Here is a 115,343-nt window from a genome sequence, read left to right as displayed (position 1 = left end):
TCTCCACTTTTTGTGCCTGAAGATCTCGAGAAGATGGCCAAAATCCGTGAGGCTATTAGTGGGATTTTTTATCCTGGTTTTGCAAGGTTCAATAATAAAGATTACTACTCCATTCTTACCTTTGTTAAGGATGCAGATTCAGCAGCCAGAGCTGGCATGGTCTTGCAAAGATTTAAAGGTTTGGGGGAAATGAATCCTGAACAGTTATGGTCCACCACCCTTGATCCCTCTAACAGAACAATTTTTAAAGTGACTATAGAAGAGGCAGCCGTAGCTGATCAGATGTGTTCCATGTTGATGGGTGATGCCGTTGGTCCGCGTAGGGACTTTATTGTTAATAATGCGCTCAATGCAAGCAATATAGACGTGTGATCCCTCTCTTGTTATCTTTGGGTTACTATGTCGACCCTCAGAGCACCGGCGAAGATTAATCTTTTTTTGCTCGTTACGGGAAGAAATGAGTCTGGGTTTCACCTGATTGATAGTGTTTTCTGTTTCACGGATGATCTGTACGATGAGATAAGACTTGTTCCTACGTCTGCCAACGAGGATTCAGTCAAATTCATTGGTGCATCCCAAGCAATAGATTCGGATAACTCAGTGAGTCGTGTTCTCAGTTTTGTCAAGGATTATGCAAGGTGTCATTTCGACGTTACTGTAGCAAAGAATCTTCCTGTCGCTGCTGGTATAGGTGGTGGTTCAGCAGATGCAGCTGCGCTGCTGAGATATTTTGGGAAACTGTACAATATCTCAACAGCCCTACTTAATCAAATGGCTTTGTCTATTGGTTTTGATACGTTAGCTTGTCTTCATAGGCGCCCGTGCCACGTGACAGGAATGGGTGAAAAAGTCGTTGTATTACCAGAGTCGAGGCTCGTATATCCAATACTCTTAGTTTGTCCAAACTTTCCGGTTAGTTCTGCTGAAGTCTATAAAAATTTCCGGGAAAGGGGAACTATTTTTTCAGCTGGGTCTGATCTTACTAAGGTTCATCGGACGTTTAGAGATATGCTCTCTCTTCCGAATGACTTAACTGATGCTGCTATCGAAATTGCTCCAGTGATAAGTGATGTACTGAAAAATATTAAGAGTTGTAAAGGTAATAAGGTTGCCAAATTATGTGGGAGTGGTCCTACATGTATGGGCGTGTTCGACACTGTGGAAAATCTAAGAGCTGCCCATTCAGAATTAATGTGCCATCATAAATGGTGGGTTAGGATTGCGCATATTTCCCTGTAATTGGGAATGTTTATTTTGTTTGCATATCATCAGTTTCTCGATATTTCTTAGGATACTTTACAGCTAGTAGTGCTGATCTCAGATTTTTGGTATGGAGGTCGTCATGTGTTGTCTATTTAGTGTTAGAGAATTATCGTTTCTGCCCTATACATAGAATGACACTTCGGTGTAAGGTTTAGTTGGTCCTGAGTTTAATTTTAAGTTTTGATGGGTGGCTTACTTTTATATCTCGCTTCTTTTGTGCTAGTGGTTTCTGTGATTGTCTTCGCACATGAGTTTGGGCATTATATTTTTGCCAAAATGTTTGGGGTGAAAGTAGAAGAGTTTTCGATCGGATTTGGGAAAGAGTTATTCGGCTTCAATGACAAGTCGGGAACCAGATGGAAGCTCTCTATGATTCCAGCTGGTGGGTACGTGAAAATGTTCGGGGATCTAGATGAGAGTAGTGCTGTGGATTTTGAGAAAATCCAAATGATGGATGATTGCATGAAAGCTCAGACTCTGAATTGTAAACCTCTATATCAGAAAGCTCTTGTTATTTTTGGTGGTCCTCTTGCTAATTTTGTTTTTGCGTTTTTGGTCCTTTCTTTCCTATATGGTTATTTTGGAAAGGTCACTGTTGAGCCAGTAGTAGCATCTGTTATTATCGATAGTCCGGCGGCAAATGCAGGATTCAAAGTTGGGGACAGGATCTTAGCAATAAACAATAAGCCTGTCGTGAGTTTCGATGAAATTAAAAAATTCATTTATCTGAATCGCAATAGTGCGGTATCCTTTACTGTTTTAAGGGATGGTTATGAGATATCCATGTCTGTAACTCCAAAGATTGAGATTGGAGAAGATATATTCGGTAATCATGAAGAGGTACCAAAGCTCGGAATAGAGGCGTCAAAGATTCAGCGTAGCGAGATCGGGGTCCTGGATGCAATGCGGTTTTCTTTGATTGAGATTGGTAATGTTATTCATTCAACGTTAAAGCTCCTCGGGCAGACCATTACTGGGGAAGCCAAAACCGATGCCATAGGCGGTCCAATAAAAATTGCTAAATACTCTGGACAGTCAATGCGAATGGGGTTCGCTATGGTTTTGTGGTTCATGGCAATGTTGTCGATCAATCTTGGTTTGTTTAATCTTTTTCCTATACCGGTGCTTGATGGTGGGCACCTGCTTTTCTATTTGATTGAGTGGATTAAGGGTGGTAGAGTAGCGATTGGCTTTCAGCAATGGGCAGAAAGAGCAGGGATGTTGTTATTGATAGCTATCCTTGTTTTTGCCGTTTTTAACGATATTCGTTTTATTCTCAGGTAGTTGATGCGAAAAAAACTTTTTTTGGTTTTGCTTCTTTTCTTGTCAGGGTTTTGCTTTGCGGATGAAGTAGTTGAAATTAGAATTTCTGGTAATAAAAGAGTCACCGAGGCAACGGTCCGTGGATTGCTGCATATTGAGGTAGGGCAGGATGTAGCTTCTGATGAGTTAAATGCCGTCTTTAAAAGGCTCACAGGGTCACGTCTATTCAGCAGTGTGGAGCTGGATCTAACAGCTGGGATCCTGGAGGTAAAACTGCAGGAAAATCCAATACTCCGTAATGTTGTGGTTAAAGGGAATAAGCTTCTTAGTAGGGCGGCGATTGATAAGATTCTTGTGTACAAAAAGGATGCGGTTTTTAATGTTCACGAATTTGAGAACAGCGTAACTGCTCTGAAAAGCTACTATAGAGACTCTATTGTTGCGAAAACAGCTATCAGCTACAAAATTGTTCCAATAGATGAAGATAATGTGAACGTCGAGGTGACGGTAAAGGAAGCCAAGCCCACTGTGATTCGAGCAATAGAATTTGAGGGCAATAAAAGGTATTCCGATAGAGTTCTCAAGCATATTATCAGGAGTAGAGAAAATAGCGTACTCAGACTTTTTAGTACGGCGCACTATTACTCAAGGGAGAAATTAGAATTTGACAAGGATTTATTGGCTGATTTTTATCAAGGAAAGGGGTATTTCGATTATTCATTAGAGAGTCTCGAGGAGATAGAAAATGAAGATGGTGTTGTCCTAGTGTTCAAGCTAAAAGAAGGTGCTAGGTACAGCTTCGGCAGGGTGAGTATTGTTTCAGAGAAGGGCGAGATAAAGGTAGGTGATCTAAAAGAAAAGGTTAGGATAAGGGAGGGTGCTGTTTTTAATATAGGTGCTGTGAGAGAAAATGCCTCAATGCTGCTGAGTGTGCTGAATAAAAGGGGATATATGTTTGTCAATGTTGTTCCTGAGTATCAGCCTGATGCAAATGGTAGGGTGGATCTTACATATCACATTGTTAGCACGAAGAAATATAGAATTCGGAAGATTAACATAAGCGGTAACACAAGGACCAACGATACAGTCATCAGACGTGAGATGCTCGTGAGTGAGAATGACTTGTACCAACCTAGTAAAGTTGCGGATTCACGCAGACGAATACTGAATTTAGGTTTTTTCGATGAGGTTTACATAGAGGAACACAAAATTGATGATCAGAATCTCATACTTGAGGTAAGAGTAAAGGAGCACCCTACTGGGACGCTGAATCTGAGTGGTGGCTATGGATCGGATGTTGGTTTTTTTGGAAACTTTTCTTTTGTTGAGAATAACCTTTTTGGTACATCCGATCGTTTAGTTGTTGATTTGCAAAGAGCTTCCTTAGGAAGCAATTACTCCATGGAGTTTCAGCGAAAACGAATCTTCGACACATTCATCACAGCAGGTGCGTCTATCTTTTTCAAGAACCGTAATGAGAAGGCGAATAAATTGTATAAGTTTTCATCTGTTGGGGGTGATGGGTCAGTAGGTTATTATTTAACGGATGATCTACATTTACACCTTGGTTATTCATTGAGCTTTGATAGAATTTTCGATGTCGATGCTGATGCGCCTGAATCTGTCAAGAAAAGCGCTGGAACTAAAATTCTTTCCGTGGTTAGTTATTCGCTCTTCCTGAATAAACTGGATAATTACTTTGTTCCTAGGTACGGCTACGGAATCAGATTCGGTAACAGACTTGCTGGCATTGGCGGAGACGTTAAGTTCTTACGATCTGATGTTAAAGTCGGTGGTTTTGCTTCCGTTTTTGATCAAAGCGCTGTATTGAGCCTCATTGTACGTGCAGGCAATATATGGGGGTATTCTGGGCAGGGTGTTGACGTTGCTAATAGGTTTTTCCTTAACGAAATGCGCGGGTTTGACAATCTTGGCATTGGTCCACGCGATGTTGAAACAGACGATGCATTAGGTGGGAATTCTTTTATTCTTGGTACTGCAGAAGTGCAGATGCCAATGAGGCTGCCTGTGGAGCTTGATTTGAAAGCTGCTTTTTTCTATGAGGTTGGCACTTTAACCGGTGTGGATGTTACTACGGAAAAAGTTTATGACTCGCATGCACTAAGAAGTAGCATTGGCGCGGGCTTGGTATGGAATAGTCCGTTTGGTGTCCTAAGGGTGGATGTCGCAAAGGCTTTGATAGAAGGAAAGAAAGATAAAGTGAAGACTGTAAGGTTCGGTGTAGTATCCCCATTCTAGAGAATGTCAACGATATACGCGCTTTCTACTGTCTTTGGAAAGTCGGGTGTAGCTGTTTTTCGAATTTCCGGGCCAGATGCTCTCCTAGCGCTAGAAATCCTTGGATTAGACGTAAAGCAGCCGCGCCCTAGGTTTGTGTACTTTACAAGACTCTTCGATGAGCACCTCCTAATAGACGAGGTATTGGTTATTTATTTTGCTTCTCCTGCGAGTTTTACTGGTGAGGATGTTGTTGAGGTGCACTCACATGGGAGTATAGCAGTTCTGCGATATATCAGTGAGAAGCTTTCTACATTGTTCAGACCTGCTGAACCGGGTGAGTTTACAAGGAGAGCAGTACTGAATAACAGAATGGATCTCACAAAAGCAGAAGGCATAATAGATCTAATTAACGCTGAGACGCGCGAACAATTAAAGCAAGCTTCTCGGCATTTATCGGGGAAGTTGGCTGAGGGATATGATTCTCTGCGTAGTAAAATAATTAAAGTGCTTTCGTATTTGGAAGCATATATAGACTTTCCGGATGAAGAAATACCAGAAACCGTGCTGGCAGAGATACAACAATCGATCATGGCTATACAATGCGACATTGCTCATTATCTTGCTGACGGTAAAATCGGGGAAAAAATTAGAGAAGGTTTCTCAGTTGTAATAGTCGGGAAGCCAAATGTAGGTAAGTCGACTCTTTTTAACTATCTTGCTAAGAGGGATCTTGCAATAGTTACTGATATTCCAGGTACTACGAGGGATGTACTTGAGGTAAGACTAGATTGTAATGGTTACCCACTGATCTTATCAGATACAGCTGGGATCCAGGAGACCTGTGATGCAATAGAAAAAATAGGTATAGCTAGAGCGCTCAAAAAGGCGGCAGAAGCGGATGTCATTGTCTTGCTTCAAGATATCACCGCGTTGCGTGTGACAAATGAAAGAGGTGAAGATGTGGTAGACCCAGTCATTACACGACACCTTGATAAACAACTGGTGGATCTGGAAAGTAAAGAGCACATGCAAAGTGATCAAAGATGTGTAGATAAACCTGTAGATTCAAGTGGATGGGCTCACGAAATGCGCTTTGAAAGGTCAGGTGTTGGAAGTAAGAATATGAGCTGTCCGGATATGGGAAAAATGGATCTCAACTTGCGAGATATCCTTGACGAGCGACATGGGGAGAAAGATCGTCATTTGGTGTGTCACGATACGATACGAGAGCACAATCCAGATGGCAGTGAGTGTAGTGAGGACATATATAGAGAATTTGGTGAATTATTTACGGCAGCAAAAAGACTAGACATTCCTATAGTAAAGGTTGTCACAAAGGCTGACATCGCACCTACGCAGTTGTCATTCTGGCAAGAAAAGGGGTACATATGTATATCCGCGTATAAAGGAGAAGGCATAAAGCTTCTTCTTGACAGAATATTTGATATCGTTTCGTTCTCAAATACTGAAGCTCACATCATTACACGTGCGCGGCACCGATTGGCATTGGAGAATGCTTTAGACCATCTGCGACGTTTTAATACGGATCTTCCAATCGAGCTTGCTGCAGAGGAGATTAAACTTGCAGCTAATCATATTGCATCCATCACAGGTGAGATCAAGTTGGATGACGTCTTAGATGAGATTTTTTCCTCGTTTTGCATAGGCAAATGAGGTCATTTTGTTATTTGTTTGGTAGATTGTCTGCATTAGCGCAAAAACATTGCCATGCTAAACAACGTATTTCTTTTCTGTTTTACGAATTGTCTTTTAGTCTGTGCTGCTGTAGAGAATTTGAACTGTTTTTGCATGGTTGATGTTAATTGTTAAGTGTATCTTTTGTGTACTGGTGAGAGCACTACAGAGAGCTTTTGGTGTGGGGAATGTAACTCTGATATTGAAAGCGTCTTTTGGACGTTATTTAAATTACTACGGAGAGCTTTTGATGCGGGGAATGTAACTCCGGTATTGAAAGCATATTTTGCATGTTATTTAAAGCACCACAGAGAGCTTTAAATGTTCTTTGCGCGAAATACACCGCTGTCAGAAAAGTATTTTGCCCATCGGTTAATACATTAAGATAAGATAAATTGATGGTACGAAGACTGTATCTGTGTTAGACTCCTCTGGCTCTTTTTTGTCTGGTTCCGGTAGCTGATGAGTGTGTATATGCCCCATTGGCCTAAGCCGTTAGGTGCTAGGCCTACTGCAATTGATTTGGGATTATCCAGGGTAGTAAGTGTTTTGAAGAAGCTTGGTGATCCTCATTTGTCTATGCAACGGGTCGTGCATGTTGCTGGTACGAATGGTAAAGGTTCTACGATAGCTTTTCTTAGAGCAATACTTCAAGCTTCAGGCTATTCAGTAGATGTTTGCACTTCACCACACCTGAGGTACTTTAACGAACGTATAGTTCTCCGCGACAGGGAAATAAGTGATAACGTTCTATATAATGTACTGGAGGATGTGAGAATTGCTTCCGAAGGTGAAAAGCTAACTTTTTTTGAAGGGACAACACTTGCCGCGATTTTGGCCTTCTCGCGTAGTAATGCTGATTGCTGCCTGATTGAGACGGGTATGGGGGGTAGGCTAGATGCAACAAACGTTTTTCCTAAGCCATTAGCGACAATTATCACGGCAATAGATTTTGATCACACTCATTACTTGGGTGCAACTATTGCTCAAATTGCATATGAAAAAGCTGGTATTATCAAGGAAGGAGTTCCCTGTGTTATTGCAAAACAACATAGTGAAGCCATGGAAGTTATACAGGATGTTGCAAAGAGTAAAAGAGCTCCTGTTTTTAGGCAAGGGCACGAGTGGGAAGTCGTAAGTGCTGGGAAAATGTTACAGTTTAGTGTTGGTTCACATGTAGAGGAATATCCACTTCCTAACTTGAGAGGCTTACACCAAATTGGGAACGCGGGTAATGCAATTGCTGCAGCAACTATCTTGAGTAGTAGGTACACTTACGATGCAATTAGTGTTGAGAGTGTCAGTGTTGGTATTAGAAATGCGAATTGGCCAGCTAGATTGCAGTTAATACGTGGCAAAACCAATAAGCTTGTTAGTATGCTTCCAGAAGGCTGGGAGTTCTACATGGATGGAGCACATAACCCTTCTGGAGCCAGGACAATTTCTGCTTGGTTGAATAAAGAACAGGTCCATATCATTCTTGGTATGACGAGAGATAAGGATACAAAAGAATTTGTGTCTCATCTCCTTCCGAATATCGAAAGCATCTCAGTAGTGTGTGTACAGGGTGAACCACGGAGTAAGACGATTGAAGAAACTGCACAGCCCATTCTTGAGTTAGGCTTGGAATGTAGGAAAAGTTCTTCTCTTGAAGATGCGTTCCATCATATTCTTGGTAGAGATTCAGCTACCAAAAAGATTTTGTTATGTGGATCACTATTTCTTCTTCGTGACATTGCTAGTTACGGTGAGATCGAGGGCTGTCTCTCTTAAGCTGCTCTTCTCGAATCAAGTGACCGCTCCTTTGTCGCCCCTGAGCAAATGGGTATTTCATTCCTTTTGACGCGCTTCTATCTCGCTCCTGAAGTTCTTTATAAGACCTTGTACAGGCCAGGAAGCCGCGTCACCTAATGCGCATATGGTGTTTCCCTCGATTTGTTTGGTAAGCTGCAATAAGAAATCAACATCGGATTTTTTCCCCTTACCTTCACTTAATTGTTTCATTATGCTCCACAGCCAGCCTGTACCTTCTCGGCAAGGTGTGCATTGGCCACATGATTCATGCATATAAAAGTGTGAAAGCCTTTCTATGGCACGTATTATGTCGGTTTCTTTATTCATTACGATGATGCCGCCGGTTCCAAGTGCAGAGCCTGCCGCTCTTAGGGAATCAAAATCCATTGTGACTGTTTCTGCAACTTCCTTAGTAATCATTGGTACTGATGATCCTCCCGGTATAACTGCGAGAAGGTTGTCCCAGCCACCTATGACACCACCTGCGTACTCATCAATCAAGAATTTGAGTGGTACTCCCAATGCCTCTTCGACATTACATGGCTTGTTTACGTGACCGGAGATACAAAATATTTTTGTACCACAGCTGTTTTTGACGCCGAGACTTGCAAACCAATCGCCACCCCTTCTCAGTATTGTAGGGACCGAAGCTATACTTTCCACATTATTTATCGTGGTGGGCTTACCGTACAATCCACATCCAGCTGGGAAAGGGGGTTTCATTCTTGGCATGCCTCGCTTTCCTTCAAGTGATTCTAGCAAGGCTGTTTCTTCACCACAAATGTACGCTCCAGCGCCTCTATGAACAAAAATCTTTAGTTGCTCAGGAATAAGATGTGCATCCATCGCTTCCTGTATAACCCTTTCTAGAACAAGAGATTCGTTATAGAACTCCCCACGTATGTAAATATACGATACGTCTATACGCATCGCATGACTTGCTAATACTATTCCTTCGATGAGTTTGTGTGGCTCGAAACGTATTATGTCCCTATCTTTACACGTGCCTGGCTCCGATTCGTCTGCATTGACTACTAGATACGACGGTTTACCAGCCTCTTTCTCCTTTGGCATGAAGCTCCACTTTATTCCTGTAGGGAAACCCGCACCTCCTCTTCCTCTTAGGCCGGATTTTTTAACTTCTTCTATGATCCATTCAGGTTCCTTATCAAGAAATTGTTTGGTGTCATTCCAGTCACCGCGTTTGAGCGCCTCACTTAATGTGATGCCTTCTCTTTTTTGTATATTGCTAAAGATCCTATCTTCTGGTTTGAGCATGGTTCTCTCTGTCTTACAGCGAAATTATACAAAAGGTTGGAGAGAAAGTCATAATATTGAATGTCCTTTTTATGTTTGGTGTTTAAGTAGAGGAGGTGATTTATTTTCGGTCGATCCTTTTGTAATGCTGCTGTATGTATGCTTGAAGAGTTTCTGCTGTGTGAGTTTAGCATTCCTGCATAACTTCATTCCAAATACTGAACACATTGTTGCAACACTTATGTTATACAAGCTTAGCATTTCTATGTGTACATAACTCTCACAAGTCCAACTGGAGTGTGATGCAGGTCGACCAAATGATGTGGTAGATGTATACTCAGATATTAAGATATTACTGCTCAGTCTGCCAAATTTTCATAATTTCTTTCTTCCAGAGAAGTGCACCGGGTTTGCGACAGTACTTGGCTGTTTAAGTTGATGCATCTTCTATGATCACCTGGGGTTTGCCGCTATATCCCAGGTTGTCAGCTTTTATCTTTACAAGAAGGTTTGTAACTTCACAATTTAGGATTGCCTCTTTTAGTATGGGGTCTGCTCTAAATGCAATCCCGCGAATGCTTGTGTGTGTCCTTGCATCTCTCAGTGTGCAGGCGATATGTCCATCCTCACCAATAATCCGGCTAGTGACGATTCTCACATTCTTTAGCACAAATTTGGGTTCGGGATTGCCCGAACCGTGAGGTGCTAAAATTTTCAGGTCCTCACAAAGGTCACTAGTGATTGTATCGATGTAAAGCTCGCTATCAATACGGATGCTTTCTTGTGTGTCTACCTCTTTGAAGTACTCTTCAAAAAATTCTCTTATTGCTGGAATTTTTTCTACCGCACACGAGAAGCCAGCTGCCATTTTATGACCTCCACCTTCTATTATTAAGCCACTTTCTTTTGCAGCTATCACTGCCACTCCTATGTTTGCGCCCTTTATTGATCGTGCGCTTGCCTTAGCTATGTTTCCATCAATACTGAGAATAATTGTCGGAAGATGGTAACGCTCTTTGATCCTGGAAGCGACTATTCCTATTATTCCCTGGTGCCAATTCGCACTTGCTGCAAGAATGATCTTTTTGTTTGTCTTCTCTACTTGGGTAATAACTTCCTGGAGTGCTGTCCTTTCAATTTCTTTTCTTTTGAGATTTAAAACACAGAGAGTTGTAGCTATCTCTTCTGCCTCAGCAGGATTTTGTGTCGATAGTAACCTACTTCCTAACGAAGATTGAGATATTCTCCCTCCTGCGTTTATGTGTGGTCCTATTATATAGCCTAAGTGATACGTATCTAGTGTATTGAAGAGCTTGAGTTCTTGAGTAAGTGTCTGCAATCCCAAATTTCTTCTTTGATTGATAACTTTCAGTCCTTGTTTAACAAAAGCTCTGTTGATTCCGGTAAGTCTAACGACGTCGCAGACTGTACCTAATGCGACGAGATCCAGATAATTTATAAGGTTAGGTTCGCTTTTATTATCAAAAAAGCCTTTAGTCCTGAGGATAACATTTAATCCTATAAGGAGCAGGAACGATACCCCGACGGCTGCTAAGTGCTCAGTATACGGTACATTAGGCTGGTCAATTCTATTGGGATTAATTACAGCCGTGGCTGGAGGTATTACATCTGCACTTATGTGATGATCTACAACTATTATGTCCAGGCCAATTGTGTTTGCCACTTCTATTTCAGTGTGAGCTAGGGTACCGCAGTCTACTGTAATGCATAGTGTGTATCCTTCTTTTTTCAGTTGAGTAAATGCAGCTTTGTTTGGCCCATAACCTTCAGTAATCCTATCTGGAATATATACGTCAACCTTTTTACCTATCTCTCTGAAGTAATTTTTCAAAAGCGCGGATGACGTTGCACCGTCAACGTCGTAATCACCATAGATAACAATTTTTTCATCTTGAGATATTGCTTTCAGTATCCTTTCTATTGCTTCTTTCATTCCGAGCAGGCTGAATGGATCCGGTAAAGTGTGCTTGAGTTTTGGATCAAGGAAATTTGCTATATCATCATCTGCTTCGACACGATTGTACAAAACCGATGCAACTGTTAGTGACAGTCCAAATTTTTGTCTTAGGAAGAGTAGTTCTTTAGATGGTATGGGATTGTGAACCCAGATACTTCCCTTAATTGATGTCCTGAGGTTTTGCGTCATTCTTTTACAGTTTGTTTCGATGAAGCGACTTTCATGGATATTCTACAGGGATCTTGTAGGCTTTTCGATGCTGTTCTCGAATCTACAGGTGCCGGGTACTAGGAGAGGTTTATGCGAGTTTCTTCCATTTTTTCAGTTCAGCTTTTTCTAAGGTGATAGTGTCCTTTATTGTGGTACACGACTTCTTACGTGTGGGTATCTCACAGAGCATTTTATGTTTGCCGGGTACATAGTTTTGTGCTGAAGTTGTTTATTGAACACCTGATATTACAGTGTCTATCCTCCCATTATTGGACATGGTTTTATTGTGTCGTGTCATCATTCTTTGAATTATTTATACTTCACGCTTACCCACTCAGCTATGCAGACTCTGAGTAGCATTATGATAGGTTGTGTACCAGGGTAACCGCTTATAGATACTATGATCCTTATTTTGAGGTTTGGATTATAGGATTGAATCCTTATGTATTCATCGTATTGTGTCAGTTAGATTCGAAACATGTTTGTACCATTCGTTTTTACTGCGGAGTAAAGTTGACGAAATATCTTTTTTCTTAATTAGTACTGGTGAAACGCGTTTTCTATCAACACATAAAATAAATCTTGATCTCATGCATTTGTGGAGGAAGTGTTCTCTGTCAAAAATTGCAAATCTGACTTTTCGAAGAATTTCTTTCCAATTTTCCCATGCATGAATTGTCATTATGCTGTCCATGCCGGCAATCCATGTGAAATCATGATGCGGATATTGAGAAGTTAACTTCCTGAGAGTCTTATATGTGTATACGTCATCACTATTAATGAGCTTAATTTTCTTATTAATACCTATCAATGTACGAGCCATTTCAATCCTAATTTCACAGGGAATATAACCAATCTGCTTGAATGGATTTTTCCTACAAAAGAGCCACCAAACTTGGTGCAAATTCAGACGTTTTAGTGCCTCCAGAGAAATATATAAATGTCCAGCATGTGGTGGATTGAAAGATCCCCCTAATAGTCCTATTTTCAGTGGCATCGTAAAAGATTATGGTCGGAAACAATAGGTAAGTGGTCAAAAGCGGAGAATATTATCGAAAGTCTGTTTTTGTCAAATCTTTTTAGCGACAATGAGTAATGAACATTAGGTTGGAATAGGGGGGTCCGTGTACTGCATAAAGATATCAAAAGATAAGTACACAATTGATGCTCATTGTTGAGGCATCTGAAGTACTTAGGACTGTACCATATTTTTCGGCATGAATAAGGACTCCTTCTGTTAGTAGTGTGTGCCCGAAAAAAATCCTACTTTGGTTCAGTAATAAGTATAAGGGATGGTCTATACATTACTATTTTGTTGATAGGAATTCTCACTGTGACTCAGAACAAGACGATAAAAAAGGTAAAACAGTGATCGAGATTCTTGTGTGTCTATTGAGGCGAAAAGTTACTTAGTTATATCAAAAACGCTCCTATCAAGAGTGCCGTTATAGCACACATCACTAAGAACCATTCTTGTTATTTGTTTAGATTCATCCTCAAGAAGTATTTCTCTTATTTCAGGTGGAGAATGGCTAAGCACAAGGACATATCTCTTATTTTTCGAAGATCTTCCAAGATAAAAGAGCCCACCAGCAACGGATTGTTCGTATTTATGTAAAGCTCCAAGATCCGACATTGCCAATAATAGAGGATCCGATTTACCGACAAAGAAGCTCTTGGATTCCTTTAATGCGGCATCATAATAAGTTACCATGCCCTTATTCATTACCACAGAGATACCTTCCTCATGATAGTCAATCCGGAACTTATGGGGAACAGAAAGAAAAAGATTCCCAACACTCAGTGTGCCGTCAGGGTTATGCTGAACGAATGTAGCACAAAGCGTCCTGAGAGAGGCTAGGTAATTCACTAGTGCAGCGCTATCAACGGCATGGGACACCCGCACACAGGAGAAAAGGAGGACACAGAACAAAACTGCAAACTCCTTTACCGACACTGCACACCTACTTAAAGAGAGAAACTAAAACTCTCAGCATTATTTGTTAGACAAGAGCGCAAAAAGCTCATCAAGTCTCCTATCCATTTTTGCAAGACGCGCGCGCAGCTTCTTCAGTGATTCCTGAACCTCAGTCTTAAACGCATCCTCACCTGCTCCTTCTACACCAGACATGAGACTGCCAAGCTTTTCAGGGTCCTTCATATATTCACTTTGGAGCTTCATAAACGGAGCCAAAGCTTTCTGGAGGACTTGTGGATTCTCAGTAAATTTTTTAATTTGCTCCTGTACAGACTGCATATATTCTTCGGACAAATTTTCGAGATCCAAATCTAAATCTGCGTCTTCATTTTTTACGTTGTCAGCCATAAAACCCCCCTGATATTTACACTGTTCGAGCTGTTATGTATCAAAAACCCTGTGATCATGTTAACCTCTCAAGAGGTAACTAGTCAATCAGATGTCTATATTTAACAAGGATTGTAAGACTCAAAATACATTGAATTTATTAATCTCCAGCGTTTTTCACGATCTTGGTAATTGTGTTTCTCTATTAAGTTTGTTGGTCGAGGTAAATAGAGATGACCCAAAGGCCTTTGATTTTAATGAGTTGCTTGAGGTAAATTCTCGGATGCTAATAAACCTGCGCGTCCTACAATATATGTTCCTCCAAGGAAGTAAAGGTGCGAGAGCATTAGCAGATATTGAGCAGTATTTGCTTTACAAAGGGAAAAAGGTAGTTTTTCACTTTGGTATCGAATCTATTCAGGACGAATTTTTCATGCTGATGTTGCATTCGTTGCTACTTCTAAGTAGGTTGATTACTGACTATGCTAAAATCGACGTTTTCGCAACCAATATGGAACTGAAGTTCAGTGTGGTTTGTGATGTCCCAATAGATGAGGAGCGACTCAAATTGTTTGACCGTATTACTTCTGCCTCTGAAGATGAAATGGCACTTCCAGAGCACTATAGATCCCACTTGTACTATATAAAGGGGCTTTTAGTTGCCTTAGGGTTGCATATCAATACTGCGTTTCAGACTAAGGAGTTTATGTTGCGTATTCTTCCTCGTGATTGATGCAATACGTCGTTGTGATTGGCGGGGGGCATGCTGGAGTTGAAGCTGCTGCTGCGTCTGCAAGACTTGGAGTTGAGACTCTCCTAGTAACAAACAGTGTGACGAACATCGGTGAGATGTCCTGTAATCCTGCGATAGGAGGCATAGGGAAGGGCAATGTTGTCAGAGAAGTAGACGCTATGGGAGGTGTTATGGCTCTGGCGATAGATAGGGCTAGTATACATTCCAGAATACTCAATCGGAGTAAAGGTGCTGCTGTTTGGGGTCCTCGTGCTCAGGCAGATAGGAAACTTTATAAGTATGCAGTGCTTGAGCTGCTTACCAAATATGAGAAGCTCAGTATTCTTGAAGACCATATCACTGATCTTATTATCGAAAATGATCGTCTCACTGGTGTGGTCGGAGAAAAAACCGGGACTATCCAATGTAGTGCTGCTGTTTTAACCACTGGGACCTTTTTAAATGGTGTTATTCAGACTGGTAAGGAAAGGGTAGAAGGTGGTAGGTTTGGTGAAAAGGCATCACAATGTTTGGGAAATAAACTAAGGCAACATTTTAAAATTTCTAGGTTAAGAACTGGAACCCCAGCGCGTCTTTACAAAGACTCTATTAATTACTCTTCACTTACTGAGCAGCCCGGCGATTCTCCACCTACACCATTTTCGTATATGAATGCTGAAATAACGGTGCCGCAGGTCTCTTGCTATATAACTCACACAAACGGTAAGACTCACGAGATCATAAGAAATTCACTTAAATTTTCTGCAATTAGAAATGGCGTGTCTGCTAGGGGGCCACGCTATTGCCCATCTATCGAGGATAAAGTTGTCCGTTTTGCCGAAAAGGATAGCCACCAAATCTTCCTAGAGCCAGAAGGTCTGGACTCAGAACTTATATATCCAAATGGGATCTCCAACTCGCTTCCTAAGGAGATACAGGAAGAATTTATCCGTAGTATCGCGGGTCTTGAAAAGGCAAGAGTGGCAAGATACGCGTACACAATAGAATACGATTATATTGATCCAAGAGAATTACGTTCTACTTTGGAGAGCAAGCGAGTAAAAGGTCTCTATTTTGCTGGTCAAATAAATGGAACGACGGGCTATGAAGAAGCAGCTGGTCAGGGTATTGTTGCTGGAAGTAACGCCGCAGGTGCAGGTCTGATAATTAGTAGATCCGAAGGGTATATTGGCGTAATGATAGATGATCTCATCACGCTTGGTACCAATGGTGAACCGTATAGGTTATTCACTTCCAGGGCAGAGTATCGGCTTAATCTGCGTTCTGACAACGCGGATTTTCGACTCACTGAAAAAGCATATGGAGTAGGTTTGGTTGATGAGGAACGCTACGCAGCGTACAGGAAGAAATACGAAACTTTTCACAAGTACAAAAACAAGCTCAATGAACTTTCGACCACTCCTTATGAATTAGCAAAGATCGAAGGTATTTCTGTTGCTCAGGATGGGGTAAGGAAAAGTGCCTGGAATCTTATGACACAACCACTTTTTGTTTTTGAAGATTTGTTGAGAATTTGGCCTGAGTTATCTGAGTTGCCGAAAGAGTATAGGGAAATGCTTATGATCAATGCTAGATATGAGCCGTATTTGCTCAGGCAGGAGCAGGATATCAAACTACTTCGAAGTAATGAAAATGTTGCTATTCCTTCAAACTTTGATTTCGGTGCCATAAAGAGTCTTTCATCGGAAGTAATAGAAAAGCTTGAAGCTGTACGTCCGGAAACGCTCGCTCAGGCTAAGAGGATCTCAGGTGTTACACCTGCTGCAATCGTGTCAATTCTGATTCATTTGAGAGGATTAAGTACTGAAAGGCTTTGACTTTTTCCTGAAGATTTGGATCTGAGTCCCAGCTCTTGAACAGCTAGATTAGTTTTAAGAAGAACCTACTCGTGAGTGGGATAGCCACGTTTATCAAAGAAAACACTGACATTGGTATGTGATGTAGGACCGAATTCTCTACTTCAAAATTGTGCAGCATGTTGAAAATCTTCCAGCTATAGATCGCAGTGATGATGCTTCCAATTGCCAGAATCAACAAAGTTAAATAGTGCTGCATGTGCACCACCAGAAGAAGGAGCTCGAGCTTTCCCAGAAATCCTGCCGTAAAAGGAACTCCAGCCAAGCTAAGTGTTGCTACGAGAAGATAAATGTTCTTTATAGGTGACTGTTTATGCCTTTTTTCAGTGTGATGTATTGATCCTCCAGCTAGCATGAAAAGTGCTGATTTAGTCACTGCATGTGCAAGCATTTGAAGCATTGCAACTGAAACAGAATAATCAGAGCCAAGTGAAAGTGTCAAAGAAATGTAGCCAATTTGTGAAATGCTGGAATAGCTAAGTGTTCTCCTTATATCATGCGTTGTAATTGCCTGCAAACCACATACAAAAATTGCTAGTGTGCTTAAAAGCAATATCATCATGTTCAATGGAAATCCAGAAAGAGCCAGGACACGTGTACCAAATATTGTGTAGATAAACTTAGCTAGTAGATACAACCCGACTTTTGAGCTCACTCCCGACAAAAATGCTGCTACGGTTGTGCTTGTAGAACTATAGCAACGTACCAACCAGAAATGTAAAGGAAATAAAGCACATTTACCTATTATGCCAAGTATTACGAGCGTTGCACCTGCTCTGCCCGCATGTGAACTTAACACTATGTCTGACATGGAAGTGATGATTCCAATATTAAGGTGTCCGGTGACTGCGTATATGAGTCCGATTCCAATCAAGTAGAATGTTGCGGCAATCGTTCCTATTATTAGATATTCAAATGCCGCTTTGTACGATTCTTGAGTACCTTTAGTCGCAACAAGTGTGTAGCTTGCTAGCGAGGATAGTTCGAGAAAGACATAAATATTGAATAAGTCGTTTGATACAACCATCCCAGAAAGGCCAGTGTGACACAGCATTAAGATGCTATAGAAAAAACTTTCCCTATCTTTCTGGAAAGAGTGTAGTACTGTCAGTGCTGTAACCGTATTTAGGAGAAGCAGCATAATTGCCGTGTAGTGATCAGCTGCAATTTCGATTCCGTAGATGGAATCCCATCCACCAACTGTGAGTGATATTTTTGTTCCTTGTGAGGTATATGCAAATATCAGGATTGAGCTGCCAATACCAAATGCTTGTGCAATAAGTAAGAGCGCACGCTTATAGAGTTTCCTATTTGAAAAGACTAATGAGAGCGCAGCAAGCAGTGGCGAGATCACCTCTAAGATTAAAAGAGTTTTGTACATTCTTCGATCAACTCTTCATATATGTGTGATACGTTAAATCAACTTTGGTGGGCAACATATTTGTCTTCACTGCCGCACCTATACAAAATCAGTTACACCTACTATAGCGTAGATAAGAAAGAGCTGACATAACCATTCCCATACAGGCGATCACGAGATCGTATAAACGGATTCCACCCATAGAATTTGTCCCAATGGGTCCGTTTATGTAATACGAGAATGCAAACATATTAGCTGGTCATGTGGACTTTGACAACTTTTCCAAGCAACGCTTTAATACAGCTCCAACAGTCAAACCAAAGTGATTATACACTTTATCATACGGTGCGGATAAACCAAACTCCTTGATGTTGAAAAGGAACTCTGAATCCACACCAAACATGGAACTAATCATGAAACCTGAGCTCGCCTCGACAACAAATGGTATGCTCCCAGGTTCAATTAATTGCTTCCTATTTTGGTCAGTAGAGTTCCTTTTTAGAATGGAAATGCAGGGCACGGATAGTAGGTCTGTTGGATAGCCTAATTTTTCTAGCGCACTTTGAACTTCAGCGCAGATGCTAACTTCGGACCCGCTTGCCAAAAGGGAGACTTTTGCTTTTCTAGATGCTTTTTTTATTAGGTATGCGCCCTTACAGCACATGTTTTCTTCTGGGAATTCCCTTTGTAGAAAATTTACTTTCTGCCGAGACAAAACTATTACTGACGGTGCATTTGTAATGTTCAAGGCGGCCTGCCAGGATTCTACTACCTCTATATAATCACATGGTCTGAAAACGTATAAATTTGGAATGAGATTTAAGCTATCTAGTTGTTCAATCGGTTGGTGAGTTGGTCCGTCTTCGCCAACGCCTATTGAGTCATGTGTCATCACATATATACTTCGTAGACCCATCAACGCAGACATCCTAATGGAAGGCCTCATATAGTCTGAGAAGATGAGGAAAGTTCCACCATATGGGATAATGTTTCCGTGTAGTGCCATACCGTTCATACACGCTCCCATGAAATGCTCTCTGACACCGTAGTGTATGTAGTTCCCGTTATAATTGTCGGCGCTTATCGCTTTAAATGGTTCCGGGGTCACGTTATTGGAGCCGGTAAGATCGCACGAACCTCCGAGCATTTCGGGGATTTTACTTGTGAGAAATTTTACCACTCTTCCGGAAGATTGTCTTGTTGCTTCGGAGGGAACCGCTTGACTGCGAGTCTTCAGTTCATTGAAGATCTCTGTGTATTTCAGTAGATGATATTCTTGTGGCTCAATGCATAAATCTTGTGTTGAGATTTTTAAATTGGACTTACCAATATTGCTGTCCGAAGTTGTGGTATGACACAATGTCCTTTGATCACTAGATGTTGATAGTTCGGGACTATCGCACGCACCACCGTTTGCGTTGTTCTGTTTTTGTGGTTGTTCAGGTGGATTCCACATACCCCCTGGATAAGGTGTTCCTGATGCAAAGGTGTGATCTTTCTCATGTGAAGTGATGCTCCCGGTTGAGGCTTTACCACTGCTCAGAAGAAAATCAGTACTGCAGCCGGCCCCTGTTCTTTCGAAAGCCAATGAAATTTCTGTAGGAAGATTGTTGTAAGCAAGTTGCCATTCTTTATATTTTGCTAGACTACCCAATGAGCGCCACTTCTGTAAGATATCCTCGGGAATAGAGAACTCTTCTAATGGGTATTCCAGCCTTTTCCTAAATGCAATCACTTCTTCTTGTGTAAGGCCACCACTGTGGGTCTTGTTGCTACCTTCATTTGGCATGAATTTGCCTATCACTGTTTTTGCTGCAATGAGAGACGGCCTATCAGACGATCTGGCATTTGCTATCGCACCTTCTATTGCAGCAAAGTCATGGCCATCTATTTGCTGTACATCCCACCCGTAACTTTCAAAACGTTTTAGATTGTCATCTGATGAGCATAATGATGTGCTTCCGTCGATTGAAATTCCGTTGTCATCGAAAAGAAGTACTATCTTACGGAGTTTCATATGACCAGCAAAAGATGCTGCTTCGTGGCTGATTCCCTCCATAAGACATCCATCTCCAGCAATGATGTAAGTATAGTGGTCTATGATGTCCCCGAAGCGGCTGTTTAAGGTTGCTTCTGCCAACGCCATTCCTACACCCGTTGCAAGACCCTGTCCAAGAGGTCCAGATGTATTTTCTATCCCTTTTGCAATCCTGTACTCTGGATGTCCAGGTGTTTTCGAGTGCAACTGCCTGAAATTTTTGAGTTCTTCAATTGTGTAGTCTGGATAACCGGTTAGGTACAATAGAGAATACAATAGCATCGAGCCATGGCCTGCTGACAATACAAAACGATCTCTATCAGGCCAGTCGGGGTTGCTAGGACAAAACTTGAGGAACTTTGTAAATAGGACAGTTGCGACATCTGCCATTCCCAAGGGCATTCCAGGATGCCCAGAATTTGCACGGCTTACCGCATCTATAGTCAATGCACGTATTGCTGCGGACATTCTTCTCATCGTTGTTTGAGCTAGTCACGAGAAAACACGCATTATAACACATACTAGTCCGTTAGTCCTTAGCTTTGCTACTGGTGGTGTTCGTGTGTATACACCTCCTTTTGTTGCCATGTGTGTGAAAAATCAATATGAAGAAATTGTAAGCGATCGTTATGTGAATATCGTATTTCTGCTTCTTGAGTCGTAATTGAAGGATAGACTGCTATCCGGAGCATCGTTGCAAACGACTTAGTTAGCGCGATCCTACCTGCCAAGCTGCTTTTCTGACTTGTCTAAATTAAAGGTGACTGACTGAATGGTTGGATTGTACAGACGCACGTTCATTGCAGGACCACATCTAGCTTTTGATGTTGGATAAGTCATTGACAAGAAGTGCATAAAACTTATCACGTGTGCTAGCTGCTTTCCGGTTTTCTTGCGTCTCCTCTCAAATTCTTGTTGTTTTTCTGTATTTATAAACTGATACAAGTAGTAATGCTGGAATGCACTTTCCTCGTCGGCTCCACTTAGCTTTTTGTCTTTCTCATCATGAAGTTCGGGTAAGGTAACCTTTGGGAGAGGTATTTTCTCTCTTTCATACTTTATTAACTGTAGAACTTGGGAAAAAGAACTCTTCTTCCCCTCAACTTTCACAGAAGATATTTTCGATGGTGCAACAGAATCGTAGAAACGTACAAGGATTTTTTTTACAAAAACAAGAAATTTTCTCATATCTTACAAGCTAGCTTACCTTACGAAATATTACCGTTTGTTGAGTTCTATAGAGTGTCCAATCCATCTCAGATACTACGATTAACATCAACTCTATCGCAAACAGTGTAACCACTCAATTTTTGCGATTGGTATATGTTTTCAGGTAAGGTCATGAAGCATCACTCTTTTTCTTTTTGCTTTCATTTTATCCGAGAAGTAGCTTCCTTATTGGAGCAAACTTCCTTCTATGGTGATCTGTGACTCCATATTTTGCCAGTGCCTCAAGGTGTGCCTTTGTTCCATAACCTTTGTTAAACCTCCAACCGTAATACGGATATGCAGGGTCTAATTCTTCCATCAATCTATCCCGAGTAACCTTTGCAACAATCGAGGCGGCCTTTATTTCCTCATAAATCTTATCGCCTGAAATTATACTTTTTACTTCTTTGTATTTTTTTGCGTTATGAATAATATCCCTACCATCTATGAGTACCGTTGTGGGTATTACAGGAAGTCTTTCCAGGGCTCTTTCCATGGCTAGCAAGGTTGCATTTAGAATATTCATTGTTTCTATTTCTTTCACAGTGCTCATTCCCACAGCGCTGTATGAGTTACTCATAATTTTGTCATACCACGATAGCCTTGCAGCACTTGAAAGGGCTTTTGAGTCTCCTGGAATAGCGAGATTCTCCTTTAAAATAACTGCACATGCTACGACCGGTCCAGCTAAGCAACCTCTTCCCACCTCGTCTACTCCAGCAATGAGTGTATTTTCTGATTTTCTGTATACCATGTACTAAATTTCGGTATTGAATTGTTTTTTCAATGACACATTTGTGAGTGTTCAAAGTATAGGAACTTCATGATTTTACTTTCCACAGTGTGCTTTTAAAATGGTAAGCTAGACAGCCTTCAGTGTGATAGTATCATTTTGATTGGCTTATAGCGGGAAAATGGAAATACAATATGCTCTTGATGAGATAAATCAAGTTGCCAGGATGATCGTCTCCATATTAAACGGCAAGCGGACTATCTTGTTACGGGGAGAGCTTGGTGCTGGTAAGACGCATCTTTCTGCTGAAATAATCAGATGTCTTTTCGCAAAGATGGATTTAGTTGTGCGAAGTCCCACCTACAGTATCGTAAACATATATCGATCTGATGGTTATGATATAGCTCACCTTGATCTCTACCGTGTGAAGAGTACAGAAGAATTATATGAACTTGGATTACAGGAGATCCTTAAAAACTATTTTTGTCTAATAGAATGGCCTGAAGTGATGAAAAATTCTTTTATCAATGCATCTGAAGTTCTTCATATTACAATTACTGTGATAGGAGATGATAAGAGAATACTCCATCTGGATTGACGAAAGCTCCCTGTTTTGGTACTACAAGCCCGGTTCTGGTGATGCTATTGGCTATCGCACTTGTGATGACTTCAAAATGTGGCTATTTCGATTTCTAACTTTTGAAAATTGAAATACAGGGTGTGAGGTGATATGTTTTGAGTCCGGCTTACTAGAGCATCAGCCTAGCTCTAATCTCGTTATTTTTTTATCATCAATATCCAGTTCATCATGGTGTACGAGAAAGATAATTCCGTTCCGTGCCAATCTTAAATCAAAGAGTTCTGTGAATAGTTTTATACTCCTCTTGTCCAAGTGAATAAAGGGTTCATCAAGTATCCAAATCTTTGAGTTGAATAGCAGAAGTTTCGATAGACTCACTTTTTTTTTCCAGCCACTAGAGAGTTTTCTTACTTCTATGTTCGATATTTTTGCCAGGTCGAAAAATTCTAATGTAGCTTGGAGTAGATGGGTGCAATTCCTCAGCTTCGCCCAAAAATATAGATTCTCTAGTACAGTATGCTCCTCGTCACAGGCTAGTTTTTCTCCAATATAAGTGATTTCACTATGAGGTTGAATTTTTTGAGTAAAATCTTCTCCAACACCTGTGTTGATCATAAGCTTCTTGAGTTCTTTGTTTCCCTCATGTTTCTCATTGTTGCACAAAGTGCTACCTACAACACTCGCAGTTTCTAACTGGTTATATGCATCACCTAGACTTTGATAGTTGACAGTTTTATGAAGACAGTGTCCATCCAGGTTTTTCTCTTTTTTAATCGTCTCTGTAGTAAGTGTTTTATCCTGTCGTTTTGCTTCCTCTTTGCAGGTGTCTTCTGGTTCATTGTGTCTAGCGCCTCCCTGTGAATAGAATGATATGCTTCCGGAAAAGGTTTTGAGCACTCCTGCAATAATACGCAACAATGTTGTTTTCCCAGTGCCATTATCACCTTTGATCCACAAAAGCTGACCACTTTTCACGGAGAAGTTTACATCCGAGAGAATGCGTATTCCCTCCCTAGCAAAACCGATATTTTTTCCATCTACTCTAAGCATATGATAGAAAGTCTTTTACGTATGGATTGTCGCTGGTGTCTAATGAGTCCGTTTGTCCTTGCCATATGATCTTTCCTAAGTGTAGCATTGCAACTCTGTCTGAAACTTTTCTGCTGAACTTAAGGTCATGTGTCACAATTATACTGGATACATCTTCCTGCGTAGTATATTCCCTGATCATCTCTGTTATCTTGTTAGCAGTTACTGGATCGAGTCCACTTGTGGGCTCATCGAAGAAGATGATTTCTGGCCGTGTTATAATTGTTCTTGCAACGGCTATCCTCTTTTTCATTCCTCCAGATAGTGCCGATGGGTATGATGTCAAAATCCTAAGCGGTAGCCCGGTCTTGCAAAGGATTTCCTTGGATAACTCAATTGCTGCTTGTTTGCTCACTCCGTTTCTTTTGGTCAGCGGGAAACATAAGTTTTCCAGGATTGTCATGTCGTCAAAAAGGCAGTCGTTCTGAAAAGAAATCGCTATCTTGTGTTTTCTCACAATTTCTTCCACATTCTCTTTGATTTCTTTACCATTAAAAAGGACTACACCTCTATTTTTTGGTATAAGTCCGATAATTGATTTTAGTAGAACAGACTTGCCCTCGCCAGACTTACCGATAACGGATAAATTCTCCCCAGGAGAGAGATCGAGGTTTATGTTATCTAGGACGCTTCTATTACAAAAATATACAGAAAGGTCACGAACACTGATCTTATTTTCCATGAAATATAGCTAATGTAATCAGATAGTTTGACAGCAGTATCAGTACAAAGGATGCTACCACTGAGTTTGTTACTGCTATTCCGACGCCTTTTGCGCCATGTGTAGCTCTCAAAGCATTAAAGCAGCTGACACTTGCTGTGATAAAGCCAAAAAAGAACGATTTTGTCATTCCAGATATAAGATCCTTGTACGTGATAAAGGTAAGTGTGTCTGATATATAAAGCATTTCGCTAAACGCGAATTTATACGTTCCTATGAGGTAACCGCCTAGCATTCCAAACAGTGCGGAGATTATCGATAACACAGGGAAAGAGATCAATGCCGCGATGATTTTGGGAAATACAAGGTAAGCGTGTACATTGATCGAGAGTGACCTCAATAGGTCCACTTGTTCTGTAACCCGCATTGTGCCAATCTCTGCTGCTATTGTCGAAGCAACTCGCCCCGCAACAATTATGCCAACAACCACAGGTCCTATTTCACGAGTAATCGATTTTGCTAGGACTTGTGCAACCATCGTTTGTGATTGAAAAAGGTCAAGACCAGAATAAGTATGGAGCGCAAGCATGGCTCCCATAAACACAGCAGAAAATGCAACGATTGGCATCGAGTAATATCCTATCAGAAACAGCTGTTTTACTATTTCCAGAAAATACACCTTCCTACTACTTAGAAGGATGCTTAGATTGAAAAGTGTAAAATCACCGACGATTCTAACTGTATTCTTAATATAACTATACATCGTGCAACGCACATTTAAATACGAAGGCTCTTTCCTAATCGGAAAAGTAGAGGAGATCGTCCTGCTCTTATACCAACTCAAGATAAGCTAATCAAGTTCACAGTGTTCTTCTCAACTTTCAGATTCGAAAGATATAGGTGATAATGATTGGAAAATGTAACTGATATGACTCTAGAAACTCTAAACGACCGGTTCAACTTTGGGATAAAATTGGGAATCGAGTTAGAATTCTATAGTAACGAAAAGATCGAGTGCTTTAAGGAGTTGATTTCTCAGCACTTTTGTTTGATCGAGCGTATTACCGAAGAAAAAGGGGATGGTCAGTATGAAATCTCAACTCTCCCGACCAACAACATCTCTCTTCTTCTAAGTGAAGTGAATAATTTCAAGGTTCTTGTGCGTGAAATAGCAGACTTTTCGGCAAAACCATGCATGGACCAACCCGGAAGTGCTTTACATGTTCATGTCAGTTTGCATGATAAAGAGTTCCAAAAGAATATCACCAGACTTGAGCCTAAACTAAGAAGTTTTATCGTCGGTGGATTTTGTAATCTAATGCGTTCTTCGATGCTTTGTTTTGCTCCCAGTATAGAATCTTATAAGCGTTTCCAATATTACGATAAATTCACGCCCAGGTTTATAAATTGGGGTTTTGAAGAGAACAAAACCAATGCTGTACGAGTTACACATAATACGATAGAGCATAGAATAGCAGGGGCAGATGCAATGCCTTCAAAAGTATTAGGACAAATAATGCGGGCGATTGAGTATGGAATTTGCAATGAAGTTGTTCCTCGAGCGCCAAATTTTGGCGAAAGTCAGTATGCAGATGCATTCCATGATAGGCTGCCACTTTCATACTCTGAAGCTATAATTCACAGTGATGAGCACGCTTGTTTTGCGGACGTAATGTGTGTGAATAGTGTTGGAATTCAGAATCATTCAGGCAAGGTTGGCGTCGAAAAGTGTTTATGTTGTCACTAGCTAGATTCCTGAGAATTGACTGTAGGCAAACTTGAGTTGTAAGGTGTGTTTTTCCTAAAACAAAACCGGCAAGCGAAGCCACAATGAGCGGGATGCAGCGAGCAGTGTCCGTACGCATAAGGAGTGTCGAGACTAGTACCGCAAACACAAAGAAATGCGTGCCAGCGGAGGGACTCGAACCCCCAACCTACTGATTACAAGTCAGTTGCTCTACCAATTGAGCCACGCGGGCAGCACTTGGAATCTTACTACAATCCTGCTGTACAGACAATACTAACGTCTTAGGCTGTAATGACTAATTTTGGTAAGAGAAATTGAGGCGTGTGGTGAAAATGCCTCATTTATCTTCAAAAATATATTTTGAAGTTCACGTGCTTTCTATTGAGCGTTTGTGCAGTATTTGCAATTTTTAATTGGTTTCATAATGTTTTGGTCACCCATTTGGCCGATAAACCCATTCTACCGGTTCAGATGTTTTGTTCTGTGGACTCCTAGAGCGATCCATTGATGATGAAAGTGACTAATTCATCTATAAGTGTCTTTTTTTCGAGCAGAAATGTTGTGCTAACAATTTCCTTAACCTTTTTAAGGGAAACAGCGATAGTATTTTGAGGGTCATTTTTTGCGTCTCCGTCTTTTATATCATCCACAGCTTGAAAAATGATGCCTATTTCGTACCCAAATGCTTCTAATACAGTAAGCTCGCTTTGTGCACCGTTTGCAATGTGACCAACACTAGAACAACTCAATGCAAAAAGTGAGCCAGACTTCATTTTATTGATTTCATCTGCTGTGAGTGTAGAACTACTTCCCACGTCATGAACCTGTCCCGCAATCATTTCTAATATGTATTTGGAAGTCCGTTGCACAAGCGGTGCACCGTAACGACTAAGCATCTGATAAGCCAAAACCAACAAAGCATCTCCAGCGAGTATGGCGGTGCTCTCTCGGAAAGCGATATGACATGCAGGCTGATTCCTTCTTTCGTTTGAGTTATCTAAGGCTGGGAGATCATCATGTATGAGTGAAAAGGAGTGAATCATTTCAATTGCAGCGGCAACTTCTATGGTATCCACGTATGGGACATTAAATAGTGTGCCAAGTTCTAGCACTAGAAAGCCACGAATATGTGAGCTTTCTGCAAGAAGAGAATATCTAATTGCTTGAAAAAGTTCATCTTCACTTGGAAATAGAGCTAGACTCTCTTTTAGAGTTTCATGAATCAGTCTTGATGCTTTTTGCAATTTTCTTTGAACAGTCATATTAGGCCTTTTGATGGTTATTACAAATAAAAAATGTGAAAAGTAGAATGATCTCGCAACGTCGTCTTACCTTCGATGGCCAAGATCACGTAACTTTCGTTGAGAATCAATGTATCGCTGTATGATTCTCCAGCTGCACCAGCCTAATAATCCAATGTATACAAGGTATGCGGCAATTACGTAGTACATATAGACCCCGAATAAAATTTTTTTTGCTCTTTAGTATGCAGATCTTCGAGTACAAGAGCGCCATCTAGTGCGACGTCAACGAAGAGACCTCTTTCTAATTTTCCATTTGCATTAAAGTCGATTTCCTTTCCTAACAAGAATGCTTTACTTCTCCATATTGCAACGATTTGTTCAATTGGTTTGCTTTCGTGCTTTCTAAGCGAGGCTAGGATCTGGAGTGGAAGTTCATTGAGAGAAATCGGGTGGTACTTGTCCAAACAGGTGGTCCATTCATACGGTGAATGTAGTACGTTTATTCCTATCCCTATGACTAATTTGCCGGAGTTGTATTCCAGTAATATTCCACAAATTTTTTTCCCTCCAACCAGGATATCATTAGGCCACTTGTACTGAAGATTCTCTACCCAATTTGAGAGCAATTCACCTACTGCAACAGCTACTTTAAAAACAATTTCTCCTGTTTTTACATCTTCGTTGAACAGACCAATACTCATGAAAAGATTGCCTTCCATGATTTTCCAATCACTTTTCCCATTTCTTGTTTTTCCAAAAAGCGGTTTTTCTCCAATGAGGAGTGTACAATTGCCATTCGAGATGAAGTCTTTTACAGCGTCATTCGTGTTTTCTGGAGATTTAAGGCGTATTAAGTTAAGAGGACGCGAGAACATTATAGGTGTGCAAATAAGCGAAACAGAACATAATTTAAAGAGTATCCTGTAAAGTAGCTTAATATCGAACCGGTACTGCTGCAACGAGGAGCTGGTCCCAATGGAACATATGAAGTTAAATATCCACGCGATATGGTCGTAGTCTTGATGAGGAATGCATGAGCACTGCAACGAGCTCTCCATGCACTAGAAACCAACATTAGAAATGATAATGCAGGGATCAGTAAACCAGAAGTATAAACCCGAATGTTGAGAACAGGGCACACAAAATAACTACCGAACTGAGAAGCTTATTATGTCTCAAGCTTGTCTCAGTATTCTGTTCTGCTGTGTTTATAAAATAGGTCTCCTTGGCTATTCTTGCGTAGTAAAAAGCTGAGATGATGCCAGCAAGCATTGAAAAGAGTGCAGTGGGAATATGGTTTGTTTCAATGAGAGTCTTCACTATATATGCCTTGCTCCAGAACCCTATAAACGGTGGCACTCCAGCGGAAGAGAAAAGCAAGAGTACAAATGCCAGGGCAACAAGGTTATTCGAGCACCTGAGCTTTTTCAGAGAACTGATATGTTTATCTTTGAGCATCAATACGACAGACAGAATGCCCAGATTTGTGAACGAATATACTAATGCATAGGCAATTCCGGGATTTCCAAACGATAGACTTGCTGAGTTGCTTATTCCAAGCAGCATGTAACCAACGTGTGTAATGGATGCAAATCCTATAAATCTCTTAATATTTTTTTGTCCAAAGGCAGAAAGCGTACCAAAAGCAATGGATAAAATGCCACAGATAAAGAGTATGTTCCTAAGATATTGAGAGTTTTTTATCAGCTCAATAGAGTAGGCAGATTCACCGTACGCAATAGGTTCCACGTTAGAGATGAGCGAGACTAATACTACAATGAGAGAAAGTTTCGGCAGCACAGCAAAAAATGTCGTAGAAATCGTAGGAGATCCTTCGTAGATATCACCTACCCATGCATGAAAGGGTGCGGCAGCAATCTTAAACATTAGTCCTGAAATGAATAACAGAATTCCTATAGAGTGGATTTTATTGTCTGCTACAAAAAGGCTTTTTATCGAAAGATCACCGGAAACCGTAAATATTAATGATATTCCATATATCATTACTGCCGACATGAATGTTCCCAGAAGTGTATACTTCACACCTGCTTCTGTGCTTTTAATCGATTTATGTTTTATACAAGCCAGTATGTATTGTCCTATGCTATGAAGTTCTACAGCCAGGTATAGGGACGGTAGAGTGCTTGACGAAACAGAAAGTAGCATTCCAAGGAGCGAAAGCAGCACTAAGACTGAAAAATTTTTTGAGTATGACTGCTTTACTGCGACGGCCTGTAGGAAAAAGACACAGGCAAAAGCAAGTATTACAAGCTTAACAGTTTGTGTGAAAGGAGAGATGTGTAGCATCCCATTTAAGATTTCAACTGATGTGCGAGTATAACTGAAAAACGTCACTGCAAAAGTGATCAACACAGAAACCAGTCCAATCTCATTCTTGCCTTTTAAGAAAAGCAGCAAACAGGAAAGAGTAAAAAGTGTGATTTCAGGTAGTAAAAACAGATACTGATTCATCTCAAAAAATTAAGAAGCAAGTTCGGGTAAAGTCCCAGAATCATAATCAAGATGGTTAAAGTAAAGATTGGTATAGCCTCATGTAGTTCAATATCTTGAAAGATGTTGCCCGTCGGGGAGCCCCAGATAATGCGTTTGCAAAGGTAGAGCATATAACATGCTCCTAGAACTACACCAGTAGTGCAGAGTATTGCGAACACCTCTGTGCTACGAAATAATCCCGCAAGTGCCAGGAATTCACCTACAAAGCCTGCGGTACCAGGAAGGCCAATCGCCGCAAGTGAAAAGAGCACAAATGCAAACCCCAACTTGGGAGCAAAATTCATTATTCCAGAGTGGTCAGCAATTTGTCTTGTTCCACTGCGGTTGTAAATTGAGCCTATGCAGAAAAATAATCCTGAAGAAACCAAACCATGACTTACCATTTGAAATACAGCCCCTTTGTATCCTTCAATATTGAATGCAAAAAGACCGGCAGTTACGATTCCCATGTGTGCAATCGATGAGTACGCGATTAGTTTCTTCATGTCTGTCTGTGCGAGTGCGACCAACGAGGTATAAATTACCGCAATTGCACTGAGCGAAAGTGCTAAAGTAGAGAACTCTCTGCTGAGCGATGGAAGAATTGGTAACAAGACTTTGAGCATTCCATATGCTCCTAGCTTTATCAGTACGCCCGCAAGTATTACTGAACCTTCTGTTGGTGCTTGAACATGTGCGTCTGGGAGCCATGTATGAAACGGAAACATCGGTATTTTGACGGCAAATGCAAGGAATAATGCAATCCAAATAAGTTTTTGTGCTGCAACCGGGATTGTCTCTTCTACCAAATACATTAAGGAGCTAATTTCGAGCGTACCGAGTTCCATGAATAGGTATAAAATCGATATCAAAAATCCAACCGATCCAAACAATGTGTATAAAAAGATCTTAAATGCTGCATGTACTCTCTTCTTGCCCCCCCAGAGACCAATAATGAAAAAAATTGGGACGAGCGAAAGCTCAAACATTATGTAGAAGGTAAGTAGATCCGTCGCCAAAAAAAACACCGCGAGCACGAATTCAAGCAAGAATAACATGCTAAGATAGCCAGAAGATCTGTCCTTTGCCATGACCATGCAGAGCATCGTAAGCAGGGACGTCAAAAGCAGCATTATGCAGGAAAGTTCATCCACTTTGAGTGTGATCGCTCCCGCTTGGAAGACCATAAACTCGGAACTAGTACGTGCAGCTAAAACAAGGGAAATCAAAAATGTGGAGGCAGAAAACAGAATGGAAAGATAGTATCTACTGTTTGATGCAAACAACACAATCAGCGATGCAAACAACGGAAGCAGCAAGAACAGTGGTGTCATTATTTTGCTAGGGATAACCCTTTCTGAACAACGAGCGAGCACAAGTTGTATCATCCTTGACAGCGCAAGTAAATAAATTCTGTCATCTAAAGCTAAGTCTTGTTTGGTCTTTAGACATTAATTCTAGGGTATGAGTAGGTACTCATTTTTCGGGAAAACTGTTTCATAGATTTGATGTTGAGTGCGATATAATGTCTCAATCTATTTGTAGGTGGCGAACCACATGGCCGAGTTGTTTGATCCAATAGACAAGATTTTGCTACTCGAGGAGAAGATGATTGAGGTGGTACGTAACCTCGTTTCTGGGAGTAGAGTTGTCGATTTACTACTGTCTAAGCCAAGGGGATTTATCAATAGGCGTAATTTTAAGGAGGTTGCAAATTCAATAGAGGGAGAGTTTGTAACAATCGAGGCAAAGTATGAGGGATCAAAAGAGCACTTTCACAGATTTAGACGAGTAAGGCGATTCCACAAGTTTTTCTTCAAAGACAAAAATGGAGATTCCTTAGAAGTGATTTTTTTTGCAAAAACTTACTTACAGAGGAAGCTCAAAATAGGAGAATGGTACCTTGTAAATGGGAGAATAGGGGCAAATGCTCAGATGTTTCATCCTGACAAGATATTAAAACGTAGTGAGCTGGCCAACCTATACGCATTTGAGCCAAAATACCGTCTGTCAGATGGTATTACTAACTACCAGTTCTCGTCTTTGGTTGATAGATTGCTCAAGTCGTATAAACCCCCTCAAGAGTGGCTGGAGAAAACATCTCTAAGAAGGAATAGTCTAATATCATGGGACAAAGCAATTAAGCAGTTGCACCATCCATCATCGGATGTGGAGTTCGAACAGGCATGCAAAAGGCTTGCGTATGATGAAATTCTTGCAATGCATTTGGTGAACAACAGTCTCTATACTCGAGTCTTGAATCAGAAGAAGGAACGCATCAAAGGTGACGGCAGCATGACTGCTCTTTTGCGTTCACGATTGCCATTCAGTTTAACAGCGGGTCAAGAAGAGGTGATAGAAAAAATCTATGCGTTACAGGGGCAAACTCTAAGAATGATAGCGCTGCTACAAGGTGATGTTGGAAGTGGAAAGACCCTTGTTGTGATTTTCGCCATGCTTAATGCAGTGGAGATGGGTAAGCAAGTCGTTTTACTCTCACCAACTGTTGTATTGGCTAAACAACATTTTGAGGTTCTGCAAAAATTGGTCCCAGAAGTCAAACCTGTGCTTCTAACCGGTGGACAGATTACTTGTTCCAAGGAGCAACTTTTACAAGATATTAGATCTGGGGATGCAAAAGTCATTGTTGCCACGCATGCGATTTTAGCTGGTGAGGTGCTTTTCTTTGATCTGGGGCTCTTGGTTATAGATGAACAACACAGATTTGGAGCAAATCAAAGGACAAAGTTGGTCAGAGAGAATCCCGGGGTTGATCTGGTGCTTGTGAGTGCTACTCCGATTCCTCGGACAATAGGGCAAGTGTTGTTTGGTTCGATCACCTTGCTGAACCTTAAGGAGAAACCTAAGTCTAGACCAGTCGTAACTACCTCTACAGTAGCAAAAAGCAAAATTACAAAGCTCATTGATAGGATTAAAGTGGTTCTCGGAAAAGGGTCCAAAGTATTCTGGATTTGTCCTGTGATCGAGGAGAGCGAAAATTCAAGTGTTGTTTCTGTAACGGAAAGGTTTCGACTGCTCAAGAAACACTTTGCCGATGAAGTAGATTGTGTTCATGGCGTGTTGTCAGCACAGAAAATGGAGGAAAAACTCACTCTCTTTCGCAATGGTAAAACGAGAATACTACTTGCTACGACGGTTGTTGAGGTTGGTGTAGACATTCCGGACGTAGACGTAATAGTTATTGAAGATGCAGACCATTTTGGACTAGCTCAGCTCCATCAACTTAGAGGCAGAGTTGGTCGCGGAAACAAAAAGTCTTTTTGCATTCTTCTGTATGATTCCCAAAAAATCACTGAAAACGGAAAGAAAAGGCTGAAGATACTTAGAGAATCTAGCGATGGTTTCTTCATAGCAGAAGAAGATTTTAAACTGCGTGGTGTTGGTGATATTTTCGGGGTCAAGCAATCCGGATTTTACAAGTTCAAGTTTTTAGATAGACCTTTTGAACACTCATTTTTCGAGAGTGCATCAAGGGAAGCGCAGGATGCGATACATATGGGGAGGATAGCTCAATATGAGGTGTTGATAAAAGTATTTTTTTCAGATAATAATTATTACCTGTAGCTCGGCTCTAGTCCGCGCTGTGTCTTGTTTTCGGAAAGGGTTTGTTTTCGGTCTAAATTATATTTGATGCCTACAATCAATCAGTTGGTGAGGAAGCCCAGGAAGGCTCCTGCCAGGATAAACAGGGTTCCAGCACTTAATAGGAACCCCTTAAAAAGAGGAATATGCTCTAAGGTTTACACGACAACACCTAAGAAGCCGAACTCTGCGCTGAGGAAGGTTGCCAGGGTAAGATTGTCTGGTGGAGCTGAGGTGATTGCGTATATTCCTGGTGAAGGACACAATCTTCAGGAACACTCTGTTGTTTGTATACGTGGTGGACGCGTGAAGGACTTGCCTGGTGTGCGTTATCACATAGTCAGAGGGGTGTTTGATACCGAGGGTGTCAAAGGAAGAAAAAAAGGAAGATCTAAGTATGGTGCTAAGAAGAGTTGACAGGAGTTTAGATGTCTAGGCGAAATGTAGCCAAAAAGCGTGAGGTCTCTGCGGATAGGAAGTATAACAGCAAGATCGTTACGAAGCTTATAAATCATGTAATGAAAAAGGGCAAACGTGCCCTGGCGGAGAAAATAGTCTATGGTGCTATGGAGAAGGCTGAGAAACAGCTTGGTGTTCCAGCAATGGACGTGCTGACAGGTGTGCTAACGAATATTTCTCCGGCTGTCGAGTTGCGTTCCTTTAGGGCTGGGGGTGTGAATTATAGAATCCCGGTCCCAATAAAGGAGGATAGATCTCGGTTTATCGCGTTCGGGTGGTTATTATCTGAGGCGCGCAAGCGCAAAGGTATGTGTTCTAGAGATAGGCTAGCGCTAGAGCTCTTGGATGCTCATTCTAGTCACGGTGGTGCGTTCAGGAAGTTTGAAGAGAATCTCAAGGTTGCTGAGTCTGGGCGCGCGTTTTCGCATTTTAGGTTTTTCAATACTGGGGGTGCTAGAAGAAGCAATCCTAGTAACAATGTTACTGGTAATAGGTAGGTGTTTTTGTGTCGGTTTCGTCTGTTGAGTTAGAAAAAATAAGAAATATAGGCATCATGGCTCACATTGATGCTGGTAAGACCACCACGACAGAAAGGATACTCCTTTACACTGGTGTGAATAGGACCGTTGGAGAAGTCCATGAAGGTGCTGCAACGATGGACTGGATGGAGCAGGAGAAGGAGCGTGGTATTACTATCACCTCTGCTGCGACCACATGTTGGTGGAAGGGTGCGAAAATTAATATCATTGATACGCCTGGCCACGTTGATTTCACAATCGAAGTTGAGCGTTCGCTCAGGGTTTTGGATGGTGCCGTTGCAGTTTTTGATGGTGTAGCGGGTGTGGAGCCTCAGTCCGAAACGGTTTGGAGGCAGGCTGATAAGCACAATGTGCCGCGTCTGTGTTTTGTTAACAAAATGGATAGAATGGGGGCGGATTTCTATCGTTGTGCCGAAATGATAGTTAGTAAGCTCAACGCGAATCCCGTGGTAATACAGCTACCTATCGGTGTGTCCGAATCATTCGTTGGTGTTGTAGATCTTGTAAAAATGCAGGCTATCTACTGGCAAGGTGATGATTTTGGTGCGAAGTTTGAGTATAGAGAGATCCCGGCAGATTTGGTCGAGCAAGCTACATTGTATCGAGAAAAATTAATGGAAAAAATTGCCGAGACAGATGATAAATTCATGGATAGGTACTTCGGCGGAGAGACGATTTCTGAGGAGGAGATAAAGGCGGCAATCCGAGCTGGAACGATTGGCTATCACTTTGTACCTGTACTCTGTGGTTCTGCGTTTAAGAATAAGGGTGTGCAGCCATTGCTTGATGCGGTTGTGGATTATCTTCCCTCTCCGGTTGATACGAAAGATATTGTTGGTGAGAATGAGAAAGGTGAGAAGATTGGTGTAAAGCCGGATCCGAAGGCTCTTTTTGTTGGGCTCGCGTTCAAAGTGATGAACGATCCCTATGTGGGTTCGTTGACATTTGTAAGGATTTATTCGGGTACTCTGAATAGCGGAGACGTGGTCATTAATTCTCATGGGGATAATAAAGAAAGAATAGGGAGAATGCTCCTAATGCATGCTAACTCACGGGAAGATGTGAAAAGTGAGACGGCTGGTAATATCGTTGCGTTGGCGGGGCTTAAAAATACGAGTACTGGTGATACACTTTGTGCCGCTGGGAGGGTGATAACCTTAGAGAGGATCTCTGCGCCTGATCCAGTGATTGAGATTGCGATTGAGCCAAAATCCACGGCCGAGCAGGAGAAGATGGCGCTGGCTGTAGCTAGATTATGTGCCGAGGATCCTTCTTTGAAAGTTGCAAGTAACGAGGAAACGGGGCAGACCTTACTTAGAGGTATGGGGGAGCTCCATTTAGAGATCATTTTGGACAGGCTGAAGCGCGAGTTTAACGTTAATGTCAATGTTGGTGATCCTCAGGTTGCTTATAGAGAAACCATCACGCGGTCCTATGAGATAGATTATACTCATAAGAAGCAAACCGGTGGTGCGGGTCAGTTTGCTCGTGTGAAAATGTTGTTCGAACCGTATACTGAGGGAGAATTTCTCTTTGAGAGCAAAATTACGGGAGGTGCTATACCTAAAGAATATATTCCTGGTGTCGAAAAAGGCTTGATTTCCGTTAAGAACAAGGGACTATTGGCTAATTATCCGATCATTGGATTTAAAGTGACATTGATCGATGGAGCCTTTCACGATGTGGATTCTAGTGTGCTTGCGTTTGAGATTGCAGCGAGAGATGCGTTTAAGGAAGCAGGTAAAAAGCTAGGACTCAAGATTATGGAACCCCTTATGAGTGTTGAAATCGTTACACCTGAGGAGTATACTGGTACGGTTATTGGTGACCTGAATAGCAGAAGAGGAAAAATAGCCGAAATGGAGGCTAAAGGTAATGCACGCGTTATCTCTGGTGTCGTGCCGTTGTCTAGAATGTTCGGTTATGTCAATGATTTGCGTTCGTCTACCCAGGGGCGCGCTAGCTACTCGATGGAGTTCAAAGAATATGCAAAAATGCCCGACCATATAGCTGCTGAGCTGGTTGACAAGCGTGTTGCTAATTAGATGTTGTGAGATAATAAGGAGAAATAGAAATGGCTGTTAAACAGAAGCAGGTCTTCGTGAATGATAGACCGCATTTAAACATAGGTACGATAGGGCACGTCGATCATGGAAAGACGACCTTGACTGCTGCGATTACCAAATTTTGTTCAGAGGAAGGTGGTGGCTACGAAGCTGATTTTAGGGCATATGATAATATCGATAAAGCTCCAGAAGAAAGGCAGCGTGGTATTACCATTTCCACTGCGCATGTTGAGTATAAGACTCCGGAGCGTCACTATGCGCACGTAGACTGTCCAGGGCATGCGGATTATATCAAAAATATGATTACGGGTGCTGCACAAATGGATGGTGCTATACTCGTGGTTGCGGGTACAGATGGTGCCATGCAACAGACAAAGGAACATATCCTTTTGGCAAAGCAGGTTGGTGTTGCTAGTATCGTTGTTTACATCAACAAGTGTGATTCTTCTGAGCTTGATGAGGAACTTCTGGAGCTCGTTGAGAGTGACCTCAAGGATCTTTTGATATCGCATGGGTTTGATTTGCCAGAGGATAATGATGATGGAAGTAATCCGGCAATCATAAGGGGTTCTGCGTTGTTGGCACTTAATGGTGAGGAAAGTGAACTTGGTAAGGGTTCTATTCGCAAGTTGCTTGCTGCGTGCGATAAATATATTGCACTTCCTGAAAGGGCAGTTGATGGTGATTTCCTCATGTCTATTGAGGATGTTTTTTCCATTTCTGGACGTGGCACTGTTGTTACTGGAAAAATTGAGCGCGGTCGTATCAAAGTTGGTGACGAAGTTGAGATTGTTGGTATAAGAGACACACAAAAAACTACTTGTACTGGTGTCGAAATGTTTAACAAGCTTGTTGAACAAGGTGAGGCTGGATTTAATGTTGGTATCCTTCTCCGTGGTTCGAAGAGAGAGGATGTGTGTAGGGGGCAGGTTCTCTGTAAGCCGGGCTCGATTACTCCTCATAGAAAGTTGAGAGCGCGGATTGTAACCCTCACAAAAGAAGAAGGTGGTAGAAGGACTGGCTTCGTTTCTGGATATAAGCCACAGTTTTATTTCCGTACTACAGATGTTACTGGTACGGCGTACTTGCCTGTGAATGGTGCCGAAATTGTCATGCCAGGTGATGACTTGGAGATTTTTGTAGAGCTCTTGAATCCGATCGCAATGGAGAAAGGGTCCAGATTTGCAATCAGAGAGGGAGGAGTAACTGTAGGTGCTGGTCAAGTGTTGGAAATTATGGATTCCAAGAGTGATGCCGAAATAGCGGAGATGTTCAGGATTGTGAAGGGCGTGAAGAATTGAGTCTTAGGAGCGTAGCTCAATTGGTAGAGTTTCGGTCTCCAAAACCGATGGTTGTAGGTTCGAGTCCTATCGCTCCTGTTCTTATATATGTGTTTTAGATGAATTTTTTTCGCAGCGTTTTCGCAGAGTTTAGGAGTATAGCTTGGCCGTCCAGGAGGGAAGTTATGTCTTTTTCCCTTTTTGTGCTTTCCATTACTTCGGTTTTTGCTCTGCTTTTTGCGTTTACGGATTATGTTATCTTTTTGATGGTCCGGTTTTTTTACTAAACTTTTGGCTTGTATGAGTAGTAATTCCAATCATACTTGGTGTGTTCTGCGCGTAAGATCGGGCAGTGAGTCGAAGGTATGCGATCTTATCAAAAGTCGTTGTAGTGATAAGGTTGTTGATCTTTTCTCGCCCGCTCTTGTGAAGTTTGATGCCTCTGCTTCCAAAAGGTTTCTTCCTGGTTATGTTTTTGTCAAAGTTGCTCCAGGTTCGACTTTTTTAAATGAGGTCTCTGTGATGCGCAGTTTATATGGTATTCCTTGTAGATTTCTTAGTCAGGCTGGTTCGCCGCAGTACTTGTCGGATAAAGATATCGACGAAATGAGGAATTTTATGCTTTCTCCTGAGGTTGTGCAAGAATCTGGAAAGATATCGGTTGGTTCGCGTGTTGCTATTCTCTGTGAATACTTTGAGGCATGTGTAGGTGAAGTTGATGAGATTGATGAAAGGACGTCGAAGGCTAAAGTAAAGATAGTGTTTTGTGGCCAGGATGTGGTAGTGTCATTCAGTTTGGATCAGCTGAAGTTGGTTGAATAATGTTGTCCTTGGTGTTTAGTATTGCTGTATGAAAAAAGTTGTTGCTAGGTTAAAGTTGCGTGTTCCAGCTGGTAAGGCTTCTCCGACCCCTGCCATAGCTTCGTCGCTTGGACCAAAGGGGGTCAACCTTATGAAGTTCTGTCAGGCGTGCAATGAATTAACTGCCTCGCTTGCGGGCAATATAAGGGTGAGGGTTCTTGTGTATCAGGATAAAACCTTTGATGTTGTTGTAAAGGGTAAAAATTCTACGGATGTAATAAAATCTTTCTTGCAGTTTAGTAAGGGTTCTTCTGCTCCAGGAAAAAGTTTTATAGCCTCGGTTGGACAAAGTAAGATATCTGAAATTGCGAAGGAGTTGATTGGGTATACGAATACTAGGGATTTTGACGCTGCTGTTCGGATGGTTGCAGGAAAAGTGGCATCAATGGGCATAAAAGTAACTGGAGATTAAAATGAGAGAGATGATGAGTGCAGATGATGCTCTGAAAAAGTTAATTGGAAAAGCATGCAAGTTTAACGAATCGGTTGACGTTGCGGTTCATTTTTCTTCGAAGGATTCTGTCAAGGTGGGTTGTGTTTTTAAACACCCTTTTTATTTTGGGCGCATTCTTGTTTTTTGCGGTGAAGCGCAGGTGGCTGAGCTCCTTGACGAGAATATAACGTATGGTGGTGAAGAGCTTATAGAGACGATTAAAGCCAAGAAAAATTTTGTTAAGGGATATAAATATTCTCTTGCTACTCCTCCGATGATGGCGAAATTAAGCAAGATAGCTCGCATTCTGGGTCCTCGGGGTCTGATGCCTGATAGCAAGTATGGTTTAGTAACACATGATGTTGCTGCTGCGGTTGCTGCCATATTAGGAGGTAAAGCGCTCTTTAAAACTAACAAGGCGGGTGTTATGCACTCTAAAATTGGGAATTTAGGTATGGGCTTAAATAAGCTTAGGGAGAATCTGCAGGTTTTTTGTGAATCTGTTTTTGCAACTCGGCCGAAGAACGTTGGCTTGCAAGGTTATGTGCGCAGCATTAGTGTGAGTAGCACCATGGGAGATGGGTGCTTTGTAGATTTTCTGGCTTTGTAGTGGAATTTGTTATGAATGAGAGAAAAACGGCTTTTTTGGCGAAGCTTGAGATGATACTTAAGCAGAGGGTTGTACTTGTCGTGAAGGTTTCCTCGCTTAGTGCTCAGGAAGTCTTTAGTCTTCGTGAAAAGTTGTGGGATTTTGAGGGTAATTTTAATTTTGTGAAAAATTCGCTCGCTAAGATTGCTGTTGAAAATTCTTGTTTATCTTTTTTATCTGAGTATTTTTCTACGAGTGTCGCTTTTCTGCATTGCAATCGGAATGTTCCCGAGTTCCTGCGTTGTGTGTTGAAGTTTGCGGGTGAATACGGGAGAGATAGGTTAGAAATTCTCGGTGGAAAATATGAGAAAGCGCTTTTTGATCTTCGGTTGATCGATGAGTTTTCTAAGCTGCCTGATGAAATGCATGTATACTTATCGCTCATTAATGCCATCAATTCTGTTCCTGTTGCCTTGGTGAACTCTTTGGATAGCCCTGCAAGGCTTTTGGCGGGTTATTTTGATTCTTATGTGAAAAGTGCTAATGTTAATTGCTAGTTAAAAAGTCGTTGTCTTTACCTGTTTTTTTTGGAGGTTTTTGTGTCTAAAGTTGAGTGTTCTGAAATTGCTCAAAAGATTTTGTCTTTGAGCCTTGTTGAAGCAGCTGAGCTCGCTGCTGAGTTGAAAAGGGTTTTGAATTTACCCGATGTTGCTATGGCTCCTGCTGCAGCTGCTGCACCTGCGCCGTCTGACCCTGTTGAGAAAAAGAGCGAAGCAACCAAGTTTACATTAATTTTAAAGGGCTATGGTGAGAAGAAGACAAGCGCCATCAAAGCGTTGAAGACGATCTTCAAGCAGGAGTTAGGTCAAGATCTGGGTTTAAAAGAGCTTAAAGACAAGGTTGAGGCGGTTCCTGTAGATATTCTTTCCGGTCTCACAAAAGAAAAAGCTGATGCATATGCAAAGATCCTGAAGGAAGCTGAATGTGAACCTGAATTAAAAGGAGAATAAGTCTTCTAGGTAGATCGTTTTCTTGTTTCTTCTCTTATGTCTGAATTTCACAGGTTATACTTTGATGAGCTGCTTTTTGACTTTCCTGATCTAGTGAAAGTACAGAAAGATTCTTATGCTTCGTTTATAGGTGGAGGCGGTGCTGTCTCCTCAATCAACGATATTTTTGCATCCGTTTTTCCAGTGAATGATGGATATGGTAGGGCTTCTCTCGAGTTTGTGAGCTGCAGGATAGGTGAGCCTAAGCATGATGAATATGGATGTGTTGAAAGAGGTATTACATACTCGGCGCCACTCCGGGCAGTACTTAGGCTAGTTGTTTTTGGTGGTGAGACGTCTGGCGAAGGTGATGAAGAGGGGTCGAATGAGCAGGCAATAAAGGATGTAAGAGAGCAGGAGATATACATGGGTGATATACCCATTATGTCTAAGAATGGGACATTCATAATAAATGGTGTAGAAAGGGTTGTTGTATCCCAGATGCACCGTGCACCTGGGGTGTTTTTCGATAATGACAAAGCTAGGTCGATCTCCGGCAAGCTCAATTATATCGCACGTATCATACCTTATAGGGGCTCTTGGTTGGATTTTGAGTTTGATGCCAAGGACATATTGTATTTCCGGATAGATAAAAAGAGAAAACTTCCGATAACTCTTTTGCTTAGGGCTTTAGGGTTATCAAACAAGGATATTTTCACTCGATTTTGTGAAGTTTCGGAATGTCGTTTGAGTAAAGATGGTAGGTGGACAGTTTGCTTTGTTCCGGAAAAGTTCAAGGGGGTCCGTCTTCAATACGATCTTATCAATGCCGAGACAGGCGAGTTGGTTTTAGCAAAGGGTAACAGGATTTCCATAGTGTTGGCACGGAATCTATATGCAAAAGGATTGCGTTATTGCTATATGGATTTGGAGGTCATGAAGGATATGTACCTCGCTGATGATCTTGTCTCGACTAAAGGGGAGGTTCTTCTTCCACATGGTACAAGGTTGACAAAAGAACATGTTGCGAAGTTGGAATTTCTTGATGTAGATTCCATTAAGTTAGTCGAGCTCAAGGGTAATTACATATTCGGTACCGTTCTGCAGTACGATTGCTCTTACGAGGAGGCGATGCTCTCAATATACAGAGTTATTCGACCGGGTGAGATTCCTTCTATTGAATCTGCGGAGAAATTGTTTGAGTCGCTCTTTTTTTCTCCCGAAAGATACGATCTCCTGAATGTAGGTAGGATCAGGTTAAATGCTAAGTTTAATCTAAATCATGACGAAAGTTTGACTGTTTTGACGAAGGAAGACATTTTCTGCACGGTAAAAGAGTTGGCCCTTTTGCAAAGGGAGGTCGGGGACGTCGATGATATAGATCATCTTGGCAATAGGCGCGTTAGGTCTGTTGGGGAATTTATGGACAATCAATTTCGCATCGGACTTGTTAGAATGGCCAAGGTTATTGTCGAAAATATGGCAACTGCTGACTTTGATGCGGTTATGCCGTGTGAAATGATAAATTCTAAAATCCTTGGGGCTGTCATTCGTGAATTTTTCATGTCTTCTGCACTGTCACAGTTCATGGACCAGACTAATCCGCTTTCAGAAATTACACATAAACGTCGCATATCAGCTTTGGGTCCAGGTGGGTTGAATAGAGGTAGAGCAGGATTTGAGGTGCGGGATGTGCATACCACGCATTACGGTAGAATCTGTGCAACGGAGACGCCAGAAGGTGCGACTATTGGATTAATAAATAGTCTTGCTATATATGCGAAGATCAATAAATATGGCTTTATAGAGACCCCATATCGCTATGTACGTGATGGCCGTGTCACAGATGAAGTCACGTACCTTTCTGCGATTGATGAAATAAAGGCGAATATTTGTCAGGCCAGTGTTCGTGTTGATGAGGAAGGGTATATACTCGATGATTTGGTATACTGTCGCAGGAATTATGAGAATGTTTTTATTCCGCGTAGCGAGGTCCAATTTGCAGATGTATCAGCTAAACAGATCGTCTCAGTTGCTGCTTCTTTGATTCCGTTTCTGGAAAATGATGATGCGAATAGAGCTCTCATGGGTTCAAATATGCAAAGACAAGCTGTACCGCTCATCGTACCTGAGGCACCGTTAGTCGGGACTGGAATGGAGGGTTATGTAGCACGTGGTTCTGGTGCTGTGATAGTTGCTAAGCGTGCGGGCGTTGTACAGTATATAGATGCCAGGAATATAGTCGTCGCATCGGAGTCCACGGACGATTTCTGGGTTGATTCTTATACGTTATGTAAGTTTAGAAAGTCGAATCACAATACATGCATACACCAGCGTTGTGTCGTCCATCAGGGACAGCGTGTTAAAAAGGGTGACATTCTTGCTGACGGACCAGCGATCCAACAAGGTGAATTGGCTCTAGGAAGGAATTTGGTGGTAGCTTTTCTTTCGTGGCGTGGCTATAACTTTGAGGATTCTGTTGTCATTTCGAGTAATGTCGTTCGTGACGATCTTTTCACTTCAGTGCATTTAGAAGGCTTCGAATGCGTTGTTCGTGATACAAGATTGGGACCTGAGGAGATAACAAGGGATGTTTCCGGTGTGGCAGAAGAGTTTTTACACTGTCTTGATGAGTTTGGCATAGCGTGTGTTGGAGCGAACGTTGAGGCTGGAGATGTTCTGGTAGGAAAGGTGACGCCTAAAAGCAGTTCACCTGTTACACCTGAGGAAAAATTACTCCGTGCAATATTTGGAGAGAAAGCGATTGATGTGAAAGATTCATCTCTATACTTACCACCGGGTGTGTCCGGTTGTGTGGTAGACGTGAAGGTATTACAACGTCGAGGTATAGAAAAGGTCGGTAGGGCGTTGTTGATAGAAAAACAGGCCATTGATGCTGAAAAAGCAAGACGTGATCATGAGCTCGCGGTGTTAACGAACTATATCTACTCGCTTCTTAGGGAAATGCTGGTTGGTAAAGTTGCCCTTAATAATTTGGCTCCTATCTCGAAGGGTGATGTGATTACGGCAGAGGCTCTTGAAAAGATAGATAGGGAGAATTGGTGGAAGCTTAGTGTTGATGGAATCTCTTCTATAAAGCTCTTGAGACAAAGGTTTGTTGATCGCTTTGATGAGATTAATAAGACCTACGAAGAGAATTTCGAAAAAATCCGTGGTGACGATGATTTGGCACAGGGCGTTCTGATGGTGGTCAAGGTTTTTGTCGCTGTGAAGCATACGCTTCAACCGGGTGATAAAATGTCGGGTAGGCATGGAAATAAAGGTGTTATTTCTAGGATAGTTCCGGTGGAAGATATGCCTTACTTAGCTGATGGTACACCTGTAGATATCATACTTAACCCTCTGGGTGTGCCTTCGCGGATGAATGTAGGGCAAATTCTTGAGACACATCTTGGTTGGGCTGTGTACAATTTGGGTAAGAAAATCTCGAAATTACTTGATGAAGGTAACCACTCTGAGGTGAAGTCGTTGGTTCTCGAGATTTACAAGAACGATAGAAAAATGATGGCTAGGCTTAAGAAGATGTCGGATGCTGAAATAGTTGAGTATTCGCACTCCTTAAGAAAAGGTGTTCCAGTTGCGGCTTCGGTTTTTGAGGGGCCTAAGACAGATGAGATAGAAAGGTTGTTGGTTCTTGCAGGCAAAGATCCTTCGGGTCAGGAAGTCTTGTATGATGGTGTAACAGGTGAGCAGTTCGATAGGAAGGTTACTGTCGGGTGCAAGTATATGCTGAAGTTGCATCACTTAGTGAATGATAAGATTCATGCACGCTCTATTGGCTCCTACAGTTTGATAACGCAGCAGCCACTTGGCGGAAAGTCACATTTTGGTGGACAGCGTTTTGGTGAAATGGAATGCTGGGCATTGCAAGCTTATGGTGCAACATTTGCATTGCAGGAAATGCTTACCATCAAATCTGATGACGTAGTGGGTCGTGTCAATGTGTACGATTCGATAGTACGTGGTGATAATGATTTTTACTATGGTGTTCCCGAGTCCTTCAATGTGATGATGAATGAGTTGAGGGCTTTGTGTTTAAATGTGGAGTTTTGTTCCGACTTAGAAAAAAAAGAAGATTTTGGCGGTCTTGCATTAGCGGCATCGGAACAGTAGTTAGTTAAAGAGAATATTTGCTTTCGGTTTCTATAGGGGTGGTCCTTTTTGTTTATGGGAGATTTTAGGAGTTTTCGCCAGAATGGTGGCGGCTCGGTTGATTTTGATGGTATCAAGATTTCCCTTGCGAGTGCTGATAAGATACGCTCTCTCTCTTATGGGGAAGTCACCAAGCCTGAGACTATCAATTACAGGACGTTCAAGCCAGAAAAGAATGGTCTTTTTTGCGCAAAAATTTTTGGTCCGACAAAGAGTTACGAGTGTCTTTGTGGAAAATATAAAAAAATTAAATATAGTGGGGTAATCTGTGAGAGGTGTGGAGTAGAAGTTACTTCCTCTAGAGTACGCCGTGAGCGTATGGGCCATATAGAATTGGCTAGTCCTGTTGCACATATCTGGTTTTTGAAATCCCTTCCGTCGAAGATTTGCATCTTGCTGGATTTGACGCTTAAAAACGTGGAGAAGGTGCTCTACTTTGAGCTATATATAGTGATCGATCCGGGTGTTACTACATTTACTAAGCACGAGCTCATCACTGATGAAGCCTATATGAATGCGGTTCGTGAGTACGGTCCTGACTCGTTTACTGCGATGATAGGTGCTGAGGCTATCAGGCATATGCTTGCCTCACTGGATCTGGAAAAGATGGCAGTGAAATTGCGCTCTCAAGCGGCTGCAACAAATTCTGAAGTAAAGAAGAAAAAGATCATTAAGACGTTGCGTTTAGTAGAACAGTTTCTTGGATCAGATAGTAGGCCAGTTGATATGATTTTGGATGTCATACCGGTAATGCCACCTGATCTTAGACCCCTTGTGATGTTGGATGGAGGAAGGTTTGCGACCTCTGATTTGAATGCACTGTACAGATCAGTGATCAACCGGAACAATAGACTGAAAAGTCTGATCTATCTGAAGGCGCCTAATATCATCATAAATAACGAAAGGCGCATGTTACAGGAAGCTGTAGATGCACTTTTCGATAATGGGCGTCGTGCAAAGGTTATTAAAGGTAGTAACAAGCGCCCTTACAAATCCATTAGTGATATGCTTAAGGGAAAACAAGGTAGATTCCGGCAAAATCTGCTTGGTAAGCGCGTAGACTACTCTGGAAGATCCGTGATAGTTGTTGGTCCAGCTTTAGAGCTCCACCAGTGCGGTTTGCCTAAGAAAATTGCGCTAGAATTATTTAAACCCTTTATATACTCTAAACTTGAGCTTTATGGGATTGCGCCAACAATCAAAACTGCTCGGCGAATGGTGCAAAATGAACAGCCGGAAGTTTGGGATGTACTTGCGAAGGTGATTCATCAGCACCCTGTCTTTTTGAATAGGGCACCTACGCTTCATAGGTTGAGTGTCCAGGCGTTCGAGCCGGTTCTCATTGAAGGTAAGGCTATACAGTTGCACCCGTTGGTTTGTACTGCTTTTAACGCTGATTTTGACGGTGATCAGATGTCTGTTCACGTGCCTTTGTCTATTGAGGCACAGGTTGAAGCTAGGTTGCTTGTTATGTCGACGAATAATGTCCTAAATCCAGCGAATTCGCGGCCGATTATTATCCCATCTAAAGATATAGTCTTAGGTGTGTATTATCTGAGCCTCGAGGAGAAGGGAGATGTTGTTCATCCGGTGACTTTCTGTGCTGCATGGGAAGCTGAGTATGCTTTTGCGAATGGTGATATTGGGCTTCACACTAAAATCAGGTGTAGTGTTGAGCTAGAGGGTGAGGTCAAGGTTTATACAACAACTTTCGGTAGATTGCAGTTATTCAAGATTCTTCCGAAGGGCGTGCCGTTTGAGAGTATAAACATGGTGCTTACTGTTAGAGATATAAGCAATCTGGTTGATTTGGTGTATAGGACTTGTGGTCATGGTAAAACTGTTGAGTTTGCAGACGGCATCATGGAATTGGGTTTTCGGTATGCTACGCTTTCCGGTATTTCCTTTGGGAAAGATGATATGGTTGTGCCTCGGACAAAAGCAGAGCATGTAAAAAGAGCAAACGAAGAGGTCAAAGAATACGAGTTTCAGTATCAAGAGGGTTTGATTACCAAACACGAAAAGTACAATAAGGTTGTTGATGCATGGCAAAAGTGTACAGACCTTGTCGCAAAAGACATGATGGATGGAATTTCTGGATACGAAAGCGTTGCAGAGATGAATTCCATTTTTATGATGGCACAATCCGGTGCTAGGGGTTCTGCCGCGCAGATAAAACAGCTTGCTGGGATGAGGGGACTGATGGCCAAACCATCTGGTGAGATTATCCCGAATCCGATTATATCAAATTTGAGAGAAGGACAGGGTGTGTTAGAGTACTTTAACTCTACGCATGGCGCGCGTAAAGGGCTTGCAGATACGGCATTAAAAACTGCGAACTCTGGTTATCTGACTCGTAGGTTAGTTGATGTAGCGCAGGATTCCATCATTGTTGAGGAGGATTGCGGCTCCTCCGATGGGCTGGTGGTTCGTGCCACCGTTGAGGGCGGTGTGGTGATTATACCGCTCAGCGACAGTATATTCAGTAGAGTTTCTGCGGCTGATATTATAGACCCATCGGATGGTTCTGTGATAGTGCGTGCGGGAGAGATGTTCGATTATAAGTCTATCGAAAGAATAGAGTCGCTTGGTATAGATTCGGTTCGGATTCGTTCGGTTCTCACATGCACGAGTAAACACGGTATATGTCGCAAGTGTTATGGTGCAGATCTTTCGAATAGGAAGTTGGTTGCTCTTGGTGAGGCAGTAGGTGTGATTGCTGCTCAGTCGGTAGGTGAACCTGGAACACAGCTCACGATGAGAACATTCCATGTTGGTGGTGCGGCAACACGTAGGGTGGAAAACTCGAGTATGGTTGCATTTTGTGGGGGTAAGGTTAAGTTTACAAACGCGAACTTGATTACGGACCGTGATGGCAACTATGTTGTCTTAAGTAGGTCGTTTGAGATCTTATTGATCGATTCTCTTGGCATAGAACACTTCCAAGGTAGGGTCCAGTATGGTGGGACTGTATATGTAAAAGAAGGTGAGATCGTTCCAATTGGGAAGAAGTTAGCTGACTGGGATTTGTACACTGTTCCGATAATAGCAGAGGCGTCTGGTAAGGTGTCTTATGCGGATATGATAGAGGGTGTCTCATACAATGAGGTTCATGATGAGAGCACCGGGATTTTAAATAGGATGATTGTTGATTGGCGTCAGGCGGAGTCTTCGTCAGGTTTGCGTCCGCGTGTCGAAATACTTGATGAAAGTGGTTCAATTGCAACGTGTCAGCAGTCCAAAGATGCGGTTTATCTGCTGCCACTTGGAGCGATATTGAGTGTATCAAATGGTGATGTTGTTGAAGCTGGAGATGTGATCGCGAAGATCACGAAAGAGTCAACAACGACACGTGATATTACTGGTGGTCTACCTCGTGTAATTGAGCTGTTTGAAGCGAGGAAAGCTAAAGTTAATGCAGTGATCAGTGAAATTGATGGTTACGTCGAATTCGCAAAGGATTACTATAAATCAAAAAGAAAAGTTATTGTCAGGTCTCGTGAAGATAAAGAGCGAATTTATGAGTACCTTGTACCAAAAGGTAGACATCTGATTGTTAGTGAGGGCGACTTTATTAGGAAGGGTGAGCCCCTTATGGATGGTGACCCAGATTTACACGAGATCCTCAGGGTGCTTGGTTTGGAAGCTCTTGCGGAGTACATGATTAGCGAGATACAGCGTGTTTACAGGTTGCAGGGTGTTAAGATCAATAATAAACACATAGAAGTTATAATCCGTAAGATGCTACAAAAAGTTGAGATCACTGATGCTGGTGATACAACTTTCCTTATTGGGGAGCAGATTGATAAGTCTCGTGTAGAGCGTATTAATGAAGTCATGGCATCGCAGGGGTTGAGATGCTGTTCTTATGTACCGATCCTATTGGGCATTACAAGAGCAAGTTTGCAAACAGAGTCGTTTATTTCGGCGGCATCATTCCAGGAGACTACTAAGGTGTTAACTGAAGCTGCAGTTGCCGGTAAGGTTGACAGGTTAAGAGGTCTGAAAGAGAATATCATAGCAGGTAGGTTGTTGCCTGTTGGTGCTGGGTATTTTATCGATAAGTTAAAGCGCGAATTTACTGGCGAGCAGCGAGGTAAACAGGTATCTGTTGGAGTAGATGGTGATGTGACCTCTGTTTAGTATGCTGTTTATTGTTTTTCGAGGTGTAGTTCAATATGAGTAAAGATGCTTTTCATGTTTTGAATCCTAGTCCTTGGCCTATTTTTACTGCCGCTTCTTCGTTTGGAGTGATGGCTTCGGCTGCGTTCTTTATGCATTCGTTTCCTTATAGTCGATTTGCCCTTTTTTCTTCCACGGTACTCCTCTTAGCTTGTATGTTTTACTGGTGGCGGGATGTTATTGCTGATGGTGTTGTAGGTAAAGCGCATACTCCCGTTGTTCGGAGGGGATTGAGAATAGGGATGATATTGTTCCTCTTTACGGAGGTGATGTTTTTCATTACGTTCTTTTGGTCGATATTCAAAGCTTGGCTCGATCCGGCATACGTTATGGAAGGTCCTTGGCCTGGAGTCAGACTAACTTGGCCTCCTGAAGGTATCACGACTGTTAATCCATGGAATTTGCCACTTCTTAACACAATGATTCTTCTTCTCTCAGGTGCTTCTGTGACCTGGGCGCATCGTTCTGTACTTAAGGGTGATAACGATGGTGTAATCAAAGGACTTTTGTACACCGTGGTGCTGGGGTTAATTTTTACTTGCCTACAGGGCTACGAGTATTATCACTCTACCTTTGCACTTGCTGAGGAGGGTTACAAGGCGATTTACTCATCCAATTTTTATATAGCCACAGGTTTTCATGGGCTTCATGTGATTATTGGTACAATTTTTCTTGCGGTTTGCTACTTCCGTGCCAGGGCTGGACAGTTCACTCCTCAGAATCATTTGGGGCTTGAGTTCGCTGCCTGGTATTGGCACTTTGTCGATGTAGTTTGGCTTTTGCTGTTTGCATTTTTGTACTGGTTGAGCGTAGCTTTCTAGTCTGCGCTACCTAGGTACTAAACACGTGCCTTTTGCTGAGTTCCGTTGGGCCCTACGTGTTGTAGGGCTTAACTTTTTTGGGGCTCGGGTGTTTTGCTAAAGTTTTAATTCCTCGAGTTCTCCAAGGTTCGGTCCGTGTTTCAGCTCTATCAAGAGTGGTATTTCGTGGAATTCTTCCATTATTCGTTTTATTTTTTTTGCCAATTGCTGGACTGCAGTTGTTTCGAGCTCGAATACAAGCTCATCATGTACTTGCATTACCACGTGTGAGAGTAGTTCTTTTTCTTGTGCTACTCGAACCATAGCTGCGCGTATGATGTCCGCGGCCGTGCCCTGTATAGGAGCATTTATGGCAGATCTCTCTGCCACTAGTGAGATCAAATGATTATCACTATTTATATTTTGAATTGGACATTTACGGTTCATTATTGTTTTGACGTAAGTATCCTTTTTTGCTTGATTCTTTATGCGATTCATATAGCTTTTGATTTCTGGATATTCATAGAAATATTTCTGTATGTATGAGGCTGCTTCCTCTTTTGAGATCGCGAGCTGTTTTGATAATCCGAAGTTTGTTATTCCGTAGACTATGCCGAAATTTACCGCCTTGGCTTTGTTGCGCAAATCTGGCGTAATTTTATCCGTTTTAAAAATTTGACTTGCTGTAAGTGTGTGTAGATCCGAGCCACTTGCTAGAGCGCATTGCAAACGCTCTACGTTTGCGATGTGCGCAAGAACTCTTAGTTCGATTTGAGAGTAATCCGCACATAGAAAATGATGTCCTTCTTTTGCTGTAAAAATTTTTCGTATACTTTTTTCTCTTGGTATGTTTTGAAGATTTGGATTCGACGAGCTCAACCTGCCTGTAAGTGTAAGTGTTGTGGAGTAAGTAGTGGAGATACGATGTGTTTTTTCACTGGGATTTACCTTCAGAAGAAGTGGATCTATATATGCAGTTTTCAGTTTAATATAATGTCTCCACGATAGAAGATCGTCTGCAATTCCATAGCCCTGAACGCTTAGTTTAGTTAACACTTCGTTGTCTGTGCTGGGTAAGCCAGTTTTCAACTTTTTCTGAATGGGTATTTGCATTTCTTCGAATAATACCTTTCCAAGTTGTTTTGGTGATTGCAGAGAAAAAGTCTTTCCAGCAGTATCAAAGATCTTATTTTCTATTTCCTCTAGTTCACTTGATATTTGCGTGGATAGTGAGTGTAGTTGTTCTACATCCACGGATATACCATTCTTTTCTATGTGTTTTATGACATTAATCAGAGGTTTGTCCACCTTATAGTAGAGAGTCAGTACCTTTTCTGTGAACATTGCATTGCGTAGTTTTGCATAAAGTTCATTTAGCCTTTTATGAAACGCTTCCGTGGAAGTTTCTCCGAGGTAATGTGAAAATAAGTACTCAAGATCTGTGTTCAAAGTATTCAGAGGATAAGCAATTACTTTTAAATCCTCAAAAGACTCATTTGCAGGGTCGGGATGGGGTATGTTGTCACTATGAAAAATTTTTTTTATTGAGTGATCTGTAAGCAAATCTTTGAGTGTGTTTAGATCACTTATGATCGAGCTCTCTTGTGTACTAAAAATAGTTTCCTCAGCATTTTTATAAATGGACATCTGGCCCCCATATTTGGCACTAAGAATAAAATCGTTGATTTTATTTGTCGATTTTGTGATATGCAGTGACTGTTTAGGAGTACTCTTGACTAGCTTTGGAATAAGGTTTTTAAAGCCGTATTTTTGTAGAAAGGTTAATAGTTTTGTATCATCTTGTTGCTGATAGCGTATACAATCGAGAGAACACTGAATGTTTATATTGTCTGCAAGCGAGACCAATTTTTTTGATAGAGTAAGTTGATCCTGGTGTCTGAGAAGACTTTCTCTAATTCTCGCTGGTGAGACTTCATTAAGTCTAAAGTTGTCTATCGCGCCAAACGTATTAAGAAGTTTTGCAGCTGTTTTTACGCCAATCCCAGGCACTCCTGGAATATTGTCAGATGCGTCACCAACAAGGGAGAGAAAATCTGTCATTTGTGTTGGAAAGACACCAAATTTTTCCTTAACCTCGTTAATTCCTATAATCCTGTTTTTTATTGGATTTACGATATGTACATTCTCACTAACAAGTTGCATAAGATCCTTGTCGGTCGAAAGTATCTTTATTTTTATGTCACTTTTAGAAAACTTTCTTACCAGAGTTGCTATGATATCATCAGCCTCAAACCCTTCAATTTCGAGTGGATTAAGATTTAAAACATCTACGCACTCCCTAAGAAGAGCGAATTGTGGGGTCAGGTTTCCGGGAACTGGAGGTCTGTTTGCTTTGTAGTTGCCGTATATACTTTCTCTAAATGTCGATTTGCCATTATCCAGTGCAACGACTAGATATTCTGGTTTGTTTCGAAGGTGCTTTAGCAATATATTTAAGAAACCATATACCGCTCCCACTGGCAGTTCGTTGTGTGTGAGGTTTGGCAGAGCAAAGTACGCGCTAAAGAGGAAGTTATATGCGTCTATTATCATTAAGGTTTCAGACATTGAGTACCTTTCCCTAGTGTTAGAGTGTGAATTGTACTACATACAAATAGTTAGTCACCCTTTACATGTTAGCACTCATGCTGTCTGTTCCTCACCTGGTGCAGCTGCTTCAATTTTGAGAAGACCTTATTTCTTTTTCAATTATTTTATTCTTTGCGGTGACGAATTGTGTGTGGTTTTCGAGATTTGCTGTGTTTCTGGGTTACTGTATTCGCTCATGTCATTTTTTGTAAAAATGGCATCTTTATATGGAACCTCATGTCCTCAATATTATTTTATTTATGTTATAATCCCACGAGTAGCCCTGGGTTTATATGAATAACAACACTCTAAACATAGCCGTAATTGCTCACGTGGATCACGGAAAAACAACCTTGACTAATAATTTGCTTAGGCAGGCCAATGTTTTGGACGAGGTCGGTATGGACAGAAATCCGTTAGAACAGAAACGTGGTATTACAATGTTCTCAAAGGTTGCTTCTGTGTCTTACGGGAATGTGAAAATCAACCTTATAGATACACCAGGGCACTCAGATTTTGGAGGCGAAGTGGAGCGCATCCTGTCAATGGTAGACTCTGTTATGCTACTTGTTGATAGTGCAGAGGGTGTTATGCCGCAAACAAAGTTTGTTCTCTCGAAGGCGCTTAAGGTGGGATTGAGGCCTATAGTGATAATAAACAAAGTTGATCGTCCAGATAGGAGAATTGAAGAGGTCATCAATGAAATATCCGATCTTTTTCTTGCTCTAGAGGCGAATGATGAGCAACTAAATTTTCCGGTTCTTTATGCATCTGGTAGAGATGGTTGGTGTGTTCGCAACCTTAACGATCAGCGAGAAAGCCTCGTACCACTATTGGAGACGATAATAGAGTATACACCTGTCCGAAAATATGACAGTGAGGCACCTTTTGCAATGCTTGTTACAATGCTTGAGAATGACAATTTCCTTGGAAGAATTTTAATTGGCAAGATAGAACAAGGCTCTGTGTCAGTGAATGCGTCCGTAAAGGCGATAAATTTAAACGGGGAATTGCTAGAGAATTCTCGCATAACCAAATTGCAAATTTTTGACGGCATGGTGAAGAAGGTTGTTGAGAATGCACAAGCAGGTGAAATAATTGCCATTGCTGGTTTGGCTGATACATCAGTAACTGATACTGTATGTGATCCATCCGTGAATACGGCAATCAGTGCTATGCCAATTGATCCTGCCACTATCTCCATAAACATTTCTGTCAATACTTCTCCTTTTACTGGTAAAGAGGGAAATAAATTGACTTCTCGTATGATTTTGGCGCGTCTTCTACAAGAAGTAAAAACAAACGTTTCAATAAAAATGGAAGAAAAAGGGGAAGGACAGTTTGAAGTTATGGGACGCGGGGAACTACAGCTTGGCGTTCTGATCGAGAATATGAGAAAGGAGGGTTTTGAATTATCTGTTTCACGGCCAAAGGTAGTGATAAGAATTGACGAAAATGGTCAAAAAATGGAGCCGATCGAAGAGCTTACAATCGATATGGATGAAGAATATGCAGGGATAGTAATGGAAACCCTGAACACAAAGAAAGGAATCATGCAATCGATGGAAAATTATCCAGGAGGAAGAGTAAGACTGGTGTATCATATTCCTGCACGCTCATTAATTGGATACCACGGGAGGTTCTCCTCAGATACTAGAGGAAGTGGTATACTAAACAAAGTATTCTATGGATATGCACCTTATTCTGGGAAAATAGAGAGTAGGTCTAATGGTGTCTTGGTGTCGAATGGACAAGGGGAAGCTGTTGCTTATGCACTTTTCAATCTACAGGATAGGGGTGTAATGTTCGTGAAGCCACAGGATCCAGTTTATTGTGGGATGATAGTGGGTGAGCATAGCAGAGGTAATGACCTTGATGTGAATGTCCTCAAGGGTAAGCAGCTCACCAATATTCGTGCTGCTGGTAGTGATGAGGCGGTTAGACTTAGTCCGCCTCTGATAATGACCTTGGAGGAGATGATGGCCTATATTAACGATGATGAGCTTGTTGAAGTGACACCGTTATCTCTGAGATTGCGTAAAAAAATATTAGATCCCAATATGAGGAAAAAAAAGAACGTCTAAGATGAAGTGTGCAGAAGGCAAGGAGAATGTACGCGGTAAGCATTATGGAGTGTTTCTAGAGATTTTATTGATAGCAGCATTCAGGGGCGCAGCCATGGCTCTAAGCATGCTGCGGGGACAGAAAAAAGTTACGTACATACTCCTGGCGACGAGCATTTTGCTGCAGATATTTATTTCTTCTTCTGTACTCTATGTGAGTTACAGTAGAAGTAGCACGTGTCATCATATCAAAATTGCCTATGAAAAAAGCTGTATGCTCTCGTCTTCTTCAAGAGAAGGGTATACCCAATTTGAAAAGCAAAAAAACCGCATTAATCCTACTTTCGTTGCTGAGATAATAGCTCAGATGGCCAGCGGTGTTGGTGTTACAGTTATTACCTTTCTTTATAAAGAGGGAGGACTTGCAGTCTCAGGCTATGCTACTCTGATGGTTTTTTTCTTCGTTTTAGCATCACTTTCTTCTTTATCTTCGGTTGTAGACCGTAGAGAATCATCAGTGTATGCTCTTAAACTGAATGCAGTTCTGGATGACCTGCTTGAAAGGCAACGTTCTACGGCCGACACACTTTCTACGATGATAGAGAAAACGGAGAGAGTGTGCTGCGACGTGCAACAAATAACCATACAGCGGGCGAGCGGAGTGTAGAACTCCATATCAACCCAACTCTGGAGTAGAGCTACTTAGGAGTGTAGTGGTTTAAAAAATGCTCCTAGGGCAGCTTCTTTCATTGCTTCGTTTAGATCTGGATGAGAATGGCAGGTTCTTGCGATATCCTCTGCTGAAGCGCCATATTCCATTGCCAGCACGGCTTCTGCTATAAGTGAAGAGGCAGATGGTCCAATTATGTGGACACCGAGTATAGTATCGTGTTCATCAACGAGTATCTTTACAAAACCTTCTGTGTCGTTAGTGGTTTTGGCCCTACTATTCGCTGCAAACGGAAATTTAGAGGCTTTGTATTTTATACCTATGGCTTTCAATTCTTCTTCGGTTTTTCCTACACTTGCAACTTCTGGATGAGTATATATTACAGATGGAATCCATCCAACATGCCCAGTTCTACCTGCTAAGATTTCTGCAACAGCTACCCCTTCTTCCTCGGCTTTGTGGGCTAGCATTACACCAGGAATCACGTCCCCTATGGCGTATATTCCAGGAATGCTAGTTTGAAAATTCTTATCCACCTTTATGAAACCAGAGGGGTTCTTCTCTAGCTCAATACCAATATCGGTTGAGTGTGGCCGCCTGCCAATTGCGACCAGAATTTTTTCTGCTGATATGCTTTCCCTTTTTGCATCTTTCTCAAAGGTCGCGGAAATGAACTTTTCTTTTTTCACCTCCGTAATCTTACTGGAAAGATGGAACTTGATACCTTGTTTTATCAGTGATTTCAGAAGATAATCGCTGACTTCCCCATCTGAAGCTGCCGCAACCCTATCCGCGTATTCTATGAGAGTGACCTCAGTGCCAAGTCTTGACCAGATGGAAGCCATTTCCAGCCCTATCGCTCCACCTCCAACGATAATCATGCTTTCGGGTACAGAGTCTAGTTGTAATGCTCCACGTGATGATAAGATATTTTCCTCATCACATTTCACAAATGGAAGCTCAGCTGCTTCAGACCCTGTTGCAATAACAATGTACTTTGCGTGGACGGTCTCAGTTTGATCGATAATGACGGATTTTTTTTCCATGTCACCTTTAACTGATATGCGGCCCGTTCCAGTAAACCGGGTAACTTTATTTTTCTTGAATAAAAACTCGATGCCTTGGGATAATTCCATTACTATTCTGGATTTATTACCCATCATTTTTTTTAGGTTCAACCTTACATCAGAGCATTCTACCCCGAGAACATCGAAGTGCTTTTTAGCAGAATAGTAAGCGTAGGATGAGTGAAGTAGAGCCTTAGAAGGAATACATCCTTCGTTTAAACAGGTTCCGCCCAGAGAAGGGCGTTTTTCTATACACGCAACCTTCATACCGAGTTGTGCTGCTTTTAGGCTACATACATACCCAGCAGGACCACCACCTATGACAACTACATCAAACTCTTTCTCAGACATTTTCACAAAAAAGTGATACAAGTCTGAATGGTATTATAAAAATTTTGTGCTGAAAATCTTTTGCTATTTTTGTTTTACGCCGAAACTCCTTTTTGGTTAGTTTCCTGCTGCACAGACTTGCATTAATAAGGTGCAAAATCACTGAGAAAAAAAACTGTGTTCTGTCCCCTTTATCAAACAATTTTAGTCCATGGTGAAATTATGGTTTGTGTACTCTTATGGGATTTTGATGTAGAATCACGGCGCTTACTTTTGTTTTGTTGGCATAACATTTGTCTTTTGGAGGGCACAGGATGCGAAGGTTACCTATCACTAAGGAGGGGTATTGTAAACTTCAGGAAGAATTAGACAACCTTGTCAAAGTGGTGAAGCCGTCAGTTATAGCCGCAGTCGCTCAGGCAAGGGAGTTAGGGGATCTTTCTGAAAATGCTGAATACCACGAGGCCCGAAAGGAGCAAAGTTTTGTTGAAGGAAAAATAAGGGAATTGCAGTTATATCTTTCGGAGGCAGAAGTGATAGATGTTTCCCAGCTTACCGGCAAAAGGGTAAAGTTTGGTGCTTCCGTGACGCTAGAAAATATGGAGAGTGAGAATGTGCTAATCTACAAGATCGTAGGTAACCTCGAGTCTGATATAAAGGAAGGAAAAATATCTGTGTCTTCGCCAATAGGAAAGGCAGTAATGAATAAGGAAGTCGGTGAAATCGTGGAAATAGATCTCCCGAGCGGTAGAAAAATCTATAAAATCCTAAGTGTAGAATTCAGGTAAAGTTGAAGCGTCTCTTTAATACAAGAGCCATAATTGCGCGTAGGAAGCGCTTTGCTAGGGTGGATGCATCCCATTATTACCTTTTGCTGGAGATATATGCACTCCTGCTTGAGAAGATAAATGGTAGCTTCAGTGACGTCCTCAATTTTGGTGCCCACAGGGGGGAGCTTCTTATAAGTTTAAAAGAGTTTGAAGGTCTTTCCTTTGAGAATATCGTCCACCTGGATGTATGTCACGAAATGCTAGAAGGCATTTTTGGTAAGAAGATTGTCGTCGAAGATGACAACTTTGAACTCGGGGAAAATAATTTCGATCTCGTCATAAGTGGTATGTTTATGCACCATGTGAATGATTTAGTGAATGCTTTTTCAGCTATATACAAATCCTTGAAAGCTGGTGGTATATGTCTTGTCAGTCTTTTTGGTCCTGAAACATTGCTAGAACTAAAGCAAGCTATCTTCAATGCAGACAGTGGTGATGGCTTTGTACCTAGAGTCTCTCCTTTTATTCATATTAAGGACGCAGGAAAGCTCATACAAAGAATTGGATTTGCACTTCCTGTTGTGACGAGTGAAAAAGTAGTCGTTGAATACTCGAGCGTAGATAAGCTTTTCACTGATATACATGCTACTGCGCAAAGTAGCGCAATTTTAGGGATCAATTATGGTATGACTACCAGGAGCACTCTCAGAAGAATCATAACGGAATATAAAAGACTTTGTCCTGATGGGATCAGAGCCACGTTTGAGGTGCTGGTACTTGTCGCAATGAAAGGTGCTTGAATGTCTGCTTTTTGTATTTGTGCTGTTCAGGTGAGTTCATATGGATGATTTCACCCAAATAAGACGAAATATGTTAAGCCAATGCAGAAGTGGTCAGTGTTGGTACTGTAGTTGAATCAGATAAATAGTTCAACTCAAATGAGGCGACATATCATTTAGACAGTACAGAGGTAGATAGTGTATAGCTACTATCCCGTTGAGTCGGATAAATAATCTAGTCGGAATGGGCTGTACATGTGTTTAGACACCGGAGGGTATGGTTCATGTCAAACGATATTTGTCAGTGCTGCAAAAGCTGTGTACTTGTTGTGTTATAGGTGGTTAGCAAGTTATGTGCGGGAGAAGAAATAATTCGATATCATTGTTCATTTCAAATTGATAAGATATTGACGATCGAAGGTTTTCAGTATGGAAGAATGCGTGATATACACCGATGGTGCATGTTTAGGTAATCCGGGTCCCGGTGGTTGGGCTGCCGTGATAATTCAGAGAGGTGTTGGCGAAAAGATAATTTCTGGGAGAGAAGCGGATAGCACAAATAACAGGATGGAGTTGCTCGCTGTAATAAAAGCTCTGGAGTCCTTCGATCAAAAAGGAAAAAAAGTCACTGTGTACACGGATAGTACTTATGTATACAGAGGTATCACTGTTTGGATAAAGAGTTGGATGAAAAATGAGTGGCGTAACTCCGCAGGGGGAGCTGTGAAAAACAAGGAAATGTGGGTCAGGCTACATGCAGTTGCGGCCGAACATACTATACGATGGTTGTGGGTTAAGGCTCATAACGGTGATCATTATAACGAGATTGTTGATAGAGCAGCGAGAAAAGAAGCTGCCTCTTTTTCGAATTGTGACCCTGAATAAAGTTTTTATCACACGTTTTATGTGCGGTCGTTAGTGATTGTTTCTTCTAATGAAAGAACCGCGGTGTCTTATTAGGACTTCCCGGTGCTCAGAATTGCAACCTAATTTTTATTTGGTGTCGAGTGAAACGGTCCTTCAATGCTATCTCCTCTGTGTGATCTTCGAATGAGCAAAGCTTCAATAGGCAAAGTGCAAGACATGCATTTTAGACATCCAATAGTCCAAAACACTGAAAATGAATTTGGTGGTCTGACGTAACTGTGGATAGTAAGTTTATGTGACCAGAACTCATCCAAAAAAGCTATTTTGCTTTTCCGGTGGTTTACTAGTGTGAAAGTTTGGAAGCTTTTGGTTGTATACAATTCCTGATTTGTTCTTGTTTTTTGCTTACGCATGGTGCTAAACTGCCTCCTGATTCTATTTTAGCAGTCTTGATATGGATTTTGGTCTCCGGGATAAGCGTATACTGGTTACTGGAGCCTCTGGAGGTATAGGAGAAGCATTAGTTAAGTCTCTTCATGCTTTGGGGGCCAGACTTGTTATCTCAGGTACTAAAGAGGCAAAATTGCATGCCCTGAATGGAAATATTGATGGCAGTGCGCATGTTGTCCCGCAGGACCTTTCGGATTTGGGGAATGTCCACCTGCTCATAGAGAGTTGTAAAGAAAAACTGGGTGGCCTAGATGGGTTAGTTTGTAATGCTGGAATGACAAACGATAAATTATCTCTGCGTATGGGGCTGGACTCATGGCAGGAAGTAATTGATGTTAATCTGACAGCGAGCTTTATCCTTAATAAAGGTGCTGCAGCGCTAATGATGCGTCAAAAATATGGGAGAATAGTGAATATTTCGTCGGTTGTCGCGGTAATGGGGAACCCAGGTCAAGCAAATTACTGCGCAGCAAAAGCTGGGATCATAGGTATGTCAAAGAGTTTTGCTCGTGAATTTGCCTCTAAGGGCGTACTCGTGAATTGCATTGCACCTGGCTTTATAAAGACTAACATGACAGATAAGCTCACAGAAGAACAAATTGCTCAAGTGCTTCCTACTATTCCGATGAAGCGGGTCGGATTACCGGAGGAGCTGTGTGGCATTGTCGCTTTTCTCCTTAGTGATATGGCAAGCTATATTACGGGGCAGACTTTCCACGTGAATGGTGGAATGTTGATGGTATAGTTTTTATATATCTGAAAATATCTCTAATTTTCTGTGTATAAGTGGGCTTGTCTTGCCATCGGATGAGCTGCTTTTTTTACGCTGGAGAATCCTCGGCTTTCTCAGGTGAAGTTTTTACCATGAGTGGTTTTGAATGGCATTATCGTGTATACTTCCACCTGTTTTTGGATATCCCTTGTGTGATGCGTAAGCTCCCTCTTTTGTTTGCAGCTTTTATGCTGTCTGGTAACTTGGCGGTTGCTGATTTAAAGGTCGCGTTGGCCGATGTAAATGTCATCTTCGAAAATTCTTCAGAAGCGTCCGCACTTATGGAAGACATAAAGGCAAGGCAGTCCATTGTACGGGAGAAGTTTATTTCTACTAGGGCTGCGATAGAGGAAAAGTATAAAGAACTTGAAAAGCAAAGAGATGTTCTTTCAAAAGAGGCGTTCGATGAAAAGGCAAAGGCTCTTTCAACTGAGGTCTCTTCGGCTGAAAAGGATGCTGCAAAGAGTGCTTCCCAAATCGAGAATGACTATATGTCGCGTGTGGAGGAGATAGGAAAGAAGGTAAAGTCATTTGTCGATGACTATGCTGTTAAAGAGAAATTTGACTTGGTCCTGAATGCAAATCAGGTGTTGTACCATTCCCCTACAGTTGTTGACATCACGGGTGAGCTTGTCGCGAGACTGAATGCTGGTGAAAGCCGTATTGAGTCTAATTCTATGTCCTCTGAAATAAAATCTGATTCCAACGGTAGTTCCTCTAAGCCAGGTGAATCGAAAAAGAAATCATCTAAAAGTAACAAAAAGTAAGTTTTGATGGATGCTAGGGACGTTTTGTTATCTCGTGAAGAGATAAAAAAGAGGATTCCTCATAGGGATCCTTTTTTATTCTTGGATGAAGTAGTGAAGATTGATAGGGAAGCTCAGTCCATAGTTTGCCGCTGGAAGCCTGGTTCTGATGCCTGGTTTTTTCAAGGGCACTTTCCTGGTTTTCCGATTACTCCGGGCGTCTTGCTCATTGAGGCGCTTGCGCAGGCCGCTGGTGTGTACGCCATGATGAGTGTTGAAGAGAAGTACCATAAGAAACCATTCTTTTTTGCTTCTATTGAAAAAGCGAAGTTCAAAAAGCCTGTTTTGCCCGACACTCAGATTCTCCTAAGTGCAACCTTGTTAAAGAAATCAATGAGTTTCTGGAAGTTCGAAGCTGGAGCTTATATAGCTGATGAGCTCTGTGTAGAGGCGACAATTATGGCGACAATCCAGTCAGAATAGTGAATACAATATTCATCTGTTTTCTTGCTCATTCGAACAAGTGAGCATTTTGTTTGTGTGCGCTTTTCGCAGGTGTCTGCCCGGGGTTTTTCTTTAGCGACCTGGTTGGTAAAGATGTGTAGATTTTCCTACGTGATCGTTGTTCTCTTGCCTCAAACAGTAAGCGCTGTGTTAGAGTTTTGAGGAGTGCTATAGTGAAAAAATGTAAAGGCGTTTTGTGACTAGCGCGGGTTTTTTCTTTTAACTGTAATGTCTGTTGGGCGCAGTTTTCCAAAGGTTGATGAACTGTATGATGTCGAAAAATTGGGAGTGCTACATGCAAATTTTTTACGTTCACTCAAGGAGCCGGCGAGAGATATAGTTTCACTTGCATCTGCTGTAGAAGCTTTCTTAGTGAAACTCTTCTGCATAGAAGAGGTATTTGAGGAAAAAGCTAATTCCATAAGAAGAGCGAACGCAATACATCTCTGCAAGCGGAGTTTTATTGAGAGGATCGCTTTAAGAGAATATACAAAAACAATACCTTTCCCTACAGTAAAACAAAAACTAAAAACCGTTCTGAACCTACCCAAGTTTGATGAAGTCTTGTATGCAGAAAAAGTCCTTGAATGGCTCAAGGAGCGAGAAAAATATTCAGTAGAGTTGGATCTTGCTGCTCAGTATGCACTGTATATGGTTGAAGCTGCAGACAATGCGGATAGCACTTTCCATGCTCCAGAGGAAACCTACCAGCGTCATGTTGGTTCAGCTTTATCACACTGTTTTCCCAAGGAATATTGTGGTGGTTTATTTCATTTGCCCAAAAAGCTTGATTTTGAATCACTTATACAATTCGAGCGCGTTGAAAGGGATGGATTGGTTATTCTAGAAAAGAGTGGGTATCAATCACGTAATGATTTCCAATTAGCTGATCCTGGATTAGATGAGATTTCCAGCGTGGATCAAGCTTGTTATTGCTTGATATGTCATGTTCGCAAAAAGGATACCTGCAGAACCGGGTTTTCCTCACAAGGGGTAGGGTATAGAAAATCAGCATTGGGAATAACACAAAAGGGATGTCCTTTGGGGCAGAGGATTTCCGAGATGAACAAGTTGTATTCGGAGGGTAGAATTGTTGCCGCGTTAGCTGTTGTAACACTCGATAATCCTATGTGTGCTGCAACGGGATACAGAATTTGTAACGATTGTATGCGTTCATGTATTTATCAGAAGCAGGAACCAGTTAATATTCCGGGAATAGAAACTGCAATTCTGGATGCTGTTCTGGAGTTACCGTTTGGCTTTGAAATCTATAGCCTTCTCACAAGGTGGAATCCTTTACGTCCTAAAAAGCAGCTTCCCCAGAAACTCTCGGGTAAAAAGGTGCTTATTTCTGGTTCTGGTCCAGCTGGTTTCACTCTAGCACATTATCTCCTCAATGAGGGACACACAGTGGTTTTAGTAGATGGTGTTAAAATAGAGTCTTTACCATCAAAGTATACAGGAAGATTGGCTTGGGAATACAAAAGTTCCTGCTCAGGTAGGTGTTCTGGGCATGCTTCATCCGGGACCACAATATTGGACGGCACAGAGGATCCTAATGCAGCAGGGAAGGATTCGTGTTCAGCAGAGAGTTTTTCCCTTACAGATGGGTGTTCAGTCAGAAGTAAGAAGGATTTTGTGCTGATCAAGGATATTCATGAGCTCTACGAGAATCTTGACGAGAGAGTTGTTCAAGGGTTTGGCGGAGTTATAGAATACGGTATTACGGTTAGATGGAATAAGAATTATCTCAAGCTGATAAGATTACTTCTTGAGAGAAGAGAGAACTTTCATGTTTTTGGTGGTGTAAGATTTGGCTCCAACCTTACTATTGAGGATTGTAACAAATTAGGGTTTGGGCATGTTGCTCTATGTGTTGGTAGTGGTAGTCCAAATATTCCTAATATCACTAATATTCTCGCTAGAGGTGTACGGTTTGCCTCAGATTTTTTAATGACGCTACAACTCAGTGGAGCATTTAAAAAGGATTCGGTTGCCTGCCTGCAAATGCGTATGCCTGTAGTTGTCATAGGTGGGGGACTTACTGCTGTGGATTCCGCAACAGAAGCTCTTGTTTACTACAAGGTTCAGGTCGAGAAATTTTTACAAAGATATGACTACTTAGTCAGTATATACGGTGTTCCAGAAGTAGAAAAAAATTGGAACGAAGAGGAAAAGCTAATAGCATATGAATTTGTCTCACATGCTAGAGAGCTCAGAAAAACCCAAAATAAGACACAATTTCTTAAATCGCTTGGCGGTGTGAAGATAGTTTATCGTAAGCGAATAGAGGATAGTCCAGCATATCGTATAAATTACGAAGAACTGAATAATGCGTTATGTGAGGGAGTGGAGTTCATCGAAGAAGTTGAACCATTAGAAATTCTTCTAGATCAATATGCGTCCGCAAAAGAGGTAGTATGTCTTCAAAGGGGTAAGAGAATTGTAATAAGGGCAAGGAGCATTATTGTAGCAGCAGGGACTAAGCCCAGTACAGCTCTGAAGGACGCGTTTCCCCTGTGGTACAGCGGCCTAGAAGGTAATATCACTTTTTTTGGTGATCTAGATCAGAATTATGCTGGGAGCGTTGTTGGTGCGATGGCTAGTGCAAAAGATAAGTATCATCTCATAACAGAGAAGCTGTTGAAAAATCCTCCTTTAGAAATGTGTGAAACTCTATCTGCTTACTATGAATCCAGCAATAAGTGTAGTAATGGTGAGGTTTCTAGTGAATCAAAAACGGGAGATCCATCTTGTTATGGATCCGTAGGTTCTATGCTAGGATCTCATGCTCTGCATATATCTAATGATATCAGTACTAGCATATCAGATCTTAGTCCATGTGGTTTTCAGAGAGCATCAAGGGGTGATAATCAAGGTGAGTGTAAGGTCCAGGAAAATAATTACACCTTGAATTGTGGTGAGAGCGATAACTACCGTGAAATCTCTGCAAAAGAGTCTACTGTTGATAGGCACGTTGTCGATGATTACTCTCCCGAGATTGATAATAGAAGATTTCTAAGGATGATGGAGCACCTGCTCAAGGCAGAGGTGCTGGAAGTAGTAACTCTCTCAAATAATATTTATGAGCTCCGTATTTGTGCACCACTTGCTGCTAAGAATTTCATGCCCGGACAGTTCTACAAACTGCAGAACTTTAATTACCCTTTTGAGATAGAAGCTATAGCTTTGACTGGATCCTATGTTGACAAGACCAACGGTGTTATCTCGCTCATTGTGATAGAGGTAGGTGCATCTTCGTATTTGTGTAAGTTCCTTAAAGTGGGCGAAAGCGTTGTTCTAACTGGTCCACTAGGTACACCTACTGAGATTCCTGCAAATGAAAATGTTCTTCTCATTGGAGGGGGACTTGGTAATGCAGTGTTATTCTCTGTAGCTGAAGCAATGAAAAAAAATGGTTGTAATGTACTTTATTTTTCTGGTTACAAAAAGTTGAGTGATCGTTTCAAAGTGGACATGATAGAGACTTTTTCAGATTGTGTTGTCTGGGTTTGCGATGAAGGGAAATTTCCTTCTAATAGGTCTTGCGATGTTTCTCTTATGGGTAACATGATAATCGCTCTTGAAAAGTACGTCAGAGAAGAAATATTGCTTCCTATAAAAGCTGAAGCACTTGACCGTGTTATTACCATAGGTTCGGATTCATTGATGTCTGCTGTACAAAGGTTTATTGCTAAGTATAGACACATTCTCAAACCCACCTTAAAGGCGATTGCATCGATTAACTCGCCGATGCAATGTATGATGCAAGGTATATGTGCTCAGTGTATACAGAGGAGATACATCAATGGGAAAGAAGAGTACGTATATAGTTGTGTCAACCAAGATCAGAATATGGAGATTACGGACTTTCACTTTCTCTCTCAAAGACTAAAACAGAATTCCCTAACAGAAAAATTAAATTACTTGTATTGTAAGTCCCAGATGGAGCAAAAATAGCGTGGTGCTTCTTTTGAGTGGTCTATCAAATGCAAAATTTGCATCATAAGGCTTGGGTGAGACAAAATAGTGTGCATATTCCTCCTGTTTCAGGACCCTTTGAACACAAGATAGTGTATTGTGCATAGTTGTATTAGCCGCCGTTGGAGGTAGATCGGTTGCTCAAAATTTTCTTATCTTTCTCATCTATACTCAGTGAGAAGTAGTGGCTTACTTTTACACATACAACCCGGTGATGGAGAATAATTTCGGTTTGTTCCTCCATATATACAGTGAGAAGTAGTGGCTTACTTTTACACGTACAACCCGGTGATGGAGGATAATTTCGGTTTGTTCCTCCATGTGTATATGCTCTAGAGTGTATTCCTCAAAGGTGTTCAGCGCAAAAAAAAAAGGCGTGTTTAGGAGATTTTTTATCGTCACTATGATAAAATTTACACAGGCGTTTTTGAAAATTTAGTTAAGGATTATGGAAGGCTCAGATGGCGGTGGCATGGGTTCAGTGCAGCAGGCAATGCTTCAATCCAAAATGGCTAAAGAAGGTGGTGGTGGAGGTGTTGTAAACCTTGCTGAACCAGTAAAAGGCGTTAACACGAGTGTTGTTTCTGCACAGACTGGTAATTTAGATCAAGTTGGGCAGCAGTGTAGTGGTGCAATGGGTCTTTTGTCCGGGAATTTTCTTGAAGGGATGCTAAAACTCTCTGACCTGAGTGCATTTGGTTTACCAGATGTGGTGGGTCAAGCTAGAGAGTTACGATCAGAGTTAGCCCAGCAGTCCCAAAAGGTGGCTAGTGTGCTGAGGCTTGAGGGTGTTTCTCCACCTACTCCTCAGAGTGAGGGTCCGGTTTTGTCACCTGATTCTACACCTAGTTTGGGACAGAGCTCAGGCCGGAGTATTGATCATTAATGCTGCAAAGATCTGGATTCCGTGAATTATGAGTGGTTTGCTACATTCCCGTAACCTTCGGCAGTATGTTTGCTATCTAGCGGAGGTGTCCAAATGGGAGACTATTGCAGTAGGGGATCATCTTATCGTTTATAATGGTGTCAAGGATTCTTTATTCAACTATGTGTTCTGCTCAAATGCAGTAACCGAGTCTGAGTTTGTAACGATCCTGGAACATCTTAATGAGAGGGGCTGGGACATGTCCTGGGCCGTCGAGCCAAGTATGAGTGTTCTAAAAATGTACCTTGGCAAGTATAATATCAAGCGCACAAGTAACCCAAAAAAAGCTTTCCTAGATCTTTCAAGATATACAATACATTCTAGTAAGATTAATGTTTCTATAAAATTTAAGCAAATCTCCACCCTAGAAGAAGTACAGTTATTTGATGAGTTATCGTCGAGAATCTTCTGGCATAGGCCCGGGGTATTAGTCCCATCATTTCGAGGTATAGGAGAAGCTGATCCGGATAGACTTCGATTCTTTCTTGTTTACGTGGATAGCAAAATCGTGGGTGTGTGTGGTTTCTATCTTGATGAACGCGTGGCGTGTTTTTATGCTGATGGTGTGCTCCAGGAGTATAGGCAGTGTGGTATAGGAATGCAATTGGTTCTACAGCGGCTCGCCTTGGTGAAGGAACTAGGTTGCGATGCAGCAATTGCTCACTGTATCAATCCAATTTCAGAGAGCTTATACAGAAAAATGGGTTTCAGGATGCTTGGGGGGCTTGGACTATACTACTCAAGGTGTCTCTGAATATATTCCGACGTCTTTCTAATAAATTTGTACACGCTTTTACCCTTTGCATTGTTCTGAGTGCTATATTTTTGTAGGAGCGGGCAGGTTAATCTCCAATTGGGCGTTATTGAGTATACATCTACTTCCTCATTATGTAGCGTCAAGAACCATATTTTCACAGAAATGAGGAAATGCACTTGTGACTGGATCTCGTTTGGCAAACAAAACTCGGTGCGTCTTTTTCGTATGATGCTAAGAAAAGTATTTCTGGAGAAGTAAAAAAGTGCGCTGCAACTAGGCACCAGTAAGTATATATCAATAGGCTTGATATGTTAGGTGCGTCATGTGATCCCCACATTTCCCATCAATCACGCTAAGGACAGTCGGATGTAGTGTGTTAATTATTGGGATTGTGATGTGTCTCTACCACGATTTTCACAGTGATCCGTACACTTTATTTCTCCTTCTAATTGCGTCCCTGGTGTGCCACCATCAGATGGACCAATGGGCTCTCTGCTTTGAGGAAAAGGTCCGAAAGGACTCTGAGGGCTCACCGCTCTTCTAAGTTTTTGCAGGAATACTAGACTTGGATCGCCCAGGCCTTGCTGCTTAGCAGCACCGTTCTCTCCGTGCGTACCACTTTTGCCTTCCGTGACGTCTGAGCCACCTTTTGCTTGATTTTTGCCTTCATCTGAGTCGCTTGAACTTTCAAAAATACCACGATATTGTGGAGGCACGAACTCTAGTAACTTTGGATATTTTGGTTTTGGTTTAGGCATAACATGAACTGTCTGTGTACGAATCCTATTATAAGGTTTAATCTATTAAAAGTAAATTAATTTTTTTACTATTTTATTAAGTGCCATCGGAAATATCCCTCAGTCAATCATGATTTCAGCACCTTAAGGTCACACTTATACTGTTTTACTATTTTATTAAGTGTCACCGGAAATATCCCTCAGTCAATCATGATTTCAGCACCTTAAGGTCACACTCATACTGCTGAGTGATAGAGCGTCTTTAGGATACCCATGCTGCTAGTTGGCTAATGCTTTTTTGAAGTATTAGGGTGCTCCTGTATCATGCCTTTGCTCTCTTTCCTCTGATTCGGGATCGTTAATATTTCCCTGTGGTTATTGCTTGACCTCTCGTATATCAATTTCCAATCCTAGAATCCACCATGTTCATAAAAGGCAAGGCATGAGAGAGGATGGGACTAGCAAAAGATGTAAACCAATTTTCCCATTTTCAGTGGAATCAGTTCTCTGTTTTTGGTTTGGTTCTCTTGAATCTGTAGTATGTGTGGTCCTGCTGATGAGGAGGGAGAGGATGTTATGCAATAAAAAGCATGTACAAGGTGCAAGTAGTGCAGCAAGAACAGTGATAAATGGGTCAGGTGAATGTAAAATACCTGCACGTACCCGCGCTGGATTTTGATTTACATACGCAAGATCTTCGTTTTCAGGTGTTCCTTGTGCAGGATTATGGTTGCTTTGTTGTCCATTTCTACCATGTCTTTCTGCTTCTAGATTACCAAGTTCACCTGAAAGTTTCCCTTCTTGTTGGCTATTTTATTCAGCTTGTTCTGTCTTTGCTTCTCCGTTTTGTAAAAATCTTCTTAATCTTTGACCTACACTTCCAAAGCAATCTACTACTGTTGCAAATTCCAGTAGAGCATATAAGAACTGCCCTAACGTACAGAGCCTTACTTGTTGGTAGAGGACTTTTTTTACGTCTTCTTTACACTTTTCTTGCCGTATTCTAGAGTGGCGCGCTAGATGAATAAGTGATACTCGAAGTGAGTAATTTAGACAAAACGCGATAAAAGAAGCATGAGAATGTAGTTAAGCTCGGTCTCTTACGGGCAACCTTGTTGTTCTACAGCATCCGTTTGAGATGTGTCCTTTCCTCTTACCTTCTTGCATACCACTCTTTACTCTTAGACGCCTAGGTCTTCTTCGGGCTCCCATAAATGCGATATATTCTTGTTTCTCCCCTAGCACCTTCTTGCATACCACTCTTTACTCTTAGACGCCTAAGTCTTCTTCGGGTTCCCATAAATGCGATATATTCTTGTTTCTCCCCTAGCACCTTCTTGCATACCACTCTTTACTCTTAGACGCCTAAGTCTTCTTCGGGTTCCCATAAATGCGATATATTCTTGTTTCTCCCCTAGCACCTTCTTGCATACCACTCTTTACTCTCAGATGCCTAAGTCTTCTTCGGGCTCCCATAAATGCGATATATTCTTGTTTCTCCCCTAGCACCTTCTTGCATACCACTCTTTACTCTTAGACGCCTAAGTCTTCTTCGGGTTCCCATAAATGCGATATATTCTTGTTTCTCCCCTAGCACCTTCTTGCATACCACTCTTTACTCTNATCGTCCTGCTGTGGGCCTCCTACAGCACCTTGCTCTTCACCACTTGACTGCGGATCGTGCTGCTGTGCTCCTCCTCCCGCATCTTGCGTGTCTTGATTATTGCCTAAGTCACTACCGTTTTGACGAGACCCATTCTCACCTGAACCTAACATATTTAATAATTTTTCACCTTATCACTACATACATCACTTAAAACTTAATCAAATTCCCTCTCTCTTTCGTCTCCACTTACGTCAGGGTCTTCAAGGGCTCCTTGAGGAGGCCCATCACTGTTGTTATCTCTTCCTCGCTCTGCAAAAGGGCTTATCGTACCAGTTCCAAGCCATAGTCCAAGTGCCAAATAGAACACGAGTAGCATGCAAAACACAACTCGCAGGCCATCACAAAGCAATGTTACTGCACTGCCCTCGGGCTGTGGTCCTCGTGTTCTTTCCGCTCTCTCAAGCTCGACTGTGCCAACATTCCCTGTGGCCACTAGAGATCGGGAAACAGCACGTCGTGAAAGAGGGTGTCTGAGATAGGCCCATGCAGCAACTAAGAATGCGAACCATGGTCCACCTCCATGGGCGAGAATACTGCATGTTTCTACTAGGACAGAGCCATGGTTGAATAACCGCAGGGCAGCGGCGTGAGTGGCAGTAGGAGAACGTCCTCCTACAGCACCTTGCTCTTCATCACTTGATTGTGGATCGTCCTGCTGTTGACCTCCTGCAGCACCTTGCTCTTCATCACTTGACTGCGGATCGTCCTGCTGTTGACCTCCTGCAGCACCTTGCTCTTCATCACTTGATTGTGAATCGTCCTGCTGTTGACCTCCTACAGCACCTTGCTCTTCATCACTTGACAGCAGATCGTCCTGCTGTGCGCCTCCTTCAGGACCTTGCTCATTTTCTTCATCTTCCTCGCTTCCATCAGGCTGAGGATCTGCTCCTTGTGTTCTGAGAGGACCCACTGCGCCCATTATCACACGTGATACCATCATCATACCAATCTGATGTGTGAGCATCAGTAGTGAGAAGAGATCCAGTGCCAACAATGAAACAGATCTCCTGCTTGTTAGTGGTTCTTGCGGCTCATCGTCTTCTACTTCACGAACAAAGCCACCACCTTGTCTTGTGTTCTCTAGACGTCGTCGGACCGCTCTTCGTATGCTAGGATGTCTCAAAAGAACAAGCGCAGCAGCTAAAACAGCTATATGGAGTCCAGCTCCCCAGACAACAAGCCTGTTTAACAGCATCTGAGCACGGACGAGTCTTTGTACATACGCACTTGCTGCACCTCCGGCGTCATCCTCCGGGTTCCGCTGTTGGCCTCCTACAGCACCTTGCTCTTCATCACTTGGCTGTGGACTGTCTTGCTGTTGGCCTCCTGCGGCACCTTGCTCTTCATCACTTGATTGTGGATCGTCCTGCTGTTGACCTCCTACAGCACCTTGCTCTTCATCACTTGACTGCGGATCGTCTTGCTGTTGGCCTCCTGCGGCACCTTGCTCTTCACCACTTGACTGCGGATCGTCTTGCTGTTGACCTCCTAAAGCACCTTGCTCTTCACCGGTTGGCTGTGGACTGCCTTGTTCAAATGGATTGTGCATCTATATTAAATACTTTATAAATAAGTAAATAAATGATTGTATTATTAATTTATTAGAATTGAAAGCAATATCAATTTCTAACAGAACAAACGGACTGTTATGACTGCCGTAATTGTCTCTAAATAGAGCTAAGTTTGTTCTTGTGGGCGGTCCTAAATTTGCTAAAGGAGAGTTCTCTTGCCCGCATTATTTGGCGGGCTAACAATGCCTTCCTCTTCCATCTTTTCAACAAGTTTTGCAGCCTTGTTATATCCAATTGAGAGTCGTCTTTGGATATAACTAATTGAGACCTTATTATCTTTCCTTACTATTTCTATTGCTTGTGTGTATAGAGAATTGAAATCATCGCCACCGGCAACATTGATTGCCGTATCTTCATCTGATTCTTCTTCAAGCATGATATTTTCGTTATACTGTGGACTGCCGGATTTTTTCAAATATTCTGCGATCTTTTCTACTTCGGCATCGCTTACATACGGCCCGTGTATTCTCACAGGTACTTGACCAGAGGCCATATACAGCATATCACCGCGCCCAAGAAGTTGTTCTGCCCCCTGTTCACCAAGGATAGTCCTACTGTCAATTTTTGACGTAACTGCGAAACTGATTCTAGTTGGAAAGTTTGCCTTAATCACACCAGTAATGATGTCCACCGATGGGCGCTGTGTTGCCATTATTATGTGAATTCCCGAAGCTCTAGCCATTTGTGCTAGTCTTTGTATGGATGTTTCAATTTCCTTTCCTGCAACAAGCATCAAATCTGCCATCTCATCAACTATAACTACGATGAAGGGTAACTTCTCGAGTTCTATACTTCGTGTACGAGTGAGCTTCTCTTTTGTTGTAGGGTCTATCCCAATTGTTTCTTCATACTCAAAAAGCTTGCCTTCCTTTATAAATTCCTCAGCTTTTTTGTTGTAGCCCTCAATATTTCTCACAGAGAGTTTTGTCATCAGTCGGTAGCGTTCTTCCATTTCCTTGACTACCCACTTTAGTGCGACTACAGCCTTTTTGGGATTTGTTACGACAGGCGAAAGCAAATGGGGAATATCGTTGTAGATAGACAGCTCGAGCATTTTAGGGTCTATCATTATGAGTTTACATTTGTCAGGCTCAAGCTTGTATATCAATGAGAGGATCATTGCGTTTATTGCCACGGACTTCCCGGATCCCGTCGTGCCAGCAACCAAAAGATGTGGCATTCTTGCGAGGTCAACAACTACCGGTTCACCATTGATACTTTTACCAAGTGCTATGGGGAGGACTTTATTATGTGCTTGATACTCATGTGATTCTAAAATTTCTCGCAAGAGTACAACCTCTCTGTGCTTATTTGGAAGCTCTATTCCAATTACGTTCCGTCCTGGTATGATGGAGATTCTTGCTGAAATAGCGCTCATTGTCCTTGCAACATCTGCTGAAAGAGCAATGATTGAGGACGATTTTATTCCAGCTGCTGGCTGTAGTTCGTATAGTGTTACTACAGGTCCAACTGTGATCTCGACGACTTTGCACTCTATTTTGAAGTCTTCTAATACTTTTCTCAGATTCTCACCCTCTTTTTGCGTGTCTTCCGGTTGTTGAGGCTCAGAGTTATATTCCTTAAGTAGGTCTAACGGGGGTATTGTGTTTGTCTTGATAGGAAGAGTCCGGGGTTTGGATTTTTTTCTGAGTTTGTAGGAGGCAAACTTTTCCACAAGTGAGCTTTCTTTTAAAGAGGAAATTTTGTTTGTTTTTCCGGTTTTGACATGTTCTTCATCGGCCGGAATGGAGTTCTTCTGTGAAAGTGATTTCGCACCCGATGGCTCTATTTTATCGTTGAGTGATTTTTTCTCGGGTTCAATTGTAGGGGCTACAACTTTATGAGGAGCTTTCTCCTGAATTTCAGAAGAGGTTCGAGTTTTATCTTCTTCATTTGCATGTGGTTCCTTCTCTTTGATGAGGTTGTATGTGTATTTGACCGGAAAATCTTCTTCCCGCGTCTCGTTGTATATATGGACCTTTCGTTCAACAGTGTTGCTCTTATTGTTGTGTGACTTGAATTTTAATTTCTTCTTCAGCAGCAACAACGGTAAAGAGGCAAGTACTTTTACAATGCGGAATGCTTTTCTTGCAACTTTTTTTACTTTCCTTATCGTGAGAAGATTGAAGATCCATAGGTTCAGGATGATTATCAGTGCTATCAAGAAGTATGATGCATGTGGGTGGTTGAAATAACCCGCGAGTAACGAACCTACGATTCCCCCATATGAGCCAAATAGCCATTCATCGGAAGGTGGGACCTTTGATAATAACGTGATCAATGTAAGAATGAACACTCCTAAAAGAATGACTTTTTCTCTGGAAAGAATGAAACTGCATACAAATAGTGTACAGAGTGGGTAGAATCCAACTCCAATTAGAGTCATTAGATAGGTTGCTGCTGACCGACCAAAAAATACAAATTTGCTGCTATCTAACTCTGCTGCAGTGGTAAAAGAAGGTGTGTCCTGACCACTTTTTAAGCTGCAAACCATTAAGAAAACCAATCCAAGTCTGCACACTATTGATAAAAGTACATAAAGAAAGTGTTTGATTTTTTTTGCCATCCTCACTGAGACCTTTCTTTGATATGGGCTAGCAGTGTAGCATCGATTGAAGGCCACTTTAAGAGAGCGAAATACCGAAAATGCACCGATAATACGGCCTTAGAACAACCATGGAGGAGGTTATCGTGTGAATTGTGAGAATGCTATGGTAAATACTGTACTTGTATAGAGGTATACTATTTTTGTATTGCATTGGGCCTAGACATTGGATTTTTATAGGAACATGCTTTACCCTATACATTGCCTAGCTTGCTATATAAATGTTTTCCACAATAGAAGAGGTAATACGCCAACTTAGAGAAAGAAATAGGCCTTTTATTCTTGTTGACTCCGGCGATAGAGAGAATGAGGGTGATATAGTAGTACCGGTTCAAATACTCACAAGCGAGATCATGAATTTTGTCGTTACACACTGTCGGGGTCTTCCGTGTGTCTGTGTGACCAAAAGTTTATGCGAAAAACTCGAGTTGGAGCTCATTAAGCGGTCTGGTTCGTGTGACTCATCCAATGTTGCTAGATTTGTCACTACCATCGAAGCGAAAGAAGGTGTGAGCACGGGAATATCCGTTCGTGATCGTGTGCATACCATGCGTCTATTGGTAGATGATGATGTTGGGAAGGATCATTTTGTTTCGCCTGGGCATGTTTTTCCCTTGATGATAGAAGAAAGGGGGTTGGCGGTTCGCTCTGGGCACACCGAGGGTGCTGCGACTTTTGCTCGTTTAGCTGGTTTTAAGCCAGAATCTATGATATGCGAAATACTTGATGAGGCCGGTGATGCAGCGAGATTGCCCTACTTAAGCGAGTTTGCAAAGAAGCATGATCTTTGTCTTACTAGCATAGATCTTTTAATTGCTTATCTGAAAGAGAAAGGTACTAGCATTCTCTTTTGATTAGTCAGACGATAGCTCGGTTTACCTCTGCTTTGTGGGTGGTGTTTTTCTTGTGTTATTGGGTTCCTTCGTTTGTCTGTGATCACTTATTTGCTCTTGTAATGCAGCCTTTCCAGTAAGTCTGCCTCCGGCTTCGTTGGGGTATATGTGTTCTTTCTAAGGCGGTTTGTGAAGCACTGTCGTCGTGCTCTACTTTAGGTTCCTTCTGCGTAGCAGGTTTAGTACTGTCGCGTGGGTATTGCAATTTTTTTTACTTCTTTTACCATATATATTGTAGATCAGTTTCTCGTTTTTGTGGAAAAGAAAGTAGCTGAAGAAATTGTCGAGGAGATAAAGCGTTCTATCAGAGAAGCGCTAGCAAGTTTCGATGGTGCAAATTCTAGGTACTATCAAGAACTCTACAAATACTTTTACAAACAACAAAAGAAGATTGCCAAAATATCTGGTCTTCCCCTATGTACTATCGAGGAGATAGTCATGCTTGTTGGTAAGGAAAGGATTCTGCCAATTGGAAAAGAATTATTTGAAGAAGATGTCCAGTATATCGTCGAGAATCTAAATTCTTCAGATACAAGAGAGAGGGACAAGCTTGAAATTAGAGAAAAGGAACAAGAAGAGGAAAAGAAAGAAGAACGGGAAGGAGAAGATAAACTTGAAGAAGAACTTGGAACCGATTTGTTTGCAAAGCTATCTGAAAGAAAGCAGAAGCAAGATGCAAAGGAAATTTTAAAGAAATTGCTCATTTGCATGATTGCAGCGAGGATGGATCCAAGACGTAGGGCTGGTGAAAGTATAGAGTCAAATGCCCGAAGCGCCAAGATATACGGGAGGGAGGGGCAAGTTTCACTTAAAGATCTTGTTAGGGCCGGTGTTGTTAGTGAAGCCGTTTTATTGAGATTGAATGCTCAAGGAATCTCTGGTGATGCAAGTCTTTCTGTCAGTAAAATTCGATCATTTATTGCTACTCAATTTGAATCCATTATTAATCTGGTTAGGGGGGAAAATTTCGGACGACTTGCAACAAGAGTTCCAAATAAGTCTCAGGGATTGCTTACCTTAGCCAATGTTAATAATAGTCTTGGTATCTTTACTGAGAAAGCCTCAAATCTCAGTGTTGGGAGTAACGTCAGTGCTGGATTCACACCTTTTGTTGATAGGAAATCTAAGGAAAGTGAGCGGGGTAGGTGAGTTCATGATTGCAGATATTGGTTCTATCGGAGGTTATATCTCGTTTCTTGTTTATAAACACATAGGAAAGTGTTCTTGGATCTTTCATCCTGTGTCGAGTAAACGTATCTCTAGTCGAGTGGGGGAACGCTTGTGCATTTTACCGCAATTGGCGTTTTAGTGTGGTAAACTCGCTGGGTTTCGCTCTTTTTCATCTTAAGGGTAGGTAAGATTTTTCAGTTTGTTATCTTAAGAGACGGGATTAGTTTGCTTGTTCCTTGATTGCCATTAAAATGAGCTCGTCTTTAGAAAGAGTGCAACTACTCTCTCTCCATAGGTATTCTAATTGCTTCAATTTTTTTCCTATCTCGGGTCCGGTATAACCCAGTGGTATAAGATCCCTACCCATTATCGGGAAAATTGGAGTTTCAGAATTATTTACGACCGACATGAAATCATTATGTTGCGTGCTGGTCAGTTTATTTTCCGTGTGCAGAATTTTAATTAATTTTCTTGTGAGTTCATTACCAAGTTTTGCCAGGGTCTTTTTTGGGCAGTGCATTTCTTTTTCTTCTAAAAGAATTGAAATAGCCTGATATACCTTTTTTGAGATCTTCCATCGAGAGTACAGCCATTGTAGATCGTAGCGACTCTCTGTATTCCTTACGAGTAGAGCTAAAGCCGCGATATGATCCTGTATCAGCCGACTTTTTTCATAATCTAATCTTGAGAAGGACACTTTTGCACTGAGAACTTCGTCTATTATTTTTGCTTCCTGCATTATGAAAACTGTGCTAAGAAAGTCCGTATAGGAAAGTAGCTTAAACATTTCTCCTTGGATTCTCTCACCCGAAAGTGAAGAAATGTTTTTTCTATGCTTTGTACAAGCATGAAGAATTTCTTCTGATAGCGGTGTCTCACAAATGGATGCTTGGAAACGAAATGCCCTCAGTATGCGTAGATAATCTTCTTTGATGCGTTGATGAGGTTCTCCAACGAATTTTAATCGTCTGTTCCGTAAATCTTCTAACCCGGAAAAATAATCATGGATATTACCTTCAATGTCCATGTACATTGCGTTGAACGTGAAATCACGTCTTTGGGCGTCCCTTTTCCAGTTATCTGTGAATGAAACTGTCGCGTGACGTCCATCGCAGTGTAGATCCTGTCTTAGCGTTGTTATCTCAATCGGTCTTGAATTGATCAGAACGGTCAGGGTCCCGTGCTTAAGCCCAGTGGGAATTGTTACTAATCCGTTTGTTTTGAGTGCTCTAATTGTTTCTTCTGGTTTTAGAGTTGTAGCTAGATCAATATCGCTAATTTTTCTTCCTAAGAGCTGGTCTCTTACGCATCCACCAACAAATCTTGCTTCTCCGCCATTATTACGTATTATTTGGACGAGGGTCTTTGGGTCCTCAGTCCAGCTTGTTTCGACCTTCATTGACTATGCGAATAAAGAAGTTTTTTTCTCCGAAATGGCTAATCCTCATACTTTTGATTCTAGCACTGTTGGTTACTGCAATAAACGCGTCTGTCATGAGCAGCAGGTCTGACGTAGTAGTTTCGGTTGGAGCGGAGAAAATCTCGGTTGACGATTTTGTTTCTGAGTACAAGAAGCACGAGCGGTATTTCCAAAGTATGTTTGGCTTTGGTCTCACAGATAAGCAGCTTAAGGATATTGGAGTTGGTAGAATTGTTCTCACAACCCTGATCCAAGATAAGGTTATAGAACAACTTTTTAAGCAGATGGGTCTCTACATTGATACTTCAATCGCAATTGAAAAGATCAAGAAAAATCCTGCTTTTAATGAAAATGGAAAATTTGATCGTGCTAAACTTGATGATTTTCTTGATCGTAACGATCTTACGGAGAGAGAATATATAAGGAAAGTGAAGCGTGAGATAGGCAAGGATTTTGTTTTTGGGCCGTTTTTTCACATTCAAGGTGAGTACCGGAAGTTAGCCGAACTTTTTTACAATTTTGAATATGGATTGAGGGAGGTCAGCGTTACGAAAGTTAACAAAAATGAGTTGCCTGCTCCTCCTGTAGCAACTGAGAGTGAGCTCGTATCTTTTTATGAAGAAAATAAGGACAAGTTTTTCAGTGATGAGTACAGAGCTGCCGAGTATGTTCTTATTTCAGAGGATACTGTAAAGCCCGAGTTGGTCGAGATAGCAGATGAAGATGTGCAGAAAAGTTTTGATGATTTGCAACTGGGTAAAAGATATTATGTTAATTACTTGGAGCTCGATTCACGTGATGAAGCAGAGCGCATGAAAAAATCCGTTGCTGCAAATCCGGAGTTTTATGCAAACGACCTAACGCATATCGAAGGTGTGGTCAAGGCAGATTTACCAGCTTTTCTACCGAAGAATATTAAATGGGACGGGAATAAGTGGTTCATTGCGAAGTATATGGGCAAGTTCTACGTTTATACAGTCGTGAAAATAGTTTCGGTTTCTCCTGTGGAGAAGGAAAAAAATTTCGATGAGCTCCGAAAGTTCATGCGTTTGAGTAAACTAAACCAAATAATCGATGAAATAAGAAGTGAGGTTCATTCAGGTGAAGATTGGAAAGCAATAGTGGAGAAATATGGGGGTGAAATAGATTACCTTCCCCCTGTGTGTCGACTTTTCTTGGATAAAGAAGGAAGGAAAGTTGAGGTCAGTGAGGAGTTATTAGAGCAAGTTTTTGCAAGTGACGAAGGGAATGTAGGCGAGACTGTAACTAGTAGAAATGAGTTTATACTGTTTCGTGTTACTTCTATTGAACCAGTGGCTAAGCAACCTTTCAATAAAGTTAGAGGCAAAGTGATGAAGGCATTGTCTAAAAAAAGGCAAATGCAGGTTGCACTTGAACTTTTACAAAAACGCCGGGAAAGCGGAGAAAGAACAGAAAAAGTGCTACTATACCGACCAGAGGTCGCGAAGCGCAAAAAGCTAAGTTATCACTACCCTGATGAATTCGTAGCAGAAGTATTTCAGGCTGATTCTGGAGGCACAACAAAAGTTTTTGAATCGGATGAGGAATTTTTCTTTGGCAAGGTTCTGGGTAATAGAAATCCTGAGCTAGATGAGTCAAAAGTTGCCGAAATTGAGGCTAAACTGCGTGAAGAGATTGGCTTTTCGATCCTCAGTGAATTAAGCCAAGCTGCGATGAAGCAGTTCAAGGTAAAGGTGAATTCGGATCTCGTAAAAGACCTTTTGTGATGTGTGGTATAACCACTTTCCTATCTAGTGATTTGGCTTCAAAGCGGATTTTCCTTTTTGAGGGTCAGCTCGAGTTGATTTATTTGGCCTATGTCAAGGAAATACAGGAAATCTTCAAGAAGAGCGGGCAGTTACTGGTAGAACGTGTTTATGGCAAGGACTGTCCACATGCACTTTTGTTGGAGAAGTTACACTCTCCCTCTTGTTTTGGAAGGATATTTTTCACCTATGATGATCCGAGACTTCCTCTATCAAAGATAGGAAAGATAGAAAATTATCTTTGTTTATATTCTCGAGACGGCTTCAAGATTTGTCCACAAAGGGACGATTTGGTAAAGATATCATTTTCAGATGCAACACTAGGAGAGTTGGTTACATATTATTCGAGCAAATATTGTTTGAATTTCTCTGGAGAGGCGGTCAAGGTTTTTGTTCAACACCTAAAGAGGAGTGTTTTTGCAATAGATGCGGAAATGTTAAAGTTCAAGCACTACTTTGGTTCGCGTAATATCACTGTGGATGATGTGCTTACTCTATGTGAGCCTACGTCGCCTTCGGTGAATAAGTTTTGTCGTAGTATTTTTGCACTAGAGGTGCATGACTTTTATGATAGTATAGCTCGGTTCTCGGAAACTGAAGGGATGTTAATAATTCGCAGTTTGATGAAGTACTGTGATGCGGTTCTTGATGTTGTTGCAAGTGCCGTACGTGGTATTCCAAAAAATGAAATTATTCAGAACTTACGCAAAAAGCAATTCTATGACCTAGAGATTATTGATCAGGCAGTGAAAAATTTTTCCTATCGGGATAGGGCGAATTTAATGTTACTTGCGCTGCCAAAATTAGAGACACAATATAAGCTTTTCTCTGAGAGAAGATTCACCTTTCTTGTAGCAGGGTTATCAATCTTATTTGCTCAAATGAAAAAACACGTTTGTTTATAGCTAAATAACTCATTTACTGAGAATAGAAACTTGGCAAAGTCATCTGTGCATGTAACGTAGGTCTTGAAAAATATCACAGCGATTACGATATTTGATTCTGTAGGTCATTAGAATAGTTAATCGAGATTAATAGGAGAGAAGATACTTATGAAAGTTGGATTAAAGATGTTACATGATCAGGTCCTTATTAGGCCTCATGAAGAGAAGGATGGTGCTGGTGGAATATATATTCCTGATTCAGCAAAGAAGAAACCAACAATGGGTCTTGTCGTGGCTGTCGGAGCCGGTGCAAAGAATTCGAACGGCACTCTTGATCCTATGTGTGTCAAAGAGGGAGATGTTGTCCTTTATAGGAAATGGGCGGGCAGCGAAGTGGAGCATGACGGTGTTGAATACGTGGTGATGAAAGAAACTGATATTATTGCTATTAAGGAGGGTAAATAATGGCAAACGAAGTAATAAGTGGTGAACAATTGCAAAAAGTTATTCGTGATGCAGCTGACTTAGTTGTGTCCAGTGCTGGTGTCACACTTGGGCCTGAAGGTAGACCAGTAATAATGAGTAAGTCTTATGGTGGCCCGGAAGTAACTAAGGATGGTTATAAAGTAATCAATCAGCTTAAACCAGAAGACGAGAAGGTTGCAAAAATAGTCGAGTTGTTAAATCAAGCTACCTCGCAGGCAAATGAAAAGGCCGGAGATGGAACTACCACTGCTACTATCTTGGTAGGCAACATGATCAAAAATGCCCATAAACACATCGCTGCTCAAAGGTCCCGGATGAAGCTTAAATCCGGTATGAAACGCGCACGCGACGAGGTTGTTAAGTATATTCAATCAGTTGCCAAGAAGATAAATTCAGAAGAGGAAATAGCACAAGTTGGTTCAATTTCTGCTAACGGCAATAGTGAAATCGGCAATAAGATTGCTGAAGCTATGAATAAAGTTGGTAAAGAAGGTGTTATTACTGTCGAAGAAGGCAAAGGACTAGATGAGTTTTCTGTCTCTGTTGTCCAAGGTATGGTCTTCGATAGAGGATACGTTTCCCCTTACTTTATAACAAATCCGGAGAAAATGATTGTCGAATTTGACAATCCTTATGTTCTTCTTGCGAATAAAAAGCTTTCTAGCATACAACCAATGGTTTCTCTCTTGGAAACAATTGTTCGTTCGAATAGAGCGGTCGTCATAATTGCTGAGGACGTTGAAGGGGAAGCTCTTACTTCTCTTGTTCTTAGTAAGATGAGAGGTAGTTTAAAGGCTTGTGCTGTTAAAGCTCCAGGCTTCGGTGATCGTAGATCCGAAATGCTCGAAGACATTAGAATACTTACTGGTGCTAGAACGTTAGTAAGTGATGATTTGGGCGTAACTGTGGAGAGCCTTACAGTAGAAGATCTCGGTACTGCAAAGAGCATTATCATATCTAAGGATTCCACGACTATAGTGGACGGTGGAGGTGAAAAAGCAGCTATCGAAGCGCGGGTTAAGCAGATCAAGACGCAGATAGAAAAGACTACTTCCGATTACGACAAGGAGAAGCTTCAAGAAAGACTTGCTAAACTTGCTGGAGGTGTTGCTGTTCTCAAAGTCGGTGGTGCTACAGAAGTTGAGGTTAAAGAACGTAAAGATCGTGTGGAAGATGCTCTACATGCTACACGTGCTGCAGTTGAGGAAGGTATCGTTCCTGGTGGTGGTGCTACATTGCTCAGTGCAATCGCTGTTCTGGAGAAGCTCTCTTCTGATGATGATGATGAACAAGCTGGTATTAACATTGTGAAGGCTGCGCTCAAGGCACCTATCTCTCAGATTGTTGAAAATGCCGGTGAAGATGCCTCTGTGATCACCTATAATCTTTTGGAATCAAAGGATCCTAATAAGATCTTCGATGCACGCGAGCTCAAGTATGTAGATGCTTTCAAAGCGGGCATTATAGATCCAGCTAAGGTAGTGCGTGTCGCCTTGGAGAGTGCTGTTTCTGTTGCTAGTGTTCTAGTGACTACTGAAGCTCTGATAGTTGATCTACCAACTAAAGATAACGGTTCTTCTTCAATGATGCCTGGTGGTGGCATGGGTGGAATGGGCGGTTTTTAATTGCTTGTAGGGAGGGATATTCTATATCCCTCCTGTTTATGCGTTTGGCATCGTCCAGTTTGTACAGTCTATTCAACTCCTTGATTTCTTCTTGTTGGTGCCTCACTAAGAGTGGGTTCTCTCCTCTTTGCTTGTGGTTGAGATTGCCTATTTCCCCGATTCCTACTCGGTAAGTATGGACGTATAAACACACTGGACGTCGTCGTCTTCCTCGAGAGTCTCCAGTAATTTTTCTAGTCGGGTATGCACCTCTTGGGATGCTTCTTGGTGTGTTTTTGCAATCCACACCAGTCCTGAGTGCTCGTACTCTCCGAGCTTTTCTCTCAGTTCTGCTGAAATTGCGGCAAAATTCTCCTTGCTACAACAGATATCAAAGTAATTCTTTCCAGTTTTAACATCTAACGCGCCAGCTTCAAGAGCGACTTCCATTAGTGTGTCGAGATCTGTAGATTTCGGGTACGAAAAAACTCCAAAATTTTCAAACATGAAGGAAACGTCGGCTAAGACCAAACCAGATTTAGAAAAGATATGCTTGATATTCGACGCAGTTCTGTTTTTATTATCTGTCAACGCAGTGACTACGACGGCAAAACCACTAGGCCACACAGCACCAGACCCAGCGGCCATATAGCACACCTCCTGATAATCCCCTTCTGTTTTGTCAGCTGAACTCTTGATCGCAGACTCAATTTTGTCCTTAGGAAGACCACAACGCCGTGCATTCGCAAGAGCAGACCTCAAACGAGGGTTAAACTCAGGATCCGGAAGGCCAGAACGCGCTGCGACGAGAATCTCCCTTCTCAATTTGGTGAATTTTCTCGCACGCTTTGCATCTTGAGCATTTTTCCTATGCTTTATGTTGGCATACTGAGAGTGACCAGCCATAAATCAGACAAAACACCACCTCGACGCAAAATCGCTAAAATTAACTTCCCGACCTAAGATCACCTTTCACAACACTGCTTATAGTGAATTTTACCCTTTCAGTTTCAGCCTGTCTTACCATTTGCTTGGTCTTAGGATCACAGTAAGTTGTGGCCTTTTTCTTAACCACTGAGAGAGTTCCAACTTTCGGGATTCTCACAGACTTCTTGTTTTTGAGCGACTCATATATGTACTCATACAACGCGTTTATAGCACGCTTGGCATGGCCTTTAGAAATCGAAGCACCTTCAGCAACAACGTTGATCAAGTCAACATTTTTCACTACTTCTTTGGTCATCAAAAGCTCTCGAAACAATCAAAACTGCAGATTATGACATAAACCCAAAGAAATCAAGAGGAAATGGGAATGTCGAGGCGCAACTTCAGGAAATTTTGAGTTGTGCGTTAAGGATTTTACAATTAATAAATCTTTTTCTTTTTTAGGATCGTTTCTCTCGCAAAGAAAAATAACTGAAATTCCTTTGTCACCTGTAGCAACGTACAACCACAGAAGGATGCTGCTGCGGGGAATGTACAAAACATCGATATGATCATCTTCCATGTGGCCTCAGGACGCACTGCCAGCATCTCTTTGTAGTACAAGCAGTGTGGGTGTAGAAAAAGGATTCTAGCTGCAGTTTTTTTTCATTTCTGAATATGCTTTTGCGAAGCCTCGCAGTGAATAAAAGCTAAGCGAACAACCATTTTGGACCGACTTTGCTATCACGACTGCGTAAAGATCTCCATTCATCGAGCGCACGGCATTTTCATCGTTTTCGACTTTCTTAAACCAGGCTCTTTCACCTTCGATCAGATCGAAGATATATAAGTCAGATGGTTTTCCTTTGTTGCAATTACCCGTTCTTGCGCTGTCTATCATTGCCTGTTTGTGCTTCAAAAATTCATCTCTTTTTCTGTAAGTTGCGAGCTGAGGTAATGGGCTGTGTCCATATTCATAACCAGAAGTAATACTGACTTCGTCGATGTTTGCAGTAATATGTTTTACCCAGAGATACGAATCCCCATGATCGGTTTGGTGTCCTGCAATGAAGAATGGTTCGGAAGCAATAAAACAGATGGTTTTTCCATCCTCAACTTGGTTGTAGAAAGTCCAGCGCTCAAAAGTTTGTACCTTAGTTGGGGTACCGTCAGCTAAAGTTAGAAAGGGCACGAAGAGGAAGAATAATACGCAAGGCGCTTTTTTCATTGCTGCGGAACTATGTGGAACAAGGGAATGTTACATCGAAAGTATCTAAGTCTCAAATGATAAGAGCAATGATGTTTCAATCTTAGAGACTTCCTGGTATATGTATTTTTTACCTGCTTTCCACCCTTTTTGGATTGGGAATTGTGTCTGGTATTATTTAGTGCTGAGGGTTGGGTTAGCGGTCTGTTTTTAACCCCTAAGTTGCTTGCAATTGCACTTACTTCCTTTTGGTCTTGTACTTAGTAGAAAAATTGTTTGTGCATGTATTTGTTCTTTAGGATATTGAGAATAACGTACTTTATCTTCTACGCGTATTTCGAGCTCTTATACAGGAAAAATTATTCTGTTCTTGTGTCTGAAGTGGAGAAGATGGGTCCAGCATTTATCAAATTTGGGCAGTTTTTTTCCAGTATGGGCGATTTTATCTGCTCTGATTTATCTACTGAATTGAGGAAGCTGTGTGATAACGTGAGACCAATTCCCTACACAGAAATAAAAGCATCTATAGAGAAAGAATTCTCGAAAAGAGTAAATGAGCTCTTCAAGTGGATGGATGAAAAGCCAATTGCGTCCGCATCGATTGCGCAAGTGCACAAGGCAATCACGCTATCAGGTGAAGTTGTGGCTGTAAAGATTCTGAAACCAGGAGTAAAAAAGGTTTTTAGGCGCGACATCAAAATCGCGTTTTCGATTGTGTATACTTTCTCATTTTTTCTCCCGAAACGTTTCAACCTTATCCCAATTTTGAAGAGGTTTTCCGCTTCCACAAAAAATGAGCTGGACCTCAAAATGGAGGCAGCTGCATTGTCGGAGATGAAGGATAAACTTCTTACAAACAAAACAGTTGTGATACCCGAAGTTTATTGGGGTCTGACAACCAATGAAATTCTTACCATGTCTTGGCTTGATGGCATACCACTTACGCACTGTAAGCTACGTGATCCACAGTTTGCACGAAGACTTATTGAGACATTTTTCGTCCAGGTTTATGTAAATGGTTTCTTCCACGGTGATATGCATCGGGGAAATATATTTCTCGTTTCTGGGCACAAAGTTGGATTAGTGGACTTTGGAATAATTGGAAGGATTGATGAACAGACAAAAGTTTATATCTTGGAACTGATTAAAGGATTCTTAGAAAGAGACTATGACCGTGTGGCAGAATTACACTATTCGTCTGGATACGTGGAAAGATCCCGAACAGATTTTGCTTCTGCGTGTCGTGCTCTCGCAGAGCCAATAGTAGATAAGCCGTTGAAGGAGATCTCCCTATCCCGTCTTCTTGGTGATTTCTTAAGGCTCTCTAGGGATTTTCGGATTAAGATCAACCCGAACCTCATTCTAATGCAAAAGAATTTAATTTTTCTCGAGGCAAATTGTGCGGAACTTGATCCAGAAATAAACGTATGGCGAGTAATAGAGCCAATGATAAGGAAGTGGTATAAAGACAGGATGTGCCCAACAGTTGTAATTAGGGAGAAACTCCATAAGATAGCGGTTGTTTTAAAAGAGTCCTTCGAGGACAATAAGAGGGGTAAGTATCGTGCAATTGCTGCCTTACGGTATGAGGTGTTTTTCTGGATCTGCCTTGCTTCAGTTATCAATTTCTTTGTCATACTTGCTTGCAGGTTTTTTTAGTTTTGCTTTTCATGAAAAAACGTATTGCTCACACATCAATTCAGCCGGACAAATTTTGGTTTAGTGAGGAGAATTCACAAGAGGTAACTAGAATCCTTGCTAAATATCCTGCATCGTGTAAGAGGAGTGCTGTCCTTCCGTTGCTACACCTTGTGCAAAAACAGCATGAAAACTGGATTCCTATCGCTGCAATGGATCACGTTGCGCAACTGCTTGGACTGCCAGCTATTAAAGTATATGAAGTGGCATCTTTCTACAGTATGTTCAATACTGCCCCAGTCGGGAAGCATACCATACGGGTCTGCAGGACTACGCCATGTTGGTTGAAAGGTTCGGATTGTTTAACCGAAGCTGCAAAACGAGAATTAGGGATCAAAGTAGGTCATACAACCGAAGACAACAAATTTTCTTTAGATGAAGTAGAGTGTCTCGGTGCCTGTGTTAATGCCCCAGTCGTACAAATTAACGACGACTATTTTGAGAATTTAGATGAAAACTCTTTTCTCGAGCTTCTCTCTAAGCTCAAATAACCGATTATATTGAGGTCCTGGTGATTTATTAATTGTTTAATGTTATAATGAGATCCGTGCGGTTTTCTAGGTTTAGGTGAATTTAACCAAATAAAGCCCAGACTTGTCAGGGGGCTTGCTTAGTCTGTCCTGGTTTTTGAAATAATGATATTCTTTACATTGTGTAGTGTAGATATATTGCTAGACTAGCGTCATCTTTGCCATAATTAATATGGTTGCTATCTGACAATTTAGGTATATAGTTTTGTGAGTGCAGTCTCTCGGCGTGAGAAGGCCTTGTGGTATGTTAGGTCGAATAGGCAGCGCTTGTCCGTTCTTATTTTTCTCCTAAAAAGGAAGATAAAACCTTTACTGCTGGATGTGACTTGGCGTCTCTTACCGGTAGTGTTGGGTCTTTGTCTCTAGATGGCGAATCTGTATGTGATTCTGGGCGGGTTTCTTGTTATGGTTGCAATAGATTGAGTGACGTATAGCGGCTAGTTTAGCTGAATGAATATTTTTGTTTCCCGCATATAGGTTTTATTGTTTGTAAGGAGAGATCAGTGTTCGGTGGTTTTGTTGGGGAGATTCGGGACATCCTTCGGTCTTTGGGTTCCCCGGGGTTAGCAGCGGCGCTCCTAGCATCGGCTAGCGAAAGGGCGGGTTTGTCTCGCGAGGTTGTTGAGGGGGTATCTGCAGCGCTAAGTCGGGCTGCAGCGGCTGTCGGCAGCGATAGGGCTGGCAATATTGTTGCTAAGGATGAACTTTGTGCAGCCAGGCGTATGCTGGAGCCTTATTTAGGTACTCCAGGTTCTGCTAGTGGTAGGGTTAGTCTGGCTTGTACTTTGCACGATTATTTATCTTCGCTACTTGTTAACGTATTAGCTATTGGTACAAGCAAATCAGCAAAGCTTGAGATTGTTGTTGCTAAGCTTCATAGGTATCTATGTGCACTTCACAGTTATCCCATCTTCAGAGAGAGTTCTGCTGCCGTAAGAGCTGTGGGCCGTGAGTGTGTCGGTGTTTCGACGAGATCTAATGAATTAGCTCAGCTTCTTATTAGTGTGTTTGGACTCGCGCTTTCACCTGAGGACAAGCGAACGCTAGAGGAGCTTAAGCGACACTGTCCAGGTGATGGTACTTGCATTGAACGTGTATTGGAAGCATGTGATTCGGGTGATTTGCGAGGTGCAAGTGAAGCTGCAGATGGGATATCCAATCCGCAAGCCAGAGCACTTGTTCAACAGTGCGTACAAAGGATGCAGCATCGGCAGGGCCAGCTAAATGATATTGTTGGAGAAGTTGGCTCTGCCGCTACCGGCGTAGGTAATATTGTTGCTTCTGTTGCTGCACTAGCAGGAGTAGGGCTTTCAGTTGAGGATATCTACTTTTTGAAGGGTCTTGCAAATGAGGCATGCGATGATGCTGGTGTAGTTGAACGTGTATTAGATGTATGTAGTACAGGTAATTTGCAAGGTGCAAGTCACGCTGCAGATGGGATATCCAATCCGCAAACCAGAGCACGTGTTCAAGCGTGCATAGGAAGAGCGCTGGCTCAGCAGAACACGGTAATGAGAGTTGCTCAAGATGTCCAGGACATTACCGGTGGGGTGCGTAGAACGGTTGCTGGCGCTGAGTGCATGTTGGGTGTTGCACATGACATGCTGGGTACGAGCGCGTTTATGGAGGATCTGCTTGATCATTCTAGTAGGCTATATTTTGCACTAGGGGAATCAAGTGGAAGACCTGCAAGAAGCGCTGCGGCACTTAAAGAAGTGCTTGGTGCGATACAAAGGTGTGCTGCTTCAACGCGTCTTCATATTGCGTCTGCTGCAGCTAATCCAGTTGTGGCTGACTCCTGCGTTCGGAGTAGAGCAGAGAGTCGCGGTGCAGCCAGGGGTGGTAGCACACGGATTATTGCAGAAGCTGTGCTTGGGGCAGCTTTTGAGGGTCTATTTGGTGGTTTACCTGAGAGTATTGATCAGCCTGTCAATAGTTTAAGTGCTGTTTATTCACTAGTTGGTGTACTAGAAAATCCTAATAGCACAAGTACAGATGTTTCTGCTGCGGTGTCTAGTGCGCGTGTACAAGTGCTCAATTTTAGGTATGAAGTAAGCGCGATCAAGGAAAACCACTTTAACGCAGCAGCCAATAGTGTGCGTAATGTTGTTGGTGTGGCCAGTGAGGCTGGTGATGCTGCAAAAGCATTATCCTCGCTGTTTGACGCCAACCATCTCTTCCGTTTCTTTGTCGTTTTAGGAATAGTTTTGGGTGCTTTTGCATGTGTTGGAATCCCTGGTTTTAAGGACTTCAACTTTGGTGGAGTGCTCTCAATGATTATGCTTTGTGCTGCGGTAGTCAGTTTTGCAGCCGCTTTTAATCAAACTTGTAGGCGAAGTAATGATAATTCTAGGCAGTCAAAATCGCCGAGTCTTGTTCGTTGTGTTTTCTATGTTCTTGTACCGGGGTTTGCATTTTATGTGGCGATTATTATAGCGTTCCTTAGGTTAGTTCCACAAAGTACAGCAGTCATGCCTAGTGCTGATGATGTGCTGAGCGTAGAGAGAGCTTGTATTCTTTCTGGAATTCTTTGCGCAATACTAGCAGTTATGGTATTTACGTGTTTTGATCGTGCTAGGAATTTAGAGGAGGGAGATGATTCACCTTCTTCATCAGTTCGTTCTGGGGCTAAAGGCGACGCTGGTTCTCGGAGTGGAGTAGGCAACTCTAATGGTGCTGTGGGTAGCTCCCAAGGTGGTGCAGGTAGCTCTCGAAGTGGAGTAGACACCTCTAAGGGTGGTGTGGGTAGCGCCCAAGGTGGTGCAAGTAGCTCTCGCAGTAGTCCGGGCAGCCATCGAGGTGGTGTATTGCCTTCCCAGTTATGCTCTGTATCGCTCACTCTTGCCACGTCTACACTGCCAGATCTGGGTATTTGACATGTTTGGGGAGTGGCATGATGTTGTTTCATTATCACATCCAATGCTTGGTTTGACTTTGCGCTTTCAAGTTATCAAACCGTTTGTTTGCGAGAATTGTAATTTTTAGTGGGATTTTGTACGCTGTTGCTGAGATGAGGGTGTTTGTTAAATTTTTGTTCTCGTGCAGCGTACCTCACTTAAAGACGAAAGTCTTGTTTTAGGGTGCACCTCGTAATATAATTCCCTCTACGTGAAGACTTTTTAGCTCTGTTATGCCCGTTCCAAAGAGAAAGACCACTCCAGCAAGACGTGGTAAGAGACGTTCTCATGATGCCCTTCGACCTGAGAATATTGTTATTAATAAAACTACAGGAGAGTTTCAGCGGCCGCACCATGTGTCGTTGGATGGTTTTTATAATGGTAGACGGGTTCTTTCTCCAAAAGGGAAGACAGTTTCTAGTTGATTCTCTCAATTGAGGGGCTCTTGCTGTGGCAGTACCGGTTTATGTGATGGATCAGGTAGGGCGCAAGGTTGTAGTTGCCCTTGATACTATGGGCGGGGATAGGGCACCTGACGAGATTCTTCTTGGTGCTTCTGTATATCTTCGGCAAAATCCCTCTTCGGTTTTCTTTAGGCTCTTTGGCAACTCTGCGTCTATTGAGCGCTGTTTGTCGTCTAAGGCTAACGCTCATTTACTGGAGAATTGTGAAATTATCCATGCTGATGATGTTGTGATGTCTGATGATAAGCCTTCTTCTGCAGTGAGAAAGAAAGGCTCAAGCATGTATAAAGCTGTTCAAGATGTAAGAGAAAAAGCGTCTCAGTGTGTTGTGTCTGCCGGAAACACAGGTGCGTTTATGGGGATATCAAAGATACTGTTAGGGATGCTGGAAAATATATATAGGCCGGCTATTGTTACAACCCTTCCAACAAAAAAGGGCGAAGTGGTTGTTTTGGATCTTGGTGCGAACCTGGATTGCAGCTCAGATGTTTTATATCAATTTGCCTTTATGGGTTCTGCTTTTGCAAGGGCAGCGCTGGGTGTAAAAAATCCCAAAGTGGCACTCTTGAATGTTGGCGTTGAAGAAAACAAAGGTACCGATGCTGTGAAAGAGGCTTTTCATTTACTGAATGAAAGGAGTGATGAGGACTTCAGTTTTATAGGTTATGCTGAGCCCTCTGATGTACTTGGAGGTAATGTAGATGTTGTTGTCAGTGATGGCTTCACTGGGAATGTTATGCTCAAGACAGCTGAGAGCATCTTTCATCTGCTGAGGGATAGTATTGTCGGTACGACTAGGACTTCTTTGCTCTCTAGATTGATGGGGCTGATTCTAGCAAAAAGCTTGAAGAAATCAATATCTAGGTTTAATCCTGAGCTTAGAAATGGGGCGATGTTAATAGGTGTGAATGGAGTGGCAGTAAAAGCCCATGGGAGTTCTGATAGTATTGCTTTCGCTAACGCAATAGGAGCTGCTGTGAAACTCGTAACAAATAATCTTAATTCCAGAATTATTGATAGTATTTGCACGATTGATTAGAAAGTACTATTTATCCTTGGTGTCACTCCAAGAGCTTGCATTGGGATCTTGTAATAAACGAGTGTGAAATGTATGTTGCATACGTCTGTATTTAGATCATTTATCCTATTGGTAGTGTGTTTTTTATGAGGTTTTTATTTAATTCGTGTGGGAAAAACTTCTGCAATGTTTGTCTGATCTTGCAATAGGTAAGTGTATTTTCCAGAAAGAGGTTGTAAAGAGGACTGTAAATCTCGTTCTGTCAAAGAGATTGCAAGAAAAGGACTCGCTATATCTACACGAATACGGTTTTTTGTGCCTGCGATATGTTGTTTTATTGCGTTAGACATATGCTTTTTTGCATCCTATTGTAGTTTTATTCGACTCTAGACGATAAGGGATGAGTGGCATTTGACATGTGTTCATAGGTTTTTACACAGGATTGTAATGAAAAAAACTAATTTCTTGAGTTTTGGTTGCTATTTACCAAAAAGAGTGCTTACTAATTCTGACCTTGAGGAGTTGGTTGATACATCTGATGAGTGGATCCTTAAGCGTACTGGGATCAGAACCAGGTATGTAGTCAATGAAGAAGATGTATGTGAACTTGCCTTTAGAGCATCTTTGGACTGTTTTGAAAAGGCGATGCATTTTTCCCCAAAAGATATTGATGCGATAATTGTCGCGACTTGTACTGCTAATAAAAGGTTGCCTGCAGTTGCAAATATGTTACAGGCAAGATTAGGCATAGAGAGACATATCGTGTCTTTTGATATCAATGCTGCATGTACTGGATTTCTATATGCTCTCTCAATTGTTGATGCGATGATCGCGTCCGAGAAGGCTTCTAAAGTACTTTTAGTTGGAGCAGAAGCCATGTCCACAATCATTGATTGGAATGATCGAAATACTTGTGTTCTCTTTGGTGATGGTGCAGGTGCCGTATTGGTCTCAGCTGGTGATTCTGGTGGGATATTGTACGAGCAAATGGCTTGTGATTCTTCTATTGGAGGAGCACTTTTCGCAGAAGTGGGTGGAACGCTTAAAATGAATGGTCGAAGTGTATTTGAGGCGGCTGTCAAAAGATTAACTTCTGCCATAGGTGAGGCGCTCAAAACAAGTGGTATTAGGGTTGAGGACCTAGACTATTTTGTAATGCACCAGGCTAATTTAAGAATTATAGAACTTATAGGTGAGAAAATAGGAATAGATCGCTCTAAAGTTGTTGTCACTGTGGATCGTTACGCAAACACTTCTGCCGCATCAATACCAATCACACTAGCTTATATGAATTCTCAAGCACCGATAAAAAAGGGCACTAAAATACTTTTTGCGGCTATGGGTGCTGGATTTACCTATGGTGTGACAATTTTTGAGTATTAATTATGTTAGCATGGCTTTCTTACTAGCATATTGCGGGGTAGATCTCCAATGCATTATTAGAGGAAAGTAGTTTTCGTAACAACTAACTAGAAATTGATAGTGAAAGTCCAGGCGAAACAAAGGAACTGAGCAAAGCGAGCAAGTTGCCAAGATTCCTCTTGTCAATACGCGCGTAAGACTATATGCAGGAAAGTTAAGAATGATGAACAGTACAGCTCCTTCAAATGAGCATGACAAAATCCTCTCTTAAACCAAAATTCTGTCTAAAACTAATGATCCCGGTGCGATTCGAACACACGACACACAGATTAGGAATCTGTTGCTCTATCCTACTGAGCTACGGGACCCCAGTTTAAAGTATAAAGGAAACTTACATTTTGTAAAACTTGAAAGGGAGGCATTGCAAGTTATTGCTTTTCCTTCATAACGTATTTAAGTAGAATGTTTTGTCACTTCTTTGAATACACTGCATGCGTTATGATGCCAATTGAAGAAGGAAGAGAAATTCTGTGAACAAATGACGACTGTAAACAAAAAAGAAATAGAAAAGTTTGCTGCTCTTGCCGATGAGTGGCACACTGCTGATGGCAGTTTTGAGATGCTTCACAAAATGAATAAAGTGCGAGTGCGATACATACTAGGCCATGAAGATATAGTAGGTAAGAGAATACTCGATATAGGTTGCGGGGGTGGAATTCTTTCTGAAGATTTGGCAAGTCTAGGGGGAATTGTGACAGCAATAGACCCATGTAGCAAGAGCATAAATGTTGCTGCCAACCATGGTAGAGGTGAAGTAAAATATTTTGCCACGTCGTTAGAAGATTATGTGCAACAAAATGACAGTAAGTTTGATGTCATATGTATCATGGAAGTGGTGGAGCACATTGATAATCTCGAGGAGTTCATACGTCTTTGTGCAGAAATCTTGCTTCCAGGAGGGAAAGTCTTTTTTTCTACTTTAAATAAAACCGTGAAATCGTTTTTACTTGGTATCCTTACAGCAGAATATATCCTTGGGCTTGTTCCAAAGCATACTCATTCCTGGAAAAAATTTTTACGTCCTTCTAAATTGAACACATTTTTTGAATGTTCTGGCTTAGAAATAAGGGGTATCAGTGGTCTAACTTATTGTATTTTATCCGACTCCTGGAGTTCAAGCAGTGATGTTTCAATGAACTATATGGGTTTTGCAATGCGCAAAAAATAAAGTGTGACTTTTTAGGGTGTCAGTGGTCTAACTTATTGTATTTTATCCGACTCCTGGAGTTCAAGCAGTGATATTTTAATGAACTATATGGGTTTTACAATGCACAAAAAATAAAGTGTGACTTTATTTTTTAGGTTGTTGGGAATTAGACACTACCTTGGCTCTTTTACGTATATTGTGCGGTACTGTTTATTTCTATTTGGTACACATGGTCATGTGCTTAGACGTCTCCTATTAAGAAAGTGCACACACACGACCAAAGAGAGCGTCCAAACTTCGCTCACGATTATAAAAAGATGGCTCGGTGTCTTAACCTTCTTATAGGAAATTCTACTCACAATCTAGGGAGAACCGACACAGCTCGACTTAGATGGTTTTTTGAATACCATAAACGCTTCCAATAATACTTTCGTCACAAAAATTGATGAAAAAACTGAAGTGATGATTCCAAGGGAAAGTGTAACAGCGAAACTTCTGATGGGACCAGAACCAACGAAAATCATCATAAGTGCAGCAAGCATTGTGGTAATGTTTGCGTCAAAAATTGTTGCTTTTGCATGTTCGAAGCCATTCATGAATGAATTTCTTAGGACACCCGTCCTTTTGAATTCCTCGCGTATCCGCTCAAAAATAAGTACATTTGCATCGACTGCCATACCTATTGTAAGTATCAATCCAGCGATTCCTGGAAGAGTGAGTGTCGCTTCGAGTAATGTCAAGCTTGCCACCAGTAGTGTCAGATTTACTATTAGTGCTATAGTTGCAGCCACACCATACCATCTATATGCGAATAACATGAATGCTACTACTAACAATATCGCAAGTACGCTAGCCCTTTTTCCTAAAAGTATTGCCTCCGCGCCCAGTGAAGGTCCAATAGCCCTCTGTTCGATTACCGTAAGTTCTGCAGGTAAAGAACCAGACTTGAGCAGTAGTGCAAGTTCTTTGGCTTCCTTAACGTTGAAATTGCCAGATATTTCACCACGGCCATTGATGATCGGATCGCGAATTATAGGTGCAGTCAGGACAACGTCATCCAGTACTATTGCCATTGCTCTTCCTACGTTAGCCCTTGATAGCTGGTCTAGTTTTTTTGTGCCATAAGCATTGAATTTGAACCGCACTACTGGTACACCCCTTTGACTAAACGCAACGGTAGCATCGTCCAGGAGATCACCAGTAAGAGAGGATGTTCTTTCAAGTGGCAAACTCCTACCGAATTTATCCTTCAGAAAAAATTTACCCAGGATAGTCGAAGTGTCATTGACGACCATATGGAAACTCAGTTTCGCTGTTCTACCAAGTAGTGTTATTAGTTCTTCTGGATCGTTCAGACCTGGGACTTCTATTGCAATGTGGTCTCCACCGAGTGAATAAATCAATGTCTCTCTTACACCGAACTCATCTACTCTTCTCCTAAGGTTATTTATGGAATCTTCAAGCAATTTCTTATTTATTTCGTTGAGGTAGCGCTCAGAGTACGAAAGTTGCATATATGCACGTTTCTGATCGATGCTATCAAACACTATTTCGTCAGAAGTTTTAAAAAAATCCCTTATAACCGCGATATTGTTTTCTTCCGACTGTTCAAGCGAGATCGAAATTATTTGCTTTGACTCATCAATCCCAATTTTTTTGATTTTAATGCCTTTTTCTTTTGCGAATTCTAAGATTTCAGAAACAAGCCTGCGCAGTTTCTCGTGAATGTATTCGGTACGATTTATAGACATCGTAATACTTACACCTCCGCGCAAATCCAATCCAAGATTAATTTTTTTATTTGGCCCAGAAGAAAAATTACCCCAGACAACGAAGGCAGAAGCCAGAAAAAGAAACAACAGAAGGAAACACTTTACGCGCAACGAACGCATTGGATTAATACAACAAAAGCGATAACAACCCGGTTATTATAATATGAGAAATCCATTCAGGATGTGCCATCATTATTTGCCTGCTTAATATCTCTCCAAATGCGTTTGTTTGAAACCCACGAGAGCACCAGCAATATCGAAAGAAATCCCATCACCTTCAATCCGAGTCTCTTGCGGTATTCCATCTCGTATTCGGATGCCCAGTGGAGGAAATTTACCATGTCAAAAGCCATTTGCTCTACTGTAGCTGGTGTGCCGTCCTCATAGGACACAATATCCTGAGACAGAGGTGGTGCCATAGCAATTTTACCAGTGGAAAAGTATGGGTTACTGTATAGTCCTTCAGGTGCTTCCTCATCTGTGAATCCAATCAAAAGAGAATATAGGTAATTTGCTCCACCCATTCTACCACGTGCAATTAGCGATAAATCCGGTGGATATGCACCATTATTTGCTGCCTCTGCTGCCTTTCTGTTTGCATAAGGAGGAACAAAATAGTCCGAGAGCACACCCGGGCGTTCATAATACTCACCATCATCGTTAGGACCATCCTTCACCTGATACTCCGACGCTATTGACTTAGCCTCTTCCACCGTAAAACCAGCACCCAGAAGGTGGCGGAACGATATTCTATTAAGTGAGTGGCAAGCCGCACAGACCTGTTGATACACTTTCAGACCGCGCCTTATACTCTGCTTATCGAATGTACCAAGCGGTCCTTCAAACGACCAAGGCATCTTGATTGGCTCTGCTGGTTTAAAACTTCCTTCGCTTGCAAGTGCAGAAACTTGACAAAGCAAAAGAGCAATAAAAAAATATTTTTTCATATTTAACGGACCTAATTTTTGTTGCTCTCCCTGATGCTATCCTCAATACTCTGTGGCAACGGTAGTGTTTTTTCAAGCTTCCCTAATATAGGTAGCACAACCATAAAATAACCGAAGTAGTACAGTGTTGCCACTCTACTCATACTTATGTAGGGCTCAACAGCTTCTTTACCGCCTAACCAAATCAAAAATAGAAAGTTCACCACGAAGACAAAAAAGAATTTTTTGAAAAGTGGACGGTACCTACCACTTTTAACTTTTGAAGTATCCAGCCATGGTACTGCTATTAGTATTAGAACTGAAGAAAGCAGTGCTAATACTCCTCCGAGTTTACTTGGAATTGCGCGTAAAATTGCATAGAAGGGTAGAAAATACCATTCTGGGACTATATGACTTGGAGTAACCAGTGGATCTGCTTCAATAAAATTATCCGGATGTCCTAGATAATCAGGTGCAAAAAATACAAATCCCGAAAATACAAGGAAAAACAGTACAATTGTCACAAAGTCCTTAGCAGTATAATACGGATGAAAAGGGACGGTCTCCTTTATAGATGCTACTTCTATTCCAGATGGATTGTTCGAACCAAACCTATGTAAGGCAACCATGTGCAGGCACGCTAGTGCAACTATAATGAACGGAAAAAGATAATGTAAGGCAAAAAATTTATTCAAGGTAGGATTTCCCACAGCAAACCCACCCCAAATCCACTGCACTATTGATTCTCCAAAGACAGGGATCGCTGAGAAGAAATTAGTTATCACGGTTGCTCCCCAGAAACTCATCTGACCCCATGGGAGAACGTATCCAAGAAAGCCAGTAGCCATCATGCACAAGTATATTACGACACCAATTATCCAGAGCAGCTCTCGTGGGTTTTTATATGAACCATAGTACAATCCCCGGAAGATATGAATGTATACCACGGCGAAAAACATTGATGCTCCAACTTGGTGTGAGTATCTAAGTAGCCATCCAAAATTAACATCTCTGGTTATATGTTCCACACTTGCGAACGCATTGGCAGCATTCGGATCATAATGCATAGCTAGAAATATTCCGGTAAGAAGCTGGATTCCCAATGATAATGCAGCTAATATACCGAAATTCCAAAAAATACTTAGGTTCTTTGGTGCTCTGTAATCAACAAGAAACCCCTTCAAGAATGAGAAGATGGGTAACCTATGTTCTATCCAGCCTATAACACCAGAATTCTCCTTTAGAGTACTTTCAGTATCAGACATTTTTTCCTTTTGCTCCTATTATCACTGTTGTATCGTTGATGAAATAATAATCCGGCACAATAAGATTGGTCGGTGCTGGGCCGGAAACAACCCTACCAGAAGTATCATAGTGCGATCCGTGGCAAGGACAGAAGAAGGTTCCATTGGCATTACTAAGAGGTACACACCCAAGGTGTGTACACACGCCAACTACCACAAGCCAATTTTCCTTGTTCGGTTTTACACGTACAGCATCGCGTTCAGGATCTTTAAGAGAAGTAAGATCGGCGTTTTGCGCTATTTTTATTTCTTCTTCTGTCCTGTTTCTTATGTAGACTGGTTTCCCTTGCCATAGAACCTTCATACTCTGACCAGGCTCCACATTGCTTATATCCACTTCTCTTGTTGCTGTCGCAAGCACATCGGCAGAGGGACCAAACGACTTAAGTAAGGGCCAGGTAGCAGCAATAGCGCCACCAGCACCAAAAGCAACCGTAGTTGTAACTATGAAATCTCTTCTTTTCTTATCTACCATCTGTCTACAGAAAATTAAATAACCACACCCAATGCCGTGGACAAAGCAGCATCAAGAATCAATGTTCCAAAAAGCAGGAACAAGTATAACACGGAGTAATAGAATAACTTCATACACTCCTTCTCGTCTAGATAAACATTAACTGCATAATACAAAAAGACAAATCCAAGTATGAGGGTCACGATCACATAGGCCAAACCAGAGAATCTTAGAAGGTACGGCAGAATCGAGGTTATAAATAAAAGGATAGAGTAACACAATATTTGCATTTTTGTTGCCTTGACTCCAGAGGTAACTGGCAACATAGGTATTCCAGCGGCCTCATATTCACTTGAGTTCTTTAATGCTAATGCCCAAAAATGCGGGGGCGTCCAGAGAAATATTATTAAAAAAAGAACTAAGCTCTCTACGCCGATATGATTCGTTACAGCTGCCCATCCGATCATCGGCGGAAATGCTCCAGCTCCACCCCCTACGACGATATTCTGAGGTGTACGTCTCTTTAAGTAGACCGTGTAAATAACAGAGTAGTAAAACACTGCTATGGATAAGAGAACGGCAGATAAGTGATTCACTGCTAATTCCATTAGTAGCACAGACAACGCAAAGAGCACTAGTCCGAAGATTAACGCAGCTCCTGGTGAAATCTTCCCTTGGGGGATAGGTCTTCTACTTGTCCGGCTCATGATCGCGTCTATATCACGATCATAATACATATTCAATGCGCCGGCTGCGCCAGAACCTACAGCAGTGCAAAAAATAGCAGTGAATACCGAAAAAAAAGGTGCATGATATCCGGAAAAATACGCAAGCATAGCACCAGCCACTGCTGTAAAAGTGACCAAACTGACAACACGAGGCTTCAGGAGGGCGAAATACGCCCTCACAGTCAGCCAATCAATCTTAGATACAATCCGGAACACCTTGCCAACGCTATTCTATTACAGGTTGCTTCTTAAATGAGTGAAACGGAGGAGGGGATGATAAAGTCCATTCAAGAGTCTTGCCACCCCAAGGATTGGCCTCACATTTTTTCCCTTTGTACAGTGTATGGAAAACTATAAACACGAAAAACAATGCTGATCCAAATCCAAGCACCGCGCCAAAAGAAGAAATATAGTTCCATGGAATAAAGGCATCCGGATAATCAGGTATTCTTCTTGGCATACCTGCCAGACCCAAAAAGTGTTGTGGTATAAATATCACATTTACGCTAATGAGCGTAATCCAAAAATGGATTTTAGCAAAGCACTCATTGTATTGCCTTCCTGACATTTTACCAATCCAATAATAAAAAGCGCTATATACGACGAACAGTGCTGCAATTGACATCACATAGTGAAAATGTCCAACAACATAATATGTGTCATGCAGAGCCTTATCTAACGCGGAGTTCGAAAGTGCAATACCCGTAACGCCGCCAATAACAAACAAGAACATAAATCCTATAGCGAAAAGCATAGGTGCTTTAAGATCTATTGAGCCACCCCACATTGTTGCTATCCAACTAAAGACTTTTATGCCGGTTGGAACACCAACTAGCATTGTTGCAATGGTGAAGTAGGCTAGTGCGTTAAAATTAATACCTGCAACAAACATGTGGTGAGCCCATACAAAACAACCAATTATGCCAATGACTGCCATTGCGGCGACCATACCTTTGTAACCAAAAACCGGCTTTTGCGAAAAGGTGGATACAACTTCACTAACAATACCAAAGGCAGGAAGGACGATAATATAAACTTCTGGATGGCCAAAAAACCAAAACAAATGTTGGAAAAGAAGTGGGTCACCTCCACCTGCGACTTCGAAAAAAGCTGTACCTAAGTTACGGTCGGTGAGCAACATCATGAGACAACCAGCTAGAACTGGCATCACTATGAGCACTAGTACAGATGTGACGAAAATGGACCACACAAAAAGCGGCATCTTGAACAATGTCATGCCCGGTGCACGCATGTTTAGTATGGTTGCAATAAAGTTGATAGCCCCGAGAATTGATGAAACACCAGCTAAATGCAAACCGAAAACCGCCAAATCAATGGATACATCAGGGTGAAAATGAATTCCTGAAAGTGGTGGATAAAACGTCCAACCTGTACCCGGTCCTTCGCCAATAAGTGCAGACATGACGATAATCACTAAGGAGAAAAAGAGTACCCAAAAACTGATGTTGTTCAACCTAGGAAAACACATATCTGGTGCTCCGATCATGAGTGGAACGAACCAGTTTCCAAATCCAGCTATAAGTGCTGGCATAAGCATGAAGAACACCATAATCGCTGCATGAGCAGTGATAGAGACGTTATAGAGTTGATAGTTACCCATAAAGACATCTAGGTGTGCAAGTTGTGCACGTAGCATCAACGAGAAGAGCCCACCTACAATTCCCCCAACTATAGAAAGAATAATGTATAACGTACCTATGTCTTTGTGATTTGTCGAAAAAAGCCAGCGCCTTATGCCGCGAGGGACCTCTGAGTGTTTATCCATAACAATTATAATAATTAACCTTAACTAATCTCCAAAACTAAAAACTATCTTTCGCTTGAGTAACCCATTCCTTAAATGCTTCTTTGCTTACAGCAGTCACAGCTATAGGCATAAAACCATGGAGTATACCGCAAAGCTCAGAGCACTGTCCGTAATAAGTACCTTCCTTGTCAATGCGAACCCAGGTTTCATTTAGTCTTCCAGGGACCGCGTCCTTTTTTATTCCAAGTGAGGGTACTGCCCAACTGTGTATTACATCGTCAGAAGTGATTTGAATCCTTACTGTTGTATCAATAGGTAAGACTAGGTTGTTATCCACAGCCAGCAATCGAGGCTCGCCCTCGTCCAAATCGTACTTCAAATTGCTGTCAAAAGTGATTTCATTGTGATCCGGATAATTGTATGTCCAATACCATTGATGTCCAACAACTTTGACCGTCATTTCTGCATCTGGAATATGTTCCTCGTACTTTAGCACCTTCAGGGAAGGAACAGAGATACCTAACACGATAAGCACCGGTATCACCGTCCACACAATTTCCAGCAAAGTGTTGTGTGATGTCTTAGAGGGAGATGGATTTCTCTTCTTATTAAACCGGATGACAGTATATAGAAGAAGAGCATTAACCGTAGCGGCAATGCAAACCATGATTATCAGCATCAGATTATGGAAGTCGTTGATATAATCCATCACAGGGCTAGCTGACTGCTGGAATCCAAGTTGCCATTCATGGGGTTGTCCAAGTTGTTCGCCAAAAGCGAAAACTGGCAACAGAAAAATGAGTACTAAAACAAGCTTCTGCATAAAACAACGTCGATCCTAAAGAGTTGGCCTATTATACAACACGAATAGAAGATTTTTAATATCGCAAACGTACTGATAATGGTAATACTCGCAGATAAGTTGAGTGAAAGTAAGATTGACGAAACAATATTCTTATTTTACTAATTTATAATATTGCAAAATTTACCTTTATCGTATCTTTTTCCTGTACAAGAACAGAAACCCACACTCAACATAAGTGGTTATTTTTCATTATTTAAGATAAATGTATTTTTCTTAGCAACTTTTTTAACGCTGCTATTAGATCAAGCTTGAGCTTCTCCGGAAGATCCAAACGACATATTTCATCGATCTTTTTCTCCAATGATAAGATCTGATTTTTGATTTGACTCTGCTCTATCACATTTCCGCCCAACTGTAAGAGGATTGTTATCTTATCGATATCTTCAAAAGCCTTGTTAACGATTTCAAACAAAACCACTCCTCACATAAAAGGCACGTTGCTTTGTTGTAACAAACCAGAATACGAAGCCCTACACTTTATCTTCTGTTGAACGTATGAATGCCTCACAAATAAATACGACTGGGTAGTACTGGACTCGAACCAACAACCTCTTACACGTCAAGCAAGTGCTCTAACCAATTGAGCTAACCACCCAAGTAAGACTTAATAGTACGCAAAATTTTCTTTATAGGGAAGTCCAAGTATCCATGGATGCCGATTCGGTAGCTATGTTAGGAAGACAACCGTGTGACGTATAAATGGAAATCGCAATAGACAAATCCACTGAATGTGAAAAAAGTGAGTTCTTGCAGTGTTACCAGCGCAACTACATAAAAGATGCAACTATGCAAAAGAGGCTGTAACAGAGCTAATTAGCTCTATGATTTTCCAATATGCTTCTTTAAGGACTTTCTCAGAGATGCAGTAAGGCGGCATTAAGTAAATCGTATTTCCGAGTGGTCTTATCAGTAGTCCTTCTTTTATGAATATTTCTTTTAATTTCCCTGCGATCACGTGACTGTAGTTGCACTCTTCTGAAAATAGATTGAATGCTACAATAGTTCCACAAACCCTTTCTGCTTTAATCACTTCTGGTAACGCAAGTTTCAGATCACAAATGAAATTCTTATGTAGTTGTTCAATGCGAGCAATTTTGTCGAGCGTGCTTGTACTTTTTAGTAATTCTAGGGAGGCAATACCAGCTGCGCAGCCTAATGGATTTGCAGTATAAGAGTGGCTATGAATTAGTGCGCCGCTAAAGTCATCAGATAAGAATGCGTTGTATACTCTCTCACTTGTAATTGTGAGCGAAAGTGGCAAAAAGCCACCTGTTAGGCCCTTTGAGAGACATAAAATATCTGGTTTGGTGGGAATATAATCCAGAGCGAACATTTTGCCTGTACGATAAAAGCCAGTCATGACTTCATCAAATATGATGAGTACCCCATATTCTCTGAACAACTCTACACACTGCTCGAGATAATTATGTCGGCACATCCGCATACCTCCAGCACCCTGTACTAGTGGTTCAGCTATGAAACCCGCTACTCGGTTTAAATTTTTTTCTAGAAGGTTTCGGACTGCGTTTAATGAAGCCTTTTCCTTTATCTCTACATCTGGATCGTTTTCCCAGGTTGCAGGGAAAGGTACGTGAGCTACTTCGAATAGAATTTTCTTATATTGATCGAAAAAGCCAGATGATGCTCCCAAGCTCATCGCACCGACGGTGTCCCCATGGTAGCCCTTATCAAATGAAATAAAAATATCCCGTTTCTTTTCACCTGAGTTCTTCCAGAACTGCAATGCGATTTTTAGCGCCACCTCAACCGATGTAGATCCGTTATCGGAGAAAAAAAATCTCGTAAGGTTCTCAGGTAATTCTACTTTAAGGTTTTCGCATAGTTGGACAGCTTGATCGTGCGTAAAACCTGCAAAAATTACTTGTTCAAGTTTTAGAGCCTGTTCATATATTGCACGTGCGATAACTGGATTAGCGTGGCCATGTAGGTTTACCCACCAACTCGATATGAGGTCCAAATATTTTTTGTTCTGCTCGTCATATAGGTACTCACCCTCTCCTTTAATTATTGCTATTGATGGAGAAGAAGTTTTTTCTTGTGTAAGTGGATGCCAAATGATGCTCTTATCCCTTCCAGCTAAGTTGGCTGTTTTATTGTGTTGATGCATATCTCAAATATGGCTGTGCAGGCGGTTCCGTACGGATTCTACTATTGTCACTGTTGAAACACAAGGTAGCTTAATATTTTAAAGAAGTGAAAATTTGTCCGTTCGAAGTAATAACTTATGTGGCTCGAATTTTGTATGATGCATGCAAAAATATCTCGCTTTAAGAGTCTACTAAAGCAGCGAAAAATTTTTGCGTTTTAGTGTGATTTCAGCAGTGCCTTCATCGAATCATGCATCTTTATGCTGAGGATGCTATCTCTGGTTACTTCTTTTAAGTGCGGGAAAGTGGCTAAGATCTTGGTCGAACCGTATTCTGCTATTGCTTTCGAACTGTATTCCAGAAAGTCCTCGCACGTTGAGTTTATTACTACGCCGAGCACTTTTATTTCTCTAGCACGCAGTGCTTCAAGAGTGAGTAAAGTGTGATTAATTGTGCCTAAAGTAGCGCGCGATACAATTATTACCGGTACTTTTAGGCGTTGAATTAGATCCACCATTTTAATTCCGTTTTCCTGTAATGGCACAAGGACTCCTCCAGCACCCTCGATGACAATGTTGTTATTTTCCTTTTCCCAGTCCTTTACTTGGGTAGCTGCGCCGGTGAATTTACTTTGCTCGTGCTCTATGGTTGGAGTGGAGTGTATTTTTTCGCCAAGGTTCTTCCTGTGTTTAGGTAGCTGAATCTTAGAGATATCAATTGGTCTTCCGTTTATCTTAGCCGCGACATGTGGTGCAATTGGCTCAGGGAAGGAAAAAATCGAATCATAGGTTGGCACGCCCGTAATACTGAAAATAAATCCGTTGTCGCTGCTACCTCCGGTTTGTATCGGCTTAAAATAATCCCAGCCCAGGTGCAAACATATCCAACTGCTTATTATTGTCTTGCCAACATTTGTATCTGTTCCAGTGACAAAGACGGCCATGTTTCATTCAGCTAATACAGAGAATCGTTTGTTTATATAAATCCCACGGTGTTAGTACTTCAAGATGTCCTCGCTTGTGATTCGCTAAAGCTGTTTCGGACATCCTAACATTATATCTGCTTTCTTCTCATGCCGTAATTGTTGATGCGGAAACACGTGAGGCTTCATAGATCCATATTATGTACTCACAAGCGAGCGATATTAGTTGTTGCTTTTTGAATTTATAGATGTTGGGCTTCCGTAAGCGATTTTGTGTTTAAGATGCCAATGTGTGGAGACGTGTAATGATGTTTTTTCGCGCGATGCTAATTCACTGACAATTGTGACGAGTGAGTTGTATTTCTCTGCATTGGAACTTTATTACCCAACTGTACATCCTGTAATTGGTATATGAAGATGAAGGGATCTATGCACAGTGTTTACGGTTGCTGCTCTGTGTAGTGCTTTTCCAAGTACATAGAAAACAGATCAAGTGATATGATTGCATATGCCACTTACTGATTGTAGATGCCAGATATACAGAACGATACAGTAGCAGCAAACTTTAGTAGAGCAAGTTGTTCTTACGACCTCGTGGCAAAAATACAAAAGGAGTGTTGTTACAAGTTGGTTGCAATGCTACGAGAGAGGCTCCCGCATTTCGTACCGGCATCTGTGCTGGATATCGGTGCTGGGACTGGTTGCTTGACAAAATTATTACTCTCGGAGTTTCCTGATGCTAGTTACACAATGAATGATATATCGTATGCCATGCTTAATCGTGCGAGAGAAACGGTCGGAGAAAATGTATCTACAATCTTGGGTGATATGTTGAAAATCAAATTTTCCGTATTTGATCTCATTGCTTCCAGTATGGCAATACACTGGAGTTCAGACCCCGTAACAGTCTTGAAGAGTGCGTGTAGACTGAGCAAAGCATTTGCATTTTCGATACTTGTTCAGCCTTCCCTATATGAGTGGAGTAGACTCTTTCACGAGCTTTCTTTACCGTCGCCAGGATTACACTATCTTTCATCCGAAGAAGTAGAGTTGGCGATAATGGATACTTCCCCGACATTATTTACTTGGGAAGTGTGCAATTTCGATATGCAGTTTGCCTCACCTAAGGAGTTTATAAGGTATATGAGACAACTTGGTTCTAATTATTCGCCAGCTGGGTTCAACGGATATCACGTGAGGAAAGTTTTAAAACATGCGTATGGTGAATTTTTTTCGAAATACTCAGTAATGTTTGGGATAGTTTCGTGGTCACGTTTTTAGTTATCTCTAGACACGTAAAAAATGTGATCTAGCTTTCTACTTTACTTGGATATTGTAAAACTGTAAGCAACTGTCGTAGAAATCAGCGATACGACGGTGCAGTTTTAAAAGTGAAACCTATGTTAAATTTGCAGAAATCTCTCTATCAAGCCATAGGTTGAAGAGGGTAGTGAGCCTATTAAATTGTGTCCGCCTCTTTCAAAAAGTATTATTTCGTGATTGGAAAAGTTGTCATATAGAATTTCCACCGGCACTATGCGGTCCGAGATGCTACCTAGAATGAGTGTTGGTATCTCTGGTACTGAGATAGGCGACGTCAAATTCTCTAAGTCGGTAAGAAGTTTTTGTATATCCATTCTGCCGCTTGGAAGTTGCTTTTGAGTGTCTTTAGCATCTTTAAGGGCCCTTATGTGAAAATTTTGCAACGTACCATGTGGGTCGTGTTTGAAAGCTTGAAGCATCTTTGTGAGTTCATATGTTCTCTTATTTCGTAACTTGGGATTTCTTCCTAGGAAGTTTACAAAACCGTTGATGCCTATGATGCGGTTGAGTCTGTTTCCAAAAAGCAGGATGAGCTTTGCCATGCCAAGCGAATGGCCTATTCCAACGTAATTTGTATCTGTTTCTATCACTTGGTCAATGATCTCAGTTCCGAAGTATCCTAAATCAAGTAGTTTGATCTCATCTTTTGCAAAGAGCTGTATCATCGGTGACCAAAATTTTTGATCGAAACCCCAACCGTGACATAAGAGTATTACTTTCTTACTCATGTAGTGTCCTTGAGTAGGTTTTTAGTGCTTTTTATGCCTTGAATAAGGCGAGTAATGTCATCATTAGTGTGGAATGTACATAGTGCTACCCGAATTCTCGACGTGTTCACAGGTACAGTTGGTGGACGCACAGCAGAGACAATTATTCCTTTTTCGAGAAGTTTTTTCTTTACTTCGAGTACCTTTTCTTCCTCTCTAAGTATAATTGGAATTATGTGATTGGTTGAATTTCCGGTATTGTATCCTTCCTGGTTGAGAAACTCTCTTACTTTGTCTGCCATTTCTAAGAGTATTTTTCTTTCTTTATCTAAGAGTGCTACTGTTTCCCATGCTTTCATTATTGCGCCGAGCAATATGGGTGGAAGTGCGGTTGAATATATAAAACCAGGGCATTTGTTGATTAGGTAGTTTTTTATCAATGTAGAAGATGCAATATAGCTTCCGAAGACCCCAATTGCTTTGCTAAATGTTCCCATGACGACATGTGTGATCCCTGAAAGGTCAAAGTTAGTTGAGAGACCGTATCCATTTTTTCCAAGGATACCCGTAGCATGGGCTTCGTCTAGGTACAGCACCGCCTTGTGTTGATGTGTTAAAGTAACTATGCGTCCTATATCTTGCACATCGCCATCCATTCCGAATAATGTCTCCGTCACTATGAATTTTGGGCGTTTGTCCGTAGAGTATCTTTCCATTAATCGGGAAAGATCGTCCATATTGCAGTGGGTATAACGGACCATTTCTGCACCAGCAAGAAGTATTGCGTGGTACAGGCTGGAGTGATTCAACCTGTCGAAGAAAACAATTGCTCTTTGACCAAGAACAGATTTATCTAGAAGACTGGAAAGCACCGTTACATTCGTTTGAAAACCTGAACCCATTACCAAAGCAGCTTCGGTATTTTTGTCCTTTGCGATTTGTTGTTCAAGTTCTTTAAAAATTGCGTTGTTTCCTGAGAGGAGCCTTGATCCAGTTGCTCCGATCCCACCCTCGAAACCATACAAGTAGGCAGCTTCTAATGCTTCCCTAGATTTACTCAAGCCAAGGTAATCGTTTGATGAGAAATTAATGTAACCTCTTTCATTCGTGCACGTCTCAAGCTTGCGATAAAGATTCTTTGTCCTTCTTTGTGCAAGAAAATCTTCGTAGCAAGATAACATATTGTCTGAAACCTCTCCCATAAAGAATTAGAGATTTTCAATTGATTTGGGTAATTCTACAGTCGTTTCTTCACAAATGTCACTTTTACTTATGATCGTTTTGTGACCACATGATACATTTTCGTAAAATGAGTCTACTGTGGCAGCACGCGACTGTTCGTATTGTAGGAGGTGAATTTTAAAAATGCTCTCTGTCACCTGAGGTGATAATATACTATTCACAATTTACAAATTCACTTCCTTGGCAAAGAGACGGTTAAAAGGTGCGTTTCGATTAGCAGTGGTGAGTGTTGTTGGTGCTATGTGGAACGATTGGGAGCTATTAGGTTCAGTTTCTGATGGCAACAGTCTAAGTAATCGGAAATTGATCTAGATAAAAATAATAGTGTGATCTTTAAGAATTAGGATCAAGGCCCTTTGCTTCTGGGCGAGTTTAGTGGGGTGTTCTGAATAGTTCAAACTATACTTTTGGATAGAAACTGATTTACGTGATAGAAATCAATGTCTAGAAATATTGAACTAGTTGCTTGTACACCCTTAAACATAACGAGGATTCTTTTGGATAGAAACTGATTTACGTGATAGAAATCAATGTCTAGAAATATTGAACTAGTTGCTTGTACACACTTAAACATAACGAGGATTCATTTCTTCTAACGGGGGTGGTACAATGGCGCCGGGTTCTGCGGATATTATGACGAAAGTTTGGCAATTCTCCGAAGCTGAGGAGTTATTCCACCTTCCTTTTTTAGACCTTCTTTATTCTGCTCAGCGTGTGCATAGAGAAAATTTCCCGCATAATCAGGTGCAGCTTTCTATGTTGCTTAGTGTTAAGACTGGTGGGTGTCCAGAGAATTGTTCTTACTGCCCGCAGTCTGCACACTATAACACAGGACTGGAAAAGGAGCCTGTAATGAAAGTTGAAAAAGTACTTGAAGCAGCGGAGAGAGCCGTTGAGCTCGGTGCTACGAGATTCTGCATTGGCGCTGCCTGGCGTGGTCCACGCGGAAAAGATTTGGACATGGTCTGTAAAATGATTTCCGCAATCAAGAAGCTCGGACTAGAAACCTGTGCTTCGCTAGGTCTTCTTTCTCTTGAGCAAGCTGTTTCTCTTAAAGCAGCTGGTTTGGATTTTTACAACCACAATATTGATACTTCAGAAGAATACTATTCTAAAATAATAACTACTAGAAGCTTCGGCGACAGAATAGAAACCTTAAAGAATGTCGCGAAAGCTGGTTTGAAGATTTGCTCCGGAGGTATTTTAGGGATGGGTGAGAGCAATGAAGACCGCATCAAGATGCTTGTTGAGCTTTCCCACCTGAGTTTTCCGCCTGAATCCATACCCATAAACAAGCTCATCCCAATTCCAGGGACCCCGCTAGAGGGAAAGAATGCCGTTGATCCTTTAGATTTCGTAAGGATTGTTGCGCTTGCCAGGATTATGTTTCCTAAATCTTATGTGAGGCTCTCTGCAGGTAGGGAAAGCATGTCAGATGAATTACAAGCTTTGTGTTTTATTGCAGGTGCCAATTCCGTTTTCTATGGCGAAAAGCTTCTTACATCTGCCAACTCTGACCCAGAGAGGGACGAAAAACTCTTCTTTAAATTAGGTCTCCTTAGAGAGAAGAGTAAAACAGCTGTTGACTGTGCCATTAATTCAGGATCATAGAAAAAGTATCTCGCCTACGGATTGTTTCCAGGATAGATGCTACGTATGCATCTGTTTAAGTCATACGACAAATAAATCCATTCTAAGAAACGTTATGATACAGCTTAGTGGAAGCCGTTCTTTCTTTTTGAGAGTCTTAAAGCACATGTATCAATTGTGGTTGAGTGCAATTTCGGATTCTTTTATTCTTGTGTCACTATAGCGGATGATTTGCTGACAAGTTTTTTTTTGCGTACTTCAAGAACGGAGAAATAGTTTTTCAATCTCTTTCCTCGGAAGACGAATATGAGTAGGGCGTCCATGATTACACTGGCCTGTATGTGGAATATTCTCCATCAGTCTTAATAGCTCTTCTATTTCTTCTCTTGTGAGATTATGGTTTGCCTTTATAGCTCTTTTGCATGCTATATTTGCGTATATTCTTTCAAGAAGCGTCCTTGGCTCAATGTCTTCTTCTAGCAGGGAAGCGACGTCTTCTATTAGTTCGTTTGTGGGTGTGTTTTTAAATACTTCAGGTAGCGAATTTACCATGACGGCACAATGACTGACGCGCTCCACTACTACACCGATTTCCTTGAGCTTTTCTCCGTTGAGGGACAGTATCTCGACGACTCTTTCGCTAAGTGGTATGAACTCTGCTATTAGTAAGTTTTGTCCAGGTGAAGTAATGCTATTCTTCATCTGTTCATACAGTATACGTTCGTGTGCTGCATGCTGATCTATTATAATCATTTCGTTTTCCGTTTCTGTGATTATAAAAGTCCCGTGTACCTGGCACTTAAACTTTCCGAAAGTTTCAAAGTTCTTCTCATCTTGCAGCTGCTCGCAATGGTTTGTCTTCCTTACTTGTTGCTGCAAGAACAAAGCGTCTTGACTGTCATGTAAGAAGCTTGAGGAGCTTTGCTGCTGCCCTAATGGAAGTTTGTTCGGATACCCATCAGGAGTTTTTTTGTGATTTATCGGGGAAAGTGATTCCTCCAATGAGTCCGTTGAAAAGTGAAATGGCTCTTGGTTGTTTTGCGTATGATCAAAATCCAGATTTTTTTTATGCTCAAATTGTTTTGCACATTCTTCTGGCTGCACAGTCACTTTTCTCTCTTCAGGTGGGTAAAGCGAATGATTTCTTGTTATTTTTGATCCAGTTTCGTTATGAAAATTGCTTTGCTTTTCGACTAGTTGATTAAATCGCTCAAATGCACGGTTTGCAACGGTTGTGGAGGTACTATGGCTACATTGTGTCAGGTTCTTACTGGTTACTGAAAGGAGAAATTTTCTAATTACCTGAGGGTCGCGGAATTTTACTTCAGATTTATTGGGATGGATATTGACATCTACATCGTTGTTCTGAATCCTAATGAAAACAACAATAATTGGGTATGTATTTTTTGGGATGTAGTCGTTATATGCATGCCTCATTACAGACGAAATTAGGCTGTCTTTTACTGGCCTACCGTTCACATAAATAAGACTGTTATTCTTCTTTTGAGTGAGAGTAGGTAACCCTAAAAATAGTTCACCGGAGATGCCATCGTTTGTGTGCTTAATATGGATCATGTTCTCGACAAATTCCTTGCCCAAGACTTTTAGCTGTTCCATCCGTTTTAGTGGGGTTGTAGCTTGGTAATCCAGTACCTGCCTACCGTTTGATATGAGTTCAAACGTAATACTAGGGTTTACTAGGGCTAGCCTATTTAAGAGCTCAGTTATGGACGAGAGTTCTGTCTTTTCACTTCTCAAGAAACGCAGTTTATTCGGTATATTGTGAAAAAGTTTCCTTACTTCAACCACCGTACCGCATTTTATATGATGAGGTTTTATTTCTTTTGTCTGAGCATCGATGACGTACCCTTCTCCATTGAAACAGGAGGCAATCTTCATCTCGGAAGTGACCGCGATTGAATGTAAGGCTTCTCCTCGAAAACCTAGGTAATTAATATCGTAAAGATCCTTTGTGTTCAGTTTTGATGTTGCATGCTTCTCTATTGCTAGAGGTAGGTCCTCTTTTGGGATTCCCACACCATTATCGGTGACACGAATGAGATTTCTGCCTACCTCTTCCAGCTCGATTTTGATACTTGTCGAGCCCGCATCTATGGCATTTTCAACGAGTTCCTTAACAGCATTGGCAGGCTTCTCAAGGATTTCACCCGCGGCGATCTTATTTATTATTTCTATTGGAAGTACCTGTATCTTCACTGTGTTTATGAAAGTGCGTTTTATAATTCTGAGGGAATAATCGTACCCTTATTTTAAACGTTATTGTTCATACTAGTACAGAAATAATTTTTAGTGTGTTGGATATTTTTCCGGTTTACATGGTATTTCAACGCGAATCCACTTTGGCTGTGTTGGATATTTTGGCAGCTTATTGGGTCTGCGAATGCAAATCCATTTCGGTGTACCAGGCTCTCTGCTAGTTTGCATGCTGTTTAAATATGAGCCTTGTTTTATCAAATAATCTGTGAATGTACATTGTTTATATGTGCGCCGAAGCTATTGGAGGCCAAATGTTTCGCCTCCAATGCATCCAGAATCACCTTTGGGGTGATTCTGGTTTCACATCTGCGCCTCCAGCTCCAGGTGCTTTGACTGAGCCTTCTGGCACTGCTCCCTGTGATTGGACGCCTTCCAAACCCGAGGCCGCTGCAGCTATTTGTGCTACTGGGATATTTCTAGGGCTTGGTGAAGCAGGTGCCCGAGGTTGTGTCCCGGATGGAGATGCTGGCGAGTCAGCGCTCGGTGGTGTGCGTTGCTCTGGTGAAGGAGTTCTGCGAGTCACTGTAGCATACAAGGGCTCTTCCGGTTTTGGTGGTGTGTGTGGCTTCGGTGAAGGAGTTTTGTGAGCCACTGTAGCATACACAGTCTCTTCCGGTGCTGGTGGTGTGCGTTGCTCTGGTGAAGGAGTTTTGTGAACCAGTGTAGCATACACGGTCTCTTCCGGTGCTGGTGGTGTGTGTGGCTTCGGTGAAGGAGTTCTGCGAGTCACTGTAGCATACAAGGGCTCTTCCGGTTTCGGTGGTGTGTGTGGCTTCGGTGAAGGAGCGCTAGAACCGTCTCGAGTCGGACTTGGCGACCTAGAACTTCTCTGTTGGACTACTTGAGTAAGCTCCTGCAGCACTTGTTCTCGCGGAGTAAGAGGTGTCTGTCTTGCAACCGCCTTAGGTGAAGGCGCACGTGGCGCTGATGGTCTCAGCCCACCTCCTGCCTGAAGTCGTGCTTGCAGTTCGCCCATCATCTGCTCAGCAGGTGATGGTTGCTTAGGGCCTGGCGCTACTGGACGGTGTACAGCCACCTTAGGTGTTGTTTTAGCAGTGGGCTCAGGTAATGGTGGTGGAGGAGGGATGGGTATGTCACCTTTTCCAGCTGCTTGCTCTTGTTGAAGTGATGTAGTCCTTACCGGAGGTGGTGGAGGAGGGAGAGGTCTGTCACCTTTTCCAGCTGCTTGCTCTTGTGTACCTCTACCAGATGCTCTCTCCTGAACTGGAATTGGTTTTAACAAGTCATCCAGCGTTATCTCTTTATCACCCTGTCTACTGAGGTCACCTTCGGAGAGGGATCTAGCCATCCTAGCTGTTCTATGTGTTGCAGGTCCTCGTGTCTCCTTAACAATATCTGGCATGCGATGCTCGGGTTCAGCACCTCTTCGAAATATTCTGCTCACAATATTTCCACTTAAGATTTCCCTTGCAAGATTCATTGCGCCGCGCGTAATCGCGCCAGCCAAGTCGAGAGCCCGTAGTAACAGCCTGTCTATGAAGCCAGGCGTTGTTTGTGTTTGTCGTTGTTTTGCTTGCTTCTCTTCTTCACCTTTTTTTTTCTGGAGGTGGTGCGTGTTTTGCAGCAGCCTTTCTTTTTGTGCTTTCTGGTGTTTCTTCTAGATCAGATGCTGTTTTTTTCTCTTCCTGTGCACCTGCTTGTGCTGCAGCAGAGGTCATACTAGCCACCTCTCGATCCTCAGGTGTTGGAGATTCTGAAGGTGTTGGTTCCGCTTGTCCAGCGCCTTCGGTTGGGCCAGCTGCAGTTGCGTGAGCTTCTTCGGCTGTATAAAGGTCCAGGTCCTCCTCTCCTTCAAGTGGAGGCATCTCTGGATCTGTCTCAATCTCAGCTTCTTCAGATTCAAGTTCTTCTTCAGATTCGAGTCCTTCAGATTCAAGTTCTTCTTCAGATTCGAGTCCTTCAGATTCAAGTTCTTCTTCAGATTCAAGTTCTTCTCCAGGGGTCTCAGCAGCGGCTGCCTGCTCAGCAGATGCTTCTACTTCCTGCTGCTGTTCTTCCACACTTTCCGCTGTTTCCTGTGCTACCTCCTCCGATAGATTTGGGCGCGCCAGGTTAATAGCAGCATTGACACCCTCCCTCATCATTGCACTGGTATTTGCAAGAAACTCGCAGATCATCAGTCTCTCGCGTTCATAGCCACGGCCTGGTGTTGGAGTGAGGCCTGGAACAGGTTCGATCTGCTCATCCAGAGTAAATGCGAAATAGCCTGACGTCAGCGTCTTCATGGTCTGCTGCGCCATCTTTTCGGCATCGTCTACTACTTTTGCTAACTTGGAAGCACGCCCTGTGAGTACAGCCGAGCGCACAAGGTCTGCCTGCTGTAGTACCAGGTCCTTTAATACATTACATGCAACCTCTGGTAGATGGGGCGCGCTATCTTGTAAGATCTGTGTAAAGCGGTAGCAGGTCTCTCCAAATATCCGTACTATTCGCTCCGCCTTTTCCTTGGAAAGAGGAGGAGTACCGTGTTCATTTGGTTTAATGTGTTTTACACATTTTGCAAAACACTTGAGAAGCCCATCACGACACTTAACTATCGCTCGCCTCTCAGGATTCTCTAACTCTTTGAGTGCTGACTGTTCAGCAGCCATGCTGTTGTGTAGTGTAACCGCTTCACTGTGTAGTGCCTGCTGCTCCTGCACATTTTCTCCCCTTTGCTGAGTGGCTCGAATCAATAGGGAGCTCATTTGTGCCATTGAGAATAGTGTGTTTGTAATCTCGCCAATTAGGAAAGGTGCATAACTGCTACTCTGCATCGCGTATCTAAATTAGTAAATTTCCTAACATACTAAGATAAAACTGTTAATAAAAATATAGTATCCTAATATAGATATTTACTAATTTGTTTGGATGTTGATTAAGCATAGGTACACAAAAAGTCCCTGCAGAAGAAGAGATGGTCTTATTTTTTCATGTAAATTCCCCTTTAAGTTATCCTTCCTGAACTAGAGCAGAAGTTAAAAACCAGAGAAGTATTACTTACTTCTGGTTTTGTACAGTTTCTACTCCTTCCTGAATGCTGAAAGCAACCATGTCATGTCCTACTTCCATTAATGCATCTTTTTTATTCTCTGTCTGAGTTGAAGCATCTCTTTTATTCTCTGTCTGAGTTGACGCATCTCTTTTATTCTCTGTCTGAGTTGATGCATCTTTTTTATCCTCTGTCTGAGTTGATGCAGCATCTTGCTGTTGCGCAACGTTGTTAGTGCTTTGCATAGGAGCTCCATTTAATATGCCAGAAAATGACGTTTCTTGATTTTGAGAAACGACACTGTTCCTTGATGCAGCAATAGTTGTTTCCTTGATGGAGGGATTTCTTTCTAGTGCAGTGAGGGGTGGTGTGACTTTTTCTTTAAGGATATTTTTGCCCTCTGATGTAGTATTAGTTGGTTCTTCGTATAAAAATTGCTTTTTTGATTCAACGTAAAAAAGATCTTCTTTTTTGGCTAGTTTTCCGCGTGGGAAGATGAACTTTTTTGCAGTAAAAGTTATCTCTTTAAGCTGAGTAATTTGTTTCCTAACAAAATTTGATAGCCATTTTGGCTTGTGCTCACTTTTTTGTTTACGTTTGACTGGCTCAACTGAGAATATTGGGCCTGAGAAGATTGGGCCTATCCCGAGAAGCACTGCGATGTGTTGTACTACAGCTGTTCTGATTAAATCCTCAATCTGAGCTATTGATTTTACTACATTTTTGCCTAGTTCTTTTGTTGATCTTCCTTCTTTACCATGTCTCTCTGCGTGTTCTCCCAGTATCTGAACTACTTCTTCTATATTGGCTGTCTCGCTCTCGATTGTGTCTTCAATAAGGTTTTTAAGGTCTTCACTTTCTAGTTCAGAATTTTCCGCAGTAAGTGCATTTGTTCTTGCTCTCCTATAGGTGTTAGGTGCTGTAATTGCAAGAAAGGGGGAGACTAAACTGTTCCGGGCGTTTTGTTCGTGTTGTTTGTACAGTGCCTTTTGTTTTTCTCTATTTGGTTCTTCCAAGATATCAGTTACGAATCTTGTTGAATCTTGAAAGGCGGAATGTATATATTCAGCAGTTTTCTCGTGTGTTGGAATTTCATTGTATAGATGTAATCTGCTTAGTGCATTAAGAGATTTCTCATGAGCCTCTTTTAGCTGTGTGGTGATGTTTTCTCTATATTTTTGCGGGAGCAGAGGATCTCCGGTTTTGTTAGGTTTTGCAAAC

General features: G+C 41.7%; 91 protein-coding genes, 4 tRNA genes and 1 pseudogene (2 of these 96 cut by a window edge). 52 read left to right on the top strand and 44 right to left on the bottom strand.

Annotation, left to right across the window (positions count from 1 at the left end):
- The 6 genes from gyrB to AS219_RS02930 all read left to right on the top strand — a co-directional run.
- A protein-coding gene (gene gyrB, locus AS219_RS02955; RefSeq protein WP_067980549.1) for a DNA topoisomerase (ATP-hydrolyzing) subunit B crosses the window boundary here: on the top strand, positions 1 to 372 show its final stretch. 1,983 nt of this gene lie to the left of the window's left edge; only the last 372 of its 2,355 coding nucleotides appear in the window; its start codon lies beyond the left edge, outside the window; the stop codon is at positions 370 to 372.
- A gap of 27 nt (positions 373 to 399) precedes the next feature.
- Positions 400 to 1,239, top strand: coding sequence for a 4-(cytidine 5'-diphospho)-2-C-methyl-D-erythritol kinase (locus AS219_RS02950; protein ID WP_067979894.1), 840 nt, complete (start codon positions 400 to 402; stop codon positions 1,237 to 1,239).
- Positions 1,240 to 1,446: 207 nt separating this feature from the next.
- Positions 1,447 to 2,547 (top strand): RIP metalloprotease RseP, encoded by a 1,101-nt coding sequence (rseP, locus tag AS219_RS02945; RefSeq protein ID WP_067979893.1) that lies wholly within the window; start codon positions 1,447 to 1,449, stop codon positions 2,545 to 2,547.
- A 3-nt stretch (positions 2,548 to 2,550) separates the two neighbouring features.
- Complete coding sequence (bamA, locus tag AS219_RS02940) at positions 2,551 to 4,785, top strand: outer membrane protein assembly factor BamA (RefSeq protein WP_231861851.1); 2,235 nt, start codon at positions 2,551 to 2,553, stop codon at positions 4,783 to 4,785.
- Positions 4,786 to 4,788: 3 nt separating this feature from the next.
- Complete coding sequence (mnmE, locus tag AS219_RS02935; protein ID WP_067979891.1) at positions 4,789 to 6,441, top strand: tRNA uridine-5-carboxymethylaminomethyl(34) synthesis GTPase MnmE; 1,653 nt, start codon at positions 4,789 to 4,791, stop codon at positions 6,439 to 6,441.
- 495 nt (positions 6,442 to 6,936) lie between these two features.
- Positions 6,937 to 8,235, top strand: a complete 1,299-nt coding sequence (locus AS219_RS02930; protein ID WP_231861850.1) for a bifunctional folylpolyglutamate synthase/dihydrofolate synthase — start codon at positions 6,937 to 6,939, stop codon at positions 8,233 to 8,235.
- 57 nt (positions 8,236 to 8,292) lie between these two features.
- On the opposite strand, the gene nuoF is transcribed toward AS219_RS02930, so the two are convergent.
- The 5 genes from nuoF to AS219_RS02900 all read right to left on the bottom strand — a co-directional run bounded on the left by nuoF (position 8,293) and on the right by AS219_RS02900 (position 14,027).
- Positions 8,293 to 9,534 carry an NADH-quinone oxidoreductase subunit NuoF gene (nuoF, locus tag AS219_RS02925; RefSeq protein WP_067979888.1) on the bottom strand — a complete coding sequence of 414 codons (1,242 nt, stop codon included), beginning with the start codon at positions 9,532 to 9,534 and terminating at the stop codon, positions 8,293 to 8,295.
- A 409-nt stretch (positions 9,535 to 9,943) separates the two neighbouring features.
- Positions 9,944 to 11,680, bottom strand: a complete 1,737-nt coding sequence (gene recJ / locus AS219_RS02915) for a single-stranded-DNA-specific exonuclease RecJ (protein WP_067979880.1) — start codon at positions 11,678 to 11,680, stop codon at positions 9,944 to 9,946.
- A gap of 469 nt (positions 11,681 to 12,149) precedes the next feature.
- Positions 12,150 to 12,698, bottom strand: a complete 549-nt coding sequence (locus tag AS219_RS02910; RefSeq protein ID WP_067979877.1) for a nicotinate-nucleotide adenylyltransferase — start codon at positions 12,696 to 12,698, stop codon at positions 12,150 to 12,152.
- Positions 12,699 to 13,106: 408 nt separating this feature from the next.
- Entirely contained in the window at positions 13,107 to 13,607 is a 501-nt protein-coding gene (locus tag AS219_RS02905; protein ID WP_231861849.1) for a LolA family protein, read from the bottom strand.
- Between the two features lie 90 nt (positions 13,608 to 13,697).
- Positions 13,698 to 14,027: a hypothetical protein gene (locus tag AS219_RS02900; RefSeq protein ID WP_067979869.1), complete on the bottom strand. Its 330-nt coding sequence runs from the start codon at positions 14,025 to 14,027 to the stop codon at positions 13,698 to 13,700.
- 91 nt (positions 14,028 to 14,118) lie between these two features.
- On the opposite strand from AS219_RS02900, the gene AS219_RS02895 reads away from it, so the two are divergent.
- Together AS219_RS02895 and mnmG are read left to right on the top strand one after the other, a co-directional pair.
- Positions 14,119 to 14,739 (top strand): hypothetical protein, encoded by a 621-nt coding sequence (locus AS219_RS02895; protein ID WP_067979866.1) that lies wholly within the window; start codon positions 14,119 to 14,121, stop codon positions 14,737 to 14,739.
- The gene (gene mnmG / locus AS219_RS02890; RefSeq protein ID WP_067979863.1) at positions 14,739 to 16,577 is read left to right on the top strand and encodes a tRNA uridine-5-carboxymethylaminomethyl(34) synthesis enzyme MnmG; all 1,839 of its coding nucleotides are present in this window, start codon (positions 14,739 to 14,741) and stop codon (positions 16,575 to 16,577) included. Before AS219_RS02895 ends, mnmG begins: the two co-directional genes overlap by 1 nt.
- A 43-nt stretch (positions 16,578 to 16,620) precedes the next feature.
- Here mnmG and AS219_RS02885 read toward each other — a convergent pair whose 3' ends face one another.
- The 4 genes from AS219_RS02885 to AS219_RS02870 all read right to left on the bottom strand — a co-directional run bounded on the left by AS219_RS02885 (position 16,621) and on the right by AS219_RS02870 (position 21,977).
- Complete coding sequence (locus AS219_RS02885) at positions 16,621 to 17,997, bottom strand: proton-conducting transporter membrane subunit (protein WP_067979860.1); 1,377 nt, start codon at positions 17,995 to 17,997, stop codon at positions 16,621 to 16,623.
- Positions 17,998 to 18,235: 238 nt separating this feature from the next.
- Positions 18,236 to 20,491 (bottom strand): transketolase family protein, encoded by a 2,256-nt coding sequence (locus tag AS219_RS02880; protein WP_067979857.1) that lies wholly within the window; start codon positions 20,489 to 20,491, stop codon positions 18,236 to 18,238.
- A gap of 243 nt (positions 20,492 to 20,734) precedes the next feature.
- Positions 20,735 to 21,202 (bottom strand): hypothetical protein, encoded by a 468-nt coding sequence (locus tag AS219_RS02875; protein ID WP_067979855.1) that lies wholly within the window; start codon positions 21,200 to 21,202, stop codon positions 20,735 to 20,737.
- Between the two features lie 187 nt (positions 21,203 to 21,389).
- Positions 21,390 to 21,977, bottom strand: coding sequence for a ribonuclease HII (locus tag AS219_RS02870; RefSeq protein WP_067979853.1), 588 nt, complete (start codon positions 21,975 to 21,977; stop codon positions 21,390 to 21,392).
- Between the two features lie 160 nt (positions 21,978 to 22,137).
- Here AS219_RS02870 and tsaE point away from each other — a divergent pair, with 160 nt between their 5' ends.
- Positions 22,138 to 22,554 carry a tRNA (adenosine(37)-N6)-threonylcarbamoyltransferase complex ATPase subunit type 1 TsaE gene (gene tsaE / locus AS219_RS02865; protein ID WP_067979849.1) on the top strand — a complete coding sequence of 139 codons (417 nt, stop codon included), beginning with the start codon at positions 22,138 to 22,140 and terminating at the stop codon, positions 22,552 to 22,554.
- Positions 22,555 to 22,713: 159 nt separating this feature from the next.
- Here the strand turns inward: tsaE and AS219_RS02860 are convergent, their stop codons facing one another.
- The 3 genes from AS219_RS02860 to AS219_RS02850 are packed head-to-tail and all read right to left on the bottom strand — an operon-like array spanning position 22,714 to position 25,130.
- Positions 22,714 to 23,586: an ATP-binding cassette domain-containing protein gene (locus AS219_RS02860; protein ID WP_067979845.1), complete on the bottom strand. Its 873-nt coding sequence runs from the start codon at positions 23,584 to 23,586 to the stop codon at positions 22,714 to 22,716.
- Entirely contained in the window at positions 23,579 to 24,307 is a 729-nt protein-coding gene (locus AS219_RS02855) for an ABC transporter ATP-binding protein (RefSeq protein WP_067979843.1), read from the bottom strand. Before AS219_RS02855 ends, AS219_RS02860 begins: the two co-directional genes overlap by 8 nt.
- Positions 24,297 to 25,130 carry an MlaE family ABC transporter permease gene (locus AS219_RS02850; RefSeq protein ID WP_231861848.1) on the bottom strand — a complete coding sequence of 278 codons (834 nt, stop codon included), beginning with the start codon at positions 25,128 to 25,130 and terminating at the stop codon, positions 24,297 to 24,299. The genes AS219_RS02855 and AS219_RS02850 overlap by 11 nt, the downstream gene beginning before the upstream one ends.
- Before the next feature lie 84 nt (positions 25,131 to 25,214).
- Here AS219_RS02850 and AS219_RS02845 point away from each other — a divergent pair, with 84 nt between their 5' ends.
- Positions 25,215 to 26,033, top strand: coding sequence for a glutamine synthetase (locus tag AS219_RS02845; RefSeq protein ID WP_067980540.1), 819 nt, complete (start codon positions 25,215 to 25,217; stop codon positions 26,031 to 26,033).
- A 159-nt stretch (positions 26,034 to 26,192) separates the two neighbouring features.
- On the opposite strand, the gene AS219_RS02840 is transcribed toward AS219_RS02845, so the two are convergent.
- The 5 genes from AS219_RS02840 to AS219_RS02820 all read right to left on the bottom strand — a co-directional run bounded on the left by AS219_RS02840 (position 26,193) and on the right by AS219_RS02820 (position 31,158).
- A tRNA-Thr gene (locus tag AS219_RS02840) sits at positions 26,193 to 26,265 on the bottom strand.
- Between the two features lie 259 nt (positions 26,266 to 26,524).
- Positions 26,525 to 27,295 (bottom strand): polyprenyl synthetase family protein, encoded by a 771-nt coding sequence (locus tag AS219_RS02835; protein ID WP_067979835.1) that lies wholly within the window; start codon positions 27,293 to 27,295, stop codon positions 26,525 to 26,527.
- Positions 27,296 to 27,471: 176 nt separating this feature from the next.
- Positions 27,472 to 28,152, bottom strand: a complete 681-nt coding sequence (locus AS219_RS02830; protein WP_067979832.1) for a biotin--[acetyl-CoA-carboxylase] ligase — start codon at positions 28,150 to 28,152, stop codon at positions 27,472 to 27,474.
- Between the two features lie 220 nt (positions 28,153 to 28,372).
- Positions 28,373 to 29,749: an NADH-quinone oxidoreductase subunit N gene (locus AS219_RS02825; protein WP_067979830.1), complete on the bottom strand. Its 1,377-nt coding sequence runs from the start codon at positions 29,747 to 29,749 to the stop codon at positions 28,373 to 28,375.
- Positions 29,746 to 31,158, bottom strand: a complete 1,413-nt coding sequence (locus AS219_RS02820) for a NuoM family protein (RefSeq protein WP_082784591.1) — start codon at positions 31,156 to 31,158, stop codon at positions 29,746 to 29,748. Before AS219_RS02820 ends, AS219_RS02825 begins: the two co-directional genes overlap by 4 nt.
- A gap of 169 nt (positions 31,159 to 31,327) precedes the next feature.
- Between AS219_RS02820 and AS219_RS02815 the strand changes: the two genes are divergently transcribed.
- From AS219_RS02815 to AS219_RS02745, 15 genes are all read left to right on the top strand, one after another.
- Entirely contained in the window at positions 31,328 to 33,355 is a 2,028-nt protein-coding gene (locus AS219_RS02815; protein WP_067979829.1) for an ATP-dependent DNA helicase RecG, read from the top strand.
- Between the two features lie 66 nt (positions 33,356 to 33,421).
- Complete coding sequence (rpsL, locus tag AS219_RS02810) at positions 33,422 to 33,790, top strand: 30S ribosomal protein S12 (RefSeq protein WP_067979827.1); 369 nt, start codon at positions 33,422 to 33,424, stop codon at positions 33,788 to 33,790.
- Positions 33,791 to 33,801: 11 nt separating this feature from the next.
- Entirely contained in the window at positions 33,802 to 34,329 is a 528-nt protein-coding gene (gene rpsG, locus AS219_RS02805; protein WP_067979824.1) for a 30S ribosomal protein S7, read from the top strand.
- An 8-nt stretch (positions 34,330 to 34,337) separates the two neighbouring features.
- Positions 34,338 to 36,416: an elongation factor G gene (gene fusA, locus AS219_RS02800; protein WP_082784590.1), complete on the top strand. Its 2,079-nt coding sequence runs from the start codon at positions 34,338 to 34,340 to the stop codon at positions 36,414 to 36,416.
- Between the two features lie 29 nt (positions 36,417 to 36,445).
- Entirely contained in the window at positions 36,446 to 37,738 is a 1,293-nt protein-coding gene (gene tuf, locus AS219_RS02795) for an elongation factor Tu (protein ID WP_067979822.1), read from the top strand.
- A gap of 5 nt (positions 37,739 to 37,743) precedes the next feature.
- Positions 37,744 to 37,816, top strand: a tRNA-Trp gene (locus AS219_RS02790).
- Between the two features lie 20 nt (positions 37,817 to 37,836).
- On the top strand, positions 37,837 to 38,004 hold the full coding sequence (gene secE, locus AS219_RS02785; protein WP_067979819.1) for a preprotein translocase subunit SecE: 168 nt from the start codon (positions 37,837 to 37,839) through the stop codon (positions 38,002 to 38,004).
- A gap of 13 nt (positions 38,005 to 38,017) precedes the next feature.
- Positions 38,018 to 38,539 carry a transcription termination/antitermination protein NusG gene (locus tag AS219_RS02780; RefSeq protein ID WP_067979816.1) on the top strand — a complete coding sequence of 174 codons (522 nt, stop codon included), beginning with the start codon at positions 38,018 to 38,020 and terminating at the stop codon, positions 38,537 to 38,539.
- A gap of 28 nt (positions 38,540 to 38,567) precedes the next feature.
- On the top strand, positions 38,568 to 38,990 hold the full coding sequence (locus tag AS219_RS02775; RefSeq protein ID WP_067979811.1) for a 50S ribosomal protein L11: 423 nt from the start codon (positions 38,568 to 38,570) through the stop codon (positions 38,988 to 38,990).
- Between the two features lies 1 nt (position 38,991).
- Entirely contained in the window at positions 38,992 to 39,621 is a 630-nt protein-coding gene (locus AS219_RS02770; RefSeq protein ID WP_067979806.1) for a ribosomal L1 domain-containing protein, read from the top strand.
- 11 nt (positions 39,622 to 39,632) lie between these two features.
- Positions 39,633 to 40,157: a 50S ribosomal protein L10 gene (rplJ, locus tag AS219_RS02765; protein ID WP_067980529.1), complete on the top strand. Its 525-nt coding sequence runs from the start codon at positions 39,633 to 39,635 to the stop codon at positions 40,155 to 40,157.
- A 42-nt stretch (positions 40,158 to 40,199) separates the two neighbouring features.
- Complete coding sequence (locus AS219_RS02760; protein WP_067980532.1) at positions 40,200 to 40,610, top strand: ribosomal protein L7/L12; 411 nt, start codon at positions 40,200 to 40,202, stop codon at positions 40,608 to 40,610.
- A 36-nt stretch (positions 40,611 to 40,646) separates the two neighbouring features.
- Complete coding sequence (rpoB, locus tag AS219_RS02755) at positions 40,647 to 44,723, top strand: DNA-directed RNA polymerase subunit beta (protein WP_067979803.1); 4,077 nt, start codon at positions 40,647 to 40,649, stop codon at positions 44,721 to 44,723.
- 54 nt (positions 44,724 to 44,777) lie between these two features.
- Positions 44,778 to 48,905 carry a DNA-directed RNA polymerase subunit beta' gene (rpoC, locus tag AS219_RS02750; protein ID WP_067979801.1) on the top strand — a complete coding sequence of 1,376 codons (4,128 nt, stop codon included), beginning with the start codon at positions 44,778 to 44,780 and terminating at the stop codon, positions 48,903 to 48,905.
- Between the two features lie 35 nt (positions 48,906 to 48,940).
- Positions 48,941 to 49,765: a cytochrome c oxidase subunit 3 gene (locus tag AS219_RS02745; protein WP_067979798.1), complete on the top strand. Its 825-nt coding sequence runs from the start codon at positions 48,941 to 48,943 to the stop codon at positions 49,763 to 49,765.
- Between the two features lie 96 nt (positions 49,766 to 49,861).
- Here AS219_RS02745 and AS219_RS02740 read toward each other — a convergent pair whose 3' ends face one another.
- Positions 49,862 to 52,312 (bottom strand): DNA polymerase, encoded by a 2,451-nt coding sequence (locus tag AS219_RS02740; protein WP_067979795.1) that lies wholly within the window; start codon positions 52,310 to 52,312, stop codon positions 49,862 to 49,864.
- Positions 52,313 to 52,626: 314 nt separating this feature from the next.
- Here AS219_RS02740 and typA point away from each other — a divergent pair, with 314 nt between their 5' ends.
- Entirely contained in the window at positions 52,627 to 54,417 is a 1,791-nt protein-coding gene (typA, locus tag AS219_RS02730) for a translational GTPase TypA (RefSeq protein ID WP_067979789.1), read from the top strand.
- 1 nt (position 54,418) lies between these two features.
- Positions 54,419 to 55,063 carry a hypothetical protein gene (locus AS219_RS02725; RefSeq protein ID WP_067979787.1) on the top strand — a complete coding sequence of 215 codons (645 nt, stop codon included), beginning with the start codon at positions 54,419 to 54,421 and terminating at the stop codon, positions 55,061 to 55,063.
- A 35-nt stretch (positions 55,064 to 55,098) separates the two neighbouring features.
- On the opposite strand, the gene lpdA is transcribed toward AS219_RS02725, so the two are convergent.
- On the bottom strand, positions 55,099 to 56,484 hold the full coding sequence (lpdA, locus tag AS219_RS02720) for a dihydrolipoyl dehydrogenase (protein ID WP_067979784.1): 1,386 nt from the start codon (positions 56,482 to 56,484) through the stop codon (positions 55,099 to 55,101).
- A 293-nt stretch (positions 56,485 to 56,777) separates the two neighbouring features.
- Between lpdA and greA the strand changes: the two genes are divergently transcribed.
- The 9 genes from greA to AS219_RS02675 all read left to right on the top strand — a co-directional run bounded on the left by greA (position 56,778) and on the right by AS219_RS02675 (position 67,011).
- Positions 56,778 to 57,251 carry a transcription elongation factor GreA gene (greA, locus tag AS219_RS02715; protein ID WP_067979780.1) on the top strand — a complete coding sequence of 158 codons (474 nt, stop codon included), beginning with the start codon at positions 56,778 to 56,780 and terminating at the stop codon, positions 57,249 to 57,251.
- A gap of 2 nt (positions 57,252 to 57,253) precedes the next feature.
- Complete coding sequence (locus AS219_RS02710) at positions 57,254 to 58,033, top strand: class I SAM-dependent methyltransferase (RefSeq protein WP_067979778.1); 780 nt, start codon at positions 57,254 to 57,256, stop codon at positions 58,031 to 58,033.
- Between the two features lie 408 nt (positions 58,034 to 58,441).
- Positions 58,442 to 58,897 carry a ribonuclease HI gene (gene rnhA / locus AS219_RS02705; protein ID WP_067979776.1) on the top strand — a complete coding sequence of 152 codons (456 nt, stop codon included), beginning with the start codon at positions 58,442 to 58,444 and terminating at the stop codon, positions 58,895 to 58,897.
- A gap of 436 nt (positions 58,898 to 59,333) precedes the next feature.
- A complete protein-coding gene (gene fabG / locus AS219_RS02700; protein ID WP_067979771.1) occupies positions 59,334 to 60,074 on the top strand; it encodes a 3-oxoacyl-ACP reductase FabG in 741 nt (246 codons plus the stop codon).
- A 62-nt stretch (positions 60,075 to 60,136) separates the two neighbouring features.
- On the top strand, positions 60,137 to 60,868 hold the full coding sequence (locus AS219_RS02695) for an OmpH family outer membrane protein (protein WP_231861847.1): 732 nt from the start codon (positions 60,137 to 60,139) through the stop codon (positions 60,866 to 60,868).
- A 6-nt stretch (positions 60,869 to 60,874) separates the two neighbouring features.
- Positions 60,875 to 61,330: a 3-hydroxyacyl-ACP dehydratase FabZ gene (fabZ, locus tag AS219_RS02690; RefSeq protein ID WP_067979768.1), complete on the top strand. Its 456-nt coding sequence runs from the start codon at positions 60,875 to 60,877 to the stop codon at positions 61,328 to 61,330.
- Between the two features lie 249 nt (positions 61,331 to 61,579).
- The gene (locus AS219_RS02685) at positions 61,580 to 65,311 is read left to right on the top strand and encodes an FAD-dependent oxidoreductase (RefSeq protein ID WP_067979765.1); all 3,732 of its coding nucleotides are present in this window, start codon (positions 61,580 to 61,582) and stop codon (positions 65,309 to 65,311) included.
- 469 nt (positions 65,312 to 65,780) lie between these two features.
- Positions 65,781 to 66,218 (top strand): hypothetical protein, encoded by a 438-nt coding sequence (locus tag AS219_RS02680; RefSeq protein WP_067979761.1) that lies wholly within the window; start codon positions 65,781 to 65,783, stop codon positions 66,216 to 66,218.
- An 85-nt stretch (positions 66,219 to 66,303) separates the two neighbouring features.
- Positions 66,304 to 67,011 carry a GNAT family N-acetyltransferase gene (locus AS219_RS02675; RefSeq protein ID WP_231861846.1) on the top strand — a complete coding sequence of 236 codons (708 nt, stop codon included), beginning with the start codon at positions 66,304 to 66,306 and terminating at the stop codon, positions 67,009 to 67,011.
- A 383-nt stretch (positions 67,012 to 67,394) separates the two neighbouring features.
- Here the strand turns inward: AS219_RS02675 and AS219_RS02670 are convergent, their stop codons facing one another.
- The gene (locus AS219_RS02670; protein ID WP_067979753.1) at positions 67,395 to 67,772 is read right to left on the bottom strand and encodes a hypothetical protein; all 378 of its coding nucleotides are present in this window, start codon (positions 67,770 to 67,772) and stop codon (positions 67,395 to 67,397) included.
- A gap of 608 nt (positions 67,773 to 68,380) precedes the next feature.
- Between AS219_RS02670 and AS219_RS02660 the strand changes: the two genes are divergently transcribed.
- Positions 68,381 to 68,758 carry a hypothetical protein gene (locus tag AS219_RS02660; protein ID WP_156469321.1) on the top strand — a complete coding sequence of 126 codons (378 nt, stop codon included), beginning with the start codon at positions 68,381 to 68,383 and terminating at the stop codon, positions 68,756 to 68,758.
- Positions 68,759 to 69,571: 813 nt separating this feature from the next.
- On the opposite strand, the gene AS219_RS02650 is transcribed toward AS219_RS02660, so the two are convergent.
- Together AS219_RS02650 and AS219_RS04100 are read right to left on the bottom strand one after the other, a co-directional pair.
- The gene (locus tag AS219_RS02650) at positions 69,572 to 70,966 is read right to left on the bottom strand and encodes a hypothetical protein (protein WP_067979741.1); all 1,395 of its coding nucleotides are present in this window, start codon (positions 70,964 to 70,966) and stop codon (positions 69,572 to 69,574) included.
- 161 nt (positions 70,967 to 71,127) lie between these two features.
- Positions 71,128 to 72,588 (bottom strand): annotated as a pseudogene (locus AS219_RS04100) (DNA translocase FtsK); the annotation flags it as partial.
- A 1,226-nt stretch (positions 72,589 to 73,814) separates the two neighbouring features.
- On the opposite strand from AS219_RS04100, the gene AS219_RS02640 reads away from it, so the two are divergent.
- Positions 73,815 to 74,447, top strand: coding sequence for a 3,4-dihydroxy-2-butanone-4-phosphate synthase (locus tag AS219_RS02640; protein ID WP_067979735.1), 633 nt, complete (start codon positions 73,815 to 73,817; stop codon positions 74,445 to 74,447).
- A 294-nt stretch (positions 74,448 to 74,741) separates the two neighbouring features.
- Positions 74,742 to 75,635 carry a hypothetical protein gene (locus AS219_RS02635; RefSeq protein ID WP_067980524.1) on the top strand — a complete coding sequence of 298 codons (894 nt, stop codon included), beginning with the start codon at positions 74,742 to 74,744 and terminating at the stop codon, positions 75,633 to 75,635.
- A gap of 241 nt (positions 75,636 to 75,876) precedes the next feature.
- Here AS219_RS02635 and AS219_RS02630 read toward each other — a convergent pair whose 3' ends face one another.
- Positions 75,877 to 77,055: a CCA tRNA nucleotidyltransferase gene (locus tag AS219_RS02630; RefSeq protein WP_067980521.1), complete on the bottom strand. Its 1,179-nt coding sequence runs from the start codon at positions 77,053 to 77,055 to the stop codon at positions 75,877 to 75,879.
- Between the two features lie 5 nt (positions 77,056 to 77,060).
- On the opposite strand from AS219_RS02630, the gene AS219_RS02625 reads away from it, so the two are divergent.
- From AS219_RS02625 to groL, 4 genes are all read left to right on the top strand, one after another.
- A complete protein-coding gene (locus AS219_RS02625; protein ID WP_231861845.1) occupies positions 77,061 to 78,824 on the top strand; it encodes a SurA N-terminal domain-containing protein in 1,764 nt (587 codons plus the stop codon).
- Positions 78,825 to 78,856: 32 nt separating this feature from the next.
- Complete coding sequence (locus AS219_RS02620) at positions 78,857 to 79,768, top strand: hypothetical protein (RefSeq protein WP_231861844.1); 912 nt, start codon at positions 78,857 to 78,859, stop codon at positions 79,766 to 79,768.
- A gap of 147 nt (positions 79,769 to 79,915) precedes the next feature.
- On the top strand, positions 79,916 to 80,212 hold the full coding sequence (locus AS219_RS02615) for a co-chaperone GroES (RefSeq protein WP_015816477.1): 297 nt from the start codon (positions 79,916 to 79,918) through the stop codon (positions 80,210 to 80,212).
- Complete coding sequence (gene groL / locus AS219_RS02610; protein WP_067979729.1) at positions 80,212 to 81,858, top strand: chaperonin GroEL; 1,647 nt, start codon at positions 80,212 to 80,214, stop codon at positions 81,856 to 81,858. The genes AS219_RS02615 and groL overlap by 1 nt, the downstream gene beginning before the upstream one ends.
- Positions 81,859 to 82,020: 162 nt before the next feature.
- On the opposite strand, the gene AS219_RS02605 is transcribed toward groL, so the two are convergent.
- From AS219_RS02605 to AS219_RS02590, 3 genes are all read right to left on the bottom strand, one after another.
- Positions 82,021 to 82,743, bottom strand: coding sequence for a YebC/PmpR family DNA-binding transcriptional regulator (locus AS219_RS02605; protein ID WP_067979725.1), 723 nt, complete (start codon positions 82,741 to 82,743; stop codon positions 82,021 to 82,023).
- 40 nt (positions 82,744 to 82,783) lie between these two features.
- Positions 82,784 to 83,080, bottom strand: coding sequence for an HU family DNA-binding protein (locus tag AS219_RS02600; RefSeq protein WP_067979722.1), 297 nt, complete (start codon positions 83,078 to 83,080; stop codon positions 82,784 to 82,786).
- Positions 83,081 to 83,410: 330 nt separating this feature from the next.
- Positions 83,411 to 83,989 (bottom strand): hypothetical protein, encoded by a 579-nt coding sequence (locus AS219_RS02590; RefSeq protein ID WP_067979717.1) that lies wholly within the window; start codon positions 83,987 to 83,989, stop codon positions 83,411 to 83,413.
- Positions 83,990 to 84,250: 261 nt separating this feature from the next.
- Between AS219_RS02590 and AS219_RS02585 the strand changes: the two genes are divergently transcribed.
- From AS219_RS02585 to AS219_RS02555, 6 genes are all read left to right on the top strand, one after another.
- Entirely contained in the window at positions 84,251 to 85,627 is a 1,377-nt protein-coding gene (locus AS219_RS02585) for an ABC1 kinase family protein (protein ID WP_067979714.1), read from the top strand.
- A gap of 11 nt (positions 85,628 to 85,638) precedes the next feature.
- Positions 85,639 to 86,157 carry an NADH-quinone oxidoreductase subunit NuoE gene (nuoE, locus tag AS219_RS02580; protein WP_067980515.1) on the top strand — a complete coding sequence of 173 codons (519 nt, stop codon included), beginning with the start codon at positions 85,639 to 85,641 and terminating at the stop codon, positions 86,155 to 86,157.
- A gap of 587 nt (positions 86,158 to 86,744) precedes the next feature.
- Positions 86,745 to 89,072 carry a hypothetical protein gene (locus AS219_RS02575; protein WP_231861843.1) on the top strand — a complete coding sequence of 776 codons (2,328 nt, stop codon included), beginning with the start codon at positions 86,745 to 86,747 and terminating at the stop codon, positions 89,070 to 89,072.
- A 254-nt stretch (positions 89,073 to 89,326) separates the two neighbouring features.
- On the top strand, positions 89,327 to 89,518 hold the full coding sequence (rpmF, locus tag AS219_RS02570) for a 50S ribosomal protein L32 (protein ID WP_067979708.1): 192 nt from the start codon (positions 89,327 to 89,329) through the stop codon (positions 89,516 to 89,518).
- 46 nt (positions 89,519 to 89,564) lie between these two features.
- Positions 89,565 to 90,596, top strand: coding sequence for a phosphate acyltransferase PlsX (gene plsX / locus AS219_RS02565; protein ID WP_067979706.1), 1,032 nt, complete (start codon positions 89,565 to 89,567; stop codon positions 90,594 to 90,596).
- A gap of 426 nt (positions 90,597 to 91,022) precedes the next feature.
- On the top strand, positions 91,023 to 91,958 hold the full coding sequence (locus tag AS219_RS02555) for a beta-ketoacyl-ACP synthase III (protein ID WP_067979700.1): 936 nt from the start codon (positions 91,023 to 91,025) through the stop codon (positions 91,956 to 91,958).
- A 273-nt stretch (positions 91,959 to 92,231) separates the two neighbouring features.
- On the opposite strand, the gene AS219_RS02550 is transcribed toward AS219_RS02555, so the two are convergent.
- Positions 92,232 to 92,305: transfer RNA gene (locus tag AS219_RS02550), tRNA-Arg, on the bottom strand.
- A gap of 140 nt (positions 92,306 to 92,445) precedes the next feature.
- Between AS219_RS02550 and ubiG the strand changes: the two genes are divergently transcribed.
- Positions 92,446 to 93,165, top strand: a complete 720-nt coding sequence (gene ubiG, locus AS219_RS02545; RefSeq protein ID WP_231861842.1) for a bifunctional 2-polyprenyl-6-hydroxyphenol methylase/3-demethylubiquinol 3-O-methyltransferase UbiG — start codon at positions 92,446 to 92,448, stop codon at positions 93,163 to 93,165.
- A 341-nt stretch (positions 93,166 to 93,506) separates the two neighbouring features.
- Here the strand turns inward: ubiG and secD are convergent, their stop codons facing one another.
- The 11 genes from secD to bioD form a co-directional block, all read right to left on the bottom strand.
- Positions 93,507 to 95,036 carry a protein translocase subunit SecD gene (gene secD, locus AS219_RS02540; RefSeq protein WP_067979697.1) on the bottom strand — a complete coding sequence of 510 codons (1,530 nt, stop codon included), beginning with the start codon at positions 95,034 to 95,036 and terminating at the stop codon, positions 93,507 to 93,509.
- Between the two features lie 56 nt (positions 95,037 to 95,092).
- Positions 95,093 to 95,863 carry a cytochrome c1 gene (locus AS219_RS02535; protein ID WP_067979695.1) on the bottom strand — a complete coding sequence of 257 codons (771 nt, stop codon included), beginning with the start codon at positions 95,861 to 95,863 and terminating at the stop codon, positions 95,093 to 95,095.
- 11 nt (positions 95,864 to 95,874) lie between these two features.
- A complete protein-coding gene (locus tag AS219_RS02530; protein ID WP_067979692.1) occupies positions 95,875 to 97,107 on the bottom strand; it encodes a cytochrome b in 1,233 nt (410 codons plus the stop codon).
- Positions 97,100 to 97,621, bottom strand: a complete 522-nt coding sequence (gene petA, locus AS219_RS02525; protein ID WP_067979689.1) for a ubiquinol-cytochrome c reductase iron-sulfur subunit — start codon at positions 97,619 to 97,621, stop codon at positions 97,100 to 97,102. Before petA ends, AS219_RS02530 begins: the two co-directional genes overlap by 8 nt.
- Before the next feature lie 14 nt (positions 97,622 to 97,635).
- The gene (locus AS219_RS02520) at positions 97,636 to 98,544 is read right to left on the bottom strand and encodes a heme o synthase (protein WP_067979686.1); all 909 of its coding nucleotides are present in this window, start codon (positions 98,542 to 98,544) and stop codon (positions 97,636 to 97,638) included.
- Positions 98,545 to 98,554: 10 nt separating this feature from the next.
- Positions 98,555 to 100,114, bottom strand: a complete 1,560-nt coding sequence (ctaD, locus tag AS219_RS02515; protein ID WP_067979685.1) for a cytochrome c oxidase subunit I — start codon at positions 100,112 to 100,114, stop codon at positions 98,555 to 98,557.
- Positions 100,115 to 100,151: 37 nt separating this feature from the next.
- Complete coding sequence (gene coxB / locus AS219_RS02510; protein WP_067979678.1) at positions 100,152 to 100,919, bottom strand: cytochrome c oxidase subunit II; 768 nt, start codon at positions 100,917 to 100,919, stop codon at positions 100,152 to 100,154.
- Positions 100,920 to 101,154: 235 nt separating this feature from the next.
- Positions 101,155 to 101,373 (bottom strand): hypothetical protein, encoded by a 219-nt coding sequence (locus tag AS219_RS02505; protein ID WP_067980511.1) that lies wholly within the window; start codon positions 101,371 to 101,373, stop codon positions 101,155 to 101,157.
- A 109-nt stretch (positions 101,374 to 101,482) separates the two neighbouring features.
- Positions 101,483 to 101,556: transfer RNA gene (locus AS219_RS02500), tRNA-Val, on the bottom strand.
- A 189-nt stretch (positions 101,557 to 101,745) separates the two neighbouring features.
- Complete coding sequence (gene bioA, locus AS219_RS02495) at positions 101,746 to 103,089, bottom strand: adenosylmethionine--8-amino-7-oxononanoate transaminase (RefSeq protein WP_067979676.1); 1,344 nt, start codon at positions 103,087 to 103,089, stop codon at positions 101,746 to 101,748.
- A gap of 197 nt (positions 103,090 to 103,286) precedes the next feature.
- Complete coding sequence (bioD, locus tag AS219_RS02490; protein ID WP_067979668.1) at positions 103,287 to 104,012, bottom strand: dethiobiotin synthase; 726 nt, start codon at positions 104,010 to 104,012, stop codon at positions 103,287 to 103,289.
- 507 nt (positions 104,013 to 104,519) lie between these two features.
- Between bioD and bioC the strand changes: the two genes are divergently transcribed.
- Positions 104,520 to 105,272, top strand: coding sequence for a malonyl-ACP O-methyltransferase BioC (gene bioC, locus AS219_RS02485; RefSeq protein WP_067979658.1), 753 nt, complete (start codon positions 104,520 to 104,522; stop codon positions 105,270 to 105,272).
- A 122-nt stretch (positions 105,273 to 105,394) separates the two neighbouring features.
- Here the strand turns inward: bioC and AS219_RS02480 are convergent, their stop codons facing one another.
- Both AS219_RS02480 and AS219_RS02475 read right to left on the bottom strand, forming a co-directional pair.
- Positions 105,395 to 106,042, bottom strand: coding sequence for an alpha/beta fold hydrolase (locus AS219_RS02480; RefSeq protein WP_067979654.1), 648 nt, complete (start codon positions 106,040 to 106,042; stop codon positions 105,395 to 105,397).
- Positions 106,039 to 107,223, bottom strand: coding sequence for an aminotransferase class I/II-fold pyridoxal phosphate-dependent enzyme (locus tag AS219_RS02475; protein ID WP_067979651.1), 1,185 nt, complete (start codon positions 107,221 to 107,223; stop codon positions 106,039 to 106,041). Before AS219_RS02475 ends, AS219_RS02480 begins: the two co-directional genes overlap by 4 nt.
- Positions 107,224 to 107,893: 670 nt before the next feature.
- Here AS219_RS02475 and bioB point away from each other — a divergent pair.
- Positions 107,894 to 108,874: a biotin synthase BioB gene (gene bioB, locus AS219_RS02470; RefSeq protein WP_369814147.1), complete on the top strand. Its 981-nt coding sequence runs from the start codon at positions 107,894 to 107,896 to the stop codon at positions 108,872 to 108,874.
- A 237-nt stretch (positions 108,875 to 109,111) separates the two neighbouring features.
- Here the strand turns inward: bioB and mutL are convergent, their stop codons facing one another.
- From mutL to AS219_RS02450, 4 genes are all read right to left on the bottom strand, one after another.
- Entirely contained in the window at positions 109,112 to 111,070 is a 1,959-nt protein-coding gene (gene mutL, locus AS219_RS02465) for a DNA mismatch repair endonuclease MutL (RefSeq protein ID WP_067979649.1), read from the bottom strand.
- Between the two features lie 337 nt (positions 111,071 to 111,407).
- Complete coding sequence (locus AS219_RS04080; protein ID WP_231861841.1) at positions 111,408 to 112,598, bottom strand: hypothetical protein; 1,191 nt, start codon at positions 112,596 to 112,598, stop codon at positions 111,408 to 111,410.
- A gap of 79 nt (positions 112,599 to 112,677) precedes the next feature.
- Entirely contained in the window at positions 112,678 to 113,907 is a 1,230-nt protein-coding gene (locus AS219_RS02455; protein ID WP_156469317.1) for a hypothetical protein, read from the bottom strand.
- A 223-nt stretch (positions 113,908 to 114,130) separates the two neighbouring features.
- Positions 114,131 to 115,343 carry the 3' portion of a hypothetical protein gene (locus tag AS219_RS02450; RefSeq protein WP_067979643.1) on the bottom strand. 257 nt of this gene lie beyond the right edge of the window, so the window shows 1,213 of its 1,470 coding nt (coding positions 258-1,470); its start codon lies beyond the right edge, outside the window; the stop codon is at positions 114,131 to 114,133.

Origin of the sequence: Neorickettsia sp. 179522 (assembly GCF_001593535.1) — a bacterium.
In the GTDB taxonomy this organism is placed as follows: Bacteria; Pseudomonadota; Alphaproteobacteria; order Rickettsiales; family Anaplasmataceae; genus Neorickettsia; species Neorickettsia findlayensis.
The sequence above is the reverse complement of the archived record's forward strand: the minus strand, read 5'-3'. Positions and strand labels throughout refer to the sequence as shown.

Bases quoted from the DNA above. Each gene is read 5' to 3' on its own strand.
- AS219_RS02950 (WP_067979894.1), top strand. From the start codon at position 400: ATGTCGACCCTCAGAGCACCGGCGAAGATTAATCTTTTTTTGCTCGTT.
- rseP (WP_067979893.1), top strand. From the start codon at position 1,447: ATGGGTGGCTTACTTTTATATCTCGCTTCTTTTGTGCTAGTGGTTTCT.
- bamA (WP_231861851.1), top strand. From the start codon at position 2,551: ATGCGAAAAAAACTTTTTTTGGTTTTGCTTCTTTTCTTGTCAGGGTTT.
- mnmE (WP_067979891.1), top strand. From the start codon at position 4,789: ATGTCAACGATATACGCGCTTTCTACTGTCTTTGGAAAGTCGGGTGTA.
- AS219_RS02930 (WP_231861850.1), top strand. From the start codon at position 6,937: ATGCCCCATTGGCCTAAGCCGTTAGGTGCTAGGCCTACTGCAATTGAT.
- nuoF (WP_067979888.1), bottom strand. From the start codon at position 9,534: ATGCTCAAACCAGAAGATAGGATCTTTAGCAATATACAAAAAAGAGAA.
- recJ (WP_067979880.1), bottom strand. From the start codon at position 11,680: ATGACGCAAAACCTCAGGACATCAATTAAGGGAAGTATCTGGGTTCAC.
- AS219_RS02910 (WP_067979877.1), bottom strand. From the start codon at position 12,698: ATGCCACTGAAAATAGGACTATTAGGGGGATCTTTCAATCCACCACAT.
- AS219_RS02900 (WP_067979869.1), bottom strand. From the start codon at position 14,027: ATGGCTGACAACGTAAAAAATGAAGACGCAGATTTAGATTTGGATCTC.
- AS219_RS02895 (WP_067979866.1), top strand. From the start codon at position 14,119: ATGTCTATATTTAACAAGGATTGTAAGACTCAAAATACATTGAATTTA.
- mnmG (WP_067979863.1), top strand. From the start codon at position 14,739: ATGCAATACGTCGTTGTGATTGGCGGGGGGCATGCTGGAGTTGAAGCT.
- AS219_RS02885 (WP_067979860.1), bottom strand. From the start codon at position 17,997: ATGTACAAAACTCTTTTAATCTTAGAGGTGATCTCGCCACTGCTTGCT.
- AS219_RS02880 (WP_067979857.1), bottom strand. From the start codon at position 20,491: ATGAGAAGAATGTCCGCAGCAATACGTGCATTGACTATAGATGCGGTA.
- AS219_RS02875 (WP_067979855.1), bottom strand. From the start codon at position 21,202: ATGAGAAAATTTCTTGTTTTTGTAAAAAAAATCCTTGTACGTTTCTAC.
- AS219_RS02870 (WP_067979853.1), bottom strand. From the start codon at position 21,977: ATGGTATACAGAAAATCAGAAAATACACTCATTGCTGGAGTAGACGAG.
- tsaE (WP_067979849.1), top strand. From the start codon at position 22,138: ATGGAAATACAATATGCTCTTGATGAGATAAATCAAGTTGCCAGGATG.
- AS219_RS02860 (WP_067979845.1), bottom strand. From the start codon at position 23,586: ATGCTTAGAGTAGATGGAAAAAATATCGGTTTTGCTAGGGAGGGAATA.
- AS219_RS02855 (WP_067979843.1), bottom strand. From the start codon at position 24,307: ATGGAAAATAAGATCAGTGTTCGTGACCTTTCTGTATATTTTTGTAAT.
- AS219_RS02845 (WP_067980540.1), top strand. From the start codon at position 25,215: ATGACTCTAGAAACTCTAAACGACCGGTTCAACTTTGGGATAAAATTG.
- AS219_RS02835 (WP_067979835.1), bottom strand. From the start codon at position 27,295: ATGACTGTTCAAAGAAAATTGCAAAAAGCATCAAGACTGATTCATGAA.
- AS219_RS02830 (WP_067979832.1), bottom strand. From the start codon at position 28,152: ATGTTCTCGCGTCCTCTTAACTTAATACGCCTTAAATCTCCAGAAAAC.
- AS219_RS02825 (WP_067979830.1), bottom strand. From the start codon at position 29,749: ATGAATCAGTATCTGTTTTTACTACCTGAAATCACACTTTTTACTCTT.
- AS219_RS02820 (WP_082784591.1), bottom strand. From the start codon at position 31,158: ATGATACAACTTGTGCTCGCTCGTTGTTCAGAAAGGGTTATCCCTAGC.
- AS219_RS02815 (WP_067979829.1), top strand. From the start codon at position 31,328: ATGGCCGAGTTGTTTGATCCAATAGACAAGATTTTGCTACTCGAGGAG.
- rpsL (WP_067979827.1), top strand. From the start codon at position 33,422: ATGCCTACAATCAATCAGTTGGTGAGGAAGCCCAGGAAGGCTCCTGCC.
- rpsG (WP_067979824.1), top strand. From the start codon at position 33,802: ATGTCTAGGCGAAATGTAGCCAAAAAGCGTGAGGTCTCTGCGGATAGG.
- tuf (WP_067979822.1), top strand. From the start codon at position 36,446: ATGGCTGTTAAACAGAAGCAGGTCTTCGTGAATGATAGACCGCATTTA.
- secE (WP_067979819.1), top strand. From the start codon at position 37,837: ATGAATTTTTTTCGCAGCGTTTTCGCAGAGTTTAGGAGTATAGCTTGG.
- AS219_RS02780 (WP_067979816.1), top strand. From the start codon at position 38,018: ATGAGTAGTAATTCCAATCATACTTGGTGTGTTCTGCGCGTAAGATCG.
- AS219_RS02775 (WP_067979811.1), top strand. From the start codon at position 38,568: ATGAAAAAAGTTGTTGCTAGGTTAAAGTTGCGTGTTCCAGCTGGTAAG.
- AS219_RS02770 (WP_067979806.1), top strand. From the start codon at position 38,992: ATGAGAGAGATGATGAGTGCAGATGATGCTCTGAAAAAGTTAATTGGA.
- rplJ (WP_067980529.1), top strand. From the start codon at position 39,633: ATGAATGAGAGAAAAACGGCTTTTTTGGCGAAGCTTGAGATGATACTT.
- rpoB (WP_067979803.1), top strand. From the start codon at position 40,647: ATGTCTGAATTTCACAGGTTATACTTTGATGAGCTGCTTTTTGACTTT.
- rpoC (WP_067979801.1), top strand. From the start codon at position 44,778: ATGGGAGATTTTAGGAGTTTTCGCCAGAATGGTGGCGGCTCGGTTGAT.
- AS219_RS02745 (WP_067979798.1), top strand. From the start codon at position 48,941: ATGAGTAAAGATGCTTTTCATGTTTTGAATCCTAGTCCTTGGCCTATT.
- AS219_RS02740 (WP_067979795.1), bottom strand. From the start codon at position 52,312: ATGTCTGAAACCTTAATGATAATAGACGCATATAACTTCCTCTTTAGC.
- typA (WP_067979789.1), top strand. From the start codon at position 52,627: ATGAATAACAACACTCTAAACATAGCCGTAATTGCTCACGTGGATCAC.
- AS219_RS02725 (WP_067979787.1), top strand. From the start codon at position 54,419: ATGAAGTGTGCAGAAGGCAAGGAGAATGTACGCGGTAAGCATTATGGA.
- lpdA (WP_067979784.1), bottom strand. From the start codon at position 56,484: ATGTCTGAGAAAGAGTTTGATGTAGTTGTCATAGGTGGTGGTCCTGCT.
- greA (WP_067979780.1), top strand. From the start codon at position 56,778: ATGCGAAGGTTACCTATCACTAAGGAGGGGTATTGTAAACTTCAGGAA.
- rnhA (WP_067979776.1), top strand. From the start codon at position 58,442: ATGGAAGAATGCGTGATATACACCGATGGTGCATGTTTAGGTAATCCG.
- fabG (WP_067979771.1), top strand. From the start codon at position 59,334: ATGGATTTTGGTCTCCGGGATAAGCGTATACTGGTTACTGGAGCCTCT.
- AS219_RS02695 (WP_231861847.1), top strand. From the start codon at position 60,137: ATGAGCTGCTTTTTTTACGCTGGAGAATCCTCGGCTTTCTCAGGTGAA.
- fabZ (WP_067979768.1), top strand. From the start codon at position 60,875: ATGGATGCTAGGGACGTTTTGTTATCTCGTGAAGAGATAAAAAAGAGG.
- AS219_RS02685 (WP_067979765.1), top strand. From the start codon at position 61,580: ATGTCTGTTGGGCGCAGTTTTCCAAAGGTTGATGAACTGTATGATGTC.
- AS219_RS02680 (WP_067979761.1), top strand. From the start codon at position 65,781: ATGGAAGGCTCAGATGGCGGTGGCATGGGTTCAGTGCAGCAGGCAATG.
- AS219_RS02670 (WP_067979753.1), bottom strand. From the start codon at position 67,772: ATGCCTAAACCAAAACCAAAATATCCAAAGTTACTAGAGTTCGTGCCT.
- AS219_RS02660 (WP_156469321.1), top strand. From the start codon at position 68,381: ATGGGTCAGGTGAATGTAAAATACCTGCACGTACCCGCGCTGGATTTT.
- AS219_RS02650 (WP_067979741.1), bottom strand. From the start codon at position 70,966: ATGCACAATCCATTTGAACAAGGCAGTCCACAGCCAACCGGTGAAGAG.
- AS219_RS02640 (WP_067979735.1), top strand. From the start codon at position 73,815: ATGTTTTCCACAATAGAAGAGGTAATACGCCAACTTAGAGAAAGAAAT.
- AS219_RS02630 (WP_067980521.1), bottom strand. From the start codon at position 77,055: ATGAAGGTCGAAACAAGCTGGACTGAGGACCCAAAGACCCTCGTCCAA.
- AS219_RS02625 (WP_231861845.1), top strand. From the start codon at position 77,061: ATGCGAATAAAGAAGTTTTTTTCTCCGAAATGGCTAATCCTCATACTT.
- AS219_RS02615 (WP_015816477.1), top strand. From the start codon at position 79,916: ATGAAAGTTGGATTAAAGATGTTACATGATCAGGTCCTTATTAGGCCT.
- groL (WP_067979729.1), top strand. From the start codon at position 80,212: ATGGCAAACGAAGTAATAAGTGGTGAACAATTGCAAAAAGTTATTCGT.
- AS219_RS02605 (WP_067979725.1), bottom strand. From the start codon at position 82,743: ATGGCTGGTCACTCTCAGTATGCCAACATAAAGCATAGGAAAAATGCT.
- AS219_RS02600 (WP_067979722.1), bottom strand. From the start codon at position 83,080: ATGACCAAAGAAGTAGTGAAAAATGTTGACTTGATCAACGTTGTTGCT.
- AS219_RS02590 (WP_067979717.1), bottom strand. From the start codon at position 83,989: ATGAAAAAAGCGCCTTGCGTATTATTCTTCCTCTTCGTGCCCTTTCTA.
- AS219_RS02585 (WP_067979714.1), top strand. From the start codon at position 84,251: ATGTATTTGTTCTTTAGGATATTGAGAATAACGTACTTTATCTTCTAC.
- nuoE (WP_067980515.1), top strand. From the start codon at position 85,639: ATGAAAAAACGTATTGCTCACACATCAATTCAGCCGGACAAATTTTGG.
- rpmF (WP_067979708.1), top strand. From the start codon at position 89,327: ATGCCCGTTCCAAAGAGAAAGACCACTCCAGCAAGACGTGGTAAGAGA.
- plsX (WP_067979706.1), top strand. From the start codon at position 89,565: ATGGATCAGGTAGGGCGCAAGGTTGTAGTTGCCCTTGATACTATGGGC.
- AS219_RS02555 (WP_067979700.1), top strand. From the start codon at position 91,023: ATGAAAAAAACTAATTTCTTGAGTTTTGGTTGCTATTTACCAAAAAGA.
- secD (WP_067979697.1), bottom strand. From the start codon at position 95,036: ATGCGTTCGTTGCGCGTAAAGTGTTTCCTTCTGTTGTTTCTTTTTCTG.
- AS219_RS02535 (WP_067979695.1), bottom strand. From the start codon at position 95,863: ATGAAAAAATATTTTTTTATTGCTCTTTTGCTTTGTCAAGTTTCTGCA.
- AS219_RS02530 (WP_067979692.1), bottom strand. From the start codon at position 97,107: ATGTCTGATACTGAAAGTACTCTAAAGGAGAATTCTGGTGTTATAGGC.
- petA (WP_067979689.1), bottom strand. From the start codon at position 97,621: ATGGTAGATAAGAAAAGAAGAGATTTCATAGTTACAACTACGGTTGCT.
- ctaD (WP_067979685.1), bottom strand. From the start codon at position 100,114: ATGGATAAACACTCAGAGGTCCCTCGCGGCATAAGGCGCTGGCTTTTT.
- coxB (WP_067979678.1), bottom strand. From the start codon at position 100,919: ATGCAGAAGCTTGTTTTAGTACTCATTTTTCTGTTGCCAGTTTTCGCT.
- bioA (WP_067979676.1), bottom strand. From the start codon at position 103,089: ATGCATCAACACAATAAAACAGCCAACTTAGCTGGAAGGGATAAGAGC.
- bioD (WP_067979668.1), bottom strand. From the start codon at position 104,012: ATGGCCGTCTTTGTCACTGGAACAGATACAAATGTTGGCAAGACAATA.
- bioC (WP_067979658.1), top strand. From the start codon at position 104,520: ATGCCAGATATACAGAACGATACAGTAGCAGCAAACTTTAGTAGAGCA.
- AS219_RS02480 (WP_067979654.1), bottom strand. From the start codon at position 106,042: ATGAGTAAGAAAGTAATACTCTTATGTCACGGTTGGGGTTTCGATCAA.
- AS219_RS02475 (WP_067979651.1), bottom strand. From the start codon at position 107,223: ATGGGAGAGGTTTCAGACAATATGTTATCTTGCTACGAAGATTTTCTT.
- AS219_RS02455 (WP_156469317.1), bottom strand. From the start codon at position 113,907: ATGCAGAGTAGCAGTTATGCACCTTTCCTAATTGGCGAGATTACAAAC.